Here is a 115,343-nt window from a genome sequence, read left to right on the forward strand (position 1 = left end):
TATTACCGTGACGGAATTTTCGATCGGCTTTGGCCCGACGGTGGTAAAGACAGAAAAAGGAGGAACGGTCTATTCCTTAAAACTTCTGCCTTTCGGCGGTGCGTGCCAGATGCTCGGCGAGGACGGTGAAGAGGAGGGGGAAGGAACCTTTAACAGCAAATCCGTGTGGGCAAGAATTTCCGTCGTTGCGGCGGGACCGGTGTTCAACATGATTCTGGCATTTTTCTGCGCAATCTTTGTGATCAGTTACGCGGGAAGTTCCCCGGCGCGCGTCACAGAAGTGGCAGACGGTTCGCCGGAGGCAGAGGCAGGCCTGGAAGCGGGAGATATCATCACTTCCTATGAAGGAAGACATATTTCCATCGGAAAAGAGCTGAACTCTGTGATGACGGTACGGGGTGTGCCGACGGATGAGATTACGCTGGAGGTTAAAAAGGCCGACGGGGAAAAGAAAACGATCACATATGAACCGACGGTGACAACGCGGTATATGATGGGCTTTAACTACGATGACTGTGACCGCGGCATGGAATTCACGTATGTGCAGCAGAATATGCCGCTTGCCGCTGCGGGTGTTGTCGCGGGCGACCTGCTCGTATCGATCAACGGAGCGCCGATCACCTGTGTGGCAGATTTTACTGCTTACCAGACAGAGCATCCTTTCGATGGAAGCGCTGTGACGCTGGAGTATGAGCACAGCGGAAAGACGAAAGAGATTACGGTGACACCGGTTGAAAATACGTATGCGAATGTACAGTTTTCGTATCAGCTCCGGGAGAAACAGTCCCCGATCGGCGTGCTGAAATACAGCGTGCTGGAGATCAAATACTGGGTGCGCACCGTCATTGACAGCGTCAGTATGCTGATCACCGGACAGTATTCTGTGAACGATCTTTCCGGCCCGGTCGGCGTGGTGGATGCGATCGGAACCGCCTATGATGATGTAAAATCGCAGGGCGTTCTGGTTACGGTGATGACGATGCTGAACATGGTGATTCTGCTGTCATCAAACCTTGGCGTCATGAACCTGCTGCCGCTCCCGGCACTCGACGGCGGACGGCTTGTCTTTCTGATCATAGAAGCCATCCGCAGAAAACCAATCCGGCGAGACCTGGAGGGTATGGTTCACTTCGCGGGCCTGGTGCTTCTGATGGCGTTGATGGTCTACGTCATGATCCACGACGTCCAGCGGATCCTGTAAATCGAAAAATGAAAAGCAACAAAGCCTCATATTCTGCATACCATAAAAGGAGTGCAGGATATGGGGCTTTTTTATGAAAAATTTGCGTATGCAGCAGGAAATGACTGACCGCGGGCGGCTGGAAATCCGGGTAAATACAAGAATCCAGGCGCGGCCTGTTTCCGGGGCGCGGGTGACGGTTTCGTATACGGGAGATCCGCAGAATGTGATCGAGGAGCTGATTACCGACGGGGACGGCAGAACGGAGACGCTGGATCTGGCGACGCCGCCGCTCGAGTACAGTCTGGAACCGAATGTGAATCAGCCGTATTCCGAATATACGGTGAAAGTGGAGGCGGAAGGGTATGAACTGGTTGAAGTGACGGGCTCCGAGCTTCTTTCAGGAGAACAGTCCGTCCAGCAGGTGGACCTCAAACTGGCAGAGGGCGCAGCGTTTGCGGATGTGACGATCCCGGACCATACGTTGTTCGGCGAATATCCGGCGAAAATTCCGGAAAGTGAGATCAAGCCGACGAGGGAGAGCGGTGAGATTGTGCTGTCCCGTGTCGTGATCCCGGAGTATATCATCGTCCACGACGGAGCGCCGACCGACAGCACGGCACGCGACTATTATGTGCGGTACCGCGACTACATCAAAAACGTGGCGTGCTCGGAAATCTATGCAACATGGCCGGATGCGGCGATCCGGGCGAATATCCTCGCAATCATGTCATTTACGCTGAACCGTGTCTATACAGAATGGTACCGCAACAAGGGATACGATTTTACGATCACTTCGTCGACGGCCTACGATCACAAATGGATTTACGGCAGGAATATTTTCGACAGCATTTCCCTTGTGGTCGATGAGATTTTTGCTGATTACCTGTCGCGCCCGAATGTGAAACAGCCGATTCTGACGCAGTACTGTGACGGAAACCGTGTGAGCTGCCCGAACTGGATGAGCCAGTGGGGGTCCAAAAACCTGGCGGACCAAGGGTATTCAACGATTCAGATTCTCCGCAATTATTATGGAGACAATATGTATATCAACACGGCGGAGGAGATTTCCGGCATCCCGTCCTCCTGGCCGGGGTATGACCTCACCATCGGCTCGTCCGGGAACAAGGTACTGCAGATGCAGGAGCAGCTGAACGTGATTGCGGAGGTGTATTCATCGATTCCGACGGTCTATGAAAATGGCTATTTCGATGAAGAGACGCAGGACGCCGTCGAAGCGTTCCAGCGGCTGTTCGGCCTGCCGGTTTCCGGCATTGTGGATTATCCGACATGGTACAAAATTCAGTCGATTTATGTGGCTGTGACGAGGATTGCGGAGCTGCAGTAGGTATACAAAAGTCTTTATAAGGGGCGTGTTTTCTGCGAAAAAACGCGGAAAATGCGCCCTTTCTGCGGCTTTTGAAACGGATCAGAAAAATTTTAAAACTGTCAAGAAAAAATACTTGACACCCTGCGCCTTTTCGTGTATGATAACCAAGGTGATCGCAATGGAAAAAATATTGGAACAGACATTACTGTATGATTTTTACGGCGAACTTCTGACTGAACATCAGCGTCAGGTATATGAGGACGTGGTGCTCAACGATTTTTCCCTGAGCGAGGTTGCGGCAGCGCGGGGCATTTCCCGCCAGGGAGTTCACGATCTGGTCAGACGCTGCAACAAGACACTGGAAGAGTATGAAGAAAAGCTTCATCTGGTACAACGCTTTGTGCAGATCCGGGAGAATGTAAACGAGATCCGAAAGCTGACAGACCCATCCGGTGATACCCCGAAAGAAGATGTGATGCAGCGGATTGCAGCAATTGCATCGGATATATTAGAGGAGCTTTGAGCATGGCATTTGAAAGTTTAACCGAGAAACTCCAGAATGTTTTCAAAAATCTCAGAAGCAAGGGCCGCCTGACCGAGGCGGATGTAAAGACTGCGCTGAAGGAAGTAAAAATGGCACTTCTCGAGGCGGATGTCAGCTTCAAAGTAGTAAAACAGTTTATCAAATCCGTACAGGAGCAGGCAGTCGGACAGGACGTCATGAACGGACTGAATCCGGGTCAGATGGTCATTAAAATCGTAAATGACGAGCTGGTCAAGCTGATGGGTTCCGAGACAACGGAAATCGCACTGCGCCCGGCGAGTGAAGTTACCATTATTATGATGGCAGGTCTTCAGGGAGCCGGTAAAACAACCACAACCGCAAAAATTGCAGGAAAGTTAAAAGCCAAGGGAAGAAAACCTCTCCTTGCCGCCTGTGACGTCTATCGCCCGGCAGCGATCAAACAGCTGCAGGTCAACGGAGAAAAGCAGGGTGTGGAAGTGTTCGCTATGGGAGATAAAAACCGTCCGGTGGATATCGCAAAGGCAGCGCTGGTGCATGCAAAGACAAACGGCTTTAACGTATTGATTCTGGATACGGCAGGCCGTCTGCACATCGACGAAGAGATGATGCAGGAATTACAGGATATCAAAGCGGCTGTTCCTGTGGATCAGGCCCTTTTGGTAGTAGATGCTATGACCGGACAGGACGCAGTCAATGTGGCCGAGATGTTCAGCAATAAAGTCGGCATCGACGGTGTAGTACTTACAAAATTAGATGGTGACACCAGAGGCGGTGCGGCACTTTCAATCCGTGCAGTTTCCGGCAAACCAATTCTCTATGTCGGCATGGGCGAAAAGCTTTCGGATCTGGAGCAGTTTTATCCGGACCGTATGGCGTCCCGTATCCTCGGCATGGGCGATGTGATGAGCCTGATTGAAAAAGCGCAGGCAAACATCGACGAAGAAAAAGCAAAAGCCATGGAACAGAAGATGAAGAAGGCGCAGTTCGACTTCAACGATTATCTGGATTCCATGGAGCAGATGCGCAATATGGGCGGCATCTCCAGCATCCTGAATATGCTTCCGGGCGTCGGCGCGAAAATGAAGGGCCAGGATCTTGAGAGCATGGTGGATGAAAAAGACATGGCAAGAAAGGAAGCTATTGTACTTTCTATGACGCCAAAGGAAAGAGAAAACCCGGATCTCATCAATCCGTCGAGAAAGCAGAGAATTGCAAAAGGCGCCGGTGTTGACATCGCGGAGGTAAACCGTTTCATCAAACAGTTTGAACAGTCAAGAAAAATGATGAAACAGATGACCGGAATGGTCGGTAAGGGTGGTAAAAGAGGAGGATTCAAACTTCCCTTTTAGCATAAAAGAAAAAATATAAATAAATACATGAATTTACAATGGAGGTAAAGAAAAATGGCAGTAAAAATGAGATTAAGAAGAATGGGACAGAAGAAAGCTCCTTTTTATAGAATCGTTGTAGCAGATTCCAGATCCCCAAGAGACGGACGTTTCATCGAGGAGATCGGAACTTACGATCCGAACCGCGAGCCGAGCGCAATCAGCTTCAACGAGGAGGCTGCTAAAAAATGGCTGGCTAACGGCGCACAGCCGACCGAAATCGTTGCCAAACTCTTAAAACAGGCTGGTATCGAGAAATAATTCATACGGGGGTATCTTGTAATGAAAGAACTTATCGAAGTAATTGCAAAATCTCTGGTTGATCATCCATCTGAGGTAGTTGTGACAGAAACCGTCAGCGGTGATGACCTTCTGCTGGAACTCAAAGTAGATCCGTCAGATATGGGAAAAGTCATCGGACGTCAGGGACGCATTGCGAAAGCAATCCGTACGGTTGTAAAAGCAGCTTCCTCAAAGAGCGACAGAAAAGTTGTCGTAGAAATTTTACAGTAAGTAAAAGATAGGAAAAGGAACCGACAGTTGTTGCCGGTTCCTTTCTTTACGCGGGCAACGAGACAAAGTCCGTGCTTGCACGGGACCTTGGCGACTGCCGCGATAACTTGAGAAACTCGCAAAGCGTGTTTCTCAAGTCGCAATACACAGTAGAACTGGTTGGAAAGGGTTTTTGAATGGAAGAATATTTGCAGATTGGCGTAATTACCACAACCCACGGCGTACGCGGTGAGGTAAAGGTATACCCGACGACAGATCCGGAGCGTTTTCTTTCTCTGGACCGCGTTTTTCTCGATACAGGAAAAGAAAAAAAAAGAACTCCATGTAACTGGCGTGCGTTTTTTCAAACAGCTTGCCATTGTAAAATTCAAAGGAATTGACAACATCAACGATATCGAACGGTATAAAGGCTGCAGCCTCTATGTGACGAGAGAGGATGCCATTCCGCTGGAAGAGGACGAATACTATATCGCAGACCTGCAGGGAATGCAGATGTACACCGAGGACGGCGAACTGTTCGGCACGCTCCGCGATGTGATGGAGACCGGTGCGAACGACGTCTATATTGTAGATTCGAAAGAGCACGGAGAGGTTCTGATTCCGGCGATCCATGACTGCATTCTGGATGTGGACCTGGATGAACAGAAGATGACGATTCACCTTCTTCCGGGCCTGATTGACTGATAAAGAGAGTAAAGAACGATGAAATATCATATTCTGACGCTGTTTCCGGAGATGATCGAGCAGGGGCTGCACACCAGCATCCTCGGAAGAGCCATCAACAACGGCTATATTTCCCTCGAGACGACGAATATCCGGGATTTTTCAGCAAATAAATTCAACCGCGTGGACGATTACCCGTACGGCGGCGGTGCGGGCATGGTCATGGAGGCGGAGCCGGTGTTCCGCGCCTACCAGTCGGTAGCCGAAAAGATCGGGAAAAAGCCGCGCACGGTCTATCTGACACCGCAGGGAAAAGTACTGAACCAGACGATGGTGGAAGAGCTGGCGCTTGAGGACGATCTTGTGCTGCTCTGTGGCCACTATGAGGGCATCGATGACCGCGTACTGCAGGAAGTGGTAACGGACTATATCTCGATCGGGGATTATGTTTTAACAGGCGGAGAACTCGGTGCAATGGTGCTGGTGGATGCGGTATCGCGGTTTGTGCCGGGTGTCTTAAGCAACGAGGAATCTTCGCAGTTTGAGTCGCTGCAGGACAATCTGCTTGAGTATCCGCATTACACAAGACCGGAGACATGGCACGAGAAAAAAGTTCCGGAGGTGCTTCTTTCCGGTGACCACAAAAAGATCGAAGCGTGGCGTCATGAGGCATCCCTGGTGCGGACAGCCGAGCGGCGGCCGGACCTTCTGGAAAATGCATTCCAGATTTCCTGCGCATGCAATGAAAAAGAGGAATCGTCTGCCTGGGCGCACGATCTTTTGGCAGGCATGACACGCTATGGTGTAAGCCTTGATCTCGGACGAAAGAAGATCCGGAAACAGAAAAATCTGTTTGATGACCATGATCTGCTGATTCTGCAGCTTCCGGGAACGCTTGAGGAGGGTATGAAAGCAAAGAGCGAGTATATCCGCAGCTTTGCCGGAAAAGAAACACCGCTGGTGTTTTTGTGCCCGGACGGATTCTCAGAAGAGGAAGAAAAACTCGAAGAGCAGCTGGAAAAAAACGGTTTCCGTCTGGTCGCACGGCTTACCGGCATACCGTCCGCGGACGGCCTGCAGCGGTTTTCTTTCGCGCTTCGCAGTCTGCTGTACAGCGGCGAATGGAAAGTGAAAAAAATACTTGCATCTGCGGATGCATTATAGTATAATATATCTTGTTGTGAGTAAAGAGATGGTCCGCTGTTGCAAAAAGGCATTAAGAACATCCAGGGTAAAAAAAGGAGATAAAGAAATGAACGACATTATTAAGAAAATCGAAGATGCACAGTTAAAAGCAGAAGCACCGGAGTTCCGCGTTGGTGATACCGTTAAAGTTTACGGTAAAATCAAAGAGGGTAACCGCGAGCGTATCCAGGTATTCGAAGGCGTTGTCCTGAAAAGACAGGGCGGCGGAAGCAAAGAGACCTTCACTGTTCGTAAGAGCTCTAACGGCGTAGGCGTTGAGAAAACATGGCCGGTACACTCTCCGAACGTTGAAAAAGTAGAAGTTATCAGACGTGGTAAAGTAAGACGTGCGAAACTGAACTACTTAAGAGACCGTGTTGGTAAAGCAGCGAAAGTGAAAGAGCTGGTAAAATAATAAGTCGTTAAAAGGATGGCCGGAGGAACATGAGCAATTGTGTTTCTCCGGTTTTGTCTTACGGAGAATTACACTATGGGTATGAATACCAGATATGTAAAAGAATATTTCTACAAGAAAAAGATCCGTTCCATGTTTGTATGGAATCTGGAAATCATCGCAGTGATTCTTCTTGCGGCGGCATTTTCCTGGTTTTTCTGCAGAAGTGTCGTGGTGCAGGAGGGCTCGATGGAGCCGACTCTCGTGCCGGGGGAGCGTGTGCTGATGGACTCCGCCTGGTACCGCTTAAGTTCTCCGAAACGCGGGGATATCATCGCGTTCCGGACGAGTGAGGACAAGAAGGCGAGCATCCACATCAAGCGTGTGATTGCGTTGCCGGGCGAGACGGTACAGATCAAAGACGGACAGATCCTCATCAACGGGGAAGTCTATAATGAAAAAGATGAATTTCCGGCCATCACAAACGCGGGACTTGCCTCCGAGCCGATCACGGTCGGGAAGGGACAGTACTTTGTGCTCGGCGACAACCGGAACAACAGCGAGGACAGCCGCCACAACGGCATGGGACTCGTGGATTCGGACCGCATTGTCGGAAAGCTCTGGTTTACGATTTCGCCGTGGAAGAAAATCGGTTTCGTGTAAACGCAGCATAGAAGGAGAAGAAACATGAATTATCAGTGGTACCCGGGTCATATGACGAAGGCCCGCAGACAGATGCAGGAAGACTTAAAGCTCATCGACCTGATGATTGAGCTGGTCGATGCGAGAGTTCCTGCAGCGAGCCGCAACCCGGATATAGATGAACTTGGAAAGAACAAAGCACGGCTGATCCTGCTGAACAAATCGGACCTTGCCGATGAGCGCGGAAACGATGCCTGGATGGAATATTTCAAGGGAAAGGGATATTCTGTTGTGAAGGTCAATTCCCGTTCCGGAGCCGGCATGAAAGCGATTAACAGCGCCGTACAGGAGGCCTGCAAAGAGAAAATCGAGCGCGACCGCAAACGCGGCATCCTGAACCGTCCGGTCCGCGCGATGGTTGTCGGTATTCCGAACGTCGGAAAATCGACATTTATCAATGCGTATGCGGGCAGAGCCTGTGCGAAAACCGGAAACAAACCGGGCGTCACGAAGGGAAAACAATGGATCCGTCTGAGCAAACAGCTGGAGCTTCTGGACACACCTGGTATCCTGTGGCCGAAGTTTGAGGACCAGCAGGTGGGACTGCATCTTGCGATGATCGGTTCCATCAACGATGAGATCCTGAACGTGGAGGAGCTGGCGCTGTCCGTCATCGATTATCTGACGGCAGAGTATCCGGGAACGCTGGAGAAACGCTTTGGCTTTGAAGGCATGACGGATCGTGTGGAAATCCTGGGTGAGATTGCGCGTGTGCGCGGCTGCCTGAAAAAGGGAAATGAGCTCGATTACGAAAAAGCAGCACGGCTTCTGATGGATGATTTCCGGAGCGGAAAGCTCGGCAGAATCACGCTGGAAAAACCGGAATAAATGGATTTATCAAAATAAAAAATGCGGAGAACAACGATGACAGAGAAAAAACAATCGATATCCGCCATACGGGAAATTTTTGCGGCAGCTCGGAGACGGAGCTGCCCGCCCTTTATCTGGAATATGAAGAGGATTCCCGTGCCGGCGTACAAAATCTGATTCAAAAATACCAGAAACAGGAAGAGGCCTTAAAAAAAGAGCGCGAGCGCACGGAACAGATGAAGATCTACGAGCACAAATATGAGGATCTTGGCTGGATCTGCGGCATCGACGAGGTCGGAAGAGGCCCTCTGGCGGGCCCTGTGGTCGCAGGTGCGGTCATTCTGCCGCGCGACAGTAAAATCCTGTATCTGAACGATTCCAAGCAGCTGACGGCCAAAAAACGCGACGAGCTGTACGATGTGATCATGCGCGAGGCAGTGGCCGTCGGCATCGGCTATGCCTCCCCGGCGCGGATCGACGAGATCAATATTTTACAGGCAACGTACGAGGCGATGCGGGAGGCGATCAGCAAGCTTTCCGTGAAGCCGGATGTGCTCTTAAACGATGCGGTGAAAATCCCGCAGGTGGACATCCGCCAGGTGCCGATCATCAAGGGAGATGCCAAGAGTGTTTCGATTGCGGCGGCAAGTATTGTTGCGAAGGTGACAAGGGACCGCCTGATGGAAGAGTACGACAAGGTGCTTCCGGGCTACGGTTTTGCATCGAACAAGGGCTACGGTTCGGCAGAGCATATCGCTGCTTTAAAAGAAATCGGCCCGTCACCGATCCACCGGCAGTCGTTTATCGGCCATTTCGTGTAAAGGCACCGCATCAAAAAAGGAGAGGGTATCGCATTTGAATCAGCGGGAAGTAGGAACGAGACAGGAGAGCCGTGCGGCAGAATATCTGGAAAGCCTGGGATATCACATCCTGGTGCGGAATTTCCGGTGCCGCTTCGGTGAGATCGACCTGATCGCAAAACAGGACGACACATACATTTTTATCGAAGTAAAATACCGCACCGGCCGGACAGCCGGAGACCCGACAAGCGCCGTGGATGGAAAGAAACAGAAGAAAATTTCAAAAACAGCAGATTACTACCGCATGCTCCACCAGATCCCGATGGATGTGCCCTGCCGCTTCGACGTCGTGGCAGAGACACCGGAGGAGATCCGCGTCTATGCGAACGCGTTTTATTATCAGGGGAGCGGCTGGTAGGAAAGGAGTTTTTATGATACCAATTCAATGGAAACAAAACGATAAAAAAACGATGCATGTCAACGAGGCGGAAAACGGCGTGGTCTATCTGACCTGGCCGGCGATTGAGAAAATTGAGGGCATCCGCCATGCATTTTCCACACGGATCGGCGGGGTGAGTAAGGAACATCTTTCCAGCATGAATCTCAGCTTTTCGCGCGGCGACGATCCGGCGAATGTGCGGGAGAATTACAGAAGATTCTGTGAGGCGGCGGGGTTTGAAGTGGAAAACATTGTTACCTCCGATCAGGCACACACAACGAAGGTCCGTTATGTGACGAAAGCAGACTGCGGCAGCGGCGTGACAAGAGACCGCGATTTTCATGATATTGACGGTATGATCACTGACGAGCCGGGCGTCGTACTTGCGACATTCTATGCGGACTGCGTGCCGCTCTACTTTGTCGACCCGGTGCACCGTGCAATTGGACTTTCACATTCCGGCTGGCGTGGAACGGTCCACAAGATGGGACAGGCAACGCTCGATGCGATGCACGAACGGTTTGGAACAGAAGCAAAAGATGTGATCGCAGCCGTCGGCCCGTCGATCTGCCAGGAATGCTACGAGGTGAGCGGTGACGTGATCGAAGAGTTCCGGGCAGCATTCCCGGAAACACTGCATGAGAAACTGTTCTGCGGAAAACCAGATGGAAAATACCAGTTAAATCTTTGGGAGGCGAATCATCAGATCCTTCTTGCGGCAGGAGTGCCGGAGAAGCAGATTCATCTGCCGAACCTCTGCACCTGCTGCAACCCGGATTTCCTGTATTCCCACCGTGCATCGAAGGGAAAAAGAGGAAACCTCGCGGCATTCCTTTCCCTGGTCTGAAAACAGAATAGAAAGCATCAAAAAACGGACCTGGAAAAAACAGATCCGTTTTTTTGCTGTATGCATCCGGCGGACACAAAATCGATTATCTGTGTTTTGCCAGCAGCTTATTGATTTTCTCTGTCGTAGACTGTACTTTTGCAACGGATACGTCGTGGTTAAGCGTATCGATGATGCTTGCCATATATTTGCTCATCTCAGCCGGCTCATACCAAGGACGGGAAACGAGTTCCGGTGTACGGTAGGTCAGGTCGGTGGTGATGACTTTGCTGATATAGCCTTTCTCATAGTAAGCATCGAATTTCTCCAGACCATCGGTGAAGAGGCCGAAGGTGGTGCAGACAAAGACGTGGTCAGCGCCGCGCTCTTTGACCTGTTTTGCAACGTCGAGCATACTCTCACCGGAGGAGATCATATCGTCGATGATGACAACATCTTTTCCTGCTACGGAATCGCCGAGAAACTCATGTGCCACGATCGGGTTCTTTCCGTTTACGATGGTGGAGTAATCTCTTCTCTTATAGAACATACCCATATCGACGCCGAGCACGTTGGAGAAGTATACGGCACGCGCCATCGCTCCCTCGTCCGGGCTGATGATCATCAGATGATCGTTGTCGATCGTCAGATCTGGAACGGAACGAAGAAGGGCTTTTAAAAACTGGTAGGTTGGCATGAAGTTGTCAAAGCCGCCGAGCGGAATTGCGTTCATGACACGAGGATCGTGTGCGTCGAAGGTGATAAAGTTGGAAACACCCATGTTCATCAGCTCCTGCAGAGCAAGTGCGCAGTCGAGAGACTCACGTTTGGTGCGCTTATGCTGTCTTCCTTCATAAATGAAAGGCATGATTACGTTGATCCGGTGTGCTTTTCCTGTTGCAGCAGCGATGATACGTTTCAGATCCTGATAATGGTCATCCGGTGACATGTGGTTCTCGTAGCCGCAGACCTTGTAAGTGATGCTGTAGTTGCAGACATCAACCAGGATGTAAAGATCGGCACCGCGGACGGATTCGTTGATCTTTCCTTTTGCTTCGCCGGAACCGAAACGCGGGCACTCGCAGTCAATCAGAAAAGAATCCTCGGAATATCCGGAAAAGGAAACCCCGTTGCGGCGCTCGGCGAGCTCTTTACGGAACTGAACCAGATACGAATCGACTTTTTTTGCCATTTCCATACTGCCCGGCAGAGCTGCGAGCTTTAACGGAGCAACCGGAATGGAATTTTCAAGTAAATCTAAATTAGCCATACAAACCTCCAGTAATCGACATTTTTTACAAACCATTTACTTCCTATTTATATCATCTTGGGAAAGGGCGCGTCAAGCAAAAAACGAAAGAATCCTTGCTTTTTGTGCAGGTTGTTGTTATTATAATGGATGAATGTCCGGAAGGTATGCAAAAAAAGCACGCTTTTTACTGGGCAAAGAGAAGTTATAAAGAAGTAAATGGAAAGGCCAAAACGTAAGATCTGTGAAAAACAAGACGAAACACATTATTAAGACAATAGAACCGGGCAGTATTGCCGAAGAACTGGAACTCGAACCGGGAGATGAACTGCTCCGCGTGAACGGGGAAATCATCGAGGACGTCTTCGATTACCACTTCCAGACCAACGACACGTATCTGGAACTCACGATCCGGAAAAAGGACGGCGAGGAATGGGACCTGGAAATCGAAAAAGAGTATGACGAGGAAATCGGCATCACATTCGAGAACGAGTTCATGGATCAGTACCGTTCCTGCAGCAACAACTGCATTTTCTGCTTCATCGATCAGATGCCGCCGGGAATGCGTCCCACCTTGTATTTTAAGGATGACGATTCGCGTCTGTCCTTCCTGCAGGGAAACTATATTACACTGACCAACATGAGCGACCACGATATCGACCGGATTATCCGCTACCATCTGGCACCGATCAATATTTCGTTCCAGACAACGAACCCGGAGCTCCGCTGCAAAATGCTGCACAACCGTTTTGCGGGCAATATCTTTCCGAAGGTCCAGCGCCTTTACGAGGCGGGAATCGAGATGAATGGACAGATTGTGCTCTGCAAGGGATACAACGACGGCGCAGAGCTGGAGCGCAGTATTTCGGATCTGTCAAAATATCTGCCGCATCTGAAAAGTGTTTCGGTTGTCCCGGTCGGACTTTCGAAATACCGCGACGGACTGGCGCCTCTGGAACCGTTTACCAGGGAGGATGCAAAAGAAGTTCTTGCCACGATTCACAAATGGCAGAAAAAGCTGTATGAACAGTGGGGACTTCACTTTATCCATGCTGGTGATGAATGGTATCTGCTGGCGGGAGAGCCGATCCCGGAGGAGGAAAATTACGATGGCTATATCCAGCTGGAAAACGGAGTGGGAATGCTCCGGCTTCTGGAGGACGAGGTTGCGGAAGAACTTTCGAAACGAGAAGGGGACGACCGTCACCGCCATGTAACGATTGCGACCGGAAAAGCTGCGGCGCCGTCGTTGGAAAAACACATGCAGAAAATTCGTGAAAAATATCCGAATGTACAGGCGGAGGTTATCACGATTATCAACTATTTCTTTGGAGAATCCATTACCGTATCCGGTCTGATTACCGGAAAGGATCTGATGGAGCAGTTAGAGGGAAGAGATCTTGGCGACTGCCTGCTGCTTCCGTGCAACATGCTCCGTTCGGGAAAAAACGTCTTTCTCGACGATGTGACGGTGGAAGAGGTGGAAGAGCGCCTGAAAACACCGGTACAGATTATCGATGAGCCGGGCAGCGACCTGGTGAAAGCCGTTGTGGAGGAAAACCAGGAGACGATACACAGAAGGAGAACAATGTATGAGCAAGCCGATTGTAGCAATTGTGGGCCGGCCGAACGTGGGTAAATCCACCCTGTTTAATGTATTAGCCGGAGACAATATTTCGATTGTAAAAGACACACCGGGTGTAACCCGTGACCGTATTTATGCCGACGTGGAGTGGCTGAACCACAAATTTACGCTGGTAGACACCGGCGGTATTGAGCCGGAATCCAAAGATATCATTCTCTCCCAGATGAGAGACCAGGCGCAGATCGCCATTGATACCGCAAATGTCATCATCTTCATCACTGACGTCCGTCAGGGCCTTGTAGATGCCGATGCAAAAGTAGCTGATATGCTCAGAAGAAGCCGCAAGCCGGTTGTGCTGGTGGTCAACAAAGTCGACAACTTCGACCGTCAGATGATGGATGTTTATGAATTCTATAACCTCGGCATCGGAGAGCCGCACGCCATTTCCGCATCCGGAAAGCTCGGCATCGGCGATATGCTCGATGAGGTGACAGGATACTTTGATCCGGAGATGGAAAACGAGGAGGAGAGCGAGATTCCGCGCATCGCCATTGTCGGAAAACCGAACGTCGGAAAATCCTCCCTGGTCAACAAACTGCTGGGCTCGAACCGTGTCATCGTATCCGATATCGCCGGAACGACGCGCGATGCGATCGATACCACGATCATGCACAATGGAAATGAATATATTTTCATCGATACCGCAGGTCTTCGAAAGAAAAACAAGATCAAAGAGGAGCTGGAGCGGTACAGCATCATCCGTACAGTATCTGCCGTAGAGCGCGCAGATGTCGTCGTTCTTCTGATCAATGCAACCGAGGGTGTCACCGAGCAGGATGCCAAAATTGCCGGTATCGCCCATGAGCGTGGAAAAGGTATGATCATTGCGGTAAATAAATGGGATGCCTTGGAAAAAGATGACAAGACGATCTACCGCTTTACCGAAAAAGTAAGAAATACATTGGCTTACATGCCGTATGCAGAGCTTCTTTTCATCTCTGCGAAGACAGGACAGCGTCTTCCGAAGCTGTTCGAGACGATCGACATGGTTCTGCAGTACCAGAACCTGCGCGTACAGACCGGTGTCCTGAACGAGATTCTGACCGAGGCAATGGCAATGCAGCAGCCGCCGTCAGACCGTGGAAAACGACTGAAAATCTACTACATGACACAGGTTTCGGTCAAACCGCCGACATTTGTTATTTTCGTCAACGACAAAGAACTGATGCATTTCTCCTATGTTCGATATCTGGAGAATAAAATCAGAGAGTCGTTCGGCTTCCGCGGCACACCGCTGAAATTCATCATCAGAGAACGAAAAGAGAAGGAGCAGTAAAGAGTTATGGTACGGATCATATGCCTTTTGATCGGATACGCATTTGGCCTTTTTCAGACCTCATATATTTATGGAAGGACGAAGGGAATTGATATCCGGGAACACGGCAGCGGAAACGCAGGAACGACCAACGCGCTCCGGACTTTAGGGAAAAAAGCAGGCGCCATCACGCTTGCCGGCGACTGCATCAAATGCATTCTGGCGGTCCTGACGGTACGGCTGATCTTCGGTGCATCGCACCCGGAAATACTGAAACTGCTGACGGTGTATGCTGCGGCCGGAACGATTCTCGGCCACAACTTCCCGTTTTACTTAGGCTTCCGCGGCGGAAAAGGAATCGCTGCGACCGCGGGTCTGATTATCTCATTTGACTGGAGAATCACGCTGGTCTGTGCAGCGCTGTTTTTCCTGAATCTTGCAGTAACACACTATGTTTCCCTCGGTTCCATGATGGTTTACGTTGTCTTTTTTGCAATGGCCGTTATCATGGGACAGGCGGGCTGCTTTGCGCTGGAACCGCCGTATCTTTATGAGATGTACGTGGTGATCGCACTTCTTGCCGTGCTTGCCTTCTGGGAGCACCGTGCAAACATCAAGCGTCTCATCGCGGGAACAGAGCGGAAAACGTATTTATCCAAAAAGTCGGAGAAATAAAATATGGCAAAGATTAGCATCATCGGAGCAGGAAGCTGGGGAACCGCCCTCGGCCTCCTGCTCTGCAACAACGGGCATGACGTGACGATCTGCTCGGAAAATGAAAAGGAAATTGAGAGCTTAAAGGAACACAGAGAGCATCTAACGAAGCTTCCGGGCGTAAGACTGCCGGATGAAATGAAGTTCACCTGCGATGTGCGCGGCTCCCTTTCCGGACAGGACATCCTTGTGATGGCAAAAGCATCCCCGTACGTGCGAACCACATGTAAAAAGTATGCGGCGGATATTCCGGACGGCCAGCTCATCGTCAATGTGGCAAAAGGCGTGGAAGCCGATACCCTGATGACGATGTCTCAGATCATCGAGGAGGAAGTGCCGGGAGCGAATGTCGTTGTTCTCTCCGGACCGAGCCACGCAGAGGAAGTCGGCCGCGGCCTGCCGACCACGATCGTTGTCGGCGCGCATGACCGCGAGAGCGCACTGTATGTGCAGAATGTGTTCATGAGTCCGGTCTTCCGCGTTTACACAAGCCCGGACATCACGGGAATTGAACTTGGCGGAGCTCTGAAAAATGTCATCGCACTGGCAGCCGGAACGGCGGATGGTCTTGGCTACGGCGACAATACGAAAGCGGCTCTGATTACCCGCGGGATCGCGGAAATTGCACGGCTCGGCACGGCGATGGGTGCCCATGCGGAAACCTTCTATGGCCTTTCCGGCATCGGTGACCTGATTGTAACGTGTGCGTCCGTACACAGCCGGAACAGGAAAGCAGGATATCTGATCGGCCAGGGAAGAACAATGCAGCAGGCGATGGATGAGGTTCAAATGATTGTTGAAGGTGTCTATTCCGCAAAAGCGGGGCTTACCTTGTCAGAAAAATTCGGAATCGAAACGCCGATCATTCAGGCAGTCAATCAGGTTCTGTTTGAAAACAAAAACCCGAAACAGGCTGTGGATGAACTGATGCAGCGTATGAAAAAAGACGAACTCGCCCCGGATCTCTGGGAGCGGTAAAAATAAGAAACCTGTCACTTCTGTGAAATGATACAGAGACGGCAGGTTCTTTTTTTTGTGCAGACCGAAATTTTTCAGCAAAAATACGGGAAAAAGATGACAATACTTTCGAAATCAAGTATAGTAATAGAAAGCGGAATAATTTTAACTGAAAAGATGCGGAGGAAAATACAGCAGGAGGAAGAAAGAATGAGAGGAGTAGAAACAAGAATTCAGGAAATCCGCCATGCCATTTTTACGGAAGTTGCAAAAATGGCGTATGACGTGGACTCCCCGGTGGAAAAGACGATCGAGGAAATTCCTTACCGTGTAATTCCCGGTGAGGTCGGAAATTTTAGAAATGATGTGTTTCTGGAGCGGGCGATTGTAGGAGAGCGGCTTCGCCTTGCAATGGGACTTCCGTGCAGAAGCGCGGCAGAGCACGCCCCGATCTCGGACAATATCAAACTGGCGGACCAGGCGGAGACGTATTATACACCGCCGCTCATTAATGTCATCAAATTTGCATGCAACGCCTGTCATGAAAAACGGGTTCTGATCACGGAGGGATGTCAGGGATGTCTTGCACATCCGTGCGTGGAAGTCTGTCCGAAAAAGGCCATTACGCTGGACCGCACCAATGGACGATCCTATATTGATCAGGATAAATGCGTCAAATGTGGTCAGTGTGCCAAGGTATGCGGATACCAGGCTATTATCATTCAGGAGCGTCCGTGTGCGAGAGCCTGCGGAATGGATGCCATCGGTTCAGATGAGAACGGAAAAGCGGATATCGATTACGAGAAATGTGTATCCTGCGGCCAGTGTCTCGTCAACTGCCCGTTCGGCGCTATTTCGGACAAATCCCAGATCTTCCAGGTAATCCGTGCGATCCAGTCGGGAGAGCGCGTCTATGCAGCGCTGGCACCGGCGTTTGTCGGCCAGTTCGGACCGAAAGTAACGCCTGGAAAACTGCGTGCGGCGATGAAAAAGCTCGGCTTTGCGGATGTCTTTGAAGTTGCGATCGGAGCGGATCTCTGTGCGGCACAGGAGGCAGAGGATTTTGTGAACGAAGTTCCGGAGAAACTGCCGTTTATGGCGACATCCTGCTGTCCGGCCTGGTCTGTAATGGCGAAGAAACTGTTCCCGGATTACGCTAACTGTATCTCGATGGCACTGACCCCGATGACGCTGACGGCGCGTCTGATCAAGAAACACAATCCGAATGCGAAGGTTGTCTTTGTCGGACCGTGTGCGGCGAAAAAACTGGAGGCCATGCGCCGGTCTGTCCGCAGTGAGGTGGACTTCGTTCTGACGTTTGAAGAGATGTCGGGCATTTTCGATGCGCGCCAGGTAGATGTGAGTGCACTTGAGGAAGATCCGGACGGCGTCAGCGATGCATCGGTGGACGGAAGAAACTTTGCTGTCTCCGGCGGCGTTGCAAAATCTGTGGAAAATGTAATCCGTGAAAAATACCCGGACCGCGAAATCAAGATGGCAAATGCAGAAGGTCTGAAGGAATGCCGGAAACTGCTGACAATGGCAAAGGCCGGAAAGTACAACGGTTATCTTCTCGAAGGCATGGCCTGTCCGGGCGGATGCGTGGCAGGAGCCGGCACGATGCAGTCAATCAAAAAGTCGCAGGCGGCAGTCAACAAATATGCGGCGCAGGCAAAACACAAGATTTCCAGCCAGACAGAATATGTAAAAGAACTGGACAAGCTGGTAGACTAAAAAGAACAGCAAGGTGGAGAAAAAAGTGAAAAAGAAAAGAAAGATGGGCTTTGCGGCAGCGATTCTTGCAATGGTACTTCTGTTTGCAGGATGCGGCCAGACAGAGACAAAGTCGGAGAGCAGCGGGACAAAAAGCACAGGATCAGAAAGTACAGTATCAGAAAGTACGCAGACAGAGAGCAGCACAGTGGCATCGGAAACAGAAGATGAGACACTGGTCCATGTGCTTGCATTAAAAGGACCGACCAGCATGGGAATGGTAAAAATGATGAGCGATAACGACAGCAAAGAGTCACCTGCGGACACGTTTGAACTTGCCGCTGCCCCGGATGAGGTCAGCGCAAAACTGGTACAGGGAGAGGTGGATATCGCCGCGGTTCCTGCGAACCTTGCAAGCGTACTCTACAACAAGACAAACGGCGGCGTGCAGGTGCTCGCAGTCAATACGCTCGGTGTCCTTTATATCGTCGAGGACGGCGATACCGTACATTCCATTGCGGATCTGAAAGGCAGAACCATTTATGCGGGCGGCAAAGGTGCAACTCCGGAGTATGCTTTGAATTATATCCTCGAAAAGAACGGCCTCGTACCGGGTGAGGACGTAACGATCGAGTGGAAGAGCGAACACGCCGAGTGCGTGGCAGCACTTGCAGAAGATGCCGATGGAATCGCCATGCTGCCGCAGCCGTTTGTAACGACGGCACAGACGAAAAAAGAAACGCTGCGCACCGCACTTGACCTGACCGAAGAATGGAACAAAATCCAGGAGTCCGAAGGAACAGTGAGCACACTGGTGACAGGTGTTACCGTTGTGCGCACTGCCTTTGCCAAGGAGCATCCGGAAGCAGTTGCAGACTTCATGGAAGCTTACCAGGCATCCGTATCCTACGTAACCGAAAACACGGATGAGGCGGCAAAACTGATCGGGGATTATGACATTGTTCCGGAGGCAGTCGCAAAGAAAGCGCTTCCGGCGTGCAACATTGTCTGCATCACCGGTGATGAGATGAAAGAGAAGCTTTCCGGTTATCTCGGTGTACTCAAAGACCAGAACCCGGAGGCAGTCGGAGGAGAACTTCCAGGAGATGACTTCTATTATTCCGAATAAAGACAAAAAAGAGAAACAGAGAAAAACGAAGCGCTGGCCGATCGTGTTCTGGCTTATGATCTGGCAGGCGGCAAGTGTTTTTGTCGGGCAGGAGATCCTTCTGGCATCTCCTGCCGCTGTTTTGAAACGCCTTTTTACGCTTGTAACAGAACCGTTCTTCTGGCAGTCCCTGCTGTTTTCCGGAGCACGCATCGGAGCCGGATTCCTTCTTGGTGCGGCGGCGGGAATTGCAGGAGCTGCACTTGCCGGTCGGTTTTCCATTGCAGAAGAACTCCTGACGCCGCTGGTTGCAGCAGTGAAAGCAGTGCCGGTCGCTTCTTTTGTGATTCTGATCCTGATATGGGTTTCGTCGAAGAATCTTTCGGTTGTGATTTCGTTTCTGATGGTATTTCCGATCCTGTATACAAACACGCGGAACGGCCTGCGGGAACTGGACACAGCGCTTTTGGAGATGACAGACGTTTTTCAGGTTCCGCGGCCGGTGCGGCTGCGCTGGGTGATCCTGCCGCAGCTGTACCCATATATCCGGACGGGATGTTCACTTTCCCTCGGCCTTTGCTGGAAGGCCGGAACGGCAGCAGAAGTAATCGGCATTCCGAACCGATCCATCGGAGAGCATCTGTATCAGGCAAAAATATATCTCGACACACCGGGACTCTTTGCCTGGACGGCAGCGATCGTGTACGTCAGCTTCTGTCTCGAAAAAGCTGTTTTAAAAGGAATGGATCTTGCGGAAAAAAGAATGCTGGTGATGAAATGAGAGAAGATACGATTGAAATCTGCCATCTGAAAAAAGCGTATGGAGAACACGTTATTTTTTCGAATCTTACGATGGAACTGAAAAAAGGAGCAGTGACCTGTCTGATGGCTCCTTCCGGGGCGGGAAAGACAACCCTGCTGCGGATTCTGGCAGGCCTGGAGCAGGCGGACGGCGGAAAAATCGGGGGACTGGAAGCCTTAAGAAAAAGTATGGTTTTTCAGGAACCGCGGCTGGCAGAAGAACTGACAGCTGCAGCCAATATCCAGCTCTCGGTAAGGCGCCGCATGTTTGGAAAAGAAAAAAGAAGCTTCCGTCATCTTGTGGAGGAGATGGAGGAACTCGGCCTTTCGGGCTGTGAAAACCAGGCTGTATCGGAACTGTCGGGCGGCATGCGCCAGCGGGTGGCGGTTCTGCGGGCCATGCGCATGGACGCAGATTTCCTCCTTTTGGATGAGCCGTTCCGGGGACTGGATGCGGGGACGAAAAAGAAAACGATGAACTATATCCGCAGAAAAGGAAAAGAAAAAACGATACTTCTGGTCACGCATGATTTAGAAGAAGCCGAAGCAATGGGGGACTGGATCTGCACCTGCAGCAGACTGGATGGTATCCTCGAAATAAAGAGAAACAGAAAAAGCAGCACAGAAATCTGAAACGGAAAGAAACAGATTTTCTGTGCTGCTTTTTCTGTGAATCCGCAGTTACAGCAGGTCATCCGGTATGGAAGCGGAGCGGAGCTGTTCGTCCATCGTGTCGATGAGCGCCATGTCGGCTTCAGAAAGTTCGAAGTCGAAGACATCCGCGTTGGCAAAAATGCGGTCCGGCTGTGTCGATTTCGGGATGACACTGATGCCCTGCTGGACGAGGTAGCGGAGGCCGATCTGCGCTTCAGTGCGTACATACTTTTCTGCCAGCTGCTGCATAATCTCACGGTTCAGATAAAGACCTCTTGCGAGCGGCGCATACGCTTGAACGGCGATTCCATGTGAACGGCAGAAAGCGATGAGCGGTTTCCGGTTCCAGAGCGGATGGCATTCGATCTGGTTGACGGCCGGGATGATGCCGGAAAATTCAAAGAGGGCGGTAAGGTGCGGCTCCTCGAAGTTGCTGACGCCGATCGATTTTGCACGCCCGGATTCGCGGATTTTTTCGAGTGCGCGCCATGTCTCCGGGTAGCAGCCCGGCACCGGCCAGTGAATCAGGTAAAGATCAACGTAGTCGAGACGGAGACGGTCGAGGCTGCGGTTGAAGGCACCTTCGATATCACCGACCCGCTGCGCGGTATTCCATACCTTTGTGGTAATAAAAAAGTTTTCCCGCGGAATCCCGCTTGCGCGGATCCCGCGGCCGATGCTGTCCTCATTTTTATAGGAGGAGGCGGTATCGATCAGACGGTAGCCGTATTTTGCCGCGGTGACAATTGCTTTTTCTGCCTCTTTTTCTGTCGATTTGTAAGTGCCAAGCCCCAGAAGCGGCATCGCTCTGCCGTCGTTCAATGTGATGGTTGGAATAGAAAGTGCCATAAAAACCCTCCGTATCTTGAATCAAAAAAAGATTCTGCCGTATTTCTCTCATAATTATGTTTAGTATAACATGAAAATTTAAAGAAATCAGACCAAATATATTAAAAAAGTTTAACACAATAGGGAAATGAAAAAAATAACAAGCCACGCAAGAAAAAAGAAGGATGCCAGGACGGCCTGTACGGCGAATTGTACAGAAATTTTGTGGAGGCCGTATTGATTTTGTGCATGAAATAGAGTATAATAAGTTTGAATTGATATTTATTTATCATTCCCTGTACAATCTGCAGGACGTTTCAGGAAAACAAAAGCGGACGAAACGGACGGCAGAGCAGAAAAACGGGGACAGAGGAGGCCATATTATGCATTTATTATATGACGAGAATGGAAATCCCATTCCGCACGGAGCTCACGACGAGCACCATCATCACCATGACCATCATCACGAGGGAGAAGACTGCGGACATGCCTGCAATGCATGCGGTTCCGAAGAAAAATGCAAGGACGAGAATCTTGCCCTTTTAACCTATATGCTGCAGCACAATGAACATCACGCAGCAGAACTCGACGAGATGGCCGACAAACTGGAAAAAGCCGGAATGGCGGACGCCGCAAAACAGATCAGGGAGGGAGTATCCGATTTCCAGAAAGGCAATATGCGCCTGTCCCTTGCACTGACGCTTGTAAAAGAGCATTTGAAAGAAGTTAAGTAGAGGAGGCGTAAGCTATGTGCCTTGCAACGGTATACAAAAATCCGGAGAACACAGTTGTCTGTAAAAATGTAAGCCGCATCGATGTCGATGGAGAATACGTTCTCATCCGCGACATCCTGGGCGAAGAGATCAGACTGCAGGGTAAGATCAAAATGGTAGATCTTGCAAACAGCATCGTAGAGCTGGACTGTGAATGATAATTGGTTGACGGAACCAGTTATTCTATAAAAGCGGTTTTAAGACCCCGGGGTCTGCGAATCGGAACAAACAGAACAGGCGAACCGGGACTTAGAATAGGAATATATTATATTAAAGCGGAGGTAAATTGAATTATGAAACTTTCAGAAGAGATGAAAAACAAGACCCTTCTGTCTTTTGAGCTGTTCCCGCCAAAGACAGAGAAGGGACTGCAGAATCTGCCGGGTACCATCGACCACCTGATGAAGTACAACCCGTCTTACATTTCCTGTACATACGGAGCAGGCGGCGGAAACGTCGGAGCAAACCGTGAAGTATGTCAGATGATCAAAAATGCCGGAACCACACCGGTTACTCATTTCACCGTTATCAAAAACACAAAAGAAGGAATTAAAGAACAGCTGGATCAGTATCTGGCTGACGGCGTAGACCACATGCTGGCACTGCGCGGTGATATTCCGCTTGGCGAGACCACAACCTGCGGTGACTTTGACTACGCTACGGATCTTGTAAAATTCGTACGTGATACCTACGGCGACAAATTTGAAATCGCTGTTGCAGGTTCACCGGAAGGCCACATCTCCTGCAGAAGTCTGGAGTCTGATATCGCAGTTCTGAAACAGAAACAGGACAACGGAGCTGACTACATCATGACACAGCTCTGCTGGGATATGGAGCAGTTCAAATACTGGCTCGATGCAATCCGTAAAGCAGGAATCACCATGCCGGTAGACGTTGGAGTTATGCCGATCCTGGATCAGGCAGCTACCATCAACATGGCACTTTCCAGAAACGGCTGTGTTATGGACAGAGAGCTTTCCAGAATGATCTCCAGACACTGGCTGTTCCCGAACCCATTTGCAGCAAAAGATGCAGAGGGCAAACCGTTCGACGTATTCTACGACAAGAAAGTTGCAGAGTTCAAAGAAGAGGGTATCGAATATACCGTAAAACAGATTGATGCATACCGTGCACTCGGTGTCAATGGAATTCATCTGTATGCACTGAATAAATGGAAAGACGTATCTGAAATCATCGACAGATCCGGCCTTTGCACACTGGTTTAATGAATTAATTACTTGAATTTGGGAGGCATCCGATTTTTATGGCACACGTAATAGCTGTCGCCGGAAAAGGCGGCGTTGGAAAAACAACATTATGCGGCTTGCTGATCCAGTATCTCTGCGAGTCAGGAAAAGGTCCTGTTCTTGCAGTTGATGCGGACGCAAACTCAAACCTGAATGAGGTACTCGGTGTAGAAGTAGAAGCTACCCTTGGAGATATCCGGGAGGAGATTGCCCGTGCAGAGATGGCATCCAAAAACCCGATTCCGGCAGGTATGAGCAAGGCAGATTATGCGGAATTTAAATTTGCAGGCGCTCTGACTGAGGAAGATGATTTTGACCTGCTTGTGATGGGAAGAACACAGGGAAAAGGCTGCTACTGCTTCGTCAATGGACTTCTGCAGAATCAGCTTGCAAAGCTGTATCCGAATTACCCCTTCATGGTTGTGGATAACGAGGCAGGCATGGAGCATATCAGCCGTGGTATACTTCCGGGAATGGATACAGCTATTTTGGTCAGTGACTGCTCAAGAAGAGGAGTACAGGCCGCTGCGAGAATCGCGGAGCTGATCAAAGAATGCGATATGAAGCCGAAGCAGGTAGGACTGATCGTAAACCGTGCGCCGAATGGCGTGTTAAATGAGGGAACCCGTGAGGAAATTGAAAAACAGGGATTAACTCTCCTTGGCGTTGTTCCGCACGATGATCAGGTTTATGAATATGACTGTGACGGAAAACCAACCGTACGTCTGCCGGAAGACTCTCCGGTACGCGCGGCATTAAAGAAAATCGTAGAAAACCTTGATTTATAAAAACAGAGAATCTGCCCTCCGCTTTGTACACGCTGCAGACGGAGGGATATTTCAAAAGTAAAATATCCCCCATGGGAGGATGTTTTTACCATAAAAATATTAAAATACAATCTTGAGGAGGACAAGATGAGCGAATTCAAATTAACAAGCGTAGAAGAATTCGAACAGGCCACGAATGAGCTCCTGGAAAATGGTGCAAAGGTTGGCGCTGACGCATGGCAGTTTCGTGTAAAAAACCAGACCCCGCACTGTAAATTCGGTGAGCAGGGAACCTGCTGCCGTATCTGTACGATGGGACCTTGCCGTATTACACCAAAGGCACCGAGAGGAATCTGCGGATGCGATGTACACGGTATTGTAGGACGTAACTTCCTGCGCTTTACAGCAGGCGGTTCCGCAACACATTCCGATCATGGCCGTGAGATCTGCCACACACTGCATGAGGCTGATCCAAACGGAAACTACAAAGTAAAAGATCCGGAGAAACTGATCCGTATTGCAAAAGAGTGGGGCGTAGAGACAGAAGGAAAAGATATCTATGATCTGGCACATGAGATGTCCGAGCTGGCTCTTTTAGAGTATGGTAAACCGTTCGGAACACAGAGATTCCTGAAACGTGCTCCGCAGCATACACAGGAAATCTGGGAGAGAGAAGAAATCGCACCGCGTGCGATTGACCGTGAGGTTGCATGTTCTCTTCATATGACCCATATGGGATGTTCTTCCCTTCCGGAAGCACTCGTTCGCCAGTCCCTTCGTTCCGGACTTTCCGATGGATGGGGCGGCTCCATGATGGGTACCGAGTTCTCTGACGTACTGTTCGGAACTCCAAAGCCGATCGAAACCGAGGCAAACCTTGGTGTTATGAAAGAAGATGAAGTAAATATCATCGTTCATGGCCATGATCCGTCACTTTCCGAGATGATCTGCGAATACGCAGACGATCCGGAGATGATCGCATATGCAAAAGAAATGGGAGCAAAGGGAATCAACGTAGCAGGTGTCTGCTGTACTTCCAATGAAGTAGCAATGCGCCGCGGCGTGCCGATGGCAGGTAACTTCCTGCAGCAGGAAAACGTGGTACTGACCGGTGCCTGCGAGGCCATCGTTGTTGACGTACAGTGTATTTTCCCGGCCCTTGGACCTTTAAGCAAATGTTTCCATACTAAATTCGTTACCACCAGCCCGATTGCGCAGATGCCGGATGCAGAATACATTCGTTTCAACGCAAAAACAGCAGGTGAGAATGCAAAAGCCATCGTAAAAATGGCAATTGAAAACTTTAAAAACCGGAAACCGGAGCTGGTACATATCCCGCATATGAAGCAGAAAGCAACCGTGGGATACTCTTTTGAGTCCATCATTAAGACTCTGGATAAAGTAACCAATTCCCAGGTTGACCAGACCGGAACTCTGATGCCGCTGTGGCAGTGTGTGGCATCCGGCGTTATCCGCGGTGCAGTTGCCATGGTAGGATGCAACAACCCGAAAGTCCGTCCGGACACCGCTCACATCGAGCTGATGAAGAAGCTGATCGCGCACGACGTTATCATCGTTGCTTCCGGATGCTCTGCACAGGCAGCAGCAAGAGCAGGTCTGATGGACAAACGTGCTAAAGATCTCTGCGGTGCAGGCCTGAAACGTGTCTGCGAGCTGGCTGATATCCCGCCGGTACTCCACATGGGATCCTGCGTTGATATCTCCCGTATGATGGTTCTTGTAGCAGAACTTGCTAAAATCGGTAATGTCAATATTTCCCAGCTTCCGGTTGTCGGATGTGCTCCGGAGTGGATGTCTGAGAAAGCAGTTTCCATCGGAAACTATGTTGTAGCAACCGGTATCGATACTTACCTTGGCGTAGAGCCGTACGTATCCGGATCCACTGAGGTAACAGGACTTCTGACCAACGGTGTCCGCGACTGGGTTGAGGCAGCTTACACAGTAGAAAAAGACATCGACAAGCTGGGCGATGCAATGCTCGCACGAATCGAAGAGAAACGTGCCGCACTCGGCGTATAAAAAGGACAGGGCGGTCCCTGACGTAAAAAGAGACCGCCCTTTTTGAAGTGAAAAGGTGTAAAATGAAAATAGCAGTAACTGGAAAGGGTGGCGTAGGAAAAACAACCATCGCAGCGACCCTTGCAAGACTTTATGCAGAAGAAGGCCATCCGGTTCTGGCTGCAGATGTCGATCCGGATGCCAATCTGGGCCTTGCGCTTGGATTTCCGGAAGAAATCCTCGATTCGATCGTTCCGATTACCAAAATGAGAAAACTGATCGAAGAGCGCACCGAGGCAAGTGCAGACAACCGGTTTTACAAAATAAATCCGAGAGTAAGTGATATTCCCGATAAATACAGCAAAGAGTACAACGGAGTCAAACTCCTGACGCTTGGCACCGTGGAGACGGCCGGAAGCGGCTGTGTCTGCCCGGAGCATGTGATGCTGCGGAGAATCATCAACAGCCTGGTCCTTCACAGAGGGGATGTTGTCATCCTCGACATGGAAGCAGGCCTTGAGCATCTGGGAAGAGGAACGACGGAGGGCATGGATATGTTCATCGTAGTCATCGAGCCGGGTGCAAGAAGTATTCAGACCTATAAGAATGTCAAACGTCTGGCCGAAGAGCTTGGCGTTCATCAGGTTCATGTCGTGGCAAACAAAGTACGCGACGAAAAAGATGAGGCATTCATACAGGACCGTATCCCCCCGGAGGATCTTCTGGGCATGGTCCACTACAACCCGGAAATTATGGAAGCGGACAGGGAAGGTTCGTCTCCATATGATTACAGCGCGGCTGCAGTAGAAGAGATACGGAAAATAAAAACAAAAATCGATAAGTCAAACATGCCTGGCATGGAAAAAGTGTGATAGGAGGAAAAACACATGACATTATTCGAGAGAGTATTTGGCGGAAATGATGCAGTATACGGTCTTACCGAAGCTGCCGTTGATGCCGCAATCGCAGCAAACGGAGAGGAAAAAGCAGTCAGCTTCCCGGACACTGCTTACGCACTTCCGTGTTACTATGCTGTAACAGGAGTAAAGGTTACCAACTTAAAAGAGATGAAAGAGGCTCTTGGCGTGGTAAAATCTCTGATGACAAGAGAAAATCAGCTGAATGATGTATTTATGTCCGGTGTTGCAACTGCACTCTGCGCAGAGTTCATCGAGGCAATTAAATACATCGACGGTGCAAAACCATATGATGAGCCGTGCTACGGCCATTTAAGCGATGCCATCATCCGTGAGCTTGGTGTGCCGCTTGTAACAGGCGATATCCCGGGCGTAGCTGTTATCCTTGGAAGCGCTCCGACCGCACAGGAAGGCGTGGATCTGGTTAAGAGCTATCAGGCACAGGGTATTCTTGTAACACTGGTTGGCGGAATCATTGATCAGTGTCAGGAACTGGGATACAAGACCGGCGCAAACGTACGTGTCATCCCGCTTGGAAAAGACGTAACATCTGTTATCCATGCTGTATCCGTAGCAATCCGTGCAGCCCTGATCTTCGGTAACGTAACTGCAGGCGATGCAGGCGCACTGATGACCTACACCAAAGACCGTGTACCGGCATTCGTAAATGCTTTTGCTCCTCTGGATGATGTGATCGTTGCATGCGGCGCTGGTGCGATTGCACTTGGCTTTCCGGTTATCACAAACGATGACAAAGACGTTCCGGCTATTCCGAAGAGCCTTATTATCCAGAAGGACGTTTCCAAATTCAACGCAACTTCTCTGGAAGCACGCGATATCAAGATCAAAATCACCAACATTGATATCCCGGTTGCATTCGCATCTGCATTCGAGGGTGAAATCATCCGCCGTGGTGATATGCAGGTTGAGTTTGACGGTTCCCGCGTAGACTGCTGCGAGCTGGTTCAGACAAAAGATGCTTCCGAAGTAGAAGATCACAAGATCGAGCTGATCGGACCGGACATCGACGAGTTCGAAGTAGGTTCCAAGCACAGCATTGCATACGTTGTTGAGGTTGCCGGAAAGAGCATGCAGCCGGATTTCGAGCCTGTATTTGAGCGTAAATTCCACAGCTACCTGAACTGCATCGAAGGTGTGATGCATACCGGACAGCGTGATATGATCCGTATCCGTGTCAGCAAAGAAGCTTTCAACGCAGGCTTCCGTGCAAAACACTTCGGAGAAGTTCTGTACGCACAGGTGAAGAACGAGTTCGAGGCTGTTGTTGACAAATGCCAGGTTAAGATCTACACCAATCCGGAAGACTGTACCAAGATCCGCCACGAAATTGCAATCCCGGTATTCGACAAACGTGACGAGCGTCTGTCTACCATGACAGATGAATCCGTACCGGTATACTACAGCTGTATCATGTGCCAGGCATTCTCCCCGAGCCATGTATGTGTTGTTACACCAGAGCGTCTCGGACTTTGCGGTGCTGTTTCATGGCTGGATGCAAAAGCTACCAACGAGCTGGATCCGAACGGACCTTGCCAGGTTATTACAAAAGAAAAAGTAATCGATGAGAGAATCGGTGAGTACGAGGATGTTAACGAGGCTGTTCGTAAACTTTCCCAGGGTGCTCTTGATGATGTATCTCTGTACTCCATCATGGAAAAACCAATGACATCCTGCGGATGCTTCGAGTGTATCTGTGGTATCGAGCCGTTCTCCAACGGTGTCTGCATCGCAAACCGTGAGTACGCAGGCATGACTCCTCTGGGAATGACTTTCTCCGAGCTGGCTTCCATGACAGGCGGCGGTGTTCAGACTCCTGGATTCATGGGACACGGCAAACACTTTATCGCTTCCAAGAAGTTTATGAAAGCAGAAGGCGGTGTTGCCCGTATCGTATGGATGCCGAAAGAGCTGAAAGAGCAGGTTGCAGAGAAACTGAATGAAACAGCAAAAGAGCTGTACGGTATCGACAACTTTACCGATATGATCGGTGATGAGACCATCGCAGAAGATCCGGAGACACTGGTTGCATTCCTGACCGAGAAAGGTCATCCGGCACTTGGCATGGATCCAATGATGTAATTCGTATTTTACAGGCTTATCCTGTGAAAGAATAAGCAGACCGGCATGGCTTGGGAGGGGATTCCAAAGCGGAGGAGGAAGCCCTTTCCGGCACATGCCGGCAGCTGTAAAGTGATTTTCTGGGAAAAAACGGCTGACGAAAAGAAAACGGATACTTTTTGTCAGAAAATCTTGGAAAATATCCTGGTAAATCTTGCATTCTCCGGGAAAAAACGTTAAAATAATAACAGGTGTGTCCATGAAGCGGAATCATGGAGATATGCCTGTATGGAATTTTATTTTTAAGGAGGCTTTTTTTATGCCGTTTAATCGCAAACCACAAAAGTTTAATGCAGCAATTAAATCCGTTGTAATCGGCAGCGGAGACAAAACCGTAACTCTTGGCGGAGAAAACGTATTACCATTCTATGCTTTCGACGGTGAAATCAAAAACGGACCGAAGGTCGGCGTTGAAATCACAGACCTTGGTATGGAAGGAGAACCGGAAAGCGTAAAAGCATACTATGAAGGTGCAGCTACCATGGGCGAGATTGCAAAAAAAGCAGCAGCTATGGAAGGTGCAGATTTCCTCTGCCTTCGTCTGGCAGGCGGAGACCCGAACGGTCTGAACAAATCGGTAGAAGAACTCATTGAGACAGTCAAAGAGGTTGCTGATGCCGTTGACGTGCCGCTTGTTGTAGAAGGATGTAAAAACGTTGAGAAGGATTCCGAACTGCTCACAAAAGTAGCAGAGGTCCTTCAGGGAAGAAACGTTCTTGTTATGTCCGCAAGAGAAGAAGATTACAAGGCAGTTGGTGCAGCCGCAGGTCTGGCATACAACCAGAAAGTCGGCGCTGAGTCCGCTGTAGATATCAACCTTGCAAAACAGCTGAATGTTGTTATGACCCAGCTCGGTGTCAGCGCAGACAGCATTGTTATGAACGTAGGTTCTGCAGCAGTCGGATACGGATATGAGTACGTAGTATCTACACTGGACCGTATCAAAGCAGCAGCATTATCCCAGGACGATAAAATGCTGCAGATGCCAATTATTACTCCAATCGCTTCTGAGACATGGAATGTAAAAGAGGCAATGGCAACAGAAGAGGAATCTCCGGAATGGGGAAATCAGGAAGTACGAGGAGTCTCTATGGAGATTCAGACAGCAGCCGCATCTCTGGCTTCTGGTTCTGATGCAGTTATCCTCAAACATCCACAGTCTGTTGCAACCATTTCCAAAATGATTCAGGAACTGATGTAATCAGTACGTAAGGAAGAGATTAGGAGGATAAAGAATTATGGCATTATCAGGTATTCAGATTTTTAAAATGACCCCAAAGAAAAACTGTAAGGAGTGCGGATGTCCGACCTGTATGGCATTCTCCATGAAGGTTGCACAGGGCGCTATGGATATTTCAGCGTGCCCATATATGTCTGACGACGCTATGGCACAGCTTTCCGAGCTACCGCACCGCCAATGAAGACGATCAAAGTCGGAACCGGCGACAGTGAGTACACTCTTGGCGGAGAGACGGTCCTCTATCGTCATGAGAAAACATTTGTAAGCAAAACCCGTTATGCGGTATCTCTCTGCAGCTGCATGTCTGACGAAGAGATCGATGCAAAACTGGAAGAAGACAAAAAAGTTGATTACGACCGTATCGGTGAGCGTATGTGCGCAGAGATGCTGTATGTAAACTATGCCGGAAATGGCGTAGACAAATACGTATCTCTTGTAACGAAAGCAGCAGCAACCGGAAAAGTTCTGGTACTTGGCTGTGAAGACGCAGATGCTGCAAAAGCTGCTCTGGAAGTATGCAAAGCAGGCAAACCGATCCTGAATGGTGCAAATGCATCCAACTATGAAGAGATGAGCAAACTTGCCACAGAGGCAGGCGTTGTTCTCGGCGTTAGCGGCGCAAACATTGATGAGCTTCACGACACCGTAGAAGCAATCGAGAAACTCGGCAACAAGAACCTTGTTCTTGATACCACAGAAGCGACCATCAAAGAGACTTTCGCTACTACCGTACAGGTAAGACGTGCATCCTTAAAGGATACAGACCGTACCTTCGGTTATCCGTCTATTGTAAATCTGGCAAAAATCGCACAGGGCGACAGATATATGCAGCAGGCACTGCTTTCCCTGTTCACCATGAAATACGGTTCCATCATCGTTCTTGAGGAGATGGGATACGCAGAGGCACTTCCGGTATTCGGACTTCGCCAGAACGTATTTACCGATCCGCAGAAACCGATGAAAGTAGAGCCGGGCATCTACCCGCTGAACGGCGCAGATGAAAATTCGATCTGCCTGACCACAGTAGACTTTGCCCTGACCTATTTCCTGGTATCCGGAGAGCTCGAGAGATCCGGAGTTCCGGTTAACCTTGTAATCAACGATGCCGGCGGACTTTCCGTACTGACTTCCTGGGCAGCAGGTAAATTCTCCGGTAACTCTATCTCCAAATTCTTCAAAGAGAATGTAGAAGATAAAGTAAAATCCAGAAAAGTTATCATTCCTGGTAAAGTAGCCGTATTAAAGGGCGACATTGAGTCCAAACTTCCTGGATGGGAAGTAATCGTTGCTCCGCTTGAGGCAGTTCAGCTTGTGAAATTCATGAAAGATCTGCAGGCAAACGGAGAACTGTAATACATAAAAAATCCGGGAGGAACTCCGGTATCCGGAAGTTTCTCCCGTGAAAAAATAATTATGGGGGATTCCCAAAAGAAAAGGAGAAGAGATATGGCAAAATTTGTAACCATCGGCGAAAGACTTTCTGTTACAGCTCCTACTGTAAACAAAGCATTCGCAGCAAGAGATGAAGAGCCAATTTTAAAGAGAGCAAAACAGCAGTTGGATGCTGGTGCCGTTTACCTTGATGTAAACATCGGACCGGCTGAAAATGATGGAGAGGACATTATGAAGTGGGCTGTTGAGCTGCTGCAGAGCAATTTTGACAATGTTCCGCTGGCTCTGGATACATCCAACAAAAAAGCAATTGAGGCTGGTATCTCTGTATACAATCGTTCCAAAGGAAAACCGATCGTAAACTCTGCAGATGCTGCAGGAAGAATCGAGTACGTTGACCTTGCGGCTGCAAACGATGCAATCGTTATTGCACTTTGCAACGGTGAAGGAATTGCAAAAGACAACGACGAGCGTATGATGTACTGCCAGACCCTTCTGGAAAGAGGTATGGAGCATGGTATGGAGCCGACCGATCTGTGGTTTGACCCGCTGTTTCTGGTTGTAAAAGGAATGCAGGACAAACAGATGGAAGTTCTTGAGTGCATCAAGATGTTCAGCGATATGGGACTGAATTCTACCGGCGGACTTTCCAACAACTCCAACGGTATGCCGAAAAACATCCGTCCGATCATGGATTCCGCACTTGTAGCTATGGCTATGATGCAGGGTCTGACCAGCGCCATCGTTAACCCGAATGACCTGAGACTGATGGAGACCATTAAATCCTGTGACGTATTCAAAGGCAACACTCTGTATGCAGATTCTTATCTGGAGCTTTAATCTTTAAATCTCGCAGGTTTTCCCCTGATGGTGCCGCAGCGTTTGCGAAAACCTGAGGCACCATCAGGGGTTTTTCTATCTAAAAGCGGAAAAATAAAAAAAGCGGAGAATATATACGACTGGGGGATTTACAGATTATGGCAAAAGTAACCTTTCGATTTGAAGAAGGAGAACCGGTAGTCACCTACGCAACCGAGGGTGAGCGCCTTCTTGAAGTAGCGCAGAAGAGCAATGTGCCGATCGATGCACCGTGTTCCGGAAACGCATCGTGCGGTAAATGCCGCGTTCGTCTTGTGAGCGGTGAGCTGGATTCCAAAATAACCCGCCATATTTCTGAGGAAGAATATCAGAATGGCTGGAGACTGGCGTGCGTCAGCACCGTCAAAGGCGATGTTGAAGTGGAAGTGCCGGACATTGCATCCGCTTACCGGAGCCGCATGAAAGTGGCAGACCTTAGTTCACCGAGTGAAATTGCAATTTTTGAAGATACGAAAAAGAAAATTACAGACGCCGGCCTGGAATTGAAAAACAGCATGCAGGTGATTACAATCTCAATGGAAGAGCCTACTCTGGATGATACGATGCCGGATAACGAGAGAGTAACCTGGGCTGTACAGGCAGCGACGGGGCTTGAACGGGTACGGATTCCGTACTCTGTACTGAAAAAAATGCCGGATGTCCTTCGGGAATCCCATTTTCAGGCACAGTGTGTCGTCCGGGTTACGGCAAATGACGTCTTTTTATACGATATGCTTCCAATGGAAGCAAAAGCAGTGGTCGGTGGTCTCGTTGTCGACATCGGAACAACGACAGTTTCTGCACTGATCGTGGATATGCTGAGCGGAGAAATCCTGGCAAAAGCCTCTTCCGGAAACGGACAGATCCGGTATGGTGCGGATGTTATCAACCGTATCATTGAATCCCAGAAACCGGGAGGCCATGAAAGACTGCAGAATGCAATCATCAAAGAAACCTTAAACCCGATGATTTCCAACATGTGCCGCGCAGCGAAAATCAGCAGTCAGCAGATTTACCGTGCGGCGATTGCCGGAAACACTACCATGGAGCATCTGATGATGGGCATCAATGCAGATCCGCTTCGGATGGAGCCGTATATTCCTGCCTTCTTTAAAACAAACTCACTGTTTGCATCGGACGTCAATCTTGCGATTCATCCGGACGCCCATATCATTCTGGCACCGAACATCGGAAGCTATGTGGGCGGAGATATTACTGCCGGCGCGTTGGTCAGCATGATCTGGAACCGGCCGGAGATGAGTCTTTTTATTGACCTTGGTACCAATGGCGAGCTTGCATTTGGAAACTCTGACTTTATGGTAAGCTGTGCCTGCTCGGCCGGACCGGCCTTTGAGGGCGGCGATATCAGCTGTGGTATGCGTGCGACCGACGGTGCGATTGAAAAATGTACGATCGATCCGGAGACGATGGAACCTTCGTACCATGTTATCGGAGATGAGGGAACGAAGCCGATTGGTCTTTGCGGTTCCGGAATCATCGATGTAATTGCAGCGCTGTTCCGTGCGAAAATGGTTAATCCGAAGGGAAAATTTATCCGGGAAGGCAGACGGATCTGCCACGACAAATATGGCATGGGAAGCTATGTCATCGCCTTTGAAGAGGAAGCCGGAAGCGTCCGCGACGTTGAGATTACAGAAGTAGATATCGACAACTTTATCCGTGCCAAGGGCGCGATTTTCTCAGCGATCCGTACGATGCTGAACTATCTGGATATGGATGTTTCCATGATCGAGGAGGTTTACGTAGCGGGCGGTATCGGAAGCGGCATCAACATGAAAAATGCCGTTACCATCGGTATGTTTCCGGACATCCCGCTGGAAAAATTCCATTACATTGGTAACTCTTCCCTGACCGGTGCGTACTCAATGCTTTTATCGACAGCAGCAGAGAAGAAAACGTATGAGGTTGCCCGGAACATGACATATCTGGAACTCTCTACGGTACCAACCTATATGGATGAATTTGTAGCGGCGTGCTTCCTGCCGCACACAGACACGACGATGTTCCCGTCTGTGGAAGCATAAAACGGAAGCAGAACTTGCTGTTACGATTCAAGGTGAAACACATGTGGTTTTGCTTTGAATTGTGGCGAACCTTTTTGAGAGGAATTGGATTTACATGGCAGTAGACTTAAATTACGAAAAAGACAGCAAAGAGCGTATTCCGTATGAGCATTATCTGGAAGTGTATCAGAATGCAGATCCAAGAGAGATTTCCAGCCGGTGCGACGTTCCGTATGATGCGGAAAAACAGGAGTTTACCGTTTCCCTGATGGGTGTTTCCTACCGGATTTCGTGGCCGGAGTACAACGTATTTCATATTGGAGATGATGGAAGCGTTTCGCCGATAATTGGCTGGTATCCACTCGAGAAAAAACCGAATGCAAAAATTTTGGTATTGCGTTATCTGACAGAGGGCGGAGCTGCTCCGTCTACCGGAAAATTTTTGACGTACCGGGAGATTCCGTGGGGAGAAGTTTATTTTAAACAGTTCCAGGGAAGATGCCTGTTCCGTCTTGCGTTTGGCTTTGGCGGAAAGCTGGATGCATTCCGTGAGATCATGGAACGTGTCGGCGCTCAGGCGATTTCATCCGGTGATGTCGGATATGAGCTGGAGTTTATGAAAGGGCTTTTTGTACGACTGATTTTATGGGCAGGAGATGATGAGTTTCCGCCGTCCGCGCAGATCCTCTTTTCGGACAATTTCCCGGCTGCATTTACGCAGGGAGAGGATATGGCGGTTGTGGGAGATGTCACAATTGATATGCTGAAGGCTCTGGCTGCAAAATAGTTATGGTTTGAGGCCATCAGGATGGCTTCTGGATCGAAAAAAATAAGCGGAGGAAAATAACATGGGATTTTCAACAGTACCTTGCAATGAGTTTGTAGACGTGCTCGGTTCCAAAGCACCGGTTCCGGGCGGCGGCGGAGCTTCTGCACTGGTTGGCGCTGTCGGCACAGCGCTTGGCAACATGGTTGGTGCGCTGACAGTAGGTAAAAAGAAATATGCGGATGTCGAAGAGGAAATGAAAGAGCTGATGGCGAAAGCAACCACGCTTCAGGACGAACTGCTTCACCTGATCGAGCGCGATGCAGAAGTGTTCGAACCGCTCTCCAAAGCATACGGCATGCCGCGCGAGACAGAGGAGGAGAAGGCAGAAAAAGCAAGAGTCATGGAGATTGTGCTGAAGGATGCCTGCTCTGTTCCAATGGAAATTATGGAAAAATGCTGCGAAGCAATCGACCTGATCGTAGAATTTGCAGCAAAAGGTTCTGCACTTGCGATCAGTGACGCAGGTGTTGGCGCAGCATTCTGCAAAGCAGCCTTAGAGGGTGCTTCCCTGAATGTATATATCAACACGAAATCTATGAAAAACCGGGAATATGCAGAAGAACTAAATCGAAAATGTGATGAAATGCTTGCGGTCTATACCGTAAAAGCAGACGAGATTTTCCGGAACGTACTGGGAAGACTGAAAGCCTGAAAACAAACGGCCAGAGAAACTTCCCGGCAGCAAGCGGGTTGCAAAAGGAGTTCTCTTTGACCGAAAAGAAAAGCGGAGGATAAAAAAATGGCAAAACAGTTATTAGGAAAAGAAGTAACAGCAGCATTAAATGAGAAGATCAAAGCAAATGTAGCAGAGCTGGAAGCAAAAGGAGTAAAACCGACTCTCGGAATCATCCGTGTCGGAGAGAGAGAGGATGACCTTTCCTACGAAAGAGGAGCAACCAAACGCTGTGAGACCTTAGGCGTTGCATACGAGAAATTCCTTCTCCCGGCAGACGTTACCCAGGAAGAGCTGATGGCTACCATCGATAAAGTAAACAAAGACGATTCCATCCACGGCGTTCTGATTTTCCGTCCGCTTCCGAAACATCTCGATGAGGCAGCAGTCATCAAAGCACTCTCCCCGGAGAAGGACGTAGACGGTATCACAGACGGTTCCATGGTAGGCGTATTCGCCGGAACAAAACAGGGCTTCCCGCCATGTACTCCGCAGGCCTGCATGGAGATCCTCGACCACTACGGCATCGACTGCACCGGTAAAAAAGCCGTTGTCGTAGGCCGCAGCCTCGTTGTAGGAAAACCGGCAGCCATGATGCTGTTAAAGAAAAACGCAACCGTAACCATCTGCCATACCAGAACGAAAGACATGCCGTCTGTAGTTAAAGAGGCAGATATCGTGATCGTAGCAGCAGGCCGTGCAGGTGTTGTAGATGATACTTACCTGTGTGCAGGCCAGACCGTTATTGATGTCGGAATCAACGTAAACGAAGAAGGAAAACTCTGCGGAGACGTTGCATACGCAAAAGCTGAGCCGATCGTTGAGGCAATCACACCGGTTCCAGGCGGCGTAGGATCCGTTACCACATCTGTTCTGGTCGGCCATGTGGTAGAGGCTGCCATGAGAAAAAACAGCTGATCATAGGCTGAAGATAAGAAAGTGACAGAAAAAAGGCACTGTGCGTCCGAAAAAAGGGCGGCGGTGCCTTTTTTGCGTGCGCGGCAGTGCAGTTTTGGTGATAGGAGAGGGGGCCGGCTCATAGAATATAACAGTACATAGCAACAAAGATCAAAAGGGGGACAATAGCGCATGGATGCATATTCAGTATACCGCGATATTCAGAAACGAACGAAGGGCCAGTTCCTGATCGGAGTGGTGGGGCCTGTACGGACGGGAAAGTCCACCCTGATCCGCCGTTTCCTGGAGGTGCTGGCACTGCCGTATCTTTCGGAAAAGGAACAGGCGGAGGTACGGGATGCCCTGCCTTTAAGCGGGGAGGGAAAGACGATCACAACGGTGGAGCCGAAATTTGTGCCGAAAGACGCCGTGGAGCTGCAGCTTGGGGAGGGCGATCCGATCCGGCTGCGACTGATCGACTGCGTCGGCTTTCTGGTGCCGGACGCGGCGGGAAATCTGGAAAATGAGAAGGAGCGGATGGTGAAAACACCGTGGTCCGAGCAGGCGATTCCGTTCCGGGAGGCGGCGGAGATCGGTACGAAGAAGGTGATCGCAGAACATTCCACGATCGGTCTTATGGTGACGTGCGACGGATCGTTCGGCGAGCTGCCGCGGGAGAATTTTCTGCAGGCGGAGGAACGGACCGTTGCGGAGCTCAAAAAGCAGGGAAAGCCCTTCCTGATTCTTGTGAATGCGAAAAAACCGTACCGGGAGGAGACACAGCGCAGGTAAAGGAGCTTGAAACAAAATTCGGCGTGGCAGCGATGGCGGTGAACTGCGACCAGCTCCGCAAAGAAGATATTCTGCATATGCTCGAAAAGGTGCTGTATGAGTTCCCGCTTCAGCAGATGGAATTTTATATTCCAAAATGGGTGGAGCTTCTTGCCGATGACCATCCGCTGAAGGCAGAGCTGCTGCAGAAGATCCGTGAGATGTGCAGGGAAAAGACGCGCCTGAAGGATGCAGTGGGCGGAAAAACAGCGATTGCCAGTCAGTATGTCAGCCAGACACTGCTGCAGTCGATGGATCTTGCGAGCGGTACGGTGAAGGTGCGGATTGAGGTGAAAGAGCAGTATTATTATGAAATGCTGAGTGTACTTGCCGGCGTGGAGATCAAAGGCGAGTATGATCTGGTGCAGACGATCCGCGAGCTGTCGGCACAGCGGGAAGAGTACCGCAAGGTAGAGGACGCGATTCATGCGGTGCGCGGATGCGGCTACGGCGTCGTGATTCCGGGGAGGGAGGAGATTCAGCTGGAGGAGCCAGCCGTGATCCATCAGGGAAACAAATACGGCGTGAAAATTAAATCGGTGAGCCCGTCGATTCATATGATCAAGGCCAACATCGAGACGGAGATTGCGCCGATCGTCGGAAGTGAGCAGCAGGCGGAGGATCTGATCGCCTATATCAAAGAGAGCGCAAAGAGCCCGGAGGGAATCTGGAATACCAACATTTTCGGCAAATCCGTCGAGCAGCTCGTTGACGACGGCATCCGCAGCAAAATCGCCCAGATCACCGAGGATGGCCAGGCAAAACTCCAGGATTCCATGCAGAAAATTGTCAACGACAGCCGGGGCGGAATGGTGTGTATTATCATTTAATACAAAAGCTGTTCGAATATTTTTGAGTAATTGTGCAATAATACTTGAAAAGCGAACCAAAATAGCGTATAATCCGAATTGTGAAAAGAAAAGAAGAAAAATGTAACTTCCTGGAATGTTCGATGATCTCATTATTTTGAACCTACATTTACTTTAAACGGGAGGCTTATTATTGTCATGTGGATGTCAGGCCACCCTGGAAACAGACGTCAGTGGAAGGCAGAAATGGTGACTGCGGCTACCCACCTAGCTTGCGTTGCTAGGAGTCAAAGTATGGGAAACGGCATTCCGGGGTTACAAAAGAGAAAAAAGAGAATCATGAAAATGGTTCTCTTTTATACGTTACATACAACCAAAAGGAGAAGGAACATGAAAAAACAGGGTTTTGGAACAACAAAAGACGGAAAAGAAGCATTGCTCTACACGCTCTCCAATAAAAACGGAATGGAAATCAGTGTAACCGATTACGGCGCACATCTGGTATCGGTTCTCGTTCCGGATAAGGATGGAAAGAAGAGAGACGTTGTCCTTGGATTTGACTCCGTAACCGGCTATGAGACCGACGGAAGCCATTTTGGAGCCACCATCGGAAGAAACGGAAACCGTATCGCGGGAGCAGCATTTGAACTGCACGGAAAAACATACCAGCTGGCAAAAAATGAGAACAACAACAACCTGCACAGCGGCCCGGACGGATACGATTACCGCCTCTGGAACGTAGAAGAGGCGGATGACAGCGCCGTTACCTTCGTTCTGATGAGCCCGGACGGAGACCAGGGATTCCCGGGAAACTTTGAAGTGTCCGTTACGTATACCCTGACCGATGAGAACGCCGTAGAAATCCACTATGAGGGAAGCTGCGATCAGGATACCGTTGTCAACATGACAAACCACAGCTACTTCAACCTGGCAGGCCACGATGCCGGATCTATTGAGAACCAGACACTTGTCTTAAAAGCGGAGCAGTTCAGCCCGGTGATCGATTCTGCATCCATCCCGACCGGCGAGCATGCACCGGTACAGGGAACCCCGATGGATTTCACCAGCGAGAAAGCAATCGGAGCAGAGATCGAAGCAGATTTCGAACAGCTCAAACTGACCGGCGGCTACGACCACAACTTTATCCTGGACAAGGCTGTCGAGGGAAGCATTGAGCTGATGGCAGTCGCATCCTGCAAAGAGAGCGGCATCACCATGGAAGCCTTCACGGATCTGCCATGCGTTCAGTTCTACGCCGGAAATTTCATTGCTCCGGTTACCGGAAAGAATGGGGTATTCTATGACAAACGCAACGGCTTCTGCCTGGAATCTCAGTATGTGCCGAATGCCATCAACCAGGAGGGTGAGGAGAAACCGATCCTCGAGGCAGGCGATACTTACGACACCACAACCGTATACAAATTCATTTTCTAAGATCCTATTTTATAGCAATCCTCGAAAATAATGCAAAAAATTCAGCACCGCAGAGCGTGAATTACTGCGTCACAGATTTTCGTCGTACCTCGGTACGCCTTCAAATCTGTTCCTTGCAATTCGCGCTCTGCAGCACTGCCTTTTTTGCATTATTTTCGGGTCTTGCTATAGAAACAGCATAAAAAAGCTCCCTTCCTGCAGCGTCCTGTGAAAACAGGAGCGCAGGCGGGGAGCCTTTTTATGGGAAAATATGCAGAAAACGAATTCTGAAAAAACAGAAAAAGAAAAGACCCTGTTTTCGAATCCAACAGAATCTTACCAGTTATGTCATATTCTTTTCAGAGGTGGGTAACCGCTTCGCCATCTGAATCAACCTGCAAGCGGAATAGCAGACACCTTTAAGCGGAGGATGGCGCCTGACTAAGAACAGGCGAAACCAGAATCTGAAACGGTTTACCCGGCCGTTTAATGCAATGCATAAATCTCGCTCGAAGGTTTCTAAAAATCTAATCGAAAATTTTCAGACATTCCATATCCCATAATAGTCTTTGAATGGAAGCTTTCATCGGAAGCATCAACCCTATGCATACAGAGCAGGTTTCCTGACTTACAGATCATCGTTCCACATTCCTTCTCATATGTTGCGGACATACAATGGATTTGTTATGCTTCACTCCCTGATTACAGTGACCGGATCGCCCAGGAATCTCACCTGAATTCCCTCTCTCACCAAAAGACGGATCTTCTTTTGATGCACTCTGGATGTTGATATGAAATTTATACACAACCGTACTATATACCATAGGGCGGTATTTGTCAAGGAAAAATCGCAAAAAGAAAAGGAATCAGACAAAAAGCCGTGTGCATAGAATGAGATATGAAGAGAAAAAATGATAAATTGGAACTGATACTGTTAGGAGTGGGGATTCTCCTGCTGCTGTTATTGTTTGTTGTGAAGCGCCGTCTGGATGCGCCGGAAGAGACAGCGACAGCAGAAAGCAGGACGGAGACGATGGAAGGCAAAAAGCAGGAGGAGACGATACAGAACATGGAACAGGAAAACGCGGCTTTTCTGAACAGTAAAAAGGAAGAACAAAAAGAAACAACGGCAGCCGGACCGGTGCAGATCCGTGTCCTTCTGACAGACTGCGGAAAGCTGGGATACGCACAGAAACAGGTGTCCCTGCGTGGAAACGCAAGCCTTTCCATGAACGACGGCGCATACATAGCTTCCCCGCAGGAGACGATCTGTGTGACGGAACAGGAATGCGGGGAAGTTGTGCATGTGGTGCCGGCCGATGAGACGGCGGGAACGGCGGTTTCCCTTACGGGAAAGCCGGAGGACGAGACGGTTTATCCGGGAAGTTTTGTCATCTATAAAAGCGAAGAGGGACTTCTCGTTGTAAATGAACTTGATCTGGAAATGTATCTTCGGTATGTCGTGCCGAGTGAGATGCCGTCCTCCTATGAAAAGGAGCATTAAAAGCACAGGCGGTCTGTGCGAGAACGTATGCGTGTGCCAGGATTCGTGAAAAAACGTGGGAGAACTACCACGCGGATGTAGACGACAGCGTGGAAAGCCAGGTCTACCACAATATGGAAGCGCAGCCGGAGACAGACGCTGCGGTGGCGGAGACAGAAGGAAAAATCATTACCTGCGGCGGGGAACCAATTCAGGCGTATTTTTTCTCAACCTCCTGCGGGAAGACGAGTACGGATGAAGTGTGGAATACGGCGGAGACGGCAGAATATCTGAAGAGCGTGACGGTAGGCGGGGAGAAGCAGGAACCGGAGACGGAGGAGGCGTTTGCATCGTTTATCACCAAAAGGGACAGCACAAGTCTGGAAGTGGAGGACGGCTGGTACCGCTGGCAGGTGACGATTCCGGCGGATGTGCTGTCAGAACGGGCAGCGGATCAGAAAATCGGGGAGATCACGGGGATTGAGGTGCGGCGGCGGTCAGAGGGAGGTGCGGCAGAAACCGTCCGTATCGAGGGAGAAAAAGGATCCATGGAAATCGAGGGAGAGTATCAGATCCGAAAGTTCCTCTCGGCGAAAGGCTGGCCGATTCAGAAAAATGACGGAACTGTAAGCTGTGAGATGGAGCTGCTTCCGAGTGCCTGCTTTATCGTGGTTCCGGAAAAAGAAGGGGAAACGGCTGTCTCCTTTACATTTTACGGCGGCGGCTACGGCCACGGCGTCGGCATGTCACAGAACGGTGCGAAACATCTGGCAGAGCAGGGAAAATCGTATGAGGAGATTCTCCGCTATTTTTACCAGAACATCGAAATCGGCGACTGCCGTTCCCTTTTTTAAAAAAATCACCGAAAACAGATTTTTTGTGCTATAATGGGCGAAAGTGAAAAACAGTTAGAAAATGACGAGGAGAGAAACATGGCGACAATCAAGGACATAGCGGCACGCGCCGGCGTTACGGCGACGACGGTTTCCCGCGTGATCAACAACCGCGGATACATCAGTGAAGAGACAAGAAAAAAAGTAACGCAGGCGATGCAGGAGATGAATTACCAGCCGAATGAGCTGGCGCGTTCCCTGGCAAAAGCGCATTCCAATACGATCGGGGTTATCGTTCCGCACATCTCGCACCCGTTTTTCAGTAAAATGATCAGTGCACTCGAGAGCGCGGCGGCAAAGCGGGGCTACAAGATTCTGCTCTGCAACTCGAAAGATCAGCCGGAGAAAGAAACCGAATATCTCGATATGTTCATCTCCAACCGTGTAACCGGCGTTGTGATGGCAAGCCGCGATGTGCAGATTGAAAAGTTTCATGATCTGAAAATTCCGATCGTCAATTTCGAGCGAGAGGAAAATACGGAGGCCATTACAATCCAGTGTGACAACGAGCAGGGAGGAGCGCTTGCAGCATCGCATCTTGCGGACTGCGGCTGCTGCCATCTGCTTCATTTCGGCGGAATCGTCGGAAGAGATATGCCGGCGGACCGGCGTGCGGATGGATTCCTGCGCGTCTGCCGGGAGCGGGGGATTGAAGGGGAAGTTCTTTTGAGTGACCGCTTAAGCTACGGCTCCATGCACTATGAATCCTATATTGAAAAGGGCCTTCTGGAGCACCCGGAGACGGACGGCATTTTTGCAAGCAGTGACCTGATTGCCGCACAGGTACTCCAGCGCCTTTACGCCATGGGAAAACGGGTGCCGGAGGATATTAAAGTTGTCGGGTTTGATGACACTGTGATCGCCGGGATTACCACGCCTTCCATCACGACGATCCATCAGCCGATTGAGGAAATGTCGGAGCTTTCCATTGCGTATATCGACCGGAGAAGAAAGGGAGAGATGGTGCCGAATGTGACGACCATGCCGGTGAGCCTTGTGGTGCGCGATTCGGCGTGAAACAAAAACGAAAAGAAAACTCTGCGGAAAAAAGAAACCGCGGAGTTTTTTTCTGCCCTGCGGTAAACGATAGACAGAAAAATAGCAAAAAAGACAAAGAAGAAGCCGGAAATTTGTTGAAAAATATGGTATGTAAACGGTTGACATATAATTCACACAACGGTATACTGCAAGAGAAGAAACGTAACACAGAATTACCGTTACCGGAATGATGTGACAAAATAAAGAATAAGATAAAGGAGAATAAACAACATGACAGTGGAATATCAGAGAAGACTCGAAAAACACTACGACGAGCTGAAATGGCTCTACTGTGAGCTGTATCCAAACGGCCAGGGACGCTTTGAGGAACTCTGTGCAGCCATGGAGCAGTGGTACAAAGAGCGGAATAAAAAATGGAAAGCGCTGGATCGGAAAAGAGAAAAACAGAAAGACTGGTACAAGAGCCAGAAAATGCTCGGTATGATGCTGTACATCGACGCATTCGCAGATAACATCAGCGGCCTTGAGAAAAAACTGGATTATTTAAAAGAGTGCAACGTCAACTACCTGCATCTGATGCCGTTCCTTGCAACGCCGAAGGGAAAAAGCGACGGCGGCTATGCGGTTGCCGATTACCGCACGGTACAGCCGTCCCTTGGAACGATGGAAGATCTGGCTGCCCTCTCTGAAAAATGCCATGACCAGGGCATGAGCCTTTGTATGGATTTCGTTATGAACCACACTTCCGAGGATCATGAATGGGCAAAACGTGCACTTGCCGGTGAAAAAGAGTACCAGGACCGTTACTTTTTCTTCGACAACTACGATATTCCGTCCGAATATGAAAAGACCTGTCCGCAGGTATTCCCGACAACGGCACCGGGCAACTTTACCTGGAGAGAGGACTGCCATAAATTTGTCATGACGACGTTCTATCCATACCAGTGGGATCTGAACTATGCGAACCCGGTTGTCTTTAACGAGATGGTAAACAATATGCTCTATCTCGTCAACCAGGGAATCGATATCGTCCGCATTGATGCCGTTCCATACATCTGGAAACAGCTCGGCACCACCTGCCGTAACCTGCCGCAGGTACATACCATTGTCCGCATGATGCGTATGATCACCGAGATCGTCTGCCCGGGCGTTCTGCTGCTCGGCGAGGTTGTCATGGAGCCGGAAAAGGTTGTTCCGTACTTCGGAACACTCGAGAAACCGGAATGCCATATGCTGTACAACGTAACGACGATGGCATCCACCTGGCACACGGTTGCAACGGCGGATACCCGCCTGCTGAAACATCAGATGGATATTGTGACGAGACTGCCGAAGGACTATGTCTTCCTGAACTATCTGAGATGCCACGATGATATCGGCTGGGGCCTCGATTACGAATGGCTGAAACAGTTCGGCATCGCCGAGGCACCGCATAAGAAATATCTGAATGACTATTTCCGCGGTTATGTGGAGGGAAGCGACGCAAGAGGAGAGCTCTATAACGACGATCCGGTGCTGCAGGATGCGCGTCTCTGCGGAACAACCGCTTCCCTGTGTGGACTTGAGGCGGCAGGCTTTGAGCAGAATGAGGCGAAGACCGAACAGGCGATCCAGAGAATTGAGATGCTGAACGCATACCTTTTCATCCAGTCTGGTATTCCGGTTATCTACAGCGGCGATGAGATCGGCCAGGTCAACGATTATTCCTACAAAGAGAGTGAAGATTCTGACCGCGCAGCCGACAGCCGTTATCTGCACCGCGGCCACTTCCGCTGGGATCTGGAGCCCCAGAAGGAGAAAAAAGGAACGGTTCAGAATCAGATTTTTGCTTCGATGAAAAAGATGGAGGAGCTGAAATTCAAATACCGTCCGTTTGAGGGTGAGGCGGATGTCTGGACCGAGGAAACGTATGATACGGCGCTTCTCTGTGTCTGCAGAAAATCCGGCAATGAGATGGTAACGGGTCTCTTTAACTTCAGCAATGAAGACCGCACGGCCTGGATCGATATGGGTGAGTTCACCTGGAAGGATCTGTTTACCGGCGAAAAACGCGTTCTGCGCGGTGTTCCGGTTCCAGCCCGCGGTTACGCATGGTATTACCGCAAATGGGATTGAAATCCCTTGCGAAGGAAAGAAAAGTATGATATGCTTTGTAGGCTATCCTGCAATACAAGATGTGTGCAATAATGGGATAGATTCACGAAAACAAAGAAAAGGCGGTTTTGCCAGATGATAAAAACAATCCGCGGTTTTATGAAGCGCCTGAATGAGGACCATGTCGGTGCTTATGCAGCGCAGAGCGCGTATTTCATTCTTCTTTCCTTTATTCCGTTTGTTCTTCTGGTTGTTACGCTTGTAAAATATACGCCGCTGACACGCGACGATGTTTACAGCGTTCTGATCAATATGCTGCCCACGGAGTTCCAGAGCTACGTGGGCGGTATTGTAAATGAGATCTTTTATCAGTCCGTTGCCTATATGCCGATTACGATCATCACAACGCTGTGGTCGGCGGGAAAGGGCATTGCGGCGCTGACAAACGGGCTGAACAGCATTTATCACGTAACAGAGACACGTAATTACATCATCAACCGGCTGCGGGGCATGGCATATACCTTGATATTTGTCGCTGCATTCCTCACCAGTCTGGTGCTTCTGGTCTTCGGAACCCGCATTCAGAATAAGCTGACGGAACATCTGCCGATGGTGGCGCGCGTGACATCCTCTATCATGGGCATGCGTACCCTGATTACGACAGGCGTGCTGGCGGTTCTGTTCCTGGTGCTGTATAAATGCATTCCGAACCGGAAGGCGAGCTTTAAGAGCCAGTGCCCGGGCGCACTGATCTCATCCCTTGCCTGGTCTATTTTTTCCCTTGCATTTTCCATGTACCTCGACATCGCGCTTGCGGCGTCCAATATGTACGGCAGTCTGACGATGATCGTGTTTATCATGATCTGGATGTATTTCTGCATGTGGATCCTTCTGATCGGCGCGGAGATCAACGCGTATTTTGAGGATAAACTGCGGAAACTGCAGAATGCGGCGATCGAGCATTTTATGGAAAATAAAGAGACAAATAAAGAAGCGGGAAAATAATGGCTTGACATCCAGGGGTCAAGACGGTACAATAAACATTGTTTATGAAAGTTTTATAAATAATCTAACAGGAAAAATGCTGTGAAGATGTTCAGAGAAATATTTTTTCCGCCAGAGAGAGGGAGTCATCGGCTGCAAGCTCCTTCAGGTTCAGGAATATTTCAAATTTCGCATTGGAGCAGATGTCCGGAACGCATAGCAGGATACTGGAAATGCAAGTAGGGACAGACGTTTGGTGTACGTTACAGCACCGGTTATGAGTGTCTGCAGGAAGTATCTGCAGAAATCAGGGTGGTACCGCGAAATTTCAGATCTCGTCCCTTTATGGGGCGGGGTCTTTTTTTCGTGAGCAACGAGCCAGGCAGCCATGCTTGCATGGATATCTGGCGACTGCCACGAAAATCAGATGCTCCGCTGTTTGCAGCGGGGTATCTGATTGTTTTTCACATTTACCATCAAACAAGCAAGAAAAAGAAAGTAGGAGAGTCAAATGCAGGAAAAAAGTGTATTAACCGGCCATCTGTCTGAATTAAAACAGAAGATTGAAAATGGACTGGAAGAGCTGAAAAGCTCCAAAGAACTGTATGAATTTAAGAGCGAGTATCTGGAAGGAAAGAAAAGTAAGATCAGCGGGCTGATGAAAGAAATGAAAAACATTGCCCCGGAAGAGCGCGCAAACTACGGTAAATCCGTCAATGAGTTAAAAGAGTGGGCGCTTGGCCGCTTCCAGAAAGTGGAAGAGGAGATGAAAGAGCGCGAGCTGCAGAAGAAATATGAGTCCGAGAAAATCGACCTGACCCTTCCGGCAGAAGAGACAGCGATCGGAAACCTTCATCCGGTTACCCTGATCCGCAAACAGCTCATCGACATCTTTGCAGGCATGGGCTTTGAGGTATACGAGGGAAGAGAAATCGAGACCGATTACTACAACTTTACTGCACTGAATACACCACAGGATCACCCGGCAAGAGATATGCAGGATACTTTCTATCTCTCCCCGGAATTCCTGCTTCGTACCCAGACATCGGCAGGCCAGATTCATGTCATGGAAAACAAAAAGCCGCCGATCAAGATCCTTTCCCCGGGACGTGTTTTTCGGTCTGATGACGACGCAACCCATTCTCCGATGTTCCATCAGATGGAGGGACTCGTTGTCGACAAAAACATCACCCTCTGCGACCTGAAAGGAATGCTCGACGTACTCGTACAGAAGATCTACGGCGAGGGAACCACAACCCGTCTCCGTCCGTCTTACTTCCCGTTCACGGAGCCGTCCGTTGAGGTAGACTGTAGCTGCTTCGCCTGCGGCGGAAAAGGATGCAGCCTCTGCAAGGGAACCGGCTGGATCGAGGTCCTTGGAGCAGGTATCGTAAACAAACGCGTGCTGGAAAACTGCGGCATTGATTCAGAAGAGTACAGCGGCTTCGCTTTTGGCATCGGCCTGGAGCGTATCGCCATGCTGAAATACGGAATCAACAACATCAAACTGTTATTCGGTTCCGATCTGCGGGTTTTAAATCAGATTAACGAGAAATAAAGACGAAACAGTTTGAATTTGGAGGTTTAATATGTTAGTACCGTTAAGTTGGCTGAAAGAATATGTAGATATCGATGTTACCCCGGAAGAACTGGAGAAAAAACTGTTCGACGGCGGTTTTGAAGTAGAAGAGCGTTATCAGGTGGGAAAAGACATCAGCAATGTTGTTGTCGGTCTGGTGGAGGGCTGCGAGCCGATCCCGGAGACCCATCTTCATGTGTGCCAGGTAAATGCAGGAGAACACGGCGCCATGCAGATCTGCTGCGGCGCAGACAACGTGCGCACCGGCGGAAAATTCCCGGTTGCCCTTCCTGGCGCTTCTGTTTATGCAACAGCAAAAGATCATAAGACCATCGAGGGTGTTATGACCATCAAAAAAGGAAAATTAAGAGGATATGAGTCCTGCGGAATGCTCTGCTCCGGCGTGGAGCTCGGCCTTACCGAGGATCTGTACCCGGGCGCAGGCTACAACGGACTGCTTGTTCTGCCGGAAGATGCCGAGCTTGGCGCAGATGTCAAAGAGCTGACAGGTCTTGACGACTGGATCTTTGATATCTCCCTGACTGCAAACAGACCGGACTGCCAGAGTATCCTCGGTATCGCAAGAGAAGTATCGGCGATGCTGGAAAAACCTTTAAAAATGCCGGCAACCGATTACACCGAGACGGATGTGGAAAAAGAAGGCTTCTCTGTCCGCGTGGAAGCTCCGGAACTCTGCCCGCGTTACAGCGCTCATTACGTATATGATGTAAAAATCGGAGAGTCCCCGGCATGGATGAAACGCCGTCTGGCACTCGTCGGCATGTCCGCAATCTCCAACGTGGTTGATATCACAAACTACGTCTTAAAAGAGATCGGTCAGCCGATGCATGCCTTTGACTGCTCTTATCTGGAAGGCAATGAAATCTGTGTCAGAAGAGCAAAAGAAAATGAAAAGATCGTGACCCTCGATGAGCAGGAATACACAATGAATGAGAACAACCTCGTGATCTGCGACGGCGTAAAACCGGTTGCACTTGCCGGTGTCATGGGAGGCTTAAACTCCGAGATCCGCGACACGACAGAGGCTGTTATGTTTGAGTCCGCAAAATTCGCACGCGACAACGTCAGAAAGACAGCCCGTGCGCTTGGAAAAGCGACGGATGCCAGTGCAAGATATGAGAAAGGCGTGGACGAGTATTCAACCGTACTTGGTATGAAACGTGCGCTGCATCTGATGGAAGAGCTTGGCTGCGGTAAAGTTTCCCGTACCCATTTCGATGTGAACACCGGAAACTCCATCGATCCGACTCCGATGACCGTCAGTGTCAGCAAAGTAAACGGCGTACTCGGTATCGAAGTTCCGGAAGCAGAGATTCTCCGCATTATGAAAAACCTGAACTTTGCACCGGAAATCAACGGCGATGAGCTGACCATCCAGGTTCCGGCTTACCGTGAGGATATGCTGCCGGAGGGAGAGAACGATGTCGAGCGCTATCCGGACGTGGCAGAGGAAGTCATCCGTATGTACGGCTACGATCACGTAACCGATACCTTCCTTTCCGCTGCACAGGTAACGATGGGCGGCTACAATGAAGAGCAGAAAGGCGAGCTGGCACTGAAGAATACCTTATGCACCATGGGTATCTACGAGTGCATGCATTACTCCTTCTTCTCCCCTGCAGATCTGGATCTCTTGAAACTGCCGGCAGATGCAAAAGAGAGAAATGCCATCGAGATCATCAACCCGATCAACCAGGATCTGTCCCTGATGCGTACCACACTGGCAGCTTCCATGCTGAATGCCATTTCCAGAAATGAGAAACAGGGCACCCTTGAAGGAAGACTGTTCGAGGTAGCAAGCATCTACATTCCGGAGTCCCTGCCGCTGACATCCTACCCGGATGAGAGAAAAGTTCTCTGCGTCGGAACCTTCGGAAACAACGAGAGCTTCTTCACTATGAAGGGCATCGCCAACACCATCGCCGAGAGCATGGACATTGAGTTCACCTACGAGCCGGTTCAGAAATCCTTCCTGCATCCGTATCAGGCAGTGAAAGTACTCTGCGAGGGTACAGAAATCGGATACTTCGGAAAAGCAGCATACGATATCCAGAACGAGCTGAGCATGCGTACTTCCGCTTACATCATGGAGCTTGACTTAAAAGAGCTCTCCAGATGGTACGGCAAAAAACGCACCTTCCAGCCGATCTCCAAATTCCAGGAGGAGAAACGTGACCTGGCATTTGTCATGGACAAAAACATCAGCTGCGGCGATGTAGAGAACTGTATCCGCGAGGCAAACAAATACGTAAAAGAGATCCGTCTGTTCGATGTTTACGAGGGCGGCCAGATTCCGGAAGGCAAGAAGAGCATGGCGTTCACCGTCACCTTTGCACCGAAGGAAGAAGCATTTGACTTCGAAAAAGTACAGAAATTTGTCGAGAAGATCTGCAAGAAACTGCAGAATGAGTTCAACATCGAACTGAGAGGCTGATTTTTATGAAACTTTATATCATACGCCACGGTGAAACTGCGTGGAACGTAGAAGGCAGACTGCAGGGCCAGACGGACACCGAGCTGAATGAGAATGGTGTCCGTCTGGCGAAAGTGACGGCGGAAGGACTGAAAAATATCCCGTTTGACCTTGGAATTTCCAGTCCACTGCGCCGCGCAAAGCACACGGCAGAGCTCGTCCTTGCGGGCAGAAATGTGCCGCTTACGACCGACGACCGCCTGATGGAGCTTTCCTTTGGCTCCTGGGAAGGGCTTGAATGCCGGGCAAACAATTTTGAGATTCCGTCTGAACACTTCGACGATTTTTACAGAGATCCGTTCCACTTCTGCCCGGCGGGAGACGGAGAGACGATCCAGGAGTCTGCGACCGGGCAGAAGCGTTCTATCATGAGCTGACTGCAAAACCGGAGCTCCAGGACAAGACGATCCTGATCGCCACCCACGGCTGCTGCATGCGCGCGCTGCTACGCAATGTCTATGAAGACAAGAACGACTTCTGGCACGGCGGCGTGCCGTACAACTGTGCGGTCAGCATCATCGAAGTACAGAACGGTGTTTCCACGCTGCTTGCGGATAATAAAATCTATTATGATCCGTCGGACTGCGTAAACTTTTATAAAGAAGTAAAATAAAAAATGATATTCAGAGGCAGACATAAAAGGAAAGTATTTCCCTTTGTGCCTGCCTCTTTAAATCGCGTTTGCCGTCTGATAGAAAGTGTGATACTATAGAAATAACGGATTTTAACACCAGTAGACAAGAAGTCCCCCGTTTCTGAAGCGGTGGGATGAATTGCTAAAAGAAACATAACGGCAGTGGCGGGCGGAGAGAAATCGGTATTCTCCACTGACATGAGGCAAGTCACAGTCGAACTATTTTCGACATGTCAGACTCCGTGAAATACCGACTATGAGTTGAAACAATGAAAGCGAAAAAGGAGGAACACAAGTATGTCCATGGTAACACTGGGAAGTACAGGAATCTGTGTAAACAAGAACGGCTTCGGCGCGCTGCCGGTACAGCGTGTCACGAAAGAAGACGCTGTTTATCTGCTGCGCAAAGCGTATGACGGAGGCATCCGCTTTTTTGATACCGCGCGTGCATACAGCGACAGCGAGGAAAAATTAGGCGCAGCGTTTGAGGGAATGCGTGAGAAGGTCTTTATCTCTACGAAGACGATGGCAAAGGATGTGGAGGGCTTCTGGAAGGATCTGGAGACAAGCCTTTCCCTTTTGAAGACGGATTACATCGATATCTATCAGTTCCACAATCCGTCCTTCTGTCCTAAGCCGGGAGATGGAACCGGCCTGTATGAGGCGATGCTGGAAGCAAAAGCACAGGGAAAAATCCGCCACATCGGTATCACGAACCACCGCATGAGCGTGGCAGAGGAGATCATCGAGTCCGGTCTTTACGAGACGCTGCAGTTCCCGTTCTGCTATCTGGCAACGGACCGTGAGAAAGCACTGGTACAGGGATGCAAAGAGAAAAATATCGGCTTTATCGCAATGAAAGCGCTCTCGGGCGGGCTGATCACAAACTCCGCGGCTGCATATGCTTTTGAAGACCAGTACGACAACGTGCTTCCGATCTGGGGCGTCCAGAGAGAAAAAGAGCTGGACGAGTTCTTAAGCTACATTGCCTGTCCGCCTGCCATGACGGATGAAATCAAGACGATCATCGAGAAAGACCAGAAAGAGCTCTCCGGCAACTTCTGCCGCGGCTGCGGTTACTGTATGCCATGTCCGGCAGGCATTGAGATTAACACCTGCGCGCGCATGAGCCTGCTTCTGCGCCGTTCCCCGTCCGCCAACCAGCTCACCGAGCGCGGCCAGGCGATGATGAAGAAAATCGAGGTTGTCTCCACTGCGGCGCCTGCATGAAGAAATGTCCCTACGGTCTGAATACGCCGAAGCTTCTCGAAGAGAACTACGAAGATTATAAAAATGTACTGGCAGGAAAAACACTGGTATGAGTAATCTGATCTTCAGCCTGAACGCGACGATGCCGATCTTCCTGACAATGATTTTGGGACTTTTCTTTCGAAAGGTTGGTATTCTGGACGAATCGTTCACAAGCAAAATGAACAAATTTGTGTTTAAAATCGCACTCCCGGTGCTGCTGTTCCAGGACCTGTCGGATTCTGATTTCTCCGCTGTGTGGGATATCAAATTCGTTCTGTTCTGCTTCTTTGCAACACTGCTCTCAATTCTTGCGGTATGGGGACTTTCCCATCTCTTAAAAGAGAGAAGTGCAAGAGGCGAATTTATCCAGGCGGCGTACCGGAGCAGTGCGGCGATCCTTGGTATTGCCTTTATCCAGAATATCTACGGAAATTCCGGCATGGCGCCGCTGATGATCATCAGCAGTGTGCCGCTGTATAATATCATGGCGGTTGTCGTTCTTGCGGTATTCGGTCCGGAACGGGAGGAGATCACGGCAGATTTTGTGAAAAAGACGGCGAAAAATATCGTGACAAACCCGATTATCCTCGGGATCGCTGCAGGACTTCTCTGGTCGGTGCTTCGCATTCCAAAGCCGGTGATTCTGCAGAAAACGGTGCAGAATATTGCGGTACTTGCAACGCCGCTCGGCCTGATTGCGATGGGTGCGTCGTTTGAGGCAAAGAGCGCGGCAAAGAATATCCGGCCGTCGATTGCTGCAGCTGCGATTAAGCTGGTCGGTCTTGCAGCTGCCTTTCTGCCGATCGCCGTGATACTTGGCTTCCGTCAGGAAAAATTGGTGGCAATCCTTGTGATGCTGGGTTCCGCAACGACGGTGAGCAGTTTTATCATGGCGAAAAATATGGGTCATGAGGGAAGTCTGACGGCAAACACCGTTATGCTCACAACGTGCGGCAGTGCCTTTACGCTGACGTTCTGGCTGTATCTGATGAAAACGCTGGCGTTTATCTAACCGGATTGCGAATATCCGCTTTGATTTTCAGTACACCAAAAGCGTGTCCGGGATTTTGTCCGGGCACGCTTTTATCAATCATAAAAATCAGAAAAAGAGGGAAAAGAATGGACTTCAAAAATGCGGTCAAAGCATTACAGATTGGAAAAAAGGAAGGAAAAAAATTCCGCCTTTCTACGGAATTTGGGAAAAATCCGGAAGAAGAGCTCCCGTTTCCGGAATATCCGCGTCCGCAGATGCGCCGGGAAAACTGGACAAATCTGAACGGATGGTGGGAGTATGCGTTCACGGAAACGCAGAAAATGCCAAAACAGCGGGACGGAAAAATTCTCGTTCCGTTTTCCCCGGAGTGCGATGCGTCCGGCGTGAAGCGGCAGCTGCTTCCAAAAGAATATCTGTGGTACTTCCGCACGATTCAGCTTCCCAAAATTCCTGCCGGAAAACGGCTGCTGCTGCAGTTCGGCGCCGTGGATCAGGATGCGGTAATTTACTGCAACGGAAAGCGTGCCGGAGGCCATCTCGGCGGGTATCTTTCTTTTTCAGTGGATCTTACGCCGTATCTCAAAACGGGAGAGAACGAGCTTGCCGTCAAGGTGCGCGATGAGACGGACACGGACTGGAAGGGCCGCGGAAAGCAGAGCCTTACCCCGGGCGGCATGTTTTACACCGCGCAGAGCGGCATCTGGCAGAGCGTCTGGATGGAATGGGTGCCGGAGACGTATCTGGAACGCATCGTGATCACGCCGGAATATGATACGGCGAGCGTAAAAGTACGGGTTTTCCTCAACGGACCGGATGCGGGACTGACGAAAAAAATTACGGTGCGGGAGAGCGAAGCGCCGGATGCGAAGGTGATCTGCGTCCGGGAGACGAGAGAAAACGAGGCGGAGCTGATTCTCGGTAATTTTGCAGGCTGGAGCCCGGAACATCCGCATCTCTATGGGGTTTCCATTGAAGCGGGAGAAGACCGCATCGAGAGTTATTTCGGCATGCGCAAATTCGGCATTGGAAAAGATGAGAAAGGAATCACGCGTCTTCTCTTAAACGGAAAGCCGTATTTCCAGAACGGTGTCCTCGACCAGGGTTATTGGCCGGAAAGCTTCTACACGCCGCCGTCCGATGAGGCGATGGTTTATGACATTAAGACGGCCAAACGCCTCGGTTTCAATATGATCCGGAAACACCTGAAAGTTGAGTGCGCAAGATGGTATTCCCACTGCGACCATATCGGTATGCTGGTGTGGCAGGATATGATCAACGGCGGCGGCCGGTCGATTCAGACGTTCCTTTTGTACCTTCCGACCGTACTGCCGTTTGTGACAACGGAATTCAGGGATAACTGTTATCCGCTCTTTTCGCGGACCTCAAAAACGGGAAGAGAGTGGTGGAAGCGGGAGTGCCGCGAGACGGTTCATCAGCTTTACAATGCACCGTGCGTGTCGCTCTGGGTTCTGTTCAACGAGGGATGGGGACAGTTTGATGCCAGGGAGATGACAGAAATGGTGCGCGCTCTCGATCCGACGCGGCAGATCGACCACGCGAGCGGCTGGTACGATCAGGGAGCGGGGGACATCAAGAGCCTTCACAATTACTTTCGTCCGTTAAAAGTAAAACCGGAGGAGCGCGCGTTTGCTTTTTCTGAATACGGCGGCTATACGTATCCGGTACAGGAGCATCTCTACTCCGAAAAATCGTTCGGCTACCGCACGTACCAGAACCAGACACAGTACCAGAAAGCGATGAATGCACTGGCAGAAAAGATAAGAGAACTCACAGAACAGGGACTTGCCGCAGCAGTCTACACACAGCTTACCGATGTCGAGGAGGAGTCGAACGGCATCCTTACGTATGACCGGAAGGTATGCAAATGGGAACCACAGGAGGCAAAAGATTTTTGCTCAAAAGAATAATTTGGTAAAATTTTTGTTGACAAAGTGAGGATAAGTTGCTAATATATTGGATAAGGCGTTGGAAGTTGTAAGAAATTGCTGAAAATCCGCGGCGCCTGCGGATGGAGGAAAGTTGGTGTTTATGGAACAGAAAAGAACATTATCCCTGCTGGTGGATAATACGCCGGGACTTTTAAGCAGAGTAGCTGGTCTTTTCAGCCGACGCGGATACAATATCGAGACGATCACCGCCGGTGTGACAGCAGACCCGCGATACACAAGAATGACTGTTGTTCTGTACTGCAGTGATGAAATGATTCTGGAGCAGATCAAAAAACAGCTGGCAAAACTTGTCGATGTGCGGGATATCAAAGAGCTGAAGCCGGACGAGAGTGTCAGACGAGAGCTGATGCTGGTCAAAATCCGTGTGAATGAAAATGAACGCCGCAATGTCATCGCCATCTCCGATGTCTTCCGTGGAAGAATCGTGGATGTGGGACAGGAAAGCCTGATTGTAGAGCTGACCGGAAACCAGTCAAAGCTCGAAGGGTTCCTGAATCTGGTACAGGGATACGAAATCCTGGAACTGGCCAGAACAGGAGTGACAGGACTCTCCAGAGGAGCCCACGATGTGCGTTACCTCGATTAACGCAGATCACATTACATACGTTTGCTAGAGGAATGAAATTTTTGTATAGAAAAGTTCATTTCCCTGACAAACAGCAAAAGGCAGAAATGCTTTTCGCTGTATAAATTGACCGACCTGCCGCCGGTCAAGACATTCTATATATTATGGAGGAAAATAAAATGGCAGCAAGACTTTTTTATCAGGAAGATTGTAATCTCTCTTTACTGGAAGGCAAAAAAATCGCAATTATCGGCTACGGAAGCCAGGGACATGCTCATGCACTGAACCTGAAAGATTCCGGCTGTGATGTTATTATTGGACTTTATGAAGGCAGCAAATCCTGGGCAAAAGCAGAGGCACAGGGATTCAAAGTATACACCGCTGCTGAGGCTGCAAAACAGGCTGATATCATCATGATCCTGATCAACGATGAGAAACAGGCTGCAATGTACAAAAAAGATATCGAGCCAAACCTGGAAGAGGGCAACATGCTGATGTTCGCTCATGGTTTCGCTATCCACTTCGGACAGATCGTACCTCCGAAGAACGTAGATGTAGCTATGATCGCTCCGAAAGCACCTGGCCACACAGTAAGAAGCGAGTATCAGGCTGGCAAAGGAACTCCTTGCCTGGTTGCTGTTGAGCAGGATTACACCGGAAAAGCTCTGGACAGAGCACTGGCTTACGGCCTTGGAATCGGCGGAGCAAGAGCTGGTCTTCTGGAGACAACCTTCAGAACTGAGACCGAAACAGACCTGTTCGGTGAGCAGGCAGTTCTCTGCGGCGGTGTATGCGCCTGATGCAGGCTGGATTTGAGACTCTGTGCGAGGCTGGATACGACCCAAGAAACGCATACTTCGAGTGCATCCATGAGATGAAACTGATCGTAGACTGATCTATCAGTCGGGATTCTCCGGAATGAGATACTCCATCTCCAACACAGCCGAGTACGGCGATTACATCACCGGACCGAAGATCATCACAGAAGAAACCAAGAAGACCATGAAGAAGATCCTTTCCGATATCCAGGATGGTACTTTCGCAAAAGACTTCCTTCTGGATATGTCCCCAGCAGGCGGACAGGCTCACTTCCGTGCAATGAGAAGAAAAGCTGCAGAGCATCCGTCAGAGAAAGTCGGAGAAGAAGTCAGAAAACTGTACAGCTGGAGCAACGAGGACAAACTGATCAACAACTAATCGGTTTGCTGTCAAATGATCCATATCGGGAGGCTGCCTTTGCGGGCAGTCTCCTTTTTTCGTTCTATCGTTTTATCATAGAAAAAACACTTCCGCGCCATGCATATCCCCCAATATGATAGGGCGCGGAAGTGTTATCTTTTCTGTATTCGTTTTTTTTATGCCTCCTGACGACAGGCAGGAAAAGCACGGTAGTATTTGATATAAGAACTTAAAATATCAAAAAATTCGGAATTGGTCGGTTTTGTCAGAACCGGATGCACAGAAAGCGAAAAGAGCAGATCACGGTTTCCGCGGGTCCAGCAGACGGAAATAGCGGTGCGGATGTCTCGTTCGACGCAGGAGGACGATACCTGAAACGTTTGCGCGATCTTTGGGTACAGCGTTTTGCTGACCCGAAGGAGATAATCTTCGTCTTCCATGCATAAAGCGATACCATAGGCGAGATAGCGAAATCCGCGGTATTTTGCACCAATTCCTAAAGAGTGTAGTAGAAAGTAAATTTCAGTTTCCATTACGATGTCTCCTTTTATTCAGTTTTTACATAGTCTTTGCAGACGGGCATGCCAGAGGTGAAAGTTTGTATGGCATACGATTTTCCCCTTTCACTTATGATACGTGGAAAACGTCGAAAAATTACATATTCAGAAAGAAAAAGTGACAATATAGTAAAATAAAAGAGAATATGACACGAAATAAAGAAATGAATGTAATGAAACGGGAGAGGGAAAAATAACATTGATTTTTCAGAAGTTCGCTGGTATAATGAAAACATGATTACGGGGTATGGCGTAGCTTGGTAGCGCGCACGGCTGGGGGCCGTGAGGTCGCAGGTTCAAATCCTGTTGCCCCGATCGGTAAGAGTGTCGTTTTACGGCACTTTTTTTCTTACGGACAAAGACGTGTGCGGAAGAAAAATGAATTGCGCAGAAAAAACAGGGAGGAAGTTATGGGGAAAGTAACGATACAGAGTATGGCAAAGGAGCTGGGACTGTCCCGGAATACGGTTGCTATGGCATTAAAGGATGATCCGAAGGTAGCTCCGGTGACGCGGGAGAGAGTTCTTCGGATGGCGAAAAGAAATGGCTATCTGGGCGAAAATGTATATGTGGAAGAAGTTCGGGCACCGCAGGAGAAGCATTACAATATTATGGTTCTGCGTACGCGGGATGCCGCTGTTTATTGGGACCGTGTCGTGAGCGGCATCTCCGAGGAGGCGAGCCTCAATAACTGTCAGACGCGCGTTGCGGTCGTGACGGAGCGGGAGGAGGCGAACGGCATTCTGCCGCTCGGCCTGAATGAAAATATTGATGCGATCTTCTGCATTAAAATGCTGCCGCCGGAATATATGCAGAAACTGGTAAATCTGGGGTACCGCATTTTTCAGCTCGACCATTACTGCGGTATCGAACAGCGGCCGATGGGCGATATCGTGCGTGTGGACGGTGTGCAGCCGGTGAGTGTTCTGACATCCCATCTGATCGGACAGGGCATGACGCGGATCGGCTTTCTGAGCGAACACAGCAGTACGTATGAATCGATGCATGACCGGTATATCGGTTTCCTTGCGGCGATGGAGCAGGCGGGCATTCCGATCGAGGCAGATCTTGTTCGTCCGGATATGGAGAGCGATCATTTTTATTATCCGGAAAATTTTGACAAGATTGTGGCGAGCTACGATACACTGCCGGAAGCGATTGTCTGCGGCAACGATATGATCGCCAAAAGACTGACAGAATCCTTCCGGAAAATCGGCGTGCGCGTGCCGGAGGATGTGGCACTAACCGGATTTGATGATGATGAGGACCGGATGCTGTATCCGTTCTTCTCAACCGTTCATGTCGATACGAAGTGGCTTGGCCGCCGTATGGTGCATGAATTTTTATGGCGGGAGGAGCACCCGGAAGCGCCGAAAGAGCGGATTCTCGTTTCGGGGGAGGTTGTGGTGCGCCGTTCCTCGTGCAAGCGCCAGGGATAGAAAGAAATAGAAAAAACAGGAAAAAGTGAACAAAGAAAGAAAGCCAGGGACGCCCCGGCGGACGAGAAGAAAAACCGTCTGCCGGGGCGTTTCCGGCTCCCTTTTTGCGATGATTCAAATTCGTGCATAAATGCCATGTAGAAAAACACTAATTAATAATGCAAAATAGTGCATTTAAGGAAAGCTAAACTGAACGAAAATGACAAAAACGCAAGAATAAAAACCTCGTTAATATCACACATTAAAAAATAATGGTGCAAAATAATGCATTATATCGCCGGAAGGAAGGGAGAGAGCGAAATGCAGAAATGGATGGAGGACCGCTGCAACCTGGATATCGATATCATCGCACTGCCGGGCTGGTCGGATGCAACATCCAAAATTTCCCTTCTGATAGGCGATGAGACACAGCGACCGGACATCATCTGGTGGTGGAACATGGAAGCTGACTATACGAAATGGGTAGACGCAGGCCTTCTGGTGGATGTTTCTCCGTATATGAAGAAATACACCAACATGGTTGACTACTACAACAGCGTAGATCCTGGCGTTATGTTCTATGCATCCGGAGACAACGGAATTTACCGTATCCCGGGCGACGTTGCAGAGCCGGCATGTGAGACTCTGTGGATCCGGAAAGACTGGCTGGACAACTTAGGACTGGCTGTTCCGACTACACTGGATGAGCTGGATGAGCTCAAGGAAATCCACGGAAAACAGGTAGAGGATTACCAGAAATACCTGGAAGAGTACAACAAATAAAACAACGAAATCATGCGTTAGAGTACCCGCCGGAGCCTCCTTTCCGGCGGGTGTATTTTTACGGAATCCTGCGTTTTGCGCTTGACAGAGATGGAGAAAAATGGTAACATAAGAGCCAAGTTAGGAAAAAGGCAAAGAAGAGGAATATTACATGGAGCTTCCGAATCCAGAAAGCTGTTGGGTGATGCGAAACAGCAGACGAATTCCGTGGAACTGACCTCAGAGCCGCTGCTCCCAAATTTAGAATAAAAAGAGTAGGTGCAGACGGAAACCCACCGTTAGAAGGGCAGGATATGCAGATGTTTCATCCGTATCCGCAGAGTGTACAGAGAAAATCTCTGTAAAACAGGAGTGGTACCGCGTAAGATAGCAAGTCTTTCGTCTCTTGTGTCAGAAGCCGACACAGAAGATGAGAGATTTTTTTATGCTTTCATCCCGAATTTATGTCGGCAGAATAAATTATATTTCACTTTCTGGGAGGAAAAAATCATGATGAATGCAAAGAAGTATCAGAAACAGTATTATATGCCGCCGGTTCCGTGCATGGACTGGGCAGAAAAAGACAGCATTGACAAAGCACCGGTATGGTGCAGCGTTGACCTTCGTGACGGAAACCAGGCACTTGTAATTCCGATGAGCCTGGAGCAGAAGGTAGAATTCTTCAAACTCCTCGTTGAGGTTGGTTTCAAAGAGATCGAGGTCGGCTTCCCGGCAGCATCTGAGACCGAGTACGAATTCCTTCGCACCCTGATCGAGCAGGATCTGATCCCGGATGACGTAACCGTTCAGGTTCTGACCCAGGCGAGAGAGCATATCATCCGCAAGACCTTCGAGGCATTAAAGGGCTGCAAGAATGCCATCGTTCACGTTTACAATTCCACTTCCTATGCACAGCGTCAGCAGGTCTTCAAAAAATCGAAAGAAGACATCCTGAAAATCGCCGTTGAGGGAGCAAAGCTCTTAAAAGAGCTGACAGAAGAGGCCGGCGAGAAATACCGCTTCGAGTACAGCCCGGAGAGCTTTACCGGAACCGAGCCGGAATATGCGCTTGAGGTGTGCAACGCCGTTCTCGACGTATGGCAGCCGACTGCAGACCGCAAAGCCATCATCAACCTGCCGAGCACCGTGGAGCTTTCCATGCCGCACGTTTATGCAAGCCAGGTGGAATATATGAGCAAAAACCTGAAATACCGCGATAATGTCGTTCTTTCCCTTCATCCGCACAATGACCGCGGCTGCGGCGTTTCCGATGCAGAGATGGGTATCCTTGCCGGAGCAGACCGTATCGAGGGAACGCTGTTCGGAAACGGCGAGAGAACCGGAAACGTGGATATTATCACGGTCGGCATGAACATGTACATGCAGGGCGTCGATCCGGAGCTTGACTTCTCCGATATGCCGAAACTCTGCCATGCATTTGAATCCTTCACCGGTATGAGCATCAACCCGAGAAGCCCGTACTGCGGATCTCTCGTATTTGCAGCCTTCTCCGGTTCCCATCAGGATGCGATCGCAAAAGGCATGCACTGGATCGAGGAGAAAGCACCGGATACCTGGACCGTTCCGTATCTGCCGATCGATCCGACCGATATCGGAAGAAACTACGATGCAGACGTCATCCGCATCAACAGCCAGTCTGGAAAGGGCGGTGTCGGCTATATTCTGGAGACGAAATACGGCCTGAATCTGCCGGCGAAGATGCGCGAGGCTATGAGCTATACCGCAAAATCCGTTTCCGATCATCTGCATAAAGAGCTGCGTCCGGATGAGATCTTTGAACTCTTTAAAGATACCTTCGAGAACGTAACGACACCGTACAACATCAACGGCGTTCACTTTAAACAGCTCGATGAGGGCAGAATTGAAGCACAGGTTACCTCCAATTACGAGGGCGGTGAGTATGCAACTGCATATGCAGAAGGAAACGGCCGTCTGAATGCTGTCAGCAACGCGCTGAAACAGCAGTACAATCTGCAGTATGATCTGGTCAGCTATACGGAGCACGCGCTGGAGCAGAGCTCAAGTGCACAGGCAATTGCCTACGTCGGCATCAAAAAGCCGGACGGAATCCTTTCCTGGGGCGCAGGCGTAGATCCGGATATCATCCGTGCTTCCATCGACGCGCTGGTAACTGCAATCAACAACCGATAAGAAAAGAGAGAGCATATGCTGTTTAAAAACAAAATTGAATACACCAAAGGAATGTTTGTGGAGATTTACGGCACCGAGATAAAAAAAGTACGTCTGGTACTGCGGATCATTACAGGGATTGCTGTTGTGGCTGCGATCGCTTTTATGATCTACGGTGCAGCAGCGCGGGGATTTATCATGCCGGGAGACTTCTTCAATCTTGGAATTTCCATTCTGATGGCACTTCTGTGTACGTTTCTGCCGAATCTGATGGCACGTTCACAGATGAAAAAATGCAAAAAGAGAGGACTCCTTGGAGAACGTACCCTTCGTTTTACTGAGCAGGTGCTCACAATGACATACGAAAAAGAGGGCAGAAGCACTGATATTCCGCTCGAAGAGCTGACAAAGGTGACGGAGTTTGACAACTTTATCCGCATCACCATCGGAGGCAGAAGCACCTTTCTCGATAAGAAACGCTTTGAAATCGGAGACGCGGCAGCGTTTGTGACCTGGGCGGAAGATAAAATCGCAGAGAATGCGGAAAAAGAGGAAGAGGCACTCGCACTCGAGGAGACAGAAAGGGAAGCTCCGGCGTTAGAAGACGGCGAAGCAAAAACGGAGGAGTCCGACGAAAATTAAATCATACATTTTGACAAAAAATATTTTGGCAGAATGGTGGAAAATGGCTGTGCATTTTTGTGCACAGTCATTTTTTGTATATTTTTGTTGTTTTTTCATACTTCATCCATTATAATAAGAGGAAGCGTACAGGTAAAACTAATCTGAAACGTATCCGGCCGGGAGTCAGAGAGGCTCTGCCGGGAGTCAAAGTGAAGGAGAGAAAGAGCATGGAAGTATTATACAAAAGTACCAGAGGCAATGGAGAAACCGTAACTGCATCCCAGGCAATCTTAAAGGGTCTGTCCGACGACGGCGGATTATTTGTACCGACCTCCATTCCAGCACTGGATGTTCCCATGGAAAAACTTGCGGCTATGAGCTATCAGGAAGTGGCATACGAGGTAATGAGCCGTTTTCTTACCGACTTTACAGAAGATGAACTGAAAAACTGTATTGCAAACGCATACGATGCAAAATTTGACACAGAGGAAATTGCACCGCTGACAAAAGCAGACGGTGTTTACTATCTGGAGTTGTTCCACGGCGCAACGATCGCGTTCAAGGACATGGCACTTTCCATTCTGCCGCATCTGATGACGACCGCCGCAAAGAAAAACGGCGTGAAAAATGAGATCGTTATCTTAACTGCTACATCGGGAGATACCGGAAAAGCAGCAATGGCAGGCTTTGCAGATGTGCCGGGCACCAGAATTATTGTATTTTACCCGAAGAACGGCGTAAGCCCGATTCAGGAAAAACAGATGGTAACACAGAAGGGCAAAAATACCCACGTTGTTGCCATCCACGGAAACTTCGACGACGCACAGACCGGCGTGAAGAAAATGTTTAACGACAAAGAGCTTGGAAAAGAGCTGGCAGATAAAGGCTTCCAGTTCAGCTCTGCAAACTCGATCAACATCGGAAGACTCGTTCCGCAGGTCGTCTACTACGTATATGCTTACGCAAACCTGGTGAAAAACGGAGAGATTGCAGACGGAGAAAAGATCAATGTAACCGTTCCGACCGGAAACTTCGGAAATATTCTCGCTGCATTCTATGCAAAACAGATGGGACTGCCGATCGCAAAACTGATCTGCGCTTCCAATGAGAACAAAGTTCTGTTTGACTTCTTCCGCACCGGCGTTTACGACAGAAACAGAGACTTTATTCTGACAACATCACCGTCCATGGATATCCTGATTTCGAGCAATCTGGAGCGTCTGATCTACCGCATCGCCGGAAACAGCGAAGCAGCAGACCGCGAGCTGATGCAGGATCTTGCAAAGGACGGAAAATATGAGATCACCGATGCGATGAAAAAAGAGCTGGCAGACTTCTACGGCAATTATGCATCCGAACAGGAGACAGCAGACGCGATTGCAAAACTGTACAGCGATACCGGATATGTGATTGATACCCATACCGCGGTTGCAGCGGCTGTATACGGAAAATACCGCGAGGAAACCTATGACGAAACCAAGACCGTCATCGCATCTACCGCAAGCCCGTATAAATTTACAAGCAGCGTTCTTGCAGCGATTGCACCGGAGTATGACACCCTTCCGGTACTGGAGCAGGTAGACAAGCTGTCTGCACTTGCCAATACCGAGATTCCGCGTGCGATCGAAGAAATCCGTACTGCACCGGTGCTTCATACGACAGAGTGTGATGTAGATCAGATGCCGGAGACTGTTCGGGCGTTTTTGAAATAAGATAAAGCAGGAGCAGAATTTTAAAACAGGCAGAGCACACAGCAGGCTTTGCCTGTTTTTGCAGGGAGAGAAGAATAAATAATGAAAAATAAAGTAATCAGGGGAGTACTGGCGGCAGCTGCGTGACAACCGCTGTCAGTGCTGCGAACGTATTTGGAGCAGGCACAGAGCAGAGTCTGGTAAATGAGGCTTCTGCTGTTACACAGGAAGAAACAGAAGAAACATCGGAGGCGGAAACCACAGACGAAAATACGCCGGAGATGACAGAAACGGAGACGCCGGATTCGACAGCGGAAAATGCCGCCTCGGATCTTCCGGCGGCAGAAGTACAGAGCGGAAATCCCGAAGAAACGGCGGTATCCGTGCAGGCTGGAAGCTATTACCCATGGGTGAATGAGAACGGGATCTGGTATTTTAAGGATCCGGATGGTACCATTGTCAAAGGAGCCTGGAGAGAGTACGACAAGAACCGTTACTACCTGAATAATGACGGAAAAATGGCGGTCGGCTGGAAAAAACTTGATGGAGCCTGGTATTATTTCCAAAGCTGGGGCGGTGTTTACCGGGATGCCTTTTACACCGTGAAAAATGTACCGTATTATTCTGATGCGGACGGAAAAATGGCGACCGGCTGGAAACTGATCGATGATGTGTATTATTATTTTGATGATCAGGGCGCGATGTACCGGAATCGTTTTTTTGAGTATGACAAGAATACGTATTATGTTGATGCGGATGGAAAAATGGCATCCGGGTTCGAACAGATTGACGGGATCTGGTATTACTTCCGAAGCTGGGGCGGCATGGCACAAAACACCTTTCTGACGCATAAAAATAATATTTATCATGTTGATACGGATGGAAAGATGACGACCGGCTGGCTGCAGCAGGATGGAACCTGGTATTATTTCCGAAGCTGGGGCGGCATGTACCGCAGCACCTTTTTCAAAGCACCGACAGGAAGTGCACTTTACTATGCCGATGAGAACGGAAAGATGGCTGTCGGAAAAAAACAGATCGACGGTGACTGGTACTATTTCAAGGACTGGGGCGGCATGTATCAGAATGCATTCATCAAAAACGGAACGAGTGTATGCCATGCGGCTGCAGATGGAAAACTGACCGTCGGCTGGCTGCAGCAGGGCAGTACATATTACTATTTTGATGAAACCGGAGAGCAGTATTTTGACCGCTTTTTTGAATATGACAACAATACATATCGTGTGAATGCAGATGGAAAGATGGTAACCGGCTGGCAGAAAATCAATGGTACGTATTATTATTTCCGGGGCTGGGGCGGCATGTACCGTGGTACCTTTTTCCAGCTTGGCGGTGAAACGTATTATGCCGATGCGGATGGAAAGATGGTGACGGGCTGGCTTTCGAAAGAGAACCAGTGGTATTACTTCCGGGAAAATGGTGCGATGTACCGCAATACCTTCTTTACACATTTAAACAACAGTTACTATGCCGATGCCAACGGCGTGATGGTGACGGGAGAGCGGACTATCAACGGCGCTTCCTATTACTTTAAAGACTGGGGAGGCATGGCAAAGAACCAGTGGCTCAATGCACAGAAACGGATGGTAAGCGGTGATCCGCAGACGGGCTGGTATTACTTTGGAAGCGACGGAAAGATGGTAAAATCGTATTACGCTCTGCTGAAAAAGAACAGCAGCAACTGGTACTACAGCTTTGACGAAAACGGAGTGTGCATTCTCGGCTCGAGCCAGTATGTGCGTGCAAAGGACAGCGTAAGCGGAAAATATTATACGATGGAGCATCAGTATTACACGGATCCGTCTGTGAGTGACCGTGATTTCTTTGCGGCTATCTGCAGTGCGGAGGCGGGTGTCCAGAGAAAAACAGGTATGACGGCAGTTGCGATGGTCATCCGGAACCGGATGGCGGCACAGAATATTTCGCTCCGCACCGCGATTTATAAACAGCAGCAGTTTGAACCGGCGCGGAACGGAAGTCTGACAAACTATCTGACGGGAATTGCGGAGCAGAGCAGTTCGATTATCAATCAGCTGAAAAATAATGGAGCCTACGGTGCAGTGGATGAATCCCAGTCGATCATGGATGCATATCTGAAGAACGGCACAAAGCGTGTGATCCCGGGCTTTGGCGATACGAGAGATGATTTTGATTATCTATATTTCATGACTCCGAAAGCATTTAAAAATCTGAATATGGATAAAGAAAAATGTGTGACATATACATACACCTATAAATGGACAACTTCCAGCGGAACAGCGCGGGAAGATTCCCATATTTTCTTTGTGAACTGGGTGAAAAAACAGAGCTGATCGGACGTCATATCGAAAGAAGGGGCGAACAAAAGATGACATTACAGGAAACAATCGAACAGATCCATCCGCTTTCGAAAGAGGCGATGGATCGTGCCAAGGCTCACTGGGACGGCATTGCAAAGCCGCTCCACAGCCTCGGAAAGCTGGAGGACGTGCTCATCCAGATTGCCGGAATCACCGGAAAAGAGGAGATTTCGATTGAAAAAAGAGCACTTCTGACGTTCTGTGCGGACAATGGCGTTGTGGAAGAAAACGTGACGCAGAGCGGTCAGGAAGTGACAGCGACAGTTGCGGAAAATTTTCTGCAGGAGAAGGCGACAGCAGCCATTCTCTGCCGCGGCGCGCATGCGGATCTGTTTCCGATTGATATCGGAATGGCGCGCGATACGAAGGTTCCGCGGTATAAAGTTGCGTATGGAACAAAAAATATGGCAAAAGGCCCGGCGATGACAAGGGAAGAGGCCGTTCGTGCGCTTGAAACAGGAATCGCCGTGGCGGAAGAAAAAATTGCGGCGGGCTATCAGCTGATGGCAACCGGTGAGATGGGCATTGGAAATACGACGACGAGCAGTGCAATGGCAGCCGTTTTCCTGAATCAGCCGGTTCCGGAACTGACGGGACGGGGCGCCGGGCTTTCGAGTGAAGGTCTTGCGCGGAAAATTGCAGCGATTGAAAAAGCAATTGCCATCAATCAGCCGGATCCGTCCGATCCCATCGATGTGCTGGCAAAGGTCGGCGGTTTTGACATTGCCGGCATGGCGGGTGTCTTTCTTGCAGGGGCTGCACATGGCGTTCCGGTTGTGATGGATGGCTTTATTTCCTGTGTGGCAGCGCTTCTTGCTACACGGATTGCACCGTTTGCAAAGGACTATATGATCGCTTCGCACGTATCGAAGGAGCCGGCGGCGCATCTGCTGCTTGCAGAGCTTGGAAAAGAAGCCTTCCTGCACTGCGATATGTGTCTGGGCGAGGGAACGGGCGCCATCATGCTTTTCCCGATTCTGGATCAGGCAAATGCCGTATACCGCGGCATGGCGACATTTGACGAGGCACAGATCGAAACGTATGTGCCGCTGACTTAAAAAAGGCAGGTGAAACGATGATACATCTGGTTACAGGCGGCAGCGGCAGCGGAAAATCGGCGTATGCGGAGCAGTGTATTCTGGATTTTGGCGGAACACGGAGGGTTTATATCGCAACGATGCAGCCATTCGGTGCGGAAGGGCAGGCGCGTATTGCACGCCACCGGAAGATGCGCGCGGCAAAGAAGTTTTCGACGATTGAGTGTTATACGAATTTAAAAGAAGTGGAGCTGGAACCGGGAAGCGATGTGCTGCTCGAATGTATGTCGAATCTCACGGCAAATGAAATATTTGATCCATCCGGGGCAGGAAAAGCGCGGGCGGAGGAGGAAATTCTTGCGGGCGTTTCCCGTCTGGCCCATCAGGCGCGGAATCTGGTTCTGGTGACGAATGAAATTTTTTCGGATGGATACCGATATGAGGAGGAGACGATGGAATACCAGCGGATCCTGGGAAACATTAATGTACGTCTGGCAGAGATGGCGGACTGTGTGACCGAGGTTGTGTATGGGATTCCCGTCAGAATAAAAAAAGAATAAGATGAAAACGATATGGAATAACTTTAAAGTGGCGTTTGCCATGTACTCGAAAATCCCGATGCCGCCGGCAGACTGGGAAAAAGAGAACATGAAATATGCGTTGTGTTTCTTTCCGTGGGTCGGACTGGCTGTCGGTGCAGTTTCGGCGGTGCTTTTCTGGCTGCTGCAGCAGATTGGCGCGGGAAGCATGCTGCGGGCTGCAGTGCTGACGGCAGTTCCGGTTCTGGTGACGGGCGGCATTCACCTCGACGGCTATCTGGATACGATGGATGCGTTAAGTTCCTGGAGAGAAAAACAGCGCCGACTGGAAATCTTAAAAGACCCGCACGCCGGAGCATTTGCGATTATTATGGGATGTCTGTATTTTGTACTGTACGCGGGCGCAGCCGGAGAACTTGTCTGGAAGATTTTTCCGGCGTATGCATTTGGCTTCGCAGTTTCGAGATCGTTCAGCGGTCTTTCGATCGCGTTTTTTCCAAATGCCAATCCGAAAGGAACAGCGGCAGCGTTTGGCATGAGCGCAGAGAAAAAAAGAACGGCGGCGGTGCTTGTTGTGACGATTTTTGCCGTGACGGTGCTCTCAGCTTCATTCTGCGTCTGGGCGGCACTGGATGTACTGGTTGTATCGGCACTGGTATTCTGTTATTATAAATGGAAAAGCAGTAAGTATTTTGGAGGAATTACAGGAGATCTCGCAGGCTATTTCCTTTCGCTCTGTGAGCTGGCACAGCTCCTGTCTCTTGTGGTACTTTCTCTTGGAATGGAGAACTGGAAATGAAATTAGTAATTGGAGGGGCTTTTCAGGGAAAGCTTGACTTTGCAAAAAAGATGACCGGAAAAGAAACAGGATGGGCCGATGGGGCAGCAGTTTCGAAAGAGGAGCTGTCGGCATGTTCCGGCGTATATGATTTTCAGGAACTGGTCCGCAGATGGCTCCTTCTGGAAGAGGAGACCGGGACTGCACCGGAAGCGGAACTGGAAGAACTGCTGCAGAAAAATCCGGAAATCTGCATTGTTACGAATGAACTCGGTTACGGAGTGGTTCCGATCGAACCCTTCGACCGGAAATGGCGGGAAAAGACGGGGCGCATCTGTACGGAGCTGGCAGCAAAGGCTGATTCGGTAACCCGTGTGGTGTGCGGAATCGGAATCCTGCTGAAAGGTGAGGAAAAACATGATTAAAATTGCAATGATCCGCCATGGAAAAACCTATGGCAATACATTAGGACGGTATATCGGCGTGACGGATGAACACTGTGTGAGGAAGGGAAAAAAGAGCTGGAACAGCGGACGATGGATACTGTTGAGCTTCTGTTCGTCAGCCCGCTGAAACGGTGTCTGGAAACGGCAGACATTCTGTATCCGTACGCCAAACAGGTCAAAATCCCGGAATTTGCAGAGTGCAATTTTGGTGAGTTTGAGAACAAAAATTATCAGGAATTAAAAGATAATCCGAAATACCAGGAGTGGATTGATTCCATGGCGACGCTTGCCTTTCCGGGCGGTGAGAGCCGCAGCAGTTCAAGGACCGCTGCATCGCCGGCTTTGACAAGATGGTGGATACGTGTATCCGCCGCCATTACCGCAACGTGGCGATGGTGGTACACGGAGGCACGATCATGAGTATCCTTGAGCAGTACGGCGTGCCACAGAAGAGTTACTATGACTGGCGAGTAGAAAACGGCTGTGGATATCATCTGTATCTCTCGGAGCAGAACTGGAAAATGGGCCGTAGAGAAGCTGTGGTGGAATCGGAGATAAGGCGGTAAACAAAAATGGTGACAGCAGAATGCCATGCCCATATTTTTATGGACGGTGTGGATTACAAAAAGGCGGCGGCAGCGCATGAAAACGGCCCGCGGGAGGATCTGATCCGGGAACATCTGGCGGCGTATCAGAAGGCAGGGATTTCCTATGTGCGTGACGGCGGGGATCCGTACGGGGCGGGTGTTCTTGCACGGAGCCTTGCGCCGGAGTACGGGATCACATACCGCACACCGGTTTTTGCGATTCACAGGGCGGGCCGTTATGGAAAAATTGTCGGACGCGCATTTTCAGACTGGAAAGAGTATTGTGCGCTTGTGCGTGAAGTACGCCGTGCGGGCGGAGATTTTATCAAGATCATGACGACGGGAATCCTGGATTTCGCGACAAAGGGGCATGTGACCAGTGAGCCGCTTTCCAGGGAGGAGGTTTTTGCAATGACGGCTGCGGCACATGATGCGGGGCTTTCTGTGATGGCGCATGTGAACGGCGCACAGGCTGTGATGGATGCGGCAGAGGCAGGCGTGGACTCGGTTGAACACGGGAACTTTCAGAATGAAGAGAGCATCTGCTGTATGGCAGAGCATGCAACAATCTGGGTGCCGACAATTGTGACGGTTTCGAATCTTCTGGAGAACGGCAGATATCCGGCTGAAACGCTGGCGTGGATTTTTGAGACGCAGAAAAAAGGTCTGCAGCTCGCATTTGAAAAGGACGTTGTGCTTGCGGCGGGAAGTGATGCCGGCGCATACGGCGTACTTCACGGAAAAGGAATCCGGGAAGAAGAGAGTGTAATGCGAAAAATCCTTGGGGCAGAAAATGGGCAGGAGCTGGAAAAGCGGCTTGCGTTTGGAGAAAAAAAGATCCGGGAAAAGTTCTGAAAATTTTCTGCGTTTCAGGCTTTAGAAAAAATTTAGAATTAAACGGGCAGACAATGCTTGCGCTTTCGCCCGGACTATGGTAAGTTTAAATCACTTTTACAAGAACTTTAGAGAAAATGAAACAGGGATATTCTGAGACAGAGGGTAAATGCTATCCTCTGTTTTTTGCGTGCAAAAATGACAGTCTGGATATCCGCATCGACGGAAGGGAGCAAATGAAAGCAAAAGGAAAACTGGGGCTGCAGGGCTTTCTTTCCTTCCTTTTTCTGGCGGCGGGATGGTATCTGATGCAGTATTTCTGCGCCTATGTCGTACTGTCCGGTTCCATGGACCGGAGATCCCGACGGGATCTGTTGTGGTTGTGGATGGACGGAAGAAGGAATGGAATCCGGGGGATGTGATTACCTACCGGAGAGGAAATATGGTGGTGACACACCGGATCGTGGAAAAGAGCGAGGAAGGATACTGTACTAAGGGGGATGCCAACGCGGAGGAAGATGCAGGCATCGTTTTGGAAAAACAGGTGATCGGGAATGTGATCGTAGCTCTTCCCTGGCTTGGCTTTGGTATCGTCTGGCTCCGGCAGAGAGGAACACTCTTTTTTCTGGCCGTGGGAGCGGTGATGCTTTTTACAATCCGGCAGCTTTGGCACGGTAGAAAAATCATGCAGGAAAACAAGTTATAAAAAGAATTAGCAAAATTATTTAGGAAAACAGGAGGAATTGATCTATGAAAAAACAGCGGAAAATCGTATTCTGGGCAGCATCACTGCTTCTGACAGGAGCCCTGGCAGCGGGCGGAACACTGGCGTATCTGACGGATAAGGATTCTGTGACGAACCAGTTTGTTGTGGGAAAAGTAGATATCGAAGGAAATGAACCATCGTACGCACCGGATCCGGACGGAAAGACCAATCATATTGTGCCGACCCAGGTGATTCCGAAGGACCCGCGTATCAAAAATAAAGGTAAAAATGATTCTTACGTCTATATGGATGTTTCCATACCAATCGCAAAAGTGATCGTTGCAGATACATCCGGAAACCGTTTAAACGGCGGAGCAGCCGGCGATACGGAACTGTTTTCGATGAATCAGCTTTCGAAAAAATGGGTGCTGATGTACAAGAAAAAACAGAACAATTCGATGGTATATACATATCTCTACAATGAAGTGCTTGCAGCTGGCAAAACGACGGATCCTTTATTTACGAGCGTGACAGCAGCTAATATCGTGGAAGGGCAGCTGGATGAAAAAGAGGTCGATATTCCGATCAATTATTATGCAATCCAGGCGCTGAATACCGGTGAGGGAAGTACGGCTGCCGAGCGGGCAGCAAAGGCCTGGGAGAAGTATGTAAATCAGAATAATGGGCAGAAGGGGCAGGTAACGGCACCGCAGTCGGAGCCGGAACAGACAGAAGCACCTGGAATTTAAGCAGTTTTCTGGGGGACAAAAGATGAAGAAAAAGACGAAACGGCTGTTTTTCCTTGCGGGTGCGGCCGGGTGTACGATGGCGGCAGCCATTTGGCTGCTGCCGGGAACTTCGGCGTATTTTACAGATCACGAGAGTGTCTGGAATCGTATGGTGTTCGGACATAATACAAGTACTATCGATGAAGAATTTCCGACACCGACGCCCGTACCGCCAGGGAAAAGTGTGGTAAAGAGAGTAAAAATCAGAAATGAAGGTTCCGTTGCCTGCTATATTCGTGCGGCACTTATATTCAGTGAACCAATTGAAGCGATTGAGGGACTTGATACGGAAAACTGGGTAAAAGGAGAAGATGACTACTATTATTACAAAAAACCGGTTTCAGAAGGCGAAAGCACGACGGAATTGTTTACCGGAATCCGCGTTGCAAAAGAAATGGAACAGAAAGAACTTGAGGTTTCGGTCTATGAGGAATCGGTGCAGATCCAGAAGGGGAATATGGTATTTCACGGCTATCGGGAGGCATGGGATGCTTATGAGAGAGGTGGTCAGACATGAAAGGAAAACGCGTCAGGATCGGATGTGCGGCGGCGAGTCTTCTGATGGGAATCAGCGGAACGTATGCATATTACCGGAGCAGTGTTGAGACCATTAACAAAATAGCTGTCGGAGATGTAAATATTGGAATCTGGGAATATGAGGAAGACGGGGATGGAGAAAAGAAGTATGAGGGACCGGAAAACGGCATTGTACTGCCTTCCCAGGTGATTTCAAAAATTCCGCGGATCACCAATTATGCCGAACCATGCTATGTCCGCGTAAAGCCTGTGTTTGATGCGGAAGAAACGCAGGATTACCGTCTGGGGGAAGAGGATCTTGGGGGAATCGAGGACGTCTGGCTGAAAGCAGGAGAGTATTATTATTATCCCAAAGTGCTGGGAAAGCAGGATCTGTCGATTTTTTCCGTACAATCACCATTCCATCTGCGTGGACCAGTGAGGCGGAGGGACAGGTGCTGTCCGTTGAAATCCAGGCGGAGGCCGTACAGGCAGCGAATGTGACGCCGGATTTTACGGCAGAAGCTCCGTGGGGAGAAGAACTGGAAATTGAACAGTGTGTCCACGAGGCGGATAATACCGTTTCGGAGGTTTCGCAGCAGAGCTTCCTCACCGTTTCGTACGAAGGAGCAGCGCGGAATCTGATCTTGGCACCCGACAATTTCTTTCGGAACTTTCCAGTGCTGATGCCGGGAGATGAATGGGAAGATACGTTCACACTGGTGAACACGACAGCAAGCCGTGCAGAATTTTTTCTGCGGACGGAACTTCCGGAAGAACTCAGTGAAACAGAAAAAGAACTGCTTTCCAAGGTGAAACTGGAAATACGAGAGGGAAACAGCGTGATTTATGAAGGTGATTTAGAGAGTGAGGGACTATGGGCAGCAAAAAGTCTTGGAATATGCAGTCCAGATGAACGGAAAGAAATCTGTTTTTCAATCCGTGTGCCGTCAGAACTTGGAAATGAATGGGCACTTCGGAAAAGCGGGGTAAAATGGATTTTTTCTGTCGAAGGAGAAGATCTGCCGCAGGAAGAAGGCCCCTCTATCTGGCACAGCGCGCCAAAAACAGGTCTGCGCGATCCGTTAGCAGCGGTCCCCATTGGAATTGCCGTGACAGGAGCCTTCCTGTTTCTTGCCGCGGGCCGGTCTGAAAGGAGGGAAGAATGAAAAGAGCAAAGAAAAGCTTCTGGTTTCTCGCAGGAATTCTGCTGTTGTTGGGATTTTGTTTTCGGGAAGATGTTCTGGCTTCGAGTCTTACGAGTCTTCCTTCTCTTTCGAAAGCCGGAATCGGAGAAGTTGTATCATCGGACTCTGTTATTGACGGCCGATATGATTTTACCCCGCTGATCGGAAGTGAGACAAAAATCCGTTTTGGAAGTACAGATGGAAGTACCTGGGACAATCTGTTCTGCAAAAACGGAGAGAGCCATTCGAAATGCTGTTCCACATGGTGGCCGGCGGCCGATGTGAAGGGATGGAGTAATCTCCGTTCCTTCACGCCGCTGGAGTCGAAAAAAGGAAAAATGTATGCGGAATATACGAATGTTGGAGAGTGCCACGGGGAAAATGTAACGATGCGGATCTGGCTGGAAGACTGGCAGAACACGGTTGTACCATCAGGGTATGAGGACGTGGATGCGGTAGTCGTGGCGATTGACCACAATAAGCCGGTCATTGATATTAAAGGTCTGCTCTGGATCAAGGTACGGTTTGCTTATTACGACAGTAAAGGAAATCCGCTGAATGTGAAAGGGTATTTTACACTTTCAGATCTGGACTTTAAGCAGGGCTTTTATCTGGCTGATGAGACAGAACATATCTATCTGACGAAGGAGGCAGATGCCAGAATCGTCTACGATGCCAGAACAGAAGCGATCTGGTCGGCAAGACGCGGCTCTGAGCCGGACGGTGGAACAACTCCGGAAAATTCGGAAGGCTGGGTTACAGTTACCTTTGAAGGAAATTCCCAGACGATGATTTTCTATGATGGAGGCACTAACGACGCGGTAACTGGTCCTGGCGGCGGAGTAAAAGCACCGAAAAAATGGCCGGATAATTTTGTAAACGATACTTCCAGTACGTACAACAACTGGCATGGAGCATCCCGGGAAACGGGAATAACTGTTGTGCCGTGGAATACTTCGGAATTTGGTTACACAGCGAACGTTCCCTGTCATCTGTCGAAAGTAGGAGATCTTGTAGTGAAAAAAATGGATGCAGAGACAAAAGAAGCTATTTCGGGTGCAGAATTTACCGTGTACCGCTGGAAAAACAACACCTGGAGTGAATTCAAAAAGATGAACTGGGTGAAAAAAACGGGTTCTTATCTGCTGGAGGGAATTCTGGATACAGACAGTGAAAATGGAAAATTCCGTGTTGTGGAGACAAAGAATCCAGCTGGTTATGCAGGAAGCTGGGAGCAGGAATTTTCCATTGACAAGGAAGGCATGCAGACGATCCATCTGGAGGCAGAAAACACAAGAAAAACAGGCTCACTGAAGATAAAAAAGACGGAAGAAAACTCAGGGAAAGCACTTTCTGGTGCAACATATCAGGTGATTGCGAGCGGAGCAATTACAACGGTAAACGGAACAGTGCTGTTTCCGGATCAGGCGGTAGCAGCTGTGCTGAAAACGGATGAAAATGGAGAGGCGTTCAAAGACGGGCTGGAGTACGGAACGTATCTTGTGCGGGAAATGGCGGCTCCAAATGGATATGTGCTGGATCCGACGGAAAAGAAAATAACGATCGGGGAACAAAACGCACAGATCACACTGACGTTTACAAACTGGAAGAACCGTTTTATTCTGCAGAAAGTAAGTCAGGGAGACGGAAAAGTGCTTCAGGGAGCAGCCTTTCATATCTGGACGAAAGATGGAAGTTTTGATGAGACAAAAAAGACGGATGCAAATGGAAAAATTGAGCTGACGGGACTTTTGGACGGTGTCTGGTACTATCAGGAGACAGCATCTCCGGAGGGCTATCTGCTGGACAGCACATGCCGGGAATTTGTGGTAGAAAACGGAAAAATTGACGGTAAATCGGAACTGTCGGTGACGGTCGAAAATGATGGAACACATCTGACAATTGAAAAAATAGATGCAGAGAGCGGAAAACGAATTTCCGGCGCAAAGCTGGTATTAAAAGATATGGATGGAAACCGTGTGGACAGCTGGATTTCAGGAGGAAGCGGCCCGCATGAACTGGAAAAATTAAAGCCGGGTTCTTATGTCATTGTGGAGGAGGCCGCGCCGGATGGATACCTTGCGGCAGAACCGGTTTCGTTTGTGCTGGAGGCAAAACAGGAAGTGCAGACCGTGACGATGAAGGATCTTGCATGTGAAACCTTGACGATTACAAAGAAGATTAAGGCGGATGAGATTACATGGGCGCATGGAAATCCAACGTTTCTGTTTTCCGTGAAGGGAAAGGATCTGTATGGAAAAGAACATACATACCAATGCTATCTTACGTTTACAAAAACACAGGTGGAGAAAACGACAGATCAGGACGGCTACACGGAACAGTCGGTACAGATCCGGGGAATTCCGGCAGGAAACGATTACCGGGTACAGGAGAAGAAGGTGCTGCGGTATTCGCTTATGCAGGTGACAGGTACGAAGAATGTTACCGTGAAAAAACTAGAAGAGCCGGCATATGGAAAAGATCCTGCGCGCGTCTTTTCGGTATCGGTAAATCTTTGCGGACATCCCAAAGAAAGTGAGGTTGTATTTGAAAATCAGAAATACCGCTGGGATGATTATGGACACAACAGTATTGTAAAAAACCGGATTCCGGTTGAATAACAAAATGGAAAAAACATTCCACCATCGGTTCGGGTGGTGGAATGAAAACAAAATGGAGAGAGAAAAAATCGGCAGAAAAAGAAGAGGGATTGCAGTTCTGACATTGGCGGCGCTTTTTTTCTGGTATCTGCCGCAGATTCAGGTAAGCCGGCAGATTCGAAAAGAACAGGAAGAAGCGGTGGAGATGTATGTCAGAGAAGAAAAAGAAGAGAACAAAGAGGAAAACGAAAAAAGCGAAGAAGTGCAGGAGCAGGAACCGGGCAGTACAGACAAAAATCTGTTTCGGACAATTGATTTTGCAGGACTTCGATCAAAAAATAGAGAAATCTGCGCGTGGCTCTGGATTCCGGGCTGCGCCTTAGATGTTCCGGTTGCGCACGGGCAGGATAACGCATATTATCTGACACACGATGCGTTTTGCAGGGAGCGGATTTACGGCAGTATTTTTGCACCGTGTGATACACCGGAGGATTTTTCTGAACGTCACACGATTTTATATGGGCATAATATGCGGGATGGAACGATGTTCGGAGGATTGAAAAAGTATCGTGAAGCGTCGTGGAAACAGGAATTTCCGTATCTGTACCTGTATTTGCCGGGTGAAGCATGGCAGTGCCGTATTTGGAGTGTGGAGGAGACGGATGCCAAAAGTGATGTTTACCGGCTGGGAGCATGGAGCGATGCGGACTGGAATGCATGGGTACAGGAAAGAAAAGAAAACAGCATTATCTTTGGCAGCGGTGAGGAAAAGGAAGTTCAAAAGATACTTACCCTTTCCACCTGCATTGGTGACGGCAGCAGTTCACAGAGACTGGCTGTACATGCGGCGGTGGAGATGATTTTTGCAACAAAATCTGGAAGGGAAGAGGGTTCTGTGCTAGAATAAGACAGAATCAAAAGACTTATGATACAGAGCAGGAAAAAGGATGGCGATAAGACATGAAAGAACTGTATACGGCAGCAGGAATTTTTGTGGTTCTGATACTGCTGGGAGTTTGGATGGTACAGAATAACAGAAATGAACAGGAAAAGAAGCTGGTACAACTGCGGAAGAAATGGGGAAAAAAGCAGGAGAAACGGACGGCACGGGAAAAGAAAGAAAAACTGGAAGCGTGTCTGAGACGAAAAGCAGGGGAAAACTTCTGCGTGGACGCGATTACCTGGAATGACCTGGATCTCGATGCGGTTTTTGACACAGTCGACCACACAGTGTCGGTGTGCGGGGAAGAATATCTGTACACGGCGCTTCGGATGCCGGTCACAACAACAGAAATCAGGGAAGAGCGGGAACGGCTGATGAAGCTTTTTGCAGAGAACCAAAAAGCCAGAGAAGCAGTGCAGAAAGCACTTCTTTTGATGGGAAAAGAAAAGATGAATCCGCCGACAGAAGAAATAGCCGTACTGATGGAGGCGGAGCCGGGAGAGAAGGGGAAATATCTTCTGATGGCCGGTATTGCTGTGCTTGGAATTGGACTGCTGTTTGTACTGCCTCCGCTGGGTGTGTCTGTTCTGTTTGCTTCTATGGTCGGCAACGGACTGATGCATGGAAGGGAGAGCAAAAAGCTGGAGAGTGCATTAAAAGCGTTTGGCTGTATCCTGCGGCTGCAGCGGACAGCCAGGGAACTTGGAAAAGAAAAAATTTCCGGACTGGAAATGTATCAGAAGCGTCTGGAAGAACAGGAAAAACAACTCCGTCCGATTACAAGAAAATGCAGAACACTTGTGAATACGAAAGAATCGCAGGGCGGTGCAGCAAACATGATTTTTGCATACTTTCGCACGTTCTTTCTGCTGGATCTGATCGAGTATTCTTCGGTTGTTTCCGGAGTGAAATCGTATGAAAAAGCGATTCTGCAGATGGCAGAGGATCTTGGACTCCTGGACTTTGCACTGTCAGCAGCATCGTACCGGGAGAGCCTTTCGTATTACTGCCGGCCGGAATTCCTGGATGAGAAAAAGGCGGGCTGTCGGATCGATGTGGAGGAGCTTTATCATCCGCTTCTGACACATCCGGTGGCAAACAGTCTGTATGCGGAGGGCGGAATTCTGCTGACCGGCTCGAATGCGTCGGGAAAATCCACATTTATGAAAAACATGGCAGTGAATGCGATTCTGGCACAGGCACTGAACACGAGTCTTTCGAAGCGGTACCGCGGTGTTGTGTGCCGGATCATGACATCCATGGCACTCCGCGATAATCTGGCACAGGGAGAGAGTTACTTTGTTGTGGAAGTAAAATCTTTAAAACGGATTCTGGAGGCAAGCCGTGAAAAAACACCGCTTCTGTGCGTCATTGATGAGGTGCTGCGGGGAACAAACACGACGGAGCGGATTGCAGCGTCAGAGAGTGTGCTTGCTGCCCTGCGCCGTGCAAATGTGCTCTGTCTTGCAGCAACACATGATACTGAACTGACGTATCTGCTGGAAGATCTCTACACCAATTATCATTTTGAAGAGCAGATTACCGCGCAGAGTATTTCCTTCCCGTATCGCCTGGAACAGGGGCCGGCAAGAGGAAAGAATGCGATTGCGCTGCTTGGAAATATGGGAATTGATGAAAAAATTGTGAAACAGGCAGAAAGAAGAGCTGCGGAGTTTGAAACAACAGGAAGCTGGGAAAAGAATAAGTTTCTGAGATAGAAAAACAGCCGGGAAAAATTGATCTTTTTTGAAAAAATATGCGAAAATGGTTCAGCATTTTTTCATTGTGTGTTATGATAAAATAGATCGCGTGATCCGGCAGAAAAACCGCCGGATCTGTTAAGGAGAAAAACATGAGCAGGACAGGCTTGGAAGATGCATATATTATGCGCGGCAGCAAGAAACTCCGCATGGGATATACGACGGGTTCCTGCGCTGCAGCGGCAGCGCGGGGAGCGGCGTTTATGCTGCTTTCCGGGAAAGAAATACAGGAAGTGAAAATCCATACGCCAAAGGGCATTGTTCTGAATCTGGAATTGCTGGATATCCGGAGAAGTGCCGAAAAAGTAAGCTGTGCCGTCCGAAAAGACGGCGGGGATGATCCGGATGTGACAGATAAAGCATTGATTTACGCGGAAGTGACGTTTGGAACAGAAGAGGGAATTGTAATCGATGGAGGATTCGGCGTCGGGCGTGTGACAAAGCCGGGGCTGGATCAGCCGGTCGGAAACGCGGCGATCAACCATGTACCGCGCCAGATGATCCGCGAGAATGTGGAGGAGATTCAGAAAAAACTCGATGATTTCCGCGCACTGCAGGTTATCATCTCCGTACCGGAAGGGGAAGAACTGGCAAAGCATACATTCAATCCGAGACTTGGCATCACCGGCGGCATTTCAATCCTTGGAACGAGCGGGATTGTAGTGCCGATGAGCGAGGAGGCGCTGATTTCCACGATCCGCGTCGAGATGGAAATGCGGAAAGCACAGGGTGACCGCGTCCTTCTGGTGACACCGGGAAATTACGGACAGGACTTCTTAAAAACGTATCCGTGGGTCCGTGCAGACCATTCCGTTAAGTGCAGTAATTACGTCGGAAAAACACTGGAATTTGCAGCTGAGCTCGGCTTTGACGCCATCCTTTTTGTGGCACATCTTGGAAAATTTGTCAAGGTGTCCGGCGGAATTATGAATACCCATTCCCACGAGGCAGACTGCCGTGCGGAGCTTCTTACGGCGCAGGCGGTGCGTGCAGGGGCGGATCTTGCACTGGCAAAAAAACTGCTGGAGACCGGAACGACGGAAGAAGCGGTGCAGATTTTAAAGGAAGCAGGATGCCTGAAAGAGACCATGGAAAAAGTGACAGAAAAAATTGCTTTTTACATGAATTACCATATTGAGGGCAGAGTGCAGACGGAGGCGATTGTTTTTTCAAGCAATGAGGGCCTGCTCGGGGAAACCCCGGGAGCGGGAGAACTTCTGGAGCGCCTGCGGGAGCAGGAAGAAAAAGAAAACAGAAAAGAGTAAAAACAAAATGACAGGAATTTTATTTGGAACAGGAATCGGACCGGGAGACCCGGAGCTTATGACGTTAAAGGCCGTCCGTCTGATCCGGGAAAATGATACGATTGCAGTACCAGGAGAGAAACCGGAAGAGAGCATTGCCTACCAGATTGCTGTTCAGGCAGTGCCGGAACTGGCAGAAAAAGAGCTCGTTGCTATTCCAATGCCGATGACAAAGAATGCCAAAGAACTGGAGGAAAATCACCGGCGCGGTGCAGAAAAAATAGAGGAGCTGCTGGATGCAGGAAAAAACGTAGTATTTCTGACACTCGGAGATCCAACCGTGTATTCTACCTACCTTTATGTACACAGACGGGTACTGGAAGACGGTTACGATGCGAGAATTGTAAGCGGTGTTACATCGTTCTGCGCGGCAGCAGCATCTCTTTCCGAGGGACTGGTGGAAAATTCCGAAGAACTGCATGTGATTCCGGCGTCTTATCAGATTGAAGATGCACTGGAACTTTCAGGAACAAAGGTTCTGATGAAAGCGGGTAAAAAGATGCCGGCTGTGAAACAGTTCCTGAAGGAAAAGAACTGCCGGGCGGTGATGGTAGAAAACTGCGGCATGGATACGGAACAGAAGTATTTCAGCGCGGAAGAAATCCCGGACCAGGCAAGTTACTATTCACTGATTATTGTAAAAGAAAAGAGGAAAAAATAGATGGTATATTTTATTGGAGCGGGCCCTGGAGCCCCGGATCTGATTACGGTAAGAGGACAGAAGCTGCTTGGTGAGGCGGACATTATCATTTATGCAGGTTCTCTTGTCAATCCGGAACTGCTGGATCTGAAAAAAGAGGGCTGTGTGGTATATAACAGTGCAACCATGACGCTGGAGCAGGTGATTGATGTTATGAAAGAGGCCGAAAGCAAAGGTCAGACTGTGGCAAGACTCCACACGGGAGATCCGTGCCTGTACGGTGCAATCCGCGAACAGATTGATGCGCTCGATGCCCTTGGAATCGCTCACGATGACTGTCCGGGTGTCAGCTCTTTCTGCGGAGCGGCTGCTGCCCTTGAAATGGAATATACGCTGCCGGATATCTCCCAGAGTGTTGTCATCACCAGAATGGCCGGAAGAACACCGGTTCCGGAGCGGGAGAGCATTGCGTCTTTTTCGGCACATCAGGCAACGATGGTTGTATTCTTAAGCACGGGACTCTTAGAGGAACTTTCCCGTGAGCTGATTGCAGGCGGCTATACGGCAGATACTCCGGCAGCGATCGTTTACAAAGCAACCTGGCCGGAGGAGAAGACGTTCGTCTGCACCGTTGGAACACTTGCCGAGACGGCGAAAAAGAACCAGATCACCAAGACAGCGCTGATGATCATCGGAAATGCCGTTTCCCAGGGAAATTACCGCAGAAGTGATCTGTACAATCCGGCGTTTACCACCGAATTCCGAGAGGCAGAAAAATAAGATGAAAATAGCCATAGCAAGTTTTACAAGAAACGGATGCGTCTGGAATCAAAAACTCTGTGCGGCACTGAAAAAACACAGCTGTGAAGGATATGCACTGGAAAAGTACGGGAAAGAAGCGGGAATTCCTGCGATTGCACCGTCGCTTCCTGCATGGACAGAGCGCATGTTTCAGAAAATGGATGCGATTTTGTTTATCGGAGCGTGCGGGATTGCGGTGCGCAGTATTGCACCGTACGTGAAAAGTAAAAAGACAGATCCGGCGGTTCTGTGTATGGATGAACAGGGAAAGTTTGTGATTTCATTACTTTCCGGCCATATCGGCGGAGCAAACGAGCTGACGGAAGAAGTTGCAGCTGTAACGGGTGCGGTTCCGGTCATTACAACGGCAACGGATGTCAATCACAAGTTTGCGGTCGATGTCTTTGCTGTAAAAAATCATTGTGAAATTTGTGAGATGGAGCTGGCAAAAGAGACAGCGGCGCTTCTGGTGGACGGAAAAACGGTTGGATTCTGCAGCCGTTTTCCGGTGGAGGGAACAAAACCGGAGGAACTGATCCCGGAAGAGGCGGCAAAACCGTCGATGGGAATCTGCATTACCACATCGGAAGAGGATTCGCCATATGAGAGAACACTTCACCTGATCCCGAGGTGATCACCGTCGGCATCGGCTGTAAGAAGAATACACCGGCCGGCCGGATTGAAGAAAAGGTTCTTGCGGCACTTGCGGCGGCCGGGATTTCTCCAAAAGCAGTTCGACAGGCGGCAAGTATTGATCTGAAAGCGCAGGAGCCGGGAATTCTGCAGCTGGTGGAAAAGTATGGCTGGCAGTACCGGACCTTTTCTGCAGAAGAACTGGAAACGGCGGAGGGGGAATTTACGCCGTCTCCGTTTGTGAAGAAGATTACAGGAATTGACAATGTCTGTGAGCGCAGCGCAGTTCTTGCCGGCGGCAGACTGATAAAGAAAAAAAAGGCAGCGGACGGTGTAACAGTTGCACTGGCTGCGGCGGACTGGAGGGCAGTATTTTGAGTACAATTTTTGTCGTGGGCATCGGCCCCGGAGCATATGAAAAAATGACGATCGAGGCGGCGGATGCGCTGCGGAACTGCGATGTGATCATCGGCTATACCGTCTATGTGGATCTGGTAAAAGAACATTTTGCAGGAAAAGAATTTCTGACGACGCCGATGCGGAAAGAGGTGGAGCGCTGCCGTCTAGCATTTGAAACTGCGGCAGAGGGAAAACAGGTTGCTATGATCTGCAGCGGAGATGCCGGCGTTTACGGTATGGCAGGTCTGATGTATGAGCTTTCGGAAGAATGGCCTGATATTGAAATTAAGGTAATTCCAGGCGTGACCGCCGCAACGGGAGGCGCTGCCGTTCTTGGTGCACCGTTGATCCACGATTTCGCCCTGATCAGCCTGAGCGATCTTCTGACACCGTGGGAGAAAATTGAAAAACGTCTTCTGCTGGCATCGGAAGCGGATTTTGTCATCTGTCTTTATAACCCGGGAAGCCATAAGAGAGCGGATTATCTGGAAAAAGCGTGTGATCTGATGCTTCGTTACAAAGCGCCGGAAACCGTCTGCGGAATCGTAAGCCAGATCGGAAGAGACGGGGAGACGAGCCGGACCATGACGCTTGCAGAACTTCGCAATACAAAAGTGGATATGTTTACGACGGTATTTATCGGAAACAGTCAGACAAAGGAAATCCGGGATCACATGGTAACGCCGAGGGGATATCGCTATGAATAAAGTAATCGTCTTTGCCGGAACGACGGAAGGCCGGGAAATCTGCAGTTTTCTGAAGAAATATGAGATTGCATCCCTTGCCTGTACGGCGACAGAATACGGCAAGTGCCGGATCGAGGAGGGCGGTGCCCTGACGGTTCGAAGCGGAAGACTGACAGAAGAAGAGATGGAACAGCTTTTTGGCGAAGAACAGCCGGAAATGGTTATCGATGCAACCCATCCGTATGCCGATCTTGTGTCGGAAAATATCCGGTCTGCATGTGAAAAAGCAGGAAAAACGTATCTTCGGCTGCTGCGGCCGTCGCTTGCGGCAGATCCATCCTGCGTCATGGTCGATACGACAGAAGAAGCGGTATCGTATCTGGCGGGCACAGAGGGAAAGATTCTGGTGACAACAGGAAGCAAGGAACTCGCAAAATTTGCAGAGCTTCCGGATTATAAAAACCGTGTGTATGCCCGGGTGCTGCCGTTGCCAGGCGTAATTGCATCCTGCGCGGAACTTGGATTTGATGCCGCACATACCATAGGCATGCAGGGACCGTTTTCTATGGACATGAACGTTGCAATGCTGCAGTCGTTCCATGCCGAATGGATGGTAACGAAGGAATCCGGAAGAAACGGCGGCTTTGAAGAAAAAATTGAGGCAGCAAAAAAGGCCGGTGTCCGTGTCGTTCTGATCGGCCGTCCGAAAGAGGAAGAAGGACTCTCGGAGGACGAGGTCAAGCGGTATCTCGTTGAAAAATTTGATCTGTCCGTGAAACGGGACGTCGTGATCGCCGGAATCGGACCTGGTGCAGAAGCACAGATGACGCTGGCGCTCGTAGACGCGTGTGAGCAGGCGGATGTGCTGATCGGTGCGGGACGCATGACAAAAGCAGTAGAAAAATATCAGAAGCCAATGCTTGCAGAATACAGCCCGGAAAAGATTTACGAGTATCTGAAGGCGCACCCGGAATATGAAAAGATTGTTCTTCTGCAGTCGGGTGATGTCGGCTTTTACAGCGGAGCAAAGAAACTTCAGGCCGTCCTTGCGGAAGATGCGGATTTTTCTGTCCGTGTAGAGCCGGGAATTTCTTCGCTGGTTTATTTCTGTGCCAAAATCGGAGTGTCCTGGGAGGATGCAGCATTTGTGAGCCTGCACGGACAGCACTGCAACTTTCTGGAGACGGTCCGCCGAAACCGGAAAACTCTGGCGATCGCCGGCGGAAAGGGCAGTGTCAGGGAAATCTGCCAGACGTTAAGTTCGTACGGCTGGGAGCAGATTGTGCTGCATGTGGGAACGGATCTGTCGTATCCGGAAGAACAGATTGTGACAGGAACCCCATTCGAACTTGCTAAAATGGAGTTTGCTCCGCTTGCGGTTCTTCTGTTTGAAAACCCGAATCCGGAACCAGAGTTTACAGCCGGCATGGCAGATGAAGTATTTCTGCGTGACAAAGTACCGATGACCAAGCGGGAAGTGCGCAATGCGTCTCTTTCTCATCTGCAGCTTTCTTTGAATTCTGTTGTCTATGATATTGGATCGGGCACAGGTTCTGTTTCGATTGAGATGGCGCTTCGTGCAGCACAGGGAAAGGTATATGCGATAGAAAAAAATCCGGCAGCCGTTGCACTTCTGCAGGAAAATAAAAAGAAATTTGCAGTGGATCATCTGGAAATTATTGAGGGAACTGCACCGGAAGCACTCGAAGCACTCCCGGTTCCGACGCATGCATTTATCGGCGGGTCTGCCGGAAACTTAAAAGAGATTCTGGAACTGCTCCTGCGGAAGAATCCGAACATCCGTGTGGTATTAAATACAGTAACCGTGGAAACATTAGCGGAGGCAGCATCGTGTTTCAAAAAACTTGCGTTTGAAGAGCCGGAAATCGTCTGCCTGCAGGCTTCCAATGCGAAAAAGGCCGGAAGAAGCCATCTGATGATTGCCCAGAATCCGGTTTATATCTTTACAGCCCAGGGAGGTGCCAAAGAATGAAAGCACCAAGAATCATGCTGGCAGCAGGAAGGAGCGGAAGCGGGAAAACGATGATCACCTGCGGACTGCTCCGTGCACTGCAGCAGATGGGAAAGCAGCCCGCAGCGTTTAAATGCGGCCCGGATTATATCGATCCGATGTTTCACGAACAGGTAATCGGCGCCCCGTCGTGTAATCTGGATCCGTTTTTCACAGAGGAAGAAACAACACAGTATCTGTTCTGCAAACATGCAGCGGGTCATGACATTTCCGTATTGGAAGGCGTTATGGGGTATTACGACGGTCTTGGCGGAATTTCTACCAAAGGCAGCGCCTACGATCTCGCCGGTATGACAAAAACGCCGGTTCTTCTGGTTGTCGATGCCAAAGGCATGAGCGTTTCAGCGCTTGCCTTTATCAAGGGATACCTGCAGTACAAAGAGGACAGCCGGATCGCCGGTGTAATCTTTAACCGGATGTCAGAGATGCTGTACCGGGAGATCGCGCCGATGGCGGAAAAAGAACTTGGCATTTTCTGTGTCGGCTTTGTGCCGGAACTGAAGGAATGCCACTTAGAAAGCCGCCACCTCGGCCTTGTGATGCCGGATGAGGTGGAAAATCTGCAGGAGCAGGTCAATCTGCTTGCAGAAACACTGCAGAAGACACTGGATTTTGAAAAAATTCTTGCGATTGCAGAAGGGGCAGAAGAGCTCTCGGGAAAAATGCCGGAAGTCCTGCGTAAGGTGACAGAAAGCGAAGCAGCCGCCAAGGTGCGTGCTGCGAAGCCGATTCTTGCCGTTGCAAAGGATGAAGCATTTTGTTTCTTTTATCGGGATAATCTGGAGCTTCTCGCGTCACTTGGAGCCAAAATCGAATATTTTTCGCCGCTTTCCGATGCGGAGCCGCCAAAGAATACAGACGGATTTCTGTTCTGCGGCGGCTACCCGGAGCTGCACGCAGAAGAGCTTTCGGAAAACCAGACCATGAGAACGAAGATCCGCGATAACATCCGTCAGGGAATGCCGGTTCTTGCAGAATGCGGCGGTTATATGTACCTGTCAGAATCCATGGAGGATATGGATGGAAATGTGTATCCTATGGTACAGGCTGTTCCGGGAAATGTTTACCGGACAAAAAAGCTGGGAAGATTCGGCTATATCACCCTCACGCCAAACACGAAAGATACCTTTCGGAACGGCGGAAATCCGGTGCGCGGCCATGAGTTCCATTACTTTGACAGCACAGACTGCGGAAGTGCATGGCATGCGGCAAAACCGCTGCGGAAGCGGAACTGGGAATGCATTCATGCGACAAAACGGATGATGGCGGGATTCCCGCATCTTTACTATATGGCAAGTCCGCACCTCGCACTGGAATTTCTGGAGCAGTGTGTCTCTTACCGGAAAGAACAGGAGAAAACAAGATGAAAACAGCATTAGCAGCCCTGATTGTGGGCTATGGATTGGACCTGCTGCTTGGAGATCCCTCCTTTTTGTACCATCCGATCCGTGTGATCGGAAATCTCATTGCCCTGCTGGAAAAATGGCTGCGGAAGGTATTTCCGAAAACGCCAAAGGGAGAGCTTGCCGGAGGAGTTTTTCTCGTGATCCTCGTCTGTCTGGCGGGATACGGTGTTCCGGCACTGCTGCTCTTTGCGGCATTTAAAATTCATCCGGTCATCGGCTTCCTTCTGGAGGTTCTCTGGTGCTGGCAGATTCCGGCAACGAAATGCCTGAAGGATGAGAGCATGAAGGTCTATCAGAAATTAAAAGAAAACGATCTTCCGGGGGCGCGCTATGCGGTTTCCATGATCGTAGGACGTGATACGGAAAATCTTTCGGAAACAGGAGTGACGAAAGCTGCCGTGGAAACGATCGCGGAGAATACGTCGGACGGTGTCATTGCACCGCTCCTCTTTCTTGCCCTCGGCGGACCGGCATTGGGCTTTCTGTATAAGTCCATCAATACCATGGATTCCATGGTGGGATACAAAAATGACAAATATCTGTATTTTGGACGGTGTGCGGCAAAGCTGGACGATGTCGTCAATTACATACCGGCGAGAATCAGCGCATGGCTGATGATTCTTGCGTCTGCATGCGAGCGCATGAACTGGAAAAATGCAGAAAAAATTTACAAACGCGACCGTTACTGCCACGCCAGCCCAAATTCTGCGCAGACAGAAGCAGTTATGGCAGGGGCGCTGGAAGTACAGCTTGCCGGAGATGCCGTGTATTTCGGCAAAGTCGTAAAGAAACCAACGATCGGCGATGATATCCGCCCGGTCGAGGCGGAAGATATCAAAAGAGCAAATCATCTGATGTATCTGACCTCGTTCCTCGGACTGGTGTTCTTTGCGGGAATCCGCGCGCTCTTTTTATTTCTGTAAAAAGAGAAGATAGAAACACAACGGAAAAGAGAAAGGAAGGCATATGGTATGAGACAAAATCCACATGGAGGAGACATTTACACGAAAAAATGCAGAGTCGATTTTTCTGTGAATGTCAATCCTCTTGGAGCTCCGGAAAGTGTGAAAGAGGCGGTGAGAAAGAGCGCGGAATCGGTGGAACAGTATCCTGACGCACTGTGCCGGGACCTGACCCGGGCACTGTCGGAAAAGGAGCAGCTTCCAGAAGAAAATATCCTGTTTGCAAACGGCGCCGCGGAGCTTATTTTTGCCCTGACACAGGCTCTCCGCCCGAAAAAAGCGCTGATTGCAGCGCCGGGATTTGCAGAGTATGAAGCAGCGCTTTCAGCGGCAGGGTGTTTTATCCGTATGTATCTGCTGCAAAAGGAAAAAGGCTTTCTTTTACAGGACGATTTCTGCGATGATCTGACCGACGATCTGGATCTTGTTTTTTTATGTAATCCAAATAATCCAACCGGCCTTACGATTCCGCAGGAACTTCTTTTAAAGATCCTGGATAACTGCCGGGAGCGTAACATCTATCTGGTGCTGGATGAGTGTTTCATAGAATTTCTGCCGGAGCCGGAAAAAGTGACGATGCAGGGAAAACTGGACGAATATCCGAATCTGCTGATTCTGCGTGCGTTCACAAAGATTTACGCAATGCCGGGCCTGCGTCTTGGCTATCTGCTCTGCAGCGACGAGGATCTGCTGGATCGGATCAGCCGCAGCATGCAGTCGTGGAATGTTTCGATTCCGGCGCAGATGGCAGGCCTTGCCGCCCTGAACGAGGATGCTTACGTCAAAGAAGCACGGGAACTGATCGGAAAAGAACGCGCCTGGATGAAAGCAGAACTGGAAAAAGCAGGTCTTACCGTATGGGATTCCTGTGCAAATTATTTGTTCTTTGAGGGACCGAAAGGACTTGCCGCACGGCTGGAAAAAGGCGGCATTCTGATCCGCGACTGTTCCAACTACTCGGGCCTTGCCGACGGATATTACCGTGCAGCCGTACGCACACATGAAGAAAACCAGATTCTGACAGAAGCCGTTTCACAGATTCTGCAGTGGTTTTAGGAGGAAAAACGATGGCGAAAGTAATTATGATACAGGGAACGATGTCAAATGCGGGAAAGAGTCTGCTTGCGGCGGGCTTATGCCGGATTTTCCATCAGGACGGATACCGTGTGGCGCCGTTCAAATCACAGAATATGGCGCTGAATTCGTTTATTACGAGAGAAGGCCTTGAGATGGGACGTGCACAGGTCATGCAGGCGGAAGCGGCCGGGATCGAACCGTCCGTTTTGATGAACCCGATTCTGTTAAAGCCGACGAATGACACCGGTTCGCAGGTGATTGTAAACGGTGAGGTACTGGGAAACATGAGTGCGCGGGAATATTTTTCCCACAAAAAAGAGCTGATCCCGGACATCATGAAAGCGTACCATGCACTGGAAGAACAGTATGATATCATTGTGATCGAGGGAGCCGGAAGTCCGGCGGAGATCAACCTGAAAGCCGATGATATCGTCAATATGGGAATGGCAAAGCTTGTGGATGCACCGGTGCTCCTCGTCGGAGATATTGACCGCGGCGGCGTTTTTGCTCAGCTTTACGGTACCGTAGAGCTTTTAGAGCCGGATGAGCGCGACCGCATCAAGGGTCTGATAATCAACAAATTCCGCGGGGACAAAACCATCCTGGACCCGGGCGTTGTGATGCTGGAAGAAAAAACACACATCCCGGTGGTCGGCGTGGCGCCGTATCTCCACATCGAAGTGGAAGATGAGGACAGTCTGACCGAGCGATTCACCAGAAAAGAGGAGATCGGTCTCATTGACCTTGCGGTCATCCGTCTTCCGCGTATTTCAAACTTCACCGATTTCAACCCGTTCGAGCGGATCGAAGGCGTATCACTCCGCTACGTAAGCTCTGTCTCCGAACTGAAAAATCCGGATATGATTCTGCTTCCGGGAACGAAAAACACGATGGAGGATCTGCTCTGGATGCGTCAGAATGGTCTGGAAGCGGCCGTACTGAAGGCGGCTGCGGCCGGAAAAGTAATTTTCGGTGTCTGCGGCGGCTTCCAGATGCTCGGAGATACGCTGAGCGATCCGCTGCATGTCGAAGCCGGCGGAACGATCAAAGGAATGGGACTCCTGCCGATGGATACTGTATTTGCCGGTGAGAAGACGAGAACCCGCGCGGAGGGCGCTTTTGGAAAAACAGAAGGCGTTCTTGCCGGGATCGAGGGAACCCGGATTGAGGGCTATGAAATCCATATGGGAGAAACGGTGCGGAAAGAAGAAACAGAAGCATTCACGTTCATCGATGATCAGAACCGTGCTGATTCGGATAAGCTGGACGGTGCACAGAAAGGAAATGTGTACGGTACGTATGTGCATGGCATTTTCGACAAAGAAGAAGTTGCCGAGCGGATCGTGGAAGCACTTGCAAAGAATAAGGGAATTGCCATGGAGCAGATTCACGGTGTCGATTACCAGACATTCAAAGAGACACAGTACGATATTCTCGCAGATGCGCTGCGCGAGCATCTCGACATGAAGAAGATTTATCAAATTCTGGAAGAAGGGGCATAAAGATGAAGATAGAACTGGAGCAGGTAAGCCCGCACGAGATTGAAAAGAGAAGCTTTGAAATTATCACGGAAGAATTAAACGGAAGAACGTTTCCAGAGGATCAGGAACTGGTTGTAAAGCGGTGTATCCACACAAGTGCGGATTTTGATTATGCGGATAATCTCTGCTTTTCGGAGCATGCGGTGGCAAAAGGCATCGAGGCGATCCGGGAGGGAGCCTGCATTGTGACGGATACGCAGATGGCAAGATCCGGCATCAACAAAAAGGTGCTTGCGCGCCACGGCGGTGAAGCGCTCTGCTTTATGTCAGACGAAGATGTTGCGGCAAGAGCAAAAGAAACCGGAAGCACCCGCGCGGCAGCCTGCATGGAAAAAGCGGCGGAGCTGGATAAAAAGCTGATTATTGCGGTTGGAAATGCGCCGACGGCACTGGTCCGCCTCTATGAACTGATCGGGGAAGGAAAAATAAAACCGGCGCTGATCATCGGAGTTCCGGTCGGCTTTGTCAATGTGGTACAGTCCAAAGAACTGATTATGCAGACCAATATCCCGTATATCGTGGCACGCGGACGAAAAGGCGGCAGCAATATCGCGGCGTGCATCTGCAACGCACTCCTGTATATGATGGATCAGGACCGCGGATATTAAAAATAGATGAAAAAACGGAAAGCAGAAGTCTTGACAGATTTCGAATCACCGTTTATACTATGGAACATGGAAAAAGGCTTGGAAGGGAACAAGTAGACGTACAAAAACGCGGACAGAAAGCAGCCGGCAGATGAGAGGCGCATGCAGGTTCTGTACGATTCGAATACATCCCGGAGTTGCGCACCGAATAAAACGGGCGGCAGAAGAACGAACTATGATGCACGTTTTTAGTAGGCTGCGACGTAAGAGACGAACGTTACAGCGTCAGGGTATTCAGAGGTTTTGGATACCGACAAAGGCAGCTGCCGTGAGACAGCTGTGAAGTAAGGTGGTAACACGGGAGATACGGGCTCTCGTCCTTTGAATCGGAAAGGACGGGAGTCTTTTTGTATAAAAAACTTTGGTCCCAGACGGTAACACATACCCGAAAGTCAACCGAAAAAAGGAGAAAAACAAAATGCAGATTTATGACGAACTGATCGCCAGAGGCCTTCTGGCACAGGTAACCGACGAAGATGAAATCAGAGACTGGTAAACAATGGAAAAGCAACGTTCTATATCGGATTCGACTGCACCGCAGACAGTCTGACCGCAGGTCACTTCATGGCACTGACCCTGATGAAACGGATGCAGATGGCAGGAAACAAACCGATCGCCCTGATCGGCGGCGGCACCACCATGATCGGTGACCCGTCCGGAAGAACCGATATGAGAAAAATGCTGACCCGCGAGGAGATCGACCACAACGCAGAGTGCTTCAAACGTCAGATGGAGCGTTTCATCGAGTTTGGCGAGGAAAAAGCTATGATGCTCAACAACGCAGACTGGCTGCTGAACCTGAACTATGTAGAACTGCTCCGTGAGGTAGGTGCATGCTTCAGCGTCAACAACATGCTCCGTGCAGAGTGCTACAAACAGCGTATGGAAAAAGGTCTTTCCTTCCTGGAGTTCAACTATATGATTATGCAGAGCTACGACTTCTATCACATGTTCCAGAAATACGGCTGCAATATGCAGTTCGGCGGCGATGACCAGTGGTCCAACATGCTGGGAGGAACCGAACTGATCCGCCGTAAACTTGGAAAAGATGCCTATGCAATGACCATCACCCTTCTGACCGACTCTCAGGGCAAGAAGATGGGTAAAACCGCAGGAAACGCTGTATGGCTTGACCCGAACAAGACCAGCCCGTTCGATTTCTACCAGTACTGGAGAAACGTGGACGATGCCGACGTCTTAAAATGTATCCGTATGCTGACCTTCCTGCCGCTGGAGCAGATCGACGAGATGGATTCCTGGGAAGGAAGCAAGCTGAACGAGGCAAAAGAGATCCTGGCCTATGAGCTGACCTCCATGGTACACGGCGAGGAAGAAGCAAAGAAAGCGCAGGAAGGCGCACGTGCCGTATTCTCTACCGGAAGCTCCGAGCATATGCCGACCAGTGAACTTTCTGCAGAGGATTTCACGGACGATAAAATCGATATCGTAACCCTTCTTGTCAAAGCAGAGCTTGCAAAGACCAGAAACGAAGGACGCCGTGCCGTAGAGCAGGGCGGTGTATCCGTAGACGGTGAGAAAATTACAGATCCGAAATATGCCGTAGAAAAAGCAGCCTTCGGCGAGGACGGTATCGTTCTGAAAAAAGGAAAGAAGAATTTCAAAAAAATTTGCGTTAAATAATTAAGTGTGCTATTATAAAAGAATGGATTCCCGGAAGAAATTCCGGGACACACTGAATTATTTGGAGGACAAACAGTCATGGAAAAATATGGCGTAAACGAATTACGAAAGATGTTTCTTGAGTTCTTCGAGAGCAAAGGACATCTTGCTATGAAGAGTTTTTCGTTGATTCCACACAACGATAAAAGTCTTTTACTGATCAACTCCGGTATGGCTCCGCTGAAACCTTACTTCACAGGCGCAGAGATTCCGCCGAGAAGAAGAGTAACAACATGCCAGAAATGTATCCGTACCGGCGATATTGAAAATGTAGGAAAAACAGCCCGTCACGGCACCTTCTTTGAGATGCTCGGAAACTTTTCCTTCGGTGATTATTTCAAACACGAAGCAATCGCATGGTCCTGGGAGTTTTTAACACAGGTAGTAGGGCTCGATCCGAATCGTCTGTACCCATCCATCTATCAGGACGATGATGAAGCATTTGATATCTGGAACAAAGAGATCGGCATCCCGGCAGACCGTATTTTCCGTTTTGGAAAAGAGGACAACTTCTGGGAGCATGGCGCAGGTCCGTGCGGTCCGTGTTCTGAGATTTATTATGACCGCGGAGAAAAATACGGCTGCGGCAAACCGGGATGTACCGTTGGCTGCGAGTGTGACCGTTACATGGAAGTATGGAACAACGTATTCAGCCAGTTCAACAACGACGGCGAGGGCCACTACACCGACCTGATCCAGAAGAACATTGATACCGGTATGGGACTTGAGCGTCTGGCCGTTGTCGTACAGGATGTAGATTCCATCTTCGATGTCGACACCATTCAGGCACTCCGCAACAAAGTATGCGAAATCTCCGGAAAAGAGTATGATAAAGATCATGAGACCGATGTTTCCATCCGCCTTATCACAGACCATATCCGTTCCGCAACATTCATGATTTCCGATGGAATCATGCCGACCAACGAAGGAAGAGGCTACGTACTGCGTCGTCTGATCCGCCGTGCAGCACGTCATGGCCGTCTGCTTGGCATTGACGGACTGTTCCTTGCCCGCCTTTCCGCAAGCGTAATCGAAGGCTCCAAAGACGGATATCCGGAACTTGAAGAGAAAAAAGATTTCATCTTCAACGTTCTGAACAACGAGGAGACCCAGTTCAACAAAACCATCGACCAGGGACTTCATATCCTCTCCGAGCTCGAAGAAAAAATGCAGAGCGAAGGCAAAAAAGTTCTGGACGGACAGGATGCATTCAAACTGTACGATACCTACGGATTCCCGCTGGATCTGACCAAAGAGATCCTCGAGGAGAAGGGCTACGGCATCGACGAGGACGGTTTCCATGCAGCAATGGAAGAGCAGAGAGAGCGTGCAAGATCGAGCCGTGAAGTAACAAACTACATGGGTGCTGATGCAACCGTTTACGATGAGATCGACCCGTCCGTAACAACTGAGTTTACCGGATACGATCATCTGGAGGATACCTCCAAAGTAACCGTTCTGACGACAGAGACTGAGATTGCAGAATCTCTGATGGAAGGCCAGAAGGGAACCATTTTCGTAGAGAAAACTCCGTTCTACGCTACCATGGGCGGTCAGGAAGGCGACTGCGGTATCATCAAAGGAGCAAATGGTGTATTCGAAGTAGAAGATACCATCAAACTCCGCGGCGGAAAATACGGCCACGTCGGTGTCATGAAATCCGGTATGATTTCAAACGGCGAGGAAGTTACACTTCAGGTCAACGAAGAGGCAAGAAAAAATATCGAGAAGAACCACAGCGCAACACACCTTCTGCAGAAGGCATTAAAGACTGTTCTCGGTGCACACGTAGAGCAGAAAGGTTCTCTCGTAACCCCGACCAGACTCCGTTTCGACTTTGCCCACTTCCAGGCTATGACACCGGAAGAACTGGAAAAAGTTGAGAATCTGGTAAATGAAAAGATTCAGGAGCAGATCCCGGTTGTAACCGACATCATGGATACTGAGGAAGCAAAGAAATCCGGCGCGATGGCTCTGTTCGGTGAGAAATACGGCGACAAAGTACGTGTCGTTTCCATGGGAGACTTCTCCAAAGAGCTCTGCGGTGGTACCCATGTAAAGAATACCGCTGAAATCGGACTGTTCAAACTTGTTTCTGAGGCAGGCGTTGCAGCAGGTGTCCGCAGAATCGAAGCTCTGACCGGACCGTCTGTTACTGCATACTATAAAGCACAGGAAGAGAAAATACATGAGGCAGCAGCTCTCTTAAAGACAACACCGGCGGATCTCCTCGAGAAGATCGCTCATCTGCAGGCAGAGGCAAAAGCACTCCAGGCAGAGAATGAGTCCTTAAAGAGCAAACTGGCAAAAGAAGCGCTCGGCGATGTTATGGATAAAGTAACCGAAGTCAAAGGTGTAAAACTTCTCGCTGCATCCGTACCGGATGTCGATATGAACGGACTGCGTGACCTTGGCGACCAGCTGAAAGAAAAACTGGGAAGCGGCGTTGTTGTTCTGGCATCTGCAAAGGACGGTAAAGTAAGCCTTCTTGCCATGGTAACCGATGATGCGATGAAGAAAGGTGCACATGCCGGAAAACTGATCAAAGAAGTGGCAGCCGTTGTCGGCGGCGGCGGCGGTGGACGTCCGAACATGGCACAGGCCGGCGGAAAGAATCCGGAGAAGATCGACGAAGCAGTTGCAAAAGCTGCTGAGGTACTGGAAGGCCAGATCGCATAACAATAAGCAGGAAAAACAGCACAAAATCCTGCCGCCTGCAGGGCAGAAAAAGGAGCCAGGCAGGCGGCAGGGAAAAATTTTGCAAAAAAATGAAAAAACTTGTTGACGTACGAGATTTTTCTGGTATAATAAGAACAGTGCAAAAAATACCCATACAGTTGTATTATGCACAATCTACAACTGGAGGGAGGTTAGGTGTGAGACTATGTCAAATGTAATCGTTAAAGAAAACGAAACGTTGGACAGCGCTTTACGCAGATTTAAGCGTAGCTGTGCAAAAGCTGGCATTCAGCAGGAGATTCGTAAAAGAGAGCATTACGAGAAACCAAGTGTTCGTCGTAAAAAGAAATCTGAAGCTGCCAGAAAACGTAAGTATAATTAATGTGCAAAAAATCCCCGGCGATCTGTTTTGCCGGGGATTTTTATACTTGTAACTTAAAGTCGCAGGTTTTGACAAAACAGCAAGGCGGTGACAAATGAGAATTTTGTACAAAATAGCAAACAAGCTGTTTCGTATCGTGAAAAAGATTCTGAAGCTGCTTACCAGCCGTATGGTCATTATCGGTGTTGCACTTCTTCTGGAATTTTGCTGGCTGGCCGGAATTGTGATGCAGCTCAATGAAAAATCTGTCTACATCAACTATGCGGTCACGATCCTTTCCCTGATTGCAGTGCTTTCGATTATCAATAATCCGAAAATGAATCCCGGCTACAAACTGATGTGGGCAGTCTGTATCCTGGCGCTTCCGGTAACCGGAATCTGCCTGTACGGCATTCTCGGCCATTCCAGTGTGGCAAGAAAATTCCGTACACATTACGATACAGTTCTGCTTTCGCAGGGAGGCGTTCTTGGAGAGGAAGAAGAGACGCGTAAAAAGCTCGAGGAAGAAAATATCCTGGCAGCGGGGCAGTCTTCCTATCTGACCAATTATGCGCATTATCCTGTTTATGAAAACACAGAAACAGAGTATTACCCGCTGGGAGATGTATGGTTTGAGCACTTTATTGAGGAACTCAAAAAGGCAGAACACTACATTTTTATGGAATATTTCATCATCAGCGAGGGGTATCTGTGGGATACGGTGCTGGAGATTCTGAAGGAAAAAGCGGCCGCCGGTGTGGATGTGCGGCTGATTTACGATGATTTCGGCTGCGTGACGACGCTGCCGTATCAGTATTATAAATCGCTGCAGCAGATGGGCATCAAGTGTGCGGCGTTCAATCAGTTCCGACCGGTGCTGAATGTCATTTTAAATAACCGTGACCACCGGAAAATTGCCGTGATCGACGGTCATACGGCTTTCACGGGCGGCATTAATCTTGCGGACGAATACATTAACCGCAAGGAGCGGTTCGGCCACTGGAAGGATTCCGGAATCTGTCTGCATGGTGAGGCGGTATGGAGTTTTACGGTGATGTTTCTGCAGATGTGGAGCACAATCACCGGTATGGAATGCAATTTCGAATCATACCGGCCGGAGATCTATCACGAGGAAGCGTTTAAAAAAGACGGTTTTGTGCAGCCGTACGGCGATTCCCCGCTGGATGGAGAGACAGTAGGCGAGCATGTTTATCTGAACATTATTTCACAGGCGAAAAAATATCTTTATATTTTTACTCCGTATCTGATTCCGGACAACGAGACGCTGACCGCTCTCTGCATGGCGGCAAAGCGCGGAGTCGATGTGCGGATTGTAACGCCGGGCATCCCGGATAAGAAGATTGTCTATATTCTGACGCAGGCCAATTACGAGATCCTGCTGGAATCCGGCGTTCAGATGTACCAGTATACGCCGGGCTTTATCCATTCCAAGAGCTTTGTCTGTGATGATGAAGTTGCGACGGTCGGAACGATCAACATGGATTACCGGAGCATGTACCTGCATTTTGAGTGCGGTGTCTGGATGTACGGCAGCAGTGCGGTTGCCAGGTAAAAGAGGATGCGCTGACCACGTTTGAACAGTGTGAGCAGATCAATATGGACTACTGCCGAAAGAAAAATTTTGCAGTCCGTGCACTCCGCGGTGCGCTGAAGTTTCTGGCACCGCTGCTGTAAACGGAACAGACAGCATAGTTCTGCGGTCGTCTGCATAGCCTGTAGGGAAGAAAGAGCAGATGTTTCGGGGGAATATGAAGAGAAGAACACGAAATATCGTCTGGAGCCTGCTGATGATCCTGGCGCTTCTTGCAGCGCCCTTGAAAGTGACTGCGGCAGAGCAGAATGGAGAATCTTCCGACAAGCAGCAGAACGAAACAACGGAACAGAAAACAGAAGAGACGGAGGAGACAGCACCGGAGATGACACCGGACCTTGGGCTGGCTTCGCCGTCTGTTCTTTTGATGGAGGCACAGACCGGAACTGTTCTGTACGAGAAAAATGCGTCGGAACAGCGAAGCCCGGCGAGCATCACAAAAATCATGACGCTGCTGCTGATTTTTGAAGAGCTCGAAAAAGGGACGCTCCAGCTGACCGACGAAGTGACGACGAGTGCGCACGCCAGAAGTATGGGCGGGTCCCAGGTTTTTCTGGAAGAGGGCGAAAAGCAGACCGTTGAGACGATGATCAAGTGTATTGTCGTTGCTTCGGGAAACGATGCATCTGTAGCGATGGCAGAGCATATTGCGGGGACAGAAAGCGAGTTTGTCAGCCGGATGAACCAGAAAGCAAAAGAACTCGGCATGAACGACACGAAGTTTGAGGACTGCTGCGGCCTCACGGATTCCGACGGCCATTACACGACAGCGCAGATGTGGCGAAAATGTCTCGGGAGCTGATCGAGCGCTTTCCGCAGATCCTGAACTATTCCTCTATCTGGATGGAAGAGATTACGCATGTCACACAGAAGGGAAGCAAACCATTCACCCTCACCAATACAAATAAGCTGATCCGCGGCTATGAGGGCTGTGTGGGACTGAAAACAGGAAGCACCTCGAAGGCGAAGTACTGCGTCTCGGCAGTGGCGAAGAAAAATGATCTGACAATGCTGGCAGTCGTGATGGGAGCACCGGACTACAAGGTGCGGTTTGCAGATGCGGCGTCACTGTTCCAGTATGGGTTTTCGTCCTGCAGCATCTACATAGACCGGGAATGCGATCCCCTGCCGGAACTTTCGGTTGTTTATGGAAAGCAGGATACGGCAGAACTGGAATATGCGGAAGAATTCCGCTATCTTGCGACGGGCGGGACGGTGATCGGTGAAGTGGAAAAAACGATAGAACTGCCGGAAGAGGTGCAGGCCCCTATCCAGAAAGGCGAGTGTGCCGGAAGAGTTGTTTACAAAGCAGACGGTGAGGAACTTGGTTCCGTTGCGATTTTATATGGAGCAGACGTGGCAAGAGCCGGCATGTGGGACCTGTTCGGATGTACGATGAAACAATATTTTCTTGGGACGGCATAAAGCCGGAGTATCATGCGCGAAAAGGAGAAAAACATGGCAAAGAAAAATTACTATGCGGTAAAACAGGGAAAGGTTCCGGGCATCTACCGGACATGGGATGCGTGCAAAGCGCAGGTACACGGTTATCCTGGCGCAATTTACAAGGGATTTGAGCGTCTGGAGGAGGCAGAGGCCTTTCTGGGCGGCGGTAAAATGCCGGAACCATTGCTGCGGGAAACAAAAGGAACGTATTCCGCTGCCCCGGAACGAAAGGCAGTACAGAGCACGGCAGCACCCGATCCTTCTTCTTGGGACTGGGAACACCTGATTCTGGCAGAAAAACCATGCGAAGACCCGGAATACGCCGGTGTCGGCAGGAGCGCCGTCGCATACGTGGATGGAGCTATCAGCATGCGCTCGGAAAGTTCTCCTGCGGTGTGGTCCTCTTCCTGGACGGAAAAGAGCTGAATCTTGCAGAAGAATACAGCGACCCGGATCTCGTCTCCATGCGGAATGTGGCAGGCGAGATCAAGGGCGCAGAGCTGGCCATGGCTTACTGCCTGACACATGATATTCCGGAGCTGGCCATCTATCACGATTACCAGGGAATCGCAAGCTGGTGTACGAGAGAATGGCAGGCGAAAAAACAGGGAACCATCGATTACCGGAATTTTTACGATCTGGCATCGGCCAAAGTTGCGATCCGCTTCTGCAAAGTAAAGGGCCACACCGGCGTCACCTACAACGAAAAAGCCGATCAGCTGGCAAAACAGGCATTGGGCTTATAAACAGCAGGGAAAACGGGTTGTCATACACCGAAAAATCAAGTATAATGAACGGTATGAGAAAATTTACAACGACCTATTACAAACTTTCGTCAAATGGAAAATTTCTGGAAGGAAACGGTTTTCGTCTGGCGTTTATCAGTGATCTTCACAATATGGAGTTTGGCCCGGATAACACGGTGTTAAAGGCAGTCATCGATGAGGCGGCTCCGGATCTTGTCATCATCGGCGGGGACCAGATTGTGGCAAAGCCGGGGGAGAACCTCGACCCGGGTCTGAGTTTCGCGGAACGTCTTGCGGAGGAATACCAGGTAATCTATGGCTGCGGAAACCACGAATACCGTCTGAAGCTGTATCCGGAACAGTACGGCGATCTGTATGAAAAGCTCCGGGAGCGCCTGAAAAAGGCAGGAATCTGCTATCTGGAAAATGAGACGGCGGATCTTACCATCAGCGGCTGTCCGGTCCGGATCTACGGCTATGCCATGGACCGCACCTATTACAACCGCTTTTACCGCGGACCGCTGCCGGTTTCGGAACTGACGGACCACCTTGGAAAACCGGATCCGGCGCGCTACGGCATTCTGCTGGCACATCACCCTGCCTACCGCAGCTCCTATGCATCATATGGAGCCGATCTGACGCTTTCCGGCCATTATCACGGCGGCGTGGTGGGCCTTGGCGCGCACCGGGGGCTTGTGACGCCGGATTTCCGCCTTTTTTCGAAAAACTGCCGCGGGCTGTTCCTGACGGGCGGCACCTGCCAGATCATCAGTGCAGGAACGGGCGAACACACCATTCCGGTCCGCATCTGGAACAGAAGAGAATTGATTATTACAGATATCGGGAAACCGTAAGGGAGAACAGAGCACATGGCGATACCAGTAAAGCTTCCGGTGTTTGAAGGACCGCTGGACCTTCTTCTTCACCTGATCGATAAAAATAAAATAGATATTTACGATATCCCCATTGTAGAGATTACGGACCAGTATCTGGAATACATTCATCAGATGGAGCGGGAAGACCTCGACATCATGAGTGAGTTCATGGTCATGGCGGCGACGCTTCTGGATATCAAATGCCGCATGCTGCTTCCGAAAGAAGTGAATGAGGAAGGCGAGGAAGAGGACCCGAGAGCCGAGCTGGTGCAGCAGCTTTTAGAGTACAAAATGTACAAGTACATGTCGTACGAGCTGCGTGACCGCATGAACGAGGCGAGCCGTTCCGTGTACAAGGAACCGACGCTTCCAAGAGAAGTGCTGGAGTACAGGACGCCGGTCGACACCTCCGAGCTCCTCTCGCAGATTTCTCTCGCGAAGCTCCATACGATCTATAAAATGATTTTAAAGCGCCAGGAGGACAAGATCGACCCGATCCGAAGCAAGTTCGGAAAGATCGAAAAAGAAGAGGTCAGCCTGCCGGACAAGATGACGTATGTCGAGCAGTTTGCTGTTAAAAAACGCCGCTTCAGCTTCCGCGACCTTTTGGAATCCCAGCCGGGCAAGGTGCATGTGATTGTCACCTTCCTTGCAATCCTGGAGCTGATGAAAACCGGCAAAATCCGGATCAGCCAGGAGGAGCTTTTCGGGGATATCCTGATTGAATCCCTGGAGGATGAGGACACCGTAGTTGTGCCGTATACAGACGAGACAGACAGTGAGGACAAGACAGATGGAAGAACAGAACAGGAATAAAGAAACTGCCCCGGGTGAGGCAAGACGCCCCTCTTCGGTCGAGGAGGCGGAAGCAGCCATCGAGGCAGTCCTTTTTGCGATGGGAGATTCCGTGGAGCTGGGAAGGATTGCAAAAGCGATCGGCCATGACACGGAGACGACCCGCAGGATTCTGAACCATATGATGGAAAAATATAATACGAAAGACCGCGGCATCCATATCGTGGAGCTTGAAAATGCGTATCAGATGTGCACGAAACAGGAATATTATGATTATCTTGTCAACATCGCCATGCAGCCGAAGAAGGCGGTTCTGACCGACGTCATGATGGAGACCCTCTCGATCATTGCCTACAAGCAGCCGGTCACGAAGCAGGAGATCGACAAGATCCGCGGCGTCAAGAGCGATCACGCGGTCAACAAACTGGTGGAGTACAATCTGGTGCAGGAGCTTGGCCGCCTCGACGCGCCGGGCCGCCCGATTGTGTTCGGCACGACCGAAGAATTCCTGCGGAACTTCGGCGTCGATTCCACCGACAATCTGCCGGAGATCAGTCCGGTCAAGATGGAGGACTTCCGCGCAGAAGTGGAAGAGGAAATGCAGATCAAGCTGGATGTCTGATCCGGCAGGAGAAAAAAGAAGGGAGATACCGATATGCCTACTACGTACGCACACGACAGGTTCGGAAGAGAAGTCTATGAACAGCTTCCGGCAAATTTGAAAAAGATCATTCGAGAAAACAAAAAATTGTATCTGATCGGACTGCACGGGCCGGATATCTTCTTTTATTACCATCCGTTCTCGAAAAACCGTGTGTCTGATTACGGAACGTTTCTGCATGAACAGACGGCTTCCGTTCTGTTCGATGATGAGGTGAAAAAGTATCAGCAGAGCCCGTCAGAGGCGATGGAAGCGTATCTGTTAGGCTTTGCCTGCCATTACCTTCTCGATTCGACGTGTCATCCGTATATCGGGAAATTTGTGGATCACACTGGAATTTCCCATACAAAGATTGAGACGAGCCTTGACCAGTACTTCATGCTGGAGGACGGCCTCGATCCGCTCGTATACCGTCCGGCATCGCCGATCTGCCCGCACACCGACGGCAACAAGGTCATCCACGCTGTTTTCCGGAAATCGGGGAAACAGAAATTGTCGAATGCCTGAAGGGCATGAAGCTCTGGACGAGAATCACGATCTGCCGCAGCAGTGCGGTAAGAAGCCTTCTTCTTGGAGCGATGAAACTGGTCGGCTGCTATGATTCGATGGGCGGCCGTGTGATGCCTGGAAGGCCTCAGAAGGAATGCGAAGCGGGCACACGGAATCTTGTCCACCTGTACGAAAGAGCGCTTGCAGAGGCGCCGCAGGAGCTTGTAAAGCTGGATGAAGTGCTCCATGGAAACGGAACGCTTTCCCCGCGCTTTGACCACAATTTTGATTAAAACAGACTTTTGAGAGCAACAGTAAGAATAGAAAAATCCCGGCAGGAATCTTTCCTAAGAATTCCTGACCGGGATCTTTTTTTGTCCGAAAGCAGATCTTTAATTTGATTTTACTTCACGCCACAGCTGGTTGTAAACCTCATCGGCATCATCGCCAAGATACGTAAAGGTTTCGCACCGTGCAAGCGTTTCCTCATCCGGGAAGGCGATTTCACTGTTTCGGATATCGTCATCCTCAATCAGTTCACGCGCCGCATCATTCGGCGTAGAGTAGGTAATATACTCAAAGTTTTTCAGTGCGATGTCCGGCCGGCAGAGGAAATTCAGGAATTTCTCTGCGTTCTCGACATGCTGCGCATCTTTTGGAATGCACCAGGAATCGATCCAGACGTTGGAGCCTTCTTTTGGAACAACGTATTCCAGATCCGGGTTTTCACGCTTCGTGTAGATAGCTTCACCGGAGTAAATAACGCCGATAGCCGCCTCATTTCCGATCATCTTGTCACGCACCTGATCCACAACGTACGCCTGCACGAGAGGTTTCTGTGTCACAAGCAGATCCTTCGCCTCCGTCAGCTCCTTGATATTGGTGGAGTTTAAGGAGTATCCCAGATCCTTTAAAGCAACAGCAAACGCATCGCGCACGCTGTCCTGCATCAGAATGCTGTCGCGGTAATTGGTATCCCACAGAACAGACCAGGAGTCGATCGGCTCGCTTACCATTTTTTTGTTGTACAGAATACCAACTGTTCCCCAGCAGTACGGGATCGAGTAGAGATTGCCCGGGTCGAACTGCTCGGAAGTCTCGTAGTACATATCTCCAATGTTGGAAGCGTTCGGAATATGGTCAAAGTTGATCGGCTGCAGCAGATCGTTCTGGATCATCTTCTGAATCATATAGTCGGACGGGCAGACAAGATCGTAGGAAATCGCACCGGATTTGATCTTCGGATACATGATTTCGTTCGTCTCATACTCCTCGTAAACAACGTGGATACCGGTTTCTTCCTCAAAGATATCGATGACATCAGAATCCATATATTCGCCCCAGTTGTACACAATCAGCTGCTGGGAGCCGCCGGCTGAAGCATTCTGGCTTCCGTAGTAAATACCGCCGCCGCCGATGACAAGCACCATGGCGATCGGAAGAATCCGGCGGAAGACCACACGTTTCGTGATGCGGAAACGGATGCCCTTCTTCGCCATAGCCTCGCGCTCTTTTGCCTCCTCTTTTTCTTCCTTCGGAGAAGGATTCACATTCACAAGGAGCAGCAGAAGCAGTACGGTAACAAAAAGAATCGTGGAGAGCGAGTACATCTCCGGCTTGATTCCCTTGCGGACTTCGGCATAAATCTTTGTGGAGAGCGTATCAACGCCCGGTCCCTTGGTGAAGTAGGTGATAACGAAATCATCGAGGGACATCGTAAAGGAGAGCAGAAAGCCCGAAACAACGCCTGGCATGATGTCCGGGAAGATAACTTTCCAGAATGCATACAGCGGAGAGGCACCAAGATCGAGAGCTGCCTCGTACGTCGATTTGTTCGTCTGCTTTAATTTCGGCATAACGCTCAAGATAACGTAAGGAACATTGAACGTAATATGTGCCATCAGAATGGTACCGAATCCAAGCTGAATGCGGCAGATGATAAAGAGCAGCATCAACGAGATACCCATGACGATCTCACCGTTCAGCATCGGAATATTGGTGATGCCCATGAAAACCGTCCGGCTCTTTTTCGACATGCTGTTGATGCCGATGCACGCAAGCGTTCCCAGCACAGTCGCAATCGCAGAGGCAAGAAGCGCGATGATCAGTGTCGTATACAGCGCATTCATGATCTCTGTATTGGCAAACAGTGAGCGGTACCAGTGCAGGGTAAAGCCGCCCCATTTGGCACGCGTTTTTGAATCATTAAAGGAGAGCACCACAAGGGTGACAATCGGCGCATACAGAAGAATAAAAATGAGTGCCATGTAAATTTTTTCCAGTTTCTTTCTCAAAATGCCGTTCCCTCCCCGTCTTTATCGTATTTGTTCATCAGAACCATCGACAGGATGATGAAGATCATCAGGACTGTGGAGAGTGCACTTCCGGCATTCCAGTTGTTGGTCTGTTTGAACTCCTGCTCGATGACGTTTCCGATCAGAAGGATCTTGCTTCCGCCGAGCAGGTCGGAAATAACAAAGGTTGTAAGCGCCGGGATGAATACCATGGTAATACCGCTTACGATACCCGGCGTGGTGAGCGGCAGCGTTACTTTCAGAAACGTCTGCACACTGTTTGCTCCGAGGTCCCTTGCTGCGTTGATGACATCACGGTCGATCTTAATCAGAACATTGTAGATCGGCAGAACCATAAACGGCAGGAAGTTGTACACCATACCGAGAATGATCGCTCCCGGTGTATTGATGATAGAAATGCCGGGCAGATGGAAAAACGCGAGGATGCTGTTGATGACGCCGTTTTTCTCAAGCAGTGTCTGCCATGCAAGCGTACGGAGCAGAAAATTCATCCACATCGGGAGAATGAAGATCAGCACAATAAAGCTGGTCTGATTGACATTCCGGTTTGCCAGAATCATGGCAAGCGGATAGGCAAGCAAAAGACAGAGCGCGGTGCTAAGAAGCGACAGCCACAGCGCCAGGCCGAGTGCCTTGATGTTTTCCTTCGTCGCAACGTAGGCGAAATTCGAAAGGGTAAAGCCGCCTTCTTCCCCGGTGAACGCATAGTAGAGAATCAGGATCAGCGGGATGATGATGAAACCGGCAGCCCAGACGGCATACGGTGCTGCCAGCCATTTCTTTAATTTATTACTCTTCAATGGCTGCCGCCTCCTCATCTTCGGATTCCGGTTTGTTCATAATCTGGATATCGAACGGATCGACGTGAATGCCGACTTCCTGTCCGACCGGGAACAGATCGGTAGAGTGAACGAGAAGCTCAAAGCCGTTCACCGTAACCTCCATCTCATAGTGAACACCTTTGAAAATCAGATGGGTGACACGTCCGCGGATGGTACCTTCCTCCGGCTTCACAAGATCAATATCCTCCGGGCGGATCACAACGTCGATCGGTTTGTTTTTGCCGAATCCGACATCAACGCACTCGAACTTCGCACCGAGAATCTCGACGAGACGGTCCTCAATCATGATGCCGTCGAGAATGTTGCTGTCACCGATGAAGTCTGCAACGAATGCGTTCTGCGGCTCATTGTAGATGTCTTCCGGTGTGCCGATCTGCTGGATATAACCCTGGTTCATGACAACAATCGTGTCCGACATAGTAAGCGCCTCTTCCTGATCATGGGTGACATAGACAAAGGTGATACCAAGCTCGTTTTTCAGACGGATCAACTCGTACTGCATATCCTGACGGAGCTTTAAGTCAAGTGCGCCGAGCGGCTCATCCAGAAGCAGAACTTTTGGTTCGTTGACAATCGCGCGCGCAATGGCGATTCGCTGCTGCTGGCCGCCGGAGAGAAGCGCCGGGGAGCGGTTTTCGTAACCCTCAAGGTTAACAAGTTTTAATGCGTATTTGATTTTGTCATCGATATATGCTTTGGATTTTCCTTTGATTTTCAGCCCGAAAGCAATGTTTTCCGCAATTGTCATATGCGTGAAAAGAGCATATTTCTGGAACACCGTATTTAACTGGCGTTTGTTCGGCGGAAGCTGGGTGATATCCTGTCCGTTAAATAAAACCTTTCCGGCATCCGGTGTCTCAAAACCGCCGAGGATACGTAATGTGGTTGTTTTTCCGCAGCCGCTCGGGCCAAGGAGGGTAAGAAATTCGTTTTCACGGATATAAAGATTCAGATCATCCAGAATGGTAACTCCGTCGTACGATTTTGTGATGTTGACCAGATCAAGTAATTTGGTACTCATGTGTAATATGCTCCTTTCGGGTTGTGAAATTTGGAACACCGTTTCTCGTGAAAATCACGCGATGTAAAAAATCTAAAAATAAGGCGGTGAACTGACCCAGAGAATGATGGCCGGTGTTTTACCCGGATTTTCCAGATAGTGATTACAGGAAGCGGGATAGTAGAAGCTTTCCCCTTTCTTCACTTTGTGGCATTCATCTCCAAGATGAAGGAGAATACGGCCGGAAAGTACATAGCCGAATTCCTCGCCTTCATGCGGTGAATCAATCTCGGTGCACGCGCCGCTTTGCAGCGTCAGCCGGATTGGCTCCATCCTGTTTTTCTGTGCATTCGGAACGATCCATGCGATCTCGTTGCCCTGCGCTTCAGCGGTCTTTACAAAGTAATCTTCTTCGCAAAAGACAACCTGATTGTCCTGCTCTTCGCCGAAAAACGTTTTTAGATCCGTTCCAAGGCAGGTAAGAACATCAACCAGCGTGGCGATCGAGGGAGAGGTCACATCGTTTTCAAGCTGGGAAATAAATCCCTTTGACAGCTCGCTCCGATCTGCCAGTTCCTCCTGCGTCAGCCCTTTCCACATCCGCAGTTCCCTGATTTTTTTTCCGATTTCCATAAAAAATCCTTTCTGCATCCAAAGTCTTTCCCGGGATCCTTTTGCTGAATACGGATTCTCAGGAAATCTCAGTAAAAATAAACAAAAAGTTTAGTGATTCTATACAAACACGGGGAATTATACATGATATGGATCGCAGTGTCAATAACTTTGTGAAATTTTACCATGATTTTACAGGAAACCTCATATAATGAAGAAGAAGCAGACAAAAAGCCGGTCCCAAAAGAGCGTCCGGCTTTTCCGTTTTTAAAGAGAAAAAACACAAGGGGGATCTGATTTTGAACAGAAAAAGAAGAAACAAGACAGGTTTTTTCCTGGGAATCCTGCTTCTGTTTTTGGGAAGTGTGTCCGTGACTGCGACAGAGCAGGAGAGCGAGCCGAATCAGCTGTTTGCAACGGCGGCATGCCTGATGGATGGCGATACCGGCCGTGTGCTGTTCGGAAAACGCGAGACAGATCCTATGGCAATGGCGAGCACAACGAAAATCATGACATGCATTCTGGCACTGGAAAACGGACAAGAGCAGACGGTCGCAACTGCATCGGCTAAAGCAGCCGCAGCGCCGAAAGTACATCTCGGTGTGCGGGAGGGAGAACAGTTTCTGCTTGGCGATCTTCTGTATTCCCTGATGCTGGAATCGCATAACGACGCGGCGGTAATGATTGCAGAGACCATCGGCGGAAGTGTAGAGGAATTTGCATCGCTTATGAATGAAAAAGCCGCAGCAATCGGCTGCACAGATACGCATTTTGTGACGCCGAACGGTCTCGATGCTTCTGACGCAGGCGGAGATCACCACACGACAGCAGCTGATCTGGCACGGATCATGCGATACTGTGTCTGGATTTCACCGAAAGCCGCCCAGTTTCTCGCAGTGACGCAGACGCGGTCCTATACCTTCTGGGATCTGGAAAAGAAAAACATGTTCAACTGCTATAATCACAACGCACTGCTGGATCAGATGGATGGAGCTGTTTCGGGAAAAACCGGCTTCACGGCAAAAGCCGGTTACTGTTATACCGGTGCGCTGGAGCGGGATGGAAAGCGTCTGATTGTGTCGTTGCTTGCGTGCGGATGGCCCAGCCATAAAAACTATAAATGGGCGGATGCCGCAAAGCTTTTAAACTACGGGCTGGAATCGTATATGTATCGTGACGTGCTGGACCATAGCTGGAACCCAGGGCAGATTGAAGTAGCAGACGGTGTTTACGACGGGATGCTGCAGGTAAAAAGCAGCGCCCGCCTTACCCTTACAAGCCCGGTGCTTGATCCGGCGCGCTCGCTTCCCGCTCTTCTGAAAGAGACAGAAATACCGGAAAAAGACATTTTTTTACCGGAGCTTTTGAAAGCCCCGGTAAAGAAAGGAGAAAAGGTCGGTTCGGTTACGTATTCGATCGACGGGATTCTTCTCGCGGAATATCCCGTCTATGCAGCCGAAACGATCGAGAAAATTGATTATGGGTGGTGCATGGAAAAGGTCGCAGAGCGCCTCTTTTGTCATTCTTCGGTATGAGTCACTTTTGCAAGTGTTTCTGTTGAAAGAATTTTCCGGATATTGCAGAGAAACAGCGTAACGGCAGTGATAACAGAACATACATCAGCGATCGGTTCTGCATAGTAAACGCCCATGACACCGAAGAAATGCGGCAGAATGAGTGCAAGCGGAATCAGAAGGATGACTTTTCGAAGCAGTGCAATAAAAAGAGAAATCTTCGCCTGGCCAAGACCGAGGAAGGAACTCTGTACGCCGCTCTGCAGTCCGAAAATTGCCATGCCGGCAATGTAAACCGGAAGTACCTTCTCTACGATGACAATCAGTTCCGGGTCAGTCGTGAAAAGACCGGCAAAAAGAGCCGGACGAAGCATTGCGAATACAACGTAGACGAAAGCGGCAGTAAAAGTAATGGCGATCATGCGCCGGATTGTCTGGCGGACACGGTCAAACTGGCCTGCACCAAAGTTGTAGCTGATGATCGGCTGTACACCGTTCGTAAAGCCGTTGACCGGTACGAAAATCAGCTGCAGCACCGACTGGAGAATTGTCATCGAGCCGACATAGAGGTCGCCGCCGTACGTCTGCAGCCCGTGGTTCATGACGATTGTGATGGCACTTTCCGTTGCAGACATGATAAATGGTGAGATGCCGAGTGCCATGACAGAGCCTAAAATGGAAAAATCCGGTTTCATGGTGCGAAGAGAAAGGCGGACACCTGATTTTTTTGAGGTAAGAAACCGAAGAACCCATGCAGCACTTAAAGCCTGGGAGAGAATGGTAGCAAGTGCGGCCCCGGAAACACCCATATGAAGAACGAAGATGAAAACCGGGTCAAGACCAATGTTGATAACAGCGCCAATGAGAACGGAGCACATGGCCGTGCGTGCGTGTCCCTGACAGCTGATAAAAGTATTCAATCCGACAGCCAGCTCGACAAATACGGTTCCGACAAGATAAATGGAAATATACGTGGAAGCGTATCGGATTGTGTTGCTGCTTGCACCAAAAAGGTACAGAAGCGGTGTCTGAAAGAAAAAGAAAAACGCCATCAGACACACGGAGAAAAAGAGCAGCAGGGAAGTGGAGCTTCCAAGAATTTTTTCTGCGCGGTCCCGGTTTTTCTGTCCGAGTGCGATGGCGGCAAGAGGAGCACCGCCTCCACTTGCGAATCCGGCAAAGGCGGAGATGATTGTGATAATCGGAAACGTGACGCCGACACCGGTCAGTGCCAGGGAACCAACATCAGGAATCCGGCCGATATAAATGCGGTCTACAATGTTATATAGTACATTTACAATCTGTGCGAGGACAGAGGGAAGGGCCAGTTCGAGCATCAGTTTCCCGATTTTTTCGGTGCCGAGACGGCCATCTTGCTTGGTCTGCATGAAAAAAACCTCCAGTTTTTTTGTTGATGAAACGTATATTTTTCTGCGTCCTTTTCGTGGACATTGCTTCTATTATAGCTTTTTAAGGGCAATCCTGCAAGAAAAAAACGAAAAACTTTGCAATCCGTTGTGAAAGTCTACAGGCTTTTCCCGGAAACGCAAAACAGGGTGTACGGAAGAAAAAAAATATGGTACGCTATAGGACGAAGCGAAAGTGATTTCGTGAAAAACTTTTAGAAAGTAGTGGGAATAGATGGAGGAAAATCATATGCGAAATCTGTTAGTAGCGCAGTCTGGCGGACCGACCGCGGCGATCAATGCAACGGTGGCAGGAGTTGTTTCCTGTGCTGTACTGTCCGGAAAAGTAGATCATATTTATGGTGCGGTAAATGGAATTGAAGGCGTGCTTGCAGAAAAATTTCTTGATCTTGGAAAAAAACTGGATTCAGCAGAAAAAATCTCTCTTCTGATGCAGACCCCGGCAGCAGCGCTTGGCTCCTGTCGTTATAAACTGGGCGATCCGGAAGAAAACAAGGAGGATTTTGAAGAAATACTTCAAATTTTTCGCAGACATGAGATCCGTTATTTTATTTATATCGGCGGAAATGATTCGATGGATACCGTAGACAAGATGTCAAAGTACTGCAAAGAAAACGGTGTGGACGATGTGTTTGTTGTCGGGGCGCCAAAGACGATTGACAATGATCTTGTCGAAACGGATCACTGCCCGGGCTTTGGATCTGCGGCAAAATATCTGGCAGCAACCTTTGCAGAGCTGGAGAGAGACTGCCATGTATATGAAAAGAAGGCTGTGACCATCGTGGAGGTCATGGGAAGAAACGCAGGATGGCTGACGGCAGCGTCTGCACTGTCCCGTGTCAACGGCGGAGAAGGGCCGAGCCTGATCTATCTTTGCGAGCCGGTCTTTGACACCGAACAGTTTTTAAAGGATGTGCAGGAAAAACTGGAACAGAAGGACAGTGTTCTGGTTGCAATCAGCGAGGGCATCCATGACAGCGAGGGCCGCTATGTTTCTGAGCAGGTGCAGAGCGATGCACAGGATCAGTTTGGGCACAGCTACATTGCAGGTTCTGCAAAAGTACTCGAAGAGCTGGTGCGTGACCGTATCGGCTGTAAGGTAAGATCGATTGAACTGAACCTGATGCAGCGGTGCGCGGCTCATCTTGCGAGTGCGACCGATCTTGAGGAGTCCCGTATGCTCGGCATGAAAGCCTGCCAGTGTGCACTGGAAAAACAGGGAGGACAGATGGCATCGATCCGAAGAATCTCCGCGGATCCTTACCGCGTGGAGTATACCTCCGTTCCGGTATCGGAAGTGGCAAATAAAGAAAAGAAAGTGCCGCTTTCCTGGATTACAGAAGATGGTCATGATGTGACCGAGGAGATGATGGCGTATCTTCGTCCGCTGATTCTTGGCGAACCGGCGATGCAGTATGAGAATGGAATTCCGGTTCACATTGAACTATATTAAACCGAAGGAAAAACGTGTAAGAAAAGCCGCCGCCGGGCGGCTTTTTTGTACGATGCGGAAAGAAAACAGGACTTTTTGAAAAAGGAAAGGCCGGGAAAAATCAAGTTTGACCTTCCATTTATAATAGGAAAAATCTGAAATTTTTCTGTCTATTTTCTGTCAAAAAGGTGAGAAAAAGTATTGAAAAAAAACGAAAAAACAGATATGATAGACTTGTATAAAATTTGTTTAAAATTTTATAATGAAAATAGAAAGATGGAGGTTTGAAGAATGAGTAACACAGCACAAAGTTTAGCGAGCACAAGAATCGCCTCTTTGCTGGATGAAAACAGCTTTGTGGAAATCGGCGGACAGGTTACTGCCAGAAGCACAGATTTCAACATGGCCGGCATGGAGACACCATCCGATGGTGTAATTACTGGTTACGGTGTGATCAACGGCAGCCTGGTATACGTATACAGCCAGGATGCGTCTGTGATGGGCGGTACCATCGGCGAAATGCATGCAAAAAAAATCGCGAGACTGTATGAGTTTGCACAGAAAACAGGTGCTCCGGTCATCGGACTGGTAGACTGTGCCGGTATGCGTCTGCAGGAGGCAACTGATGCTCTGAACGGTTTCGGCGAAATCTATATGGCGCAGGCAATGGTATCCGGCGTGATTCCACAGATCACAGCAGTATTTGGTACCTGCGGCGGCGGTATGGCACTCATCCCGGCTATGACAGACTTCACGTTCATGGAGTCTAAAAACGGAAAACTTTTCGTAAACTCCCCGAACGCACTGGACGGAAACCACGTATCCAAATGTGATACCGCATCCGCAGATTTCCAGGGCGAAGAAGCAGGTCTTGTTGACTTTGCTGGAACCGAGGAAGAAATCCTCGGACAGATCAGAAACCTGGTATCTATGCTTCCGGCAAACAACGAGGACGAAGCATACACCGAGTGCGAGGATGATCTGAACCGTGCATGTGCAGACCTTGCAAACTGCGCAGGCGATACCGGAATCCTTCTTTCCCAGCTCAGCGACAACGGCATCTATTTTGAGACCAAAGCCGCTTACGGAAAAGATGTTGTAACCGCATTCATCCAGTTAAACGGAGCAACCGTAGGAGCAGTTGCAAACCGCTCTGAAATCTACGGCGAGGACGGAACTGTAAAAGAGAAAATGGATGGAACCTTAAGCGCAAGAGGGGCCAAAAAAGCAGCAGATTTCGTAAACTTCTGCGATGCTTTCTGCATCCCGGTACTTACCATCACAAACGTAACCGGATTCAAGGCAACCAAATGCTCTGAGAGAACCATGGCTAAGAACGCAGCAGCCCTGACCGCAGCTTTCGCAAACGCAACCGTTCCGAAAGTAAACGTTGTTGTCGGCAAAGCATACGGAAGCGCATACGTTGTCATGAACAGCAAATCCATCGGAGCAGACATGGTATTTGCATGGCCGAACGCAGAAATCGGAATGATGGATGCAAAATCTGCAGCAAAGATCATGTACGAAGGATCTGACGCTGCTACCATCAACGAGAAAGCAGCTGAATATGCAACCCTTCAGAACAATGTAACTTCCGCAGCCAGAAGAGGCTATGTGGACACCATCATCGAGCCGGAAGACACCAGAAAATATGTTATCGGCGCATTCGAGATGCTGTATACCAAGAGAGAAGACAGGCCGGACAGAAAACACGGAACAGTCTAAGGAAGGTGGCATACGATGAGAAAGAACTGGAAAAAATTAGTAAGTCTCGTCCTTACCGCAGCCTGCACCATGGTTGTGACCGTAGCTCCTGTTTTTGCGGATGCGGCATCTACACCGGCTTATTCACCGGTTGAGGCGTCTACTGTAGATTCTCTGCTCTCCTCCAGTGCTCAGTGGGTAGGACAGAGCCTGATGACCTACAGCGATGACGATCTTGCCAATATGGAAGCTTCCGACCAGCAGTTCTATGCAAGAGCAGCTGAGGCATGGGAAGAGGCAAAGGCTGACCTCGGAGAGGTAAAAAGCCTGGAAGACGGTACTCTCGAAGTAGACGGAGATTTTGTAACCTGCACAATTCCGGGTGAATTTGAAAAAAATCCTGGTATTGTCCGCGTATTCTGGAACATCAGCACCGGAACACCGGTTCCGACCGACCTCACCATCACCGTTGAGGAGTCAAAGGGCGTTCTGATCGGCCAGGCCGGCATGAACACCATCATCGGAATCGGCACCGTATTTGTTATGCTGATTTTCCTGATTTTCGTTATTTCTTCGTTTGATTACATTTTGGGAGACAAGAAGAAGAAAAAAGCACCGGCAGCACCTGTACAGGAAGCACCGAAGGCTGTCGCAGCACCGGTTGTTGAAGAGACAGTACCGGAAGCAGACGATATGGAGCTGCAGGCTGTTATTACAGCTGCAATCGCCATGTATGAAGAGGATATGGCTTCTGCATCCGGAGATGCTTATGTTGCACGTCCGATCCGCAGAAAAGGCAAAAGAGCTTAAGGAGGAAATTTTCAATGAAAAACTACACCATTACCGTAAACGGAAATGTATATAACGTAACTGTAGAAGAAGGAACCACAGCAGGCGCAGCTCCAACAGTCAGCGCAGCAAAAGCAGCTCCGGCACCAAAAGCAGCACCGGCAGCACTGAAAGCAGCAGCTCCGGCAGGCGCAGCAGGCAGCGTAGAGGTTACTGCTTCTGTACCTGGTAAAATCTGCAAAATCGAAGCAGCAGCAGGCACCGCTGTAAAAGCAGGAGATGCTGTTCTTGTACTGGAAGCCATGAAGATGGAAATCCCGGTTGT

General features: G+C 49.6%; 104 protein-coding genes, 1 tRNA gene, 1 other RNA gene, 9 pseudogenes, 1 riboswitch and 2 other annotated features (2 of these 118 only partly in view). Of the genes and pseudogenes, 107 read left to right on the top strand and 8 right to left on the bottom strand.

Annotation, left to right across the window (positions count from 1 at the left end; translation table 11 throughout):
* From rseP to pgeF, 14 genes and pseudogenes are all read left to right on the top strand, one after another.
* Positions 1–1,201: the 3' portion of an RIP metalloprotease RseP gene (gene rseP, locus DXA93_RS00840; RefSeq protein WP_022461502.1), read on the top strand. 92 nt of this gene lie to the left of the window's left edge; 1,201 of the gene's 1,293 nt are visible here — the last part of the coding sequence; the start codon falls outside the window, past its left edge; it ends in the stop codon at positions 1,199–1,201.
* A 73-nt stretch (positions 1,202–1,274) separates the two neighbouring features.
* Complete coding sequence (locus tag DXA93_RS00845) at positions 1,275–2,528, top strand: peptidoglycan-binding protein (protein WP_117509058.1); 1,254 nt, start codon at positions 1,275–1,277, stop codon at positions 2,526–2,528.
* A gap of 160 nt (positions 2,529–2,688) precedes the next feature.
* The gene (gene ylxM, locus DXA93_RS00850) at positions 2,689–3,033 is read left to right on the top strand and encodes a YlxM family DNA-binding protein (RefSeq protein ID WP_330377042.1); all 345 of its coding nucleotides are present in this window, start codon (positions 2,689–2,691) and stop codon (positions 3,031–3,033) included.
* A gap of 2 nt (positions 3,034–3,035) precedes the next feature.
* Positions 3,036–4,385: a signal recognition particle protein gene (ffh, locus tag DXA93_RS00855; RefSeq protein ID WP_118600598.1), complete on the top strand. Its 1,350-nt coding sequence runs from the start codon at positions 3,036–3,038 to the stop codon at positions 4,383–4,385.
* Between the two features lie 54 nt (positions 4,386–4,439).
* Positions 4,440–4,685, top strand: coding sequence for a 30S ribosomal protein S16 (gene rpsP, locus DXA93_RS00860; RefSeq protein WP_022461506.1), 246 nt, complete (start codon positions 4,440–4,442; stop codon positions 4,683–4,685).
* A 21-nt stretch (positions 4,686–4,706) separates the two neighbouring features.
* Positions 4,707–4,937 carry a KH domain-containing protein gene (locus DXA93_RS00865; protein ID WP_022461507.1) on the top strand — a complete coding sequence of 77 codons (231 nt, stop codon included), beginning with the start codon at positions 4,707–4,709 and terminating at the stop codon, positions 4,935–4,937.
* 176 nt (positions 4,938–5,113) lie between these two features.
* A pseudogene (gene rimM, locus DXA93_RS00870) lies at positions 5,114–5,621 on the top strand (ribosome maturation factor RimM).
* Positions 5,622–5,639: 18 nt separating this feature from the next.
* A complete protein-coding gene (gene trmD / locus DXA93_RS00875) occupies positions 5,640–6,764 on the top strand; it encodes a tRNA (guanosine(37)-N1)-methyltransferase TrmD (protein ID WP_117760368.1) in 1,125 nt (374 codons plus the stop codon).
* A gap of 88 nt (positions 6,765–6,852) precedes the next feature.
* Positions 6,853–7,200 carry a 50S ribosomal protein L19 gene (rplS, locus tag DXA93_RS00880; RefSeq protein ID WP_022461510.1) on the top strand — a complete coding sequence of 116 codons (348 nt, stop codon included), beginning with the start codon at positions 6,853–6,855 and terminating at the stop codon, positions 7,198–7,200.
* Positions 7,201–7,281: 81 nt separating this feature from the next.
* A complete protein-coding gene (gene lepB, locus DXA93_RS00885; protein ID WP_226906862.1) occupies positions 7,282–7,842 on the top strand; it encodes a signal peptidase I in 561 nt (186 codons plus the stop codon).
* A 24-nt stretch (positions 7,843–7,866) separates the two neighbouring features.
* A complete protein-coding gene (ylqF, locus tag DXA93_RS00890; protein WP_055226467.1) occupies positions 7,867–8,709 on the top strand; it encodes a ribosome biogenesis GTPase YlqF in 843 nt (280 codons plus the stop codon).
* A gap of 36 nt (positions 8,710–8,745) precedes the next feature.
* A pseudogene (locus DXA93_RS00895) lies at positions 8,746–9,512 on the top strand (ribonuclease HII).
* Between the two features lie 34 nt (positions 9,513–9,546).
* Entirely contained in the window at positions 9,547–9,909 is a 363-nt protein-coding gene (locus DXA93_RS00900) for a YraN family protein (RefSeq protein WP_022461514.1), read from the top strand.
* 13 nt (positions 9,910–9,922) lie between these two features.
* Complete coding sequence (gene pgeF, locus DXA93_RS00905) at positions 9,923–10,777, top strand: peptidoglycan editing factor PgeF (RefSeq protein WP_226906311.1); 855 nt, start codon at positions 9,923–9,925, stop codon at positions 10,775–10,777.
* Between the two features lie 85 nt (positions 10,778–10,862).
* Here pgeF and DXA93_RS00910 read toward each other — a convergent pair whose 3' ends face one another.
* Positions 10,863–12,026 carry a ribose-phosphate pyrophosphokinase gene (locus tag DXA93_RS00910; protein ID WP_022461516.1) on the bottom strand — a complete coding sequence of 388 codons (1,164 nt, stop codon included), beginning with the start codon at positions 12,024–12,026 and terminating at the stop codon, positions 10,863–10,865.
* A 223-nt stretch (positions 12,027–12,249) separates the two neighbouring features.
* Between DXA93_RS00910 and DXA93_RS00915 the strand changes: the two genes are divergently transcribed.
* The 8 genes from DXA93_RS00915 (at position 12,250) to DXA93_RS00950 (ending at position 20,831) form a co-directional block, all read left to right on the top strand.
* Complete coding sequence (locus tag DXA93_RS00915) at positions 12,250–13,644, top strand: DUF512 domain-containing protein (RefSeq protein ID WP_119198479.1); 1,395 nt, start codon at positions 12,250–12,252, stop codon at positions 13,642–13,644.
* Positions 13,598–14,926, top strand: coding sequence for a ribosome biogenesis GTPase Der (der, locus tag DXA93_RS00920; protein ID WP_117760365.1), 1,329 nt, complete (start codon positions 13,598–13,600; stop codon positions 14,924–14,926). Before DXA93_RS00915 ends, der begins: the two co-directional genes overlap by 47 nt.
* Before the next feature lie 6 nt (positions 14,927–14,932).
* Positions 14,933–15,580: a glycerol-3-phosphate 1-O-acyltransferase PlsY gene (plsY, locus tag DXA93_RS00925; RefSeq protein WP_117760364.1), complete on the top strand. Its 648-nt coding sequence runs from the start codon at positions 14,933–14,935 to the stop codon at positions 15,578–15,580.
* 3 nt (positions 15,581–15,583) lie between these two features.
* Positions 15,584–16,597 (top strand): NAD(P)H-dependent glycerol-3-phosphate dehydrogenase, encoded by a 1,014-nt coding sequence (locus tag DXA93_RS00930; protein WP_117760363.1) that lies wholly within the window; start codon positions 15,584–15,586, stop codon positions 16,595–16,597.
* Positions 16,598–16,786: 189 nt separating this feature from the next.
* Positions 16,787–18,310, top strand: coding sequence for a 4Fe-4S dicluster domain-containing protein (locus DXA93_RS00935; RefSeq protein ID WP_022461521.1), 1,524 nt, complete (start codon positions 16,787–16,789; stop codon positions 18,308–18,310).
* 25 nt (positions 18,311–18,335) lie between these two features.
* Positions 18,336–19,418 (top strand): ABC transporter substrate-binding protein, encoded by a 1,083-nt coding sequence (locus tag DXA93_RS00940; protein ID WP_226906312.1) that lies wholly within the window; start codon positions 18,336–18,338, stop codon positions 19,416–19,418.
* Positions 19,396–20,178 (top strand): ABC transporter permease, encoded by a 783-nt coding sequence (locus tag DXA93_RS00945; protein WP_117760362.1) that lies wholly within the window; start codon positions 19,396–19,398, stop codon positions 20,176–20,178. The genes DXA93_RS00940 and DXA93_RS00945 overlap by 23 nt, the downstream gene beginning before the upstream one ends.
* Positions 20,175–20,831 carry an ATP-binding cassette domain-containing protein gene (locus DXA93_RS00950; protein WP_117760361.1) on the top strand — a complete coding sequence of 219 codons (657 nt, stop codon included), beginning with the start codon at positions 20,175–20,177 and terminating at the stop codon, positions 20,829–20,831. The genes DXA93_RS00945 and DXA93_RS00950 overlap by 4 nt, the downstream gene beginning before the upstream one ends.
* 48 nt (positions 20,832–20,879) lie before the next feature.
* On the opposite strand, the gene DXA93_RS00955 is transcribed toward DXA93_RS00950, so the two are convergent.
* Positions 20,880–21,701, bottom strand: a complete 822-nt coding sequence (locus tag DXA93_RS00955) for an aldo/keto reductase (RefSeq protein WP_055218124.1) — start codon at positions 21,699–21,701, stop codon at positions 20,880–20,882.
* A 362-nt stretch (positions 21,702–22,063) separates the two neighbouring features.
* Between DXA93_RS00955 and DXA93_RS00960 the strand changes: the two genes are divergently transcribed.
* The 31 genes and pseudogenes from DXA93_RS00960 to ilvC all read left to right on the top strand — a co-directional run bounded on the left by DXA93_RS00960 (position 22,064) and on the right by ilvC (position 57,645).
* Positions 22,064–22,414: a hypothetical protein gene (locus tag DXA93_RS00960; RefSeq protein ID WP_055218122.1), complete on the top strand. Its 351-nt coding sequence runs from the start codon at positions 22,064–22,066 to the stop codon at positions 22,412–22,414.
* A gap of 14 nt (positions 22,415–22,428) precedes the next feature.
* Positions 22,429–22,611 carry a CooT family nickel-binding protein gene (locus DXA93_RS00965; protein ID WP_117509049.1) on the top strand — a complete coding sequence of 61 codons (183 nt, stop codon included), beginning with the start codon at positions 22,429–22,431 and terminating at the stop codon, positions 22,609–22,611.
* 135 nt (positions 22,612–22,746) lie between these two features.
* Positions 22,747–23,679 (top strand): methylenetetrahydrofolate reductase, encoded by a 933-nt coding sequence (locus DXA93_RS00970; RefSeq protein WP_022462431.1) that lies wholly within the window; start codon positions 22,747–22,749, stop codon positions 23,677–23,679.
* A gap of 38 nt (positions 23,680–23,717) precedes the next feature.
* Positions 23,718–24,488 carry an ATP-binding protein gene (locus tag DXA93_RS00975; RefSeq protein WP_022462430.1) on the top strand — a complete coding sequence of 257 codons (771 nt, stop codon included), beginning with the start codon at positions 23,718–23,720 and terminating at the stop codon, positions 24,486–24,488.
* A gap of 126 nt (positions 24,489–24,614) precedes the next feature.
* Positions 24,615–26,507: an anaerobic carbon-monoxide dehydrogenase catalytic subunit gene (gene cooS / locus DXA93_RS00980; protein WP_117760360.1), complete on the top strand. Its 1,893-nt coding sequence runs from the start codon at positions 24,615–24,617 to the stop codon at positions 26,505–26,507.
* Positions 26,508–26,569: 62 nt separating this feature from the next.
* A complete protein-coding gene (locus DXA93_RS00985) occupies positions 26,570–27,358 on the top strand; it encodes an ATP-binding protein (RefSeq protein ID WP_022462428.1) in 789 nt (262 codons plus the stop codon).
* Positions 27,359–27,373: 15 nt separating this feature from the next.
* Positions 27,374–29,503 carry an acetyl-CoA decarbonylase/synthase complex subunit alpha/beta gene (gene acsB, locus DXA93_RS00990; RefSeq protein WP_022462427.1) on the top strand — a complete coding sequence of 710 codons (2,130 nt, stop codon included), beginning with the start codon at positions 27,374–27,376 and terminating at the stop codon, positions 29,501–29,503.
* 298 nt (positions 29,504–29,801) lie between these two features.
* Positions 29,802–30,743 carry an acetyl-CoA decarbonylase/synthase complex subunit delta gene (gene acsD, locus DXA93_RS00995; RefSeq protein WP_055226450.1) on the top strand — a complete coding sequence of 314 codons (942 nt, stop codon included), beginning with the start codon at positions 29,802–29,804 and terminating at the stop codon, positions 30,741–30,743.
* A gap of 37 nt (positions 30,744–30,780) precedes the next feature.
* Entirely contained in the window at positions 30,781–30,963 is a 183-nt protein-coding gene (locus DXA93_RS20815; protein WP_330422215.1) for a (Fe-S)-binding protein, read from the top strand.
* On the top strand, positions 30,960–32,135 hold the full coding sequence (gene acsC, locus DXA93_RS01000) for an acetyl-CoA decarbonylase/synthase complex subunit gamma (protein WP_330426857.1): 1,176 nt from the start codon (positions 30,960–30,962) through the stop codon (positions 32,133–32,135). The genes DXA93_RS20815 and acsC overlap by 4 nt, the downstream gene beginning before the upstream one ends.
* A gap of 93 nt (positions 32,136–32,228) precedes the next feature.
* Positions 32,229–33,014 (top strand): carbon monoxide dehydrogenase/acetyl-CoA synthase methytransferase subunit, encoded by a 786-nt coding sequence (gene acsE, locus DXA93_RS01005; RefSeq protein WP_022462424.1) that lies wholly within the window; start codon positions 32,229–32,231, stop codon positions 33,012–33,014.
* Between the two features lie 137 nt (positions 33,015–33,151).
* On the top strand, positions 33,152–35,077 hold the full coding sequence (gene acsV, locus DXA93_RS01010) for a corrinoid activation/regeneration protein AcsV (RefSeq protein ID WP_118600600.1): 1,926 nt from the start codon (positions 33,152–33,154) through the stop codon (positions 35,075–35,077).
* A gap of 94 nt (positions 35,078–35,171) precedes the next feature.
* Positions 35,172–35,843, top strand: a complete 672-nt coding sequence (locus DXA93_RS01015) for a DUF3786 domain-containing protein (RefSeq protein WP_117509043.1) — start codon at positions 35,172–35,174, stop codon at positions 35,841–35,843.
* A 61-nt stretch (positions 35,844–35,904) separates the two neighbouring features.
* Positions 35,905–36,537 carry a cyclodeaminase/cyclohydrolase family protein gene (locus DXA93_RS01020; protein ID WP_117509042.1) on the top strand — a complete coding sequence of 211 codons (633 nt, stop codon included), beginning with the start codon at positions 35,905–35,907 and terminating at the stop codon, positions 36,535–36,537.
* A gap of 87 nt (positions 36,538–36,624) precedes the next feature.
* The gene (locus DXA93_RS01025; RefSeq protein ID WP_117509041.1) at positions 36,625–37,476 is read left to right on the top strand and encodes a bifunctional 5,10-methylenetetrahydrofolate dehydrogenase/5,10-methenyltetrahydrofolate cyclohydrolase; all 852 of its coding nucleotides are present in this window, start codon (positions 36,625–36,627) and stop codon (positions 37,474–37,476) included.
* Positions 37,477–37,647: 171 nt separating this feature from the next.
* Positions 37,648–39,116 (top strand): annotated as a pseudogene (spoIVA, locus tag DXA93_RS20390) (stage IV sporulation protein A).
* 104 nt (positions 39,117–39,220) lie between these two features.
* A non-coding RNA gene (gene ssrS / locus DXA93_RS01035) (6S RNA) lies at positions 39,221–39,415 on the top strand.
* Between the two features lie 70 nt (positions 39,416–39,485).
* Positions 39,486–40,529, top strand: a complete 1,044-nt coding sequence (locus tag DXA93_RS01040; RefSeq protein WP_055218365.1) for an aldose epimerase family protein — start codon at positions 39,486–39,488, stop codon at positions 40,527–40,529.
* Between the two features lie 575 nt (positions 40,530–41,104).
* A riboswitch (cobalamin riboswitch) is annotated at positions 41,105–41,305 on the bottom strand.
* A 647-nt stretch (positions 41,306–41,952) separates the two neighbouring features.
* Positions 41,953–42,845, top strand: a pseudogene (locus tag DXA93_RS01050) (SpoIID/LytB domain-containing protein).
* Positions 42,846–42,923: 78 nt separating this feature from the next.
* A complete protein-coding gene (locus DXA93_RS01055; RefSeq protein ID WP_022461831.1) occupies positions 42,924–43,901 on the top strand; it encodes a LacI family DNA-binding transcriptional regulator in 978 nt (325 codons plus the stop codon).
* On the top strand, positions 43,898–44,113 hold the full coding sequence (locus tag DXA93_RS01060; protein WP_117800947.1) for a hypothetical protein: 216 nt from the start codon (positions 43,898–43,900) through the stop codon (positions 44,111–44,113). The genes DXA93_RS01055 and DXA93_RS01060 overlap by 4 nt, the downstream gene beginning before the upstream one ends.
* 40 nt (positions 44,114–44,153) lie before the next feature.
* Positions 44,154–45,998, top strand: coding sequence for an alpha-amylase family protein (locus tag DXA93_RS01065; RefSeq protein ID WP_119207626.1), 1,845 nt, complete (start codon positions 44,154–44,156; stop codon positions 45,996–45,998).
* Between the two features lie 114 nt (positions 45,999–46,112).
* Positions 46,113–46,982: a YihY/virulence factor BrkB family protein gene (locus DXA93_RS01070; RefSeq protein WP_117812879.1), complete on the top strand. Its 870-nt coding sequence runs from the start codon at positions 46,113–46,115 to the stop codon at positions 46,980–46,982.
* 72 nt (positions 46,983–47,054) lie between these two features.
* Positions 47,055–47,307, top strand: a binding site (T-box leader).
* A 165-nt stretch (positions 47,308–47,472) separates the two neighbouring features.
* Positions 47,473–48,519: a phenylalanine--tRNA ligase subunit alpha gene (pheS, locus tag DXA93_RS01075; protein WP_022461828.1), complete on the top strand. Its 1,047-nt coding sequence runs from the start codon at positions 47,473–47,475 to the stop codon at positions 48,517–48,519.
* Positions 48,520–48,550: 31 nt separating this feature from the next.
* Positions 48,551–50,995 carry a phenylalanine--tRNA ligase subunit beta gene (pheT, locus tag DXA93_RS01080; RefSeq protein ID WP_119207627.1) on the top strand — a complete coding sequence of 815 codons (2,445 nt, stop codon included), beginning with the start codon at positions 48,551–48,553 and terminating at the stop codon, positions 50,993–50,995.
* A gap of 5 nt (positions 50,996–51,000) precedes the next feature.
* Positions 51,001–51,647 (top strand): annotated as a pseudogene (locus tag DXA93_RS01085) (histidine phosphatase family protein).
* Positions 51,648–51,965: 318 nt separating this feature from the next.
* Positions 51,966–52,990 (top strand): annotated as a pseudogene (locus DXA93_RS01090) (aldo/keto reductase).
* Positions 52,987–53,931 carry an AEC family transporter gene (locus tag DXA93_RS01095; RefSeq protein ID WP_119207628.1) on the top strand — a complete coding sequence of 315 codons (945 nt, stop codon included), beginning with the start codon at positions 52,987–52,989 and terminating at the stop codon, positions 53,929–53,931. Before DXA93_RS01090 ends, DXA93_RS01095 begins: the two are co-directional and overlap by 4 nt.
* 107 nt (positions 53,932–54,038) lie before the next feature.
* Entirely contained in the window at positions 54,039–55,841 is a 1,803-nt protein-coding gene (locus DXA93_RS01100) for a glycoside hydrolase family 2 protein (RefSeq protein WP_117804051.1), read from the top strand.
* 121 nt (positions 55,842–55,962) lie between these two features.
* Complete coding sequence (ilvN, locus tag DXA93_RS01105; RefSeq protein WP_022462281.1) at positions 55,963–56,469, top strand: acetolactate synthase small subunit; 507 nt, start codon at positions 55,963–55,965, stop codon at positions 56,467–56,469.
* 158 nt (positions 56,470–56,627) lie between these two features.
* Positions 56,628–57,645 (top strand): annotated as a pseudogene (gene ilvC / locus DXA93_RS20395) (ketol-acid reductoisomerase).
* A 158-nt stretch (positions 57,646–57,803) separates the two neighbouring features.
* On the opposite strand, the gene DXA93_RS01115 reads toward ilvC, so the two are convergent.
* On the bottom strand, positions 57,804–58,160 hold the full coding sequence (locus DXA93_RS01115; RefSeq protein ID WP_022462283.1) for a sporulation initiation factor Spo0A C-terminal domain-containing protein: 357 nt from the start codon (positions 58,158–58,160) through the stop codon (positions 57,804–57,806).
* A gap of 265 nt (positions 58,161–58,425) precedes the next feature.
* Between DXA93_RS01115 and DXA93_RS01120 the strand changes: the two genes are divergently transcribed.
* The 49 genes and pseudogenes from DXA93_RS01120 (at position 58,426) to DXA93_RS01335 (ending at position 103,676) form a co-directional block, all read left to right on the top strand.
* A tRNA-Pro gene (locus DXA93_RS01120) sits at positions 58,426–58,499 on the top strand.
* Between the two features lie 95 nt (positions 58,500–58,594).
* Positions 58,595–59,623, top strand: a complete 1,029-nt coding sequence (locus DXA93_RS01125) for a LacI family DNA-binding transcriptional regulator (RefSeq protein WP_119207629.1) — start codon at positions 58,595–58,597, stop codon at positions 59,621–59,623.
* A gap of 300 nt (positions 59,624–59,923) precedes the next feature.
* The gene (locus DXA93_RS01130; RefSeq protein WP_055226437.1) at positions 59,924–60,385 is read left to right on the top strand and encodes an extracellular solute-binding protein; all 462 of its coding nucleotides are present in this window, start codon (positions 59,924–59,926) and stop codon (positions 60,383–60,385) included.
* A 125-nt stretch (positions 60,386–60,510) separates the two neighbouring features.
* Positions 60,511–60,774: a binding site (T-box leader), on the top strand.
* Between the two features lie 100 nt (positions 60,775–60,874).
* Entirely contained in the window at positions 60,875–62,536 is a 1,662-nt protein-coding gene (locus tag DXA93_RS01135) for a 2-isopropylmalate synthase (RefSeq protein WP_199709548.1), read from the top strand.
* A 15-nt stretch (positions 62,537–62,551) separates the two neighbouring features.
* On the top strand, positions 62,552–63,157 hold the full coding sequence (locus DXA93_RS01140) for a hypothetical protein (protein WP_055218094.1): 606 nt from the start codon (positions 62,552–62,554) through the stop codon (positions 63,155–63,157).
* A gap of 209 nt (positions 63,158–63,366) precedes the next feature.
* The gene (gene thrC / locus DXA93_RS01145; RefSeq protein WP_117760348.1) at positions 63,367–64,851 is read left to right on the top strand and encodes a threonine synthase; all 1,485 of its coding nucleotides are present in this window, start codon (positions 63,367–63,369) and stop codon (positions 64,849–64,851) included.
* 122 nt (positions 64,852–64,973) lie between these two features.
* Positions 64,974–67,163, top strand: a complete 2,190-nt coding sequence (locus DXA93_RS01150) for a cell wall hydrolase (protein ID WP_119207630.1) — start codon at positions 64,974–64,976, stop codon at positions 67,161–67,163.
* A 35-nt stretch (positions 67,164–67,198) separates the two neighbouring features.
* Positions 67,199–68,248 carry a nicotinate-nucleotide--dimethylbenzimidazole phosphoribosyltransferase gene (gene cobT / locus DXA93_RS01155; RefSeq protein WP_119207631.1) on the top strand — a complete coding sequence of 350 codons (1,050 nt, stop codon included), beginning with the start codon at positions 67,199–67,201 and terminating at the stop codon, positions 68,246–68,248.
* A 17-nt stretch (positions 68,249–68,265) separates the two neighbouring features.
* Positions 68,266–68,787 (top strand): bifunctional adenosylcobinamide kinase/adenosylcobinamide-phosphate guanylyltransferase, encoded by a 522-nt coding sequence (locus tag DXA93_RS01160; RefSeq protein WP_022462291.1) that lies wholly within the window; start codon positions 68,266–68,268, stop codon positions 68,785–68,787.
* Position 68,788: 1 nt separating this feature from the next.
* Positions 68,789–69,565, top strand: a complete 777-nt coding sequence (locus DXA93_RS01165) for an adenosylcobinamide-GDP ribazoletransferase (protein ID WP_118594736.1) — start codon at positions 68,789–68,791, stop codon at positions 69,563–69,565.
* Complete coding sequence (locus tag DXA93_RS01170) at positions 69,562–69,969, top strand: bifunctional adenosylcobinamide kinase/adenosylcobinamide-phosphate guanylyltransferase (protein ID WP_022462293.1); 408 nt, start codon at positions 69,562–69,564, stop codon at positions 69,967–69,969. Before DXA93_RS01165 ends, DXA93_RS01170 begins: the two co-directional genes overlap by 4 nt.
* The gene (locus DXA93_RS19160; protein ID WP_242998336.1) at positions 69,962–70,117 is read left to right on the top strand and encodes a hypothetical protein; all 156 of its coding nucleotides are present in this window, start codon (positions 69,962–69,964) and stop codon (positions 70,115–70,117) included. The genes DXA93_RS01170 and DXA93_RS19160 overlap by 8 nt, the downstream gene beginning before the upstream one ends.
* Positions 70,081–70,556: pseudogene (locus tag DXA93_RS01175) on the top strand (histidine phosphatase family protein). The gene DXA93_RS19160 and the pseudogene DXA93_RS01175 overlap by 37 nt, the downstream one beginning before the upstream one ends.
* Before the next feature lie 6 nt (positions 70,557–70,562).
* Complete coding sequence (locus DXA93_RS01180) at positions 70,563–71,432, top strand: amidohydrolase family protein (RefSeq protein WP_022462295.1); 870 nt, start codon at positions 70,563–70,565, stop codon at positions 71,430–71,432.
* A 116-nt stretch (positions 71,433–71,548) separates the two neighbouring features.
* Positions 71,549–71,833, top strand: coding sequence for a hypothetical protein (locus DXA93_RS17680; protein ID WP_158565008.1), 285 nt, complete (start codon positions 71,549–71,551; stop codon positions 71,831–71,833).
* Complete coding sequence (locus DXA93_RS01185; protein WP_158565009.1) at positions 71,794–72,117, top strand: signal peptidase I; 324 nt, start codon at positions 71,794–71,796, stop codon at positions 72,115–72,117. Before DXA93_RS17680 ends, DXA93_RS01185 begins: the two co-directional genes overlap by 40 nt.
* 44 nt (positions 72,118–72,161) lie before the next feature.
* Positions 72,162–72,866: a SipW-dependent-type signal peptide-containing protein gene (locus DXA93_RS01190; protein WP_022462297.1), complete on the top strand. Its 705-nt coding sequence runs from the start codon at positions 72,162–72,164 to the stop codon at positions 72,864–72,866.
* A 22-nt stretch (positions 72,867–72,888) separates the two neighbouring features.
* Complete coding sequence (locus DXA93_RS01195) at positions 72,889–73,422, top strand: hypothetical protein (RefSeq protein WP_022462298.1); 534 nt, start codon at positions 72,889–72,891, stop codon at positions 73,420–73,422.
* A complete protein-coding gene (locus tag DXA93_RS01200; protein ID WP_117812889.1) occupies positions 73,419–73,925 on the top strand; it encodes a SipW-dependent-type signal peptide-containing protein in 507 nt (168 codons plus the stop codon). Before DXA93_RS01195 ends, DXA93_RS01200 begins: the two co-directional genes overlap by 4 nt.
* Complete coding sequence (locus tag DXA93_RS01205; RefSeq protein WP_119207632.1) at positions 73,877–74,590, top strand: hypothetical protein; 714 nt, start codon at positions 73,877–73,879, stop codon at positions 74,588–74,590. The genes DXA93_RS01200 and DXA93_RS01205 overlap by 49 nt, the downstream gene beginning before the upstream one ends.
* A complete protein-coding gene (locus tag DXA93_RS01210) occupies positions 74,587–77,229 on the top strand; it encodes an MSCRAMM family protein (protein WP_119207633.1) in 2,643 nt (880 codons plus the stop codon). The genes DXA93_RS01205 and DXA93_RS01210 overlap by 4 nt, the downstream gene beginning before the upstream one ends.
* Positions 77,230–77,281: 52 nt before the next feature.
* Positions 77,282–78,115 carry a class B sortase gene (locus DXA93_RS01215; protein ID WP_158578754.1) on the top strand — a complete coding sequence of 278 codons (834 nt, stop codon included), beginning with the start codon at positions 77,282–77,284 and terminating at the stop codon, positions 78,113–78,115.
* Positions 78,116–78,168: 53 nt separating this feature from the next.
* Positions 78,169–79,869 carry a MutS-related protein gene (locus tag DXA93_RS01220; RefSeq protein WP_117812893.1) on the top strand — a complete coding sequence of 567 codons (1,701 nt, stop codon included), beginning with the start codon at positions 78,169–78,171 and terminating at the stop codon, positions 79,867–79,869.
* 134 nt (positions 79,870–80,003) lie between these two features.
* Positions 80,004–81,176, top strand: coding sequence for a cobalt-precorrin-5B (C(1))-methyltransferase CbiD (cbiD, locus tag DXA93_RS01225; protein WP_055226415.1), 1,173 nt, complete (start codon positions 80,004–80,006; stop codon positions 81,174–81,176).
* A 7-nt stretch (positions 81,177–81,183) separates the two neighbouring features.
* Entirely contained in the window at positions 81,184–81,876 is a 693-nt protein-coding gene (cobI, locus tag DXA93_RS01230) for a precorrin-2 C(20)-methyltransferase (RefSeq protein ID WP_022462304.1), read from the top strand.
* Complete coding sequence (gene cobM / locus DXA93_RS01235) at positions 81,877–82,635, top strand: precorrin-4 C(11)-methyltransferase (RefSeq protein ID WP_119207634.1); 759 nt, start codon at positions 81,877–81,879, stop codon at positions 82,633–82,635. It abuts the gene before it with no gap.
* Position 82,636: 1 nt separating this feature from the next.
* Positions 82,637–83,290 carry a cobalamin biosynthesis central domain-containing protein gene (locus DXA93_RS18130; RefSeq protein ID WP_243109121.1) on the top strand — a complete coding sequence of 218 codons (654 nt, stop codon included), beginning with the start codon at positions 82,637–82,639 and terminating at the stop codon, positions 83,288–83,290.
* The gene (locus tag DXA93_RS18135; protein WP_243036464.1) at positions 83,287–83,667 is read left to right on the top strand and encodes a cobalamin biosynthesis protein; all 381 of its coding nucleotides are present in this window, start codon (positions 83,287–83,289) and stop codon (positions 83,665–83,667) included. The genes DXA93_RS18130 and DXA93_RS18135 overlap by 4 nt, the downstream gene beginning before the upstream one ends.
* A complete protein-coding gene (gene cobJ / locus DXA93_RS01245) occupies positions 83,664–84,395 on the top strand; it encodes a precorrin-3B C(17)-methyltransferase (protein WP_022462307.1) in 732 nt (243 codons plus the stop codon). Before DXA93_RS18135 ends, cobJ begins: the two co-directional genes overlap by 4 nt.
* Entirely contained in the window at positions 84,388–86,367 is a 1,980-nt protein-coding gene (gene cobK, locus DXA93_RS01250) for a precorrin-6A reductase (RefSeq protein ID WP_117760336.1), read from the top strand. The genes cobJ and cobK overlap by 8 nt, the downstream gene beginning before the upstream one ends.
* Positions 86,364–87,773, top strand: coding sequence for a cobyrinate a,c-diamide synthase (locus DXA93_RS01255; protein WP_117760335.1), 1,410 nt, complete (start codon positions 86,364–86,366; stop codon positions 87,771–87,773). The genes cobK and DXA93_RS01255 overlap by 4 nt, the downstream gene beginning before the upstream one ends.
* Positions 87,770–88,735, top strand: a complete 966-nt coding sequence (gene cbiB, locus DXA93_RS01260; protein WP_118719010.1) for an adenosylcobinamide-phosphate synthase CbiB — start codon at positions 87,770–87,772, stop codon at positions 88,733–88,735. The genes DXA93_RS01255 and cbiB overlap by 4 nt, the downstream gene beginning before the upstream one ends.
* A 48-nt stretch (positions 88,736–88,783) precedes the next feature.
* Positions 88,784–89,830, top strand: a complete 1,047-nt coding sequence (gene cobD, locus DXA93_RS01265) for a threonine-phosphate decarboxylase CobD (protein ID WP_117760333.1) — start codon at positions 88,784–88,786, stop codon at positions 89,828–89,830.
* Positions 89,831–89,841: 11 nt separating this feature from the next.
* Positions 89,842–91,353 carry a cobyric acid synthase gene (locus DXA93_RS01270; protein WP_117760332.1) on the top strand — a complete coding sequence of 504 codons (1,512 nt, stop codon included), beginning with the start codon at positions 89,842–89,844 and terminating at the stop codon, positions 91,351–91,353.
* A 2-nt stretch (positions 91,354–91,355) separates the two neighbouring features.
* Positions 91,356–92,000, top strand: coding sequence for a precorrin-8X methylmutase (locus DXA93_RS01275; RefSeq protein ID WP_055218068.1), 645 nt, complete (start codon positions 91,356–91,358; stop codon positions 91,998–92,000).
* A 457-nt stretch (positions 92,001–92,457) separates the two neighbouring features.
* A pseudogene (gene tyrS / locus DXA93_RS01280) lies at positions 92,458–93,680 on the top strand (tyrosine--tRNA ligase).
* 78 nt (positions 93,681–93,758) lie between these two features.
* Positions 93,759–96,398, top strand: coding sequence for an alanine--tRNA ligase (alaS, locus tag DXA93_RS01285; protein WP_117801012.1), 2,640 nt, complete (start codon positions 93,759–93,761; stop codon positions 96,396–96,398).
* Positions 96,399–96,603: 205 nt separating this feature from the next.
* Positions 96,604–96,780: a 30S ribosomal protein S21 gene (rpsU, locus tag DXA93_RS01290; RefSeq protein ID WP_004222305.1), complete on the top strand. Its 177-nt coding sequence runs from the start codon at positions 96,604–96,606 to the stop codon at positions 96,778–96,780.
* A 94-nt stretch (positions 96,781–96,874) separates the two neighbouring features.
* A complete protein-coding gene (gene cls / locus DXA93_RS01295) occupies positions 96,875–98,332 on the top strand; it encodes a cardiolipin synthase (protein WP_330427205.1) in 1,458 nt (485 codons plus the stop codon).
* Positions 98,290–98,454, top strand: a complete 165-nt coding sequence (locus tag DXA93_RS19165) for a hypothetical protein (protein ID WP_330427206.1) — start codon at positions 98,290–98,292, stop codon at positions 98,452–98,454. The genes cls and DXA93_RS19165 overlap by 43 nt, the downstream gene beginning before the upstream one ends.
* Before the next feature lie 74 nt (positions 98,455–98,528).
* On the top strand, positions 98,529–99,173 hold the full coding sequence (locus tag DXA93_RS19170; RefSeq protein ID WP_330425729.1) for a D-alanyl-D-alanine carboxypeptidase family protein: 645 nt from the start codon (positions 98,529–98,531) through the stop codon (positions 99,171–99,173).
* Positions 99,158–99,796: a D-alanyl-D-alanine carboxypeptidase family protein gene (locus DXA93_RS19175; RefSeq protein ID WP_330427215.1), complete on the top strand. Its 639-nt coding sequence runs from the start codon at positions 99,158–99,160 to the stop codon at positions 99,794–99,796. Before DXA93_RS19170 ends, DXA93_RS19175 begins: the two co-directional genes overlap by 16 nt.
* Before the next feature lie 33 nt (positions 99,797–99,829).
* Positions 99,830–100,243: an RNase H1/viroplasmin domain-containing protein gene (locus DXA93_RS19180; protein WP_119199132.1), complete on the top strand. Its 414-nt coding sequence runs from the start codon at positions 99,830–99,832 to the stop codon at positions 100,241–100,243.
* On the top strand, positions 100,213–100,563 hold the full coding sequence (locus DXA93_RS01310; protein ID WP_158583249.1) for an RNase H family protein: 351 nt from the start codon (positions 100,213–100,215) through the stop codon (positions 100,561–100,563). The genes DXA93_RS19180 and DXA93_RS01310 overlap by 31 nt, the downstream gene beginning before the upstream one ends.
* Before the next feature lie 53 nt (positions 100,564–100,616).
* Positions 100,617–101,417: a metallophosphoesterase gene (locus DXA93_RS01315; protein WP_158554950.1), complete on the top strand. Its 801-nt coding sequence runs from the start codon at positions 100,617–100,619 to the stop codon at positions 101,415–101,417.
* Positions 101,418–101,432: 15 nt separating this feature from the next.
* A complete protein-coding gene (locus DXA93_RS01320) occupies positions 101,433–102,254 on the top strand; it encodes a segregation and condensation protein A (RefSeq protein WP_022462320.1) in 822 nt (273 codons plus the stop codon).
* Positions 102,232–102,855 (top strand): SMC-Scp complex subunit ScpB, encoded by a 624-nt coding sequence (scpB, locus tag DXA93_RS01325; RefSeq protein ID WP_022462321.1) that lies wholly within the window; start codon positions 102,232–102,234, stop codon positions 102,853–102,855. The genes DXA93_RS01320 and scpB overlap by 23 nt, the downstream gene beginning before the upstream one ends.
* Positions 102,856–102,888: 33 nt before the next feature.
* Positions 102,889–103,401 carry a zinc dependent phospholipase C family protein gene (locus DXA93_RS01330; RefSeq protein WP_119207635.1) on the top strand — a complete coding sequence of 171 codons (513 nt, stop codon included), beginning with the start codon at positions 102,889–102,891 and terminating at the stop codon, positions 103,399–103,401.
* Positions 103,402–103,406: 5 nt separating this feature from the next.
* Positions 103,407–103,676, top strand: a complete 270-nt coding sequence (locus tag DXA93_RS01335) for a hypothetical protein (protein WP_119207636.1) — start codon at positions 103,407–103,409, stop codon at positions 103,674–103,676.
* A 99-nt stretch (positions 103,677–103,775) separates the two neighbouring features.
* Here DXA93_RS01335 and DXA93_RS01340 read toward each other — a convergent pair whose 3' ends face one another.
* The 4 genes from DXA93_RS01340 to DXA93_RS01355 form a co-directional block, all read right to left on the bottom strand.
* Positions 103,776–105,650, bottom strand: coding sequence for an extracellular solute-binding protein (locus DXA93_RS01340; RefSeq protein ID WP_431834936.1), 1,875 nt, complete (start codon positions 105,648–105,650; stop codon positions 103,776–103,778).
* Positions 105,651–105,673: 23 nt separating this feature from the next.
* Positions 105,674–106,516 (bottom strand): ABC transporter permease, encoded by an 843-nt coding sequence (locus tag DXA93_RS01345; protein ID WP_055218051.1) that lies wholly within the window; start codon positions 106,514–106,516, stop codon positions 105,674–105,676.
* The gene (locus tag DXA93_RS01350) at positions 106,488–107,561 is read right to left on the bottom strand and encodes an ABC transporter ATP-binding protein (RefSeq protein ID WP_117509007.1); all 1,074 of its coding nucleotides are present in this window, start codon (positions 107,559–107,561) and stop codon (positions 106,488–106,490) included. Before DXA93_RS01350 ends, DXA93_RS01345 begins: the two co-directional genes overlap by 29 nt.
* 72 nt (positions 107,562–107,633) lie before the next feature.
* A complete protein-coding gene (locus tag DXA93_RS01355; RefSeq protein ID WP_055226534.1) occupies positions 107,634–108,173 on the bottom strand; it encodes a cupin domain-containing protein in 540 nt (179 codons plus the stop codon).
* A gap of 278 nt (positions 108,174–108,451) precedes the next feature.
* On the opposite strand from DXA93_RS01355, the gene DXA93_RS01360 reads away from it, so the two are divergent.
* Positions 108,452–109,687: a D-alanyl-D-alanine carboxypeptidase family protein gene (locus tag DXA93_RS01360; protein WP_243109122.1), complete on the top strand. Its 1,236-nt coding sequence runs from the start codon at positions 108,452–108,454 to the stop codon at positions 109,685–109,687.
* Here DXA93_RS01360 and DXA93_RS01365 read toward each other — a convergent pair.
* On the bottom strand, positions 109,672–111,054 hold the full coding sequence (locus DXA93_RS01365) for an MATE family efflux transporter (RefSeq protein ID WP_055226390.1): 1,383 nt from the start codon (positions 111,052–111,054) through the stop codon (positions 109,672–109,674). The two genes, DXA93_RS01360 and DXA93_RS01365, sit on opposite strands and share 16 nt — an antisense overlap.
* A gap of 268 nt (positions 111,055–111,322) precedes the next feature.
* Here DXA93_RS01365 and DXA93_RS01370 point away from each other — a divergent pair, with 268 nt between their 5' ends.
* From DXA93_RS01370 to DXA93_RS01385, 4 genes are all read left to right on the top strand, one after another.
* Entirely contained in the window at positions 111,323–112,546 is a 1,224-nt protein-coding gene (locus tag DXA93_RS01370) for a 6-phosphofructokinase (protein ID WP_055226388.1), read from the top strand.
* A gap of 270 nt (positions 112,547–112,816) precedes the next feature.
* Positions 112,817–114,250, top strand: coding sequence for an acyl-CoA carboxylase subunit beta (locus DXA93_RS01375; RefSeq protein ID WP_119207637.1), 1,434 nt, complete (start codon positions 112,817–112,819; stop codon positions 114,248–114,250).
* 15 nt (positions 114,251–114,265) lie between these two features.
* Positions 114,266–115,039 (top strand): OadG family protein, encoded by a 774-nt coding sequence (locus tag DXA93_RS01380; RefSeq protein ID WP_022462331.1) that lies wholly within the window; start codon positions 114,266–114,268, stop codon positions 115,037–115,039.
* A 14-nt stretch (positions 115,040–115,053) separates the two neighbouring features.
* On the top strand, positions 115,054–115,343 hold the 5' portion of the coding sequence (locus tag DXA93_RS01385; RefSeq protein ID WP_055266676.1) for a biotin/lipoyl-containing protein. 88 nt of this gene lie beyond the right edge of the window; the window shows 290 of its 378 coding nt (coding positions 1–290); its start codon is at positions 115,054–115,056; its stop codon lies off the right edge, out of view.

Origin of the sequence: Blautia sp. OF09-25XD, from assembly GCF_003482095.1 — a bacterium.
GTDB lineage: Bacteria > Bacillota > Clostridia > Lachnospirales > Lachnospiraceae > Fusicatenibacter > Fusicatenibacter saccharivorans.

Coding starts and splice junctions, on each gene's coding strand:
- lepB (WP_226906862.1), top strand. CDS start 7,282: ATGAATACCAGATATGTAAAAGAATATTTCTACAAGAAAAAGATCCGT.
- ilvN (WP_022462281.1), top strand. CDS start 55,963: ATGGAACAGAAAAGAACATTATCCCTGCTGGTGGATAATACGCCGGGA.
- DXA93_RS00935 (WP_022461521.1), top strand. CDS start 16,787: ATGAGAGGAGTAGAAACAAGAATTCAGGAAATCCGCCATGCCATTTTT.
- DXA93_RS01335 (WP_119207636.1), top strand. CDS start 103,407: ATGAAGCTCTGGACGAGAATCACGATCTGCCGCAGCAGTGCGGTAAGA.
- cooS (WP_117760360.1), top strand. CDS start 24,615: ATGAGCGAATTCAAATTAACAAGCGTAGAAGAATTCGAACAGGCCACG.
- DXA93_RS01375 (WP_119207637.1), top strand. CDS start 112,817: ATGAGTAACACAGCACAAAGTTTAGCGAGCACAAGAATCGCCTCTTTG.
- DXA93_RS00865 (WP_022461507.1), top strand. CDS start 4,707: ATGAAAGAACTTATCGAAGTAATTGCAAAATCTCTGGTTGATCATCCA.
- DXA93_RS01220 (WP_117812893.1), top strand. CDS start 78,169: ATGAAAGAACTGTATACGGCAGCAGGAATTTTTGTGGTTCTGATACTG.
- DXA93_RS00910 (WP_022461516.1), bottom strand. CDS start 12,026: ATGGCTAATTTAGATTTACTTGAAAATTCCATTCCGGTTGCTCCGTTA.
- cobT (WP_119207631.1), top strand. CDS start 67,199: ATGACATTACAGGAAACAATCGAACAGATCCATCCGCTTTCGAAAGAG.
- acsB (WP_022462427.1), top strand. CDS start 27,374: ATGACATTATTCGAGAGAGTATTTGGCGGAAATGATGCAGTATACGGT.
- DXA93_RS01350 (WP_117509007.1), bottom strand. CDS start 107,561: ATGAGTACCAAATTACTTGATCTGGTCAACATCACAAAATCGTACGAC.
- rplS (WP_022461510.1), top strand. CDS start 6,853: ATGAACGACATTATTAAGAAAATCGAAGATGCACAGTTAAAAGCAGAA.
- DXA93_RS01345 (WP_055218051.1), bottom strand. CDS start 106,516: ATGAGGAGGCGGCAGCCATTGAAGAGTAATAAATTAAAGAAATGGCTG.
- cobM (WP_119207634.1), top strand. CDS start 81,877: ATGGTATATTTTATTGGAGCGGGCCCTGGAGCCCCGGATCTGATTACG.
- scpB (WP_022462321.1), top strand. CDS start 102,232: ATGGAAGAACAGAACAGGAATAAAGAAACTGCCCCGGGTGAGGCAAGA.
- DXA93_RS01070 (WP_117812879.1), top strand. CDS start 46,113: ATGATAAAAACAATCCGCGGTTTTATGAAGCGCCTGAATGAGGACCAT.
- DXA93_RS01355 (WP_055226534.1), bottom strand. CDS start 108,173: ATGGAAATCGGAAAAAAAATCAGGGAACTGCGGATGTGGAAAGGGCTG.
- rpsP (WP_022461506.1), top strand. CDS start 4,440: ATGGCAGTAAAAATGAGATTAAGAAGAATGGGACAGAAGAAAGCTCCT.
- plsY (WP_117760364.1), top strand. CDS start 14,933: ATGGTACGGATCATATGCCTTTTGATCGGATACGCATTTGGCCTTTTT.
- DXA93_RS01125 (WP_119207629.1), top strand. CDS start 58,595: ATGGGGAAAGTAACGATACAGAGTATGGCAAAGGAGCTGGGACTGTCC.
- acsC (WP_330426857.1), top strand. CDS start 30,960: ATGAAGACGATCAAAGTCGGAACCGGCGACAGTGAGTACACTCTTGGC.
- DXA93_RS18130 (WP_243109121.1), top strand. CDS start 82,637: ATGAAAATAGCCATAGCAAGTTTTACAAGAAACGGATGCGTCTGGAAT.
- DXA93_RS01340 (WP_431834936.1), bottom strand. CDS start 105,650: ATGGCACTCATTTTTATTCTTCTGTATGCGCCGATTGTCACCCTTGTG.
- DXA93_RS01095 (WP_119207628.1), top strand. CDS start 52,987: ATGAGTAATCTGATCTTCAGCCTGAACGCGACGATGCCGATCTTCCTG.
- ffh (WP_118600598.1), top strand. CDS start 3,036: ATGGCATTTGAAAGTTTAACCGAGAAACTCCAGAATGTTTTCAAAAAT.
- DXA93_RS01100 (WP_117804051.1), top strand. CDS start 54,039: ATGGACTTCAAAAATGCGGTCAAAGCATTACAGATTGGAAAAAAGGAA.
- DXA93_RS01380 (WP_022462331.1), top strand. CDS start 114,266: ATGAGAAAGAACTGGAAAAAATTAGTAAGTCTCGTCCTTACCGCAGCC.
- DXA93_RS01020 (WP_117509042.1), top strand. CDS start 35,905: ATGGGATTTTCAACAGTACCTTGCAATGAGTTTGTAGACGTGCTCGGT.
- DXA93_RS00845 (WP_117509058.1), top strand. CDS start 1,275: ATGAAAAATTTGCGTATGCAGCAGGAAATGACTGACCGCGGGCGGCTG.
- DXA93_RS01040 (WP_055218365.1), top strand. CDS start 39,486: ATGAAAAAACAGGGTTTTGGAACAACAAAAGACGGAAAAGAAGCATTG.
- acsV (WP_118600600.1), top strand. CDS start 33,152: ATGGCAAAAGTAACCTTTCGATTTGAAGAAGGAGAACCGGTAGTCACC.
- DXA93_RS01025 (WP_117509041.1), top strand. CDS start 36,625: ATGGCAAAACAGTTATTAGGAAAAGAAGTAACAGCAGCATTAAATGAG.
- pheS (WP_022461828.1), top strand. CDS start 47,473: ATGCAGGAAAAAAGTGTATTAACCGGCCATCTGTCTGAATTAAAACAG.
- ylxM (WP_330377042.1), top strand. CDS start 2,689: ATGGAAAAAATATTGGAACAGACATTACTGTATGATTTTTACGGCGAA.
- trmD (WP_117760368.1), top strand. CDS start 5,640: ATGAAATATCATATTCTGACGCTGTTTCCGGAGATGATCGAGCAGGGG.
- DXA93_RS00965 (WP_117509049.1), top strand. CDS start 22,429: ATGTGCCTTGCAACGGTATACAAAAATCCGGAGAACACAGTTGTCTGT.
- DXA93_RS01180 (WP_022462295.1), top strand. CDS start 70,563: ATGGTGACAGCAGAATGCCATGCCCATATTTTTATGGACGGTGTGGAT.
- DXA93_RS20815 (WP_330422215.1), top strand. CDS start 30,781: ATGGCATTATCAGGTATTCAGATTTTTAAAATGACCCCAAAGAAAAAC.
- DXA93_RS01215 (WP_158578754.1), top strand. CDS start 77,282: ATGGAGAGAGAAAAAATCGGCAGAAAAAGAAGAGGGATTGCAGTTCTG.
- cobK (WP_117760336.1), top strand. CDS start 84,388: ATGAATAAAGTAATCGTCTTTGCCGGAACGACGGAAGGCCGGGAAATC.
- pheT (WP_119207627.1), top strand. CDS start 48,551: ATGTTAGTACCGTTAAGTTGGCTGAAAGAATATGTAGATATCGATGTT.
- thrC (WP_117760348.1), top strand. CDS start 63,367: ATGGAAGTATTATACAAAAGTACCAGAGGCAATGGAGAAACCGTAACT.
- DXA93_RS19160 (WP_242998336.1), top strand. CDS start 69,962: ATGATTAAAATTGCAATGATCCGCCATGGAAAAACCTATGGCAATACA.
- DXA93_RS01055 (WP_022461831.1), top strand. CDS start 42,924: ATGGCGACAATCAAGGACATAGCGGCACGCGCCGGCGTTACGGCGACG.
- DXA93_RS01210 (WP_119207633.1), top strand. CDS start 74,587: ATGAAAAGAGCAAAGAAAAGCTTCTGGTTTCTCGCAGGAATTCTGCTG.
- DXA93_RS19175 (WP_330427215.1), top strand. CDS start 99,158: ATGTCTCGGGAGCTGATCGAGCGCTTTCCGCAGATCCTGAACTATTCC.
- cbiD (WP_055226415.1), top strand. CDS start 80,004: ATGAGCAGGACAGGCTTGGAAGATGCATATATTATGCGCGGCAGCAAG.
- cobD (WP_117760333.1), top strand. CDS start 88,784: ATGAGACAAAATCCACATGGAGGAGACATTTACACGAAAAAATGCAGA.
- DXA93_RS01140 (WP_055218094.1), top strand. CDS start 62,552: ATGCTGTTTAAAAACAAAATTGAATACACCAAAGGAATGTTTGTGGAG.
- DXA93_RS01190 (WP_022462297.1), top strand. CDS start 72,162: ATGAAAAAACAGCGGAAAATCGTATTCTGGGCAGCATCACTGCTTCTG.
- alaS (WP_117801012.1), top strand. CDS start 93,759: ATGGAAAAATATGGCGTAAACGAATTACGAAAGATGTTTCTTGAGTTC.
- DXA93_RS01330 (WP_119207635.1), top strand. CDS start 102,889: ATGCCTACTACGTACGCACACGACAGGTTCGGAAGAGAAGTCTATGAA.
- DXA93_RS01275 (WP_055218068.1), top strand. CDS start 91,356: ATGAAGATAGAACTGGAGCAGGTAAGCCCGCACGAGATTGAAAAGAGA.
- DXA93_RS01160 (WP_022462291.1), top strand. CDS start 68,266: ATGATACATCTGGTTACAGGCGGCAGCGGCAGCGGAAAATCGGCGTAT.
- DXA93_RS00960 (WP_055218122.1), top strand. CDS start 22,064: ATGCATTTATTATATGACGAGAATGGAAATCCCATTCCGCACGGAGCT.
- DXA93_RS01255 (WP_117760335.1), top strand. CDS start 86,364: ATGAAAGCACCAAGAATCATGCTGGCAGCAGGAAGGAGCGGAAGCGGG.
- DXA93_RS01365 (WP_055226390.1), bottom strand. CDS start 111,054: ATGCAGACCAAGCAAGATGGCCGTCTCGGCACCGAAAAAATCGGGAAA.
- DXA93_RS00970 (WP_022462431.1), top strand. CDS start 22,747: ATGAAACTTTCAGAAGAGATGAAAAACAAGACCCTTCTGTCTTTTGAG.
- DXA93_RS19180 (WP_119199132.1), top strand. CDS start 99,830: ATGGCAAAGAAAAATTACTATGCGGTAAAACAGGGAAAGGTTCCGGGC.
- cbiB (WP_118719010.1), top strand. CDS start 87,770: ATGAAAACAGCATTAGCAGCCCTGATTGTGGGCTATGGATTGGACCTG.
- DXA93_RS01130 (WP_055226437.1), top strand. CDS start 59,924: ATGCAGAAATGGATGGAGGACCGCTGCAACCTGGATATCGATATCATC.
- DXA93_RS01270 (WP_117760332.1), top strand. CDS start 89,842: ATGGCGAAAGTAATTATGATACAGGGAACGATGTCAAATGCGGGAAAG.
- cls (WP_330427205.1), top strand. CDS start 96,875: ATGAGAATTTTGTACAAAATAGCAAACAAGCTGTTTCGTATCGTGAAA.
- DXA93_RS01015 (WP_117509043.1), top strand. CDS start 35,172: ATGGCAGTAGACTTAAATTACGAAAAAGACAGCAAAGAGCGTATTCCG.
- DXA93_RS01200 (WP_117812889.1), top strand. CDS start 73,419: ATGAAAGGAAAACGCGTCAGGATCGGATGTGCGGCGGCGAGTCTTCTG.
- DXA93_RS01370 (WP_055226388.1), top strand. CDS start 111,323: ATGCGAAATCTGTTAGTAGCGCAGTCTGGCGGACCGACCGCGGCGATC.
- DXA93_RS00955 (WP_055218124.1), bottom strand. CDS start 21,701: ATGGCACTTTCTATTCCAACCATCACATTGAACGACGGCAGAGCGATG.
- DXA93_RS01320 (WP_022462320.1), top strand. CDS start 101,433: ATGGCGATACCAGTAAAGCTTCCGGTGTTTGAAGGACCGCTGGACCTT.
- der (WP_117760365.1), top strand. CDS start 13,598: ATGAGCAAGCCGATTGTAGCAATTGTGGGCCGGCCGAACGTGGGTAAA.
- DXA93_RS01315 (WP_158554950.1), top strand. CDS start 100,617: ATGAGAAAATTTACAACGACCTATTACAAACTTTCGTCAAATGGAAAA.
- ylqF (WP_055226467.1), top strand. CDS start 7,867: ATGAATTATCAGTGGTACCCGGGTCATATGACGAAGGCCCGCAGACAG.
- DXA93_RS01170 (WP_022462293.1), top strand. CDS start 69,562: ATGAAATTAGTAATTGGAGGGGCTTTTCAGGGAAAGCTTGACTTTGCA.
- DXA93_RS19170 (WP_330425729.1), top strand. CDS start 98,529: ATGAAGAGAAGAACACGAAATATCGTCTGGAGCCTGCTGATGATCCTG.
- cobI (WP_022462304.1), top strand. CDS start 81,184: ATGACAGGAATTTTATTTGGAACAGGAATCGGACCGGGAGACCCGGAG.
- DXA93_RS00985 (WP_022462428.1), top strand. CDS start 26,570: ATGAAAATAGCAGTAACTGGAAAGGGTGGCGTAGGAAAAACAACCATC.
- DXA93_RS01165 (WP_118594736.1), top strand. CDS start 68,789: ATGAAAACGATATGGAATAACTTTAAAGTGGCGTTTGCCATGTACTCG.
- DXA93_RS01135 (WP_199709548.1), top strand. CDS start 60,875: ATGATGAATGCAAAGAAGTATCAGAAACAGTATTATATGCCGCCGGTT.
- DXA93_RS17680 (WP_158565008.1), top strand. CDS start 71,549: ATGAAACAGGGATATTCTGAGACAGAGGGTAAATGCTATCCTCTGTTT.
- acsD (WP_055226450.1), top strand. CDS start 29,802: ATGCCGTTTAATCGCAAACCACAAAAGTTTAATGCAGCAATTAAATCC.
- DXA93_RS00975 (WP_022462430.1), top strand. CDS start 23,718: ATGGCACACGTAATAGCTGTCGCCGGAAAAGGCGGCGTTGGAAAAACA.
- acsE (WP_022462424.1), top strand. CDS start 32,229: ATGGCAAAATTTGTAACCATCGGCGAAAGACTTTCTGTTACAGCTCCT.
- DXA93_RS00930 (WP_117760363.1), top strand. CDS start 15,584: ATGGCAAAGATTAGCATCATCGGAGCAGGAAGCTGGGGAACCGCCCTC.
- DXA93_RS01065 (WP_119207626.1), top strand. CDS start 44,154: ATGACAGTGGAATATCAGAGAAGACTCGAAAAACACTACGACGAGCTG.
- DXA93_RS00945 (WP_117760362.1), top strand. CDS start 19,396: ATGACTTCTATTATTCCGAATAAAGACAAAAAAGAGAAACAGAGAAAA.
- pgeF (WP_226906311.1), top strand. CDS start 9,923: ATGATACCAATTCAATGGAAACAAAACGATAAAAAAACGATGCATGTC.
- DXA93_RS01115 (WP_022462283.1), bottom strand. CDS start 58,160: ATGGAAACTGAAATTTACTTTCTACTACACTCTTTAGGAATTGGTGCA.
- DXA93_RS01195 (WP_022462298.1), top strand. CDS start 72,889: ATGAAGAAAAAGACGAAACGGCTGTTTTTCCTTGCGGGTGCGGCCGGG.
- rpsU (WP_004222305.1), top strand. CDS start 96,604: ATGTCAAATGTAATCGTTAAAGAAAACGAAACGTTGGACAGCGCTTTA.
- DXA93_RS00950 (WP_117760361.1), top strand. CDS start 20,175: ATGAGAGAAGATACGATTGAAATCTGCCATCTGAAAAAAGCGTATGGA.